103 protein-coding genes and 2 pseudogenes (2 of these 105 only partly in view) are annotated in these 115,343 nt (G+C 58.6%); 49 read left to right on the top strand and 56 right to left on the bottom strand.

The genetic code is table 11. From position 1 onward, the window contains the following. Both RS75_RS14750 and RS75_RS14745 read left to right on the top strand, forming a co-directional pair. Positions 1-174 carry the 3' portion of a hypothetical protein gene (locus RS75_RS14750; protein WP_045021686.1) on the top strand. 114 nt of this gene lie to the left of the window's left edge, so the window shows 174 of its 288 coding nt (coding positions 115-288); the start codon falls outside the window, past its left edge; its stop codon occupies positions 172-174. 271 nt (positions 175-445) lie between these two features. Next, positions 446-1,627, top strand: coding sequence for an MFS transporter (locus tag RS75_RS14745; protein WP_045021803.1), 1,182 nt, complete (start codon positions 446-448; stop codon positions 1,625-1,627). Between the two features lie 118 nt (positions 1,628-1,745). Here the strand turns inward: RS75_RS14745 and RS75_RS14740 are convergent, their stop codons facing one another. The 3 genes from RS75_RS14740 to RS75_RS14730 all read right to left on the bottom strand — a co-directional run bounded on the left by RS75_RS14740 (position 1,746) and on the right by RS75_RS14730 (position 5,021). Beyond that, complete coding sequence (locus RS75_RS14740) at positions 1,746-2,738, bottom strand: WD40 repeat domain-containing protein (protein WP_045021684.1); 993 nt, start codon at positions 2,736-2,738, stop codon at positions 1,746-1,748. 248 nt (positions 2,739-2,986) lie between these two features. Next, the gene (locus tag RS75_RS14735; protein WP_045021681.1) at positions 2,987-4,105 is read right to left on the bottom strand and encodes a CobW family GTP-binding protein; all 1,119 of its coding nucleotides are present in this window, start codon (positions 4,103-4,105) and stop codon (positions 2,987-2,989) included. A gap of 115 nt (positions 4,106-4,220) precedes the next feature. Then, complete coding sequence (locus RS75_RS14730; RefSeq protein WP_045021679.1) at positions 4,221-5,021, bottom strand: creatininase family protein; 801 nt, start codon at positions 5,019-5,021, stop codon at positions 4,221-4,223. Between the two features lie 79 nt (positions 5,022-5,100). On the opposite strand from RS75_RS14730, the gene RS75_RS14725 reads away from it, so the two are divergent. The 3 genes from RS75_RS14725 to RS75_RS14715 all read left to right on the top strand — a co-directional run bounded on the left by RS75_RS14725 (position 5,101) and on the right by RS75_RS14715 (position 8,085). Next, complete coding sequence (locus RS75_RS14725) at positions 5,101-5,610, top strand: MarR family winged helix-turn-helix transcriptional regulator (RefSeq protein ID WP_045021677.1); 510 nt, start codon at positions 5,101-5,103, stop codon at positions 5,608-5,610. 133 nt (positions 5,611-5,743) lie between these two features. Beyond that, the gene (locus RS75_RS14720; RefSeq protein WP_045021675.1) at positions 5,744-6,766 is read left to right on the top strand and encodes a LacI family DNA-binding transcriptional regulator; all 1,023 of its coding nucleotides are present in this window, start codon (positions 5,744-5,746) and stop codon (positions 6,764-6,766) included. Positions 6,767-7,122: 356 nt separating this feature from the next. After that, positions 7,123-8,085 (top strand): 2-hydroxyacid dehydrogenase, encoded by a 963-nt coding sequence (locus tag RS75_RS14715; RefSeq protein ID WP_045021802.1) that lies wholly within the window; start codon positions 7,123-7,125, stop codon positions 8,083-8,085. A 173-nt stretch (positions 8,086-8,258) separates the two neighbouring features. Here the strand turns inward: RS75_RS14715 and RS75_RS14710 are convergent, their stop codons facing one another. The 11 genes from RS75_RS14710 to RS75_RS14660 form a co-directional block, all read right to left on the bottom strand. Beyond that, positions 8,259-9,386 carry a Gfo/Idh/MocA family protein gene (locus RS75_RS14710; protein ID WP_045021673.1) on the bottom strand — a complete coding sequence of 376 codons (1,128 nt, stop codon included), beginning with the start codon at positions 9,384-9,386 and terminating at the stop codon, positions 8,259-8,261. Between the two features lie 196 nt (positions 9,387-9,582). After that, positions 9,583-10,395, bottom strand: coding sequence for a 5-deoxy-glucuronate isomerase (gene iolB / locus RS75_RS14705; RefSeq protein ID WP_045021671.1), 813 nt, complete (start codon positions 10,393-10,395; stop codon positions 9,583-9,585). A gap of 193 nt (positions 10,396-10,588) precedes the next feature. Then, complete coding sequence (gene iolE, locus RS75_RS14700; protein ID WP_045021669.1) at positions 10,589-11,497, bottom strand: myo-inosose-2 dehydratase; 909 nt, start codon at positions 11,495-11,497, stop codon at positions 10,589-10,591. Between the two features lies 1 nt (position 11,498). After that, complete coding sequence (iolD, locus tag RS75_RS14695; RefSeq protein ID WP_045021667.1) at positions 11,499-13,325, bottom strand: 3D-(3,5/4)-trihydroxycyclohexane-1,2-dione acylhydrolase (decyclizing); 1,827 nt, start codon at positions 13,323-13,325, stop codon at positions 11,499-11,501. Further along, entirely contained in the window at positions 13,322-15,238 is a 1,917-nt protein-coding gene (locus RS75_RS14690) for a bifunctional 5-dehydro-2-deoxygluconokinase/5-dehydro-2-deoxyphosphogluconate aldolase (protein WP_045021801.1), read from the bottom strand. The genes iolD and RS75_RS14690 overlap by 4 nt, the downstream gene beginning before the upstream one ends. A gap of 209 nt (positions 15,239-15,447) precedes the next feature. Beyond that, a complete protein-coding gene (locus RS75_RS14685) occupies positions 15,448-16,263 on the bottom strand; it encodes a MurR/RpiR family transcriptional regulator (protein ID WP_045021665.1) in 816 nt (271 codons plus the stop codon). A 261-nt stretch (positions 16,264-16,524) separates the two neighbouring features. After that, positions 16,525-17,241, bottom strand: a complete 717-nt coding sequence (locus RS75_RS14680) for an ABC transporter ATP-binding protein (protein WP_045021663.1) — start codon at positions 17,239-17,241, stop codon at positions 16,525-16,527. Further along, on the bottom strand, positions 17,222-17,986 hold the full coding sequence (locus RS75_RS14675; RefSeq protein WP_045021661.1) for an ABC transporter ATP-binding protein: 765 nt from the start codon (positions 17,984-17,986) through the stop codon (positions 17,222-17,224). Before RS75_RS14675 ends, RS75_RS14680 begins: the two co-directional genes overlap by 20 nt. Beyond that, positions 17,983-18,990: a branched-chain amino acid ABC transporter permease gene (locus RS75_RS14670; protein ID WP_045021659.1), complete on the bottom strand. Its 1,008-nt coding sequence runs from the start codon at positions 18,988-18,990 to the stop codon at positions 17,983-17,985. The genes RS75_RS14675 and RS75_RS14670 overlap by 4 nt, the downstream gene beginning before the upstream one ends. A gap of 1 nt (position 18,991) precedes the next feature. After that, a complete protein-coding gene (locus RS75_RS14665) occupies positions 18,992-19,855 on the bottom strand; it encodes a branched-chain amino acid ABC transporter permease (RefSeq protein WP_045021658.1) in 864 nt (287 codons plus the stop codon). Between the two features lie 84 nt (positions 19,856-19,939). Next, positions 19,940-21,112, bottom strand: coding sequence for an ABC transporter substrate-binding protein (locus RS75_RS14660; RefSeq protein ID WP_045021656.1), 1,173 nt, complete (start codon positions 21,110-21,112; stop codon positions 19,940-19,942). 477 nt (positions 21,113-21,589) lie between these two features. On the opposite strand from RS75_RS14660, the gene RS75_RS14655 reads away from it, so the two are divergent. Further along, entirely contained in the window at positions 21,590-21,961 is a 372-nt protein-coding gene (locus tag RS75_RS14655) for a hypothetical protein (RefSeq protein WP_045021654.1), read from the top strand. A 12-nt stretch (positions 21,962-21,973) separates the two neighbouring features. Here RS75_RS14655 and RS75_RS14650 read toward each other — a convergent pair whose 3' ends face one another. The 5 genes from RS75_RS14650 to RS75_RS14630 form a co-directional block, all read right to left on the bottom strand. Then, positions 21,974-23,707 (bottom strand): M14 family metallopeptidase, encoded by a 1,734-nt coding sequence (locus tag RS75_RS14650; RefSeq protein ID WP_045021800.1) that lies wholly within the window; start codon positions 23,705-23,707, stop codon positions 21,974-21,976. A gap of 5 nt (positions 23,708-23,712) precedes the next feature. Next, entirely contained in the window at positions 23,713-24,561 is an 849-nt protein-coding gene (locus RS75_RS14645) for an ABC transporter permease (RefSeq protein ID WP_045021652.1), read from the bottom strand. 6 nt (positions 24,562-24,567) lie between these two features. Next, positions 24,568-25,491: an ABC transporter permease gene (locus RS75_RS14640; protein ID WP_045021650.1), complete on the bottom strand. Its 924-nt coding sequence runs from the start codon at positions 25,489-25,491 to the stop codon at positions 24,568-24,570. A gap of 77 nt (positions 25,492-25,568) precedes the next feature. Then, positions 25,569-27,104: an ABC transporter substrate-binding protein gene (locus tag RS75_RS14635; RefSeq protein WP_045021648.1), complete on the bottom strand. Its 1,536-nt coding sequence runs from the start codon at positions 27,102-27,104 to the stop codon at positions 25,569-25,571. A 41-nt stretch (positions 27,105-27,145) separates the two neighbouring features. Next, positions 27,146-28,966: an ABC transporter ATP-binding protein gene (locus RS75_RS14630; RefSeq protein WP_045021646.1), complete on the bottom strand. Its 1,821-nt coding sequence runs from the start codon at positions 28,964-28,966 to the stop codon at positions 27,146-27,148. A gap of 460 nt (positions 28,967-29,426) precedes the next feature. Here RS75_RS14630 and RS75_RS14625 point away from each other — a divergent pair, with 460 nt between their 5' ends. Further along, entirely contained in the window at positions 29,427-29,720 is a 294-nt protein-coding gene (locus RS75_RS14625; RefSeq protein WP_045021644.1) for a putative quinol monooxygenase, read from the top strand. A gap of 68 nt (positions 29,721-29,788) precedes the next feature. On the opposite strand, the gene RS75_RS14620 is transcribed toward RS75_RS14625, so the two are convergent. Beyond that, complete coding sequence (locus tag RS75_RS14620; protein ID WP_045021797.1) at positions 29,789-31,690, bottom strand: bifunctional sugar phosphate isomerase/epimerase/4-hydroxyphenylpyruvate dioxygenase family protein; 1,902 nt, start codon at positions 31,688-31,690, stop codon at positions 29,789-29,791. A gap of 121 nt (positions 31,691-31,811) precedes the next feature. Between RS75_RS14620 and RS75_RS14615 the strand changes: the two genes are divergently transcribed. Then, entirely contained in the window at positions 31,812-32,507 is a 696-nt protein-coding gene (locus tag RS75_RS14615) for a TetR/AcrR family transcriptional regulator (RefSeq protein ID WP_045021795.1), read from the top strand. Here the strand turns inward: RS75_RS14615 and aroQ are convergent. The 12 genes and pseudogenes from aroQ to pcaD all read right to left on the bottom strand — a co-directional run bounded on the left by aroQ (position 32,479) and on the right by pcaD (position 41,017). Beyond that, complete coding sequence (gene aroQ / locus RS75_RS14610) at positions 32,479-32,922, bottom strand: type II 3-dehydroquinate dehydratase (protein WP_045021642.1); 444 nt, start codon at positions 32,920-32,922, stop codon at positions 32,479-32,481. The genes RS75_RS14615 and aroQ overlap by 29 nt on opposite strands. After that, positions 32,919-33,806 carry a shikimate dehydrogenase gene (locus RS75_RS14605; protein ID WP_407691544.1) on the bottom strand — a complete coding sequence of 296 codons (888 nt, stop codon included), beginning with the start codon at positions 33,804-33,806 and terminating at the stop codon, positions 32,919-32,921. The genes aroQ and RS75_RS14605 overlap by 4 nt, the downstream gene beginning before the upstream one ends. Before the next feature lie 58 nt (positions 33,807-33,864). Further along, positions 33,865-34,626, bottom strand: coding sequence for an amino acid ABC transporter ATP-binding protein (locus tag RS75_RS14600; RefSeq protein ID WP_045021640.1), 762 nt, complete (start codon positions 34,624-34,626; stop codon positions 33,865-33,867). A gap of 29 nt (positions 34,627-34,655) precedes the next feature. After that, a pseudogene (locus RS75_RS27105) lies at positions 34,656-34,769 on the bottom strand (transporter substrate-binding domain-containing protein); the annotation flags it as partial. A gap of 9 nt (positions 34,770-34,778) precedes the next feature. Then, entirely contained in the window at positions 34,779-35,615 is an 837-nt protein-coding gene (locus tag RS75_RS14595) for a transporter substrate-binding domain-containing protein (RefSeq protein ID WP_045021638.1), read from the bottom strand. Positions 35,616-35,658: 43 nt separating this feature from the next. Further along, positions 35,659-36,309, bottom strand: coding sequence for an amino acid ABC transporter permease (locus RS75_RS14590; protein ID WP_045021635.1), 651 nt, complete (start codon positions 36,307-36,309; stop codon positions 35,659-35,661). A gap of 10 nt (positions 36,310-36,319) precedes the next feature. After that, positions 36,320-36,988 carry an amino acid ABC transporter permease gene (locus RS75_RS14585; protein ID WP_045021634.1) on the bottom strand — a complete coding sequence of 223 codons (669 nt, stop codon included), beginning with the start codon at positions 36,986-36,988 and terminating at the stop codon, positions 36,320-36,322. A gap of 368 nt (positions 36,989-37,356) precedes the next feature. Then, positions 37,357-38,418: a 3-carboxy-cis,cis-muconate cycloisomerase gene (locus RS75_RS14580; protein ID WP_045021632.1), complete on the bottom strand. Its 1,062-nt coding sequence runs from the start codon at positions 38,416-38,418 to the stop codon at positions 37,357-37,359. Positions 38,419-38,436: 18 nt separating this feature from the next. Further along, a complete protein-coding gene (gene pcaG / locus RS75_RS14575; protein ID WP_045021630.1) occupies positions 38,437-39,057 on the bottom strand; it encodes a protocatechuate 3,4-dioxygenase subunit alpha in 621 nt (206 codons plus the stop codon). A gap of 2 nt (positions 39,058-39,059) precedes the next feature. After that, on the bottom strand, positions 39,060-39,800 hold the full coding sequence (gene pcaH, locus RS75_RS14570) for a protocatechuate 3,4-dioxygenase subunit beta (protein ID WP_045021628.1): 741 nt from the start codon (positions 39,798-39,800) through the stop codon (positions 39,060-39,062). Continuing rightward, positions 39,797-40,216, bottom strand: a complete 420-nt coding sequence (gene pcaC / locus RS75_RS14565) for a 4-carboxymuconolactone decarboxylase (protein ID WP_045021626.1) — start codon at positions 40,214-40,216, stop codon at positions 39,797-39,799. Before pcaC ends, pcaH begins: the two co-directional genes overlap by 4 nt. 3 nt (positions 40,217-40,219) lie before the next feature. Next, entirely contained in the window at positions 40,220-41,017 is a 798-nt protein-coding gene (gene pcaD, locus RS75_RS14560; RefSeq protein WP_045021624.1) for a 3-oxoadipate enol-lactonase, read from the bottom strand. Between the two features lie 95 nt (positions 41,018-41,112). Between pcaD and pcaQ the strand changes: the two genes are divergently transcribed. Then, on the top strand, positions 41,113-42,054 hold the full coding sequence (gene pcaQ, locus RS75_RS14555) for a pca operon transcription factor PcaQ (RefSeq protein ID WP_045021622.1): 942 nt from the start codon (positions 41,113-41,115) through the stop codon (positions 42,052-42,054). Here the strand turns inward: pcaQ and pobA are convergent. Then, positions 42,051-43,223, bottom strand: coding sequence for a 4-hydroxybenzoate 3-monooxygenase (pobA, locus tag RS75_RS14550; RefSeq protein ID WP_045021620.1), 1,173 nt, complete (start codon positions 43,221-43,223; stop codon positions 42,051-42,053). The genes pcaQ and pobA overlap by 4 nt on opposite strands. 116 nt (positions 43,224-43,339) lie before the next feature. Between pobA and RS75_RS14545 the strand changes: the two genes are divergently transcribed. Further along, positions 43,340-44,233: a helix-turn-helix domain-containing protein gene (locus RS75_RS14545; protein WP_045021618.1), complete on the top strand. Its 894-nt coding sequence runs from the start codon at positions 43,340-43,342 to the stop codon at positions 44,231-44,233. Positions 44,234-44,244: 11 nt separating this feature from the next. Here the strand turns inward: RS75_RS14545 and RS75_RS14540 are convergent, their stop codons facing one another. Further along, the gene (locus RS75_RS14540; RefSeq protein WP_045021616.1) at positions 44,245-45,006 is read right to left on the bottom strand and encodes an IclR family transcriptional regulator; all 762 of its coding nucleotides are present in this window, start codon (positions 45,004-45,006) and stop codon (positions 44,245-44,247) included. Positions 45,007-45,142: 136 nt separating this feature from the next. Between RS75_RS14540 and RS75_RS14535 the strand changes: the two genes are divergently transcribed. The 9 genes from RS75_RS14535 (at position 45,143) to RS75_RS14495 (ending at position 54,333) form a co-directional block, all read left to right on the top strand. Beyond that, a complete protein-coding gene (locus tag RS75_RS14535) occupies positions 45,143-45,850 on the top strand; it encodes a 3-oxoacid CoA-transferase subunit A (RefSeq protein ID WP_045021614.1) in 708 nt (235 codons plus the stop codon). Further along, positions 45,847-46,542 (top strand): CoA transferase subunit B, encoded by a 696-nt coding sequence (locus RS75_RS14530; protein ID WP_045021612.1) that lies wholly within the window; start codon positions 45,847-45,849, stop codon positions 46,540-46,542. The genes RS75_RS14535 and RS75_RS14530 overlap by 4 nt, the downstream gene beginning before the upstream one ends. A gap of 10 nt (positions 46,543-46,552) precedes the next feature. Next, positions 46,553-47,758, top strand: coding sequence for a 3-oxoadipyl-CoA thiolase (pcaF, locus tag RS75_RS14525; protein ID WP_045021611.1), 1,206 nt, complete (start codon positions 46,553-46,555; stop codon positions 47,756-47,758). A gap of 189 nt (positions 47,759-47,947) precedes the next feature. Continuing rightward, positions 47,948-48,976 (top strand): LacI family DNA-binding transcriptional regulator, encoded by a 1,029-nt coding sequence (locus RS75_RS14520; RefSeq protein WP_045021610.1) that lies wholly within the window; start codon positions 47,948-47,950, stop codon positions 48,974-48,976. A 281-nt stretch (positions 48,977-49,257) separates the two neighbouring features. Beyond that, positions 49,258-50,199, top strand: coding sequence for a sugar ABC transporter substrate-binding protein (locus tag RS75_RS14515; protein ID WP_045021609.1), 942 nt, complete (start codon positions 49,258-49,260; stop codon positions 50,197-50,199). 171 nt (positions 50,200-50,370) lie between these two features. Next, positions 50,371-51,270 carry a sugar phosphate isomerase/epimerase family protein gene (locus tag RS75_RS14510; RefSeq protein ID WP_045021608.1) on the top strand — a complete coding sequence of 300 codons (900 nt, stop codon included), beginning with the start codon at positions 50,371-50,373 and terminating at the stop codon, positions 51,268-51,270. 10 nt (positions 51,271-51,280) lie between these two features. Beyond that, positions 51,281-52,291, top strand: coding sequence for a Gfo/Idh/MocA family protein (locus RS75_RS14505; RefSeq protein ID WP_045021607.1), 1,011 nt, complete (start codon positions 51,281-51,283; stop codon positions 52,289-52,291). A gap of 9 nt (positions 52,292-52,300) precedes the next feature. Next, positions 52,301-53,086 carry a TIM barrel protein gene (locus RS75_RS14500; RefSeq protein WP_045021606.1) on the top strand — a complete coding sequence of 262 codons (786 nt, stop codon included), beginning with the start codon at positions 52,301-52,303 and terminating at the stop codon, positions 53,084-53,086. A gap of 200 nt (positions 53,087-53,286) precedes the next feature. Next, the gene (locus tag RS75_RS14495; RefSeq protein ID WP_200893639.1) at positions 53,287-54,333 is read left to right on the top strand and encodes a LacI family DNA-binding transcriptional regulator; all 1,047 of its coding nucleotides are present in this window, start codon (positions 53,287-53,289) and stop codon (positions 54,331-54,333) included. 204 nt (positions 54,334-54,537) lie between these two features. On the opposite strand, the gene RS75_RS14490 is transcribed toward RS75_RS14495, so the two are convergent. The 6 genes from RS75_RS14490 to RS75_RS14465 are packed head-to-tail and all read right to left on the bottom strand — an operon-like array spanning position 54,538 to position 62,684. After that, the gene (locus tag RS75_RS14490; RefSeq protein ID WP_045021604.1) at positions 54,538-55,596 is read right to left on the bottom strand and encodes a carbohydrate ABC transporter permease; all 1,059 of its coding nucleotides are present in this window, start codon (positions 55,594-55,596) and stop codon (positions 54,538-54,540) included. A 2-nt stretch (positions 55,597-55,598) separates the two neighbouring features. Then, positions 55,599-56,594 carry a carbohydrate ABC transporter permease gene (locus RS75_RS14485; protein WP_045021602.1) on the bottom strand — a complete coding sequence of 332 codons (996 nt, stop codon included), beginning with the start codon at positions 56,592-56,594 and terminating at the stop codon, positions 55,599-55,601. Between the two features lies 1 nt (position 56,595). Next, positions 56,596-57,702: an ABC transporter ATP-binding protein gene (locus tag RS75_RS14480; RefSeq protein WP_045021600.1), complete on the bottom strand. Its 1,107-nt coding sequence runs from the start codon at positions 57,700-57,702 to the stop codon at positions 56,596-56,598. Further along, complete coding sequence (pglB, locus tag RS75_RS14475; RefSeq protein WP_045021597.1) at positions 57,702-59,054, bottom strand: polygalacturonase PglB; 1,353 nt, start codon at positions 59,052-59,054, stop codon at positions 57,702-57,704. Before pglB ends, RS75_RS14480 begins: the two co-directional genes overlap by 1 nt. Beyond that, positions 59,051-60,145, bottom strand: a complete 1,095-nt coding sequence (gene bglB / locus RS75_RS14470; protein ID WP_045021596.1) for a beta-galactosidase BglB — start codon at positions 60,143-60,145, stop codon at positions 59,051-59,053. Before bglB ends, pglB begins: the two co-directional genes overlap by 4 nt. Positions 60,146-60,158: 13 nt before the next feature. Next, positions 60,159-62,684, bottom strand: coding sequence for a hypothetical protein (locus tag RS75_RS14465; protein ID WP_045021593.1), 2,526 nt, complete (start codon positions 62,682-62,684; stop codon positions 60,159-60,161). Positions 62,685-62,878: 194 nt separating this feature from the next. Here RS75_RS14465 and RS75_RS14460 point away from each other — a divergent pair, with 194 nt between their 5' ends. Both RS75_RS14460 and RS75_RS14455 read left to right on the top strand, forming a co-directional pair. After that, on the top strand, positions 62,879-64,159 hold the full coding sequence (locus RS75_RS14460) for an ABC transporter substrate-binding protein (protein WP_045021791.1): 1,281 nt from the start codon (positions 62,879-62,881) through the stop codon (positions 64,157-64,159). Positions 64,160-64,393: 234 nt separating this feature from the next. After that, entirely contained in the window at positions 64,394-66,376 is a 1,983-nt protein-coding gene (locus tag RS75_RS14455) for a phosphatase PAP2 family protein (RefSeq protein ID WP_045021789.1), read from the top strand. A 56-nt stretch (positions 66,377-66,432) separates the two neighbouring features. Here the strand turns inward: RS75_RS14455 and RS75_RS14450 are convergent, their stop codons facing one another. The 5 genes from RS75_RS14450 to RS75_RS14430 form a co-directional block, all read right to left on the bottom strand. After that, positions 66,433-67,656 carry an MFS transporter gene (locus tag RS75_RS14450; RefSeq protein WP_045021591.1) on the bottom strand — a complete coding sequence of 408 codons (1,224 nt, stop codon included), beginning with the start codon at positions 67,654-67,656 and terminating at the stop codon, positions 66,433-66,435. Further along, a complete protein-coding gene (locus tag RS75_RS14445) occupies positions 67,656-70,094 on the bottom strand; it encodes a TonB-dependent siderophore receptor (RefSeq protein WP_045021589.1) in 2,439 nt (812 codons plus the stop codon). Before RS75_RS14445 ends, RS75_RS14450 begins: the two co-directional genes overlap by 1 nt. Before the next feature lie 115 nt (positions 70,095-70,209). Then, positions 70,210-71,178 (bottom strand): FecR family protein, encoded by a 969-nt coding sequence (locus tag RS75_RS14440; protein WP_045021586.1) that lies wholly within the window; start codon positions 71,176-71,178, stop codon positions 70,210-70,212. Positions 71,179-71,272: 94 nt separating this feature from the next. After that, entirely contained in the window at positions 71,273-71,779 is a 507-nt protein-coding gene (locus RS75_RS14435) for an RNA polymerase sigma factor (protein WP_045021584.1), read from the bottom strand. 220 nt (positions 71,780-71,999) lie between these two features. Continuing rightward, positions 72,000-73,148 carry an ROK family transcriptional regulator gene (locus tag RS75_RS14430; RefSeq protein ID WP_045021582.1) on the bottom strand — a complete coding sequence of 383 codons (1,149 nt, stop codon included), beginning with the start codon at positions 73,146-73,148 and terminating at the stop codon, positions 72,000-72,002. A gap of 143 nt (positions 73,149-73,291) precedes the next feature. On the opposite strand from RS75_RS14430, the gene RS75_RS14425 reads away from it, so the two are divergent. The 6 genes from RS75_RS14425 (at position 73,292) to RS75_RS14400 (ending at position 79,092) form a co-directional block, all read left to right on the top strand. Further along, a complete protein-coding gene (locus RS75_RS14425; RefSeq protein ID WP_045021581.1) occupies positions 73,292-74,521 on the top strand; it encodes an ABC transporter substrate-binding protein in 1,230 nt (409 codons plus the stop codon). An 87-nt stretch (positions 74,522-74,608) separates the two neighbouring features. After that, positions 74,609-75,649, top strand: a complete 1,041-nt coding sequence (locus RS75_RS14420; protein WP_045021579.1) for an ABC transporter ATP-binding protein — start codon at positions 74,609-74,611, stop codon at positions 75,647-75,649. After that, a complete protein-coding gene (locus tag RS75_RS14415) occupies positions 75,649-76,506 on the top strand; it encodes an ABC transporter permease (protein ID WP_045021577.1) in 858 nt (285 codons plus the stop codon). The genes RS75_RS14420 and RS75_RS14415 overlap by 1 nt, the downstream gene beginning before the upstream one ends. After that, complete coding sequence (locus RS75_RS14410; protein ID WP_045021574.1) at positions 76,503-77,366, top strand: ABC transporter permease; 864 nt, start codon at positions 76,503-76,505, stop codon at positions 77,364-77,366. The genes RS75_RS14415 and RS75_RS14410 overlap by 4 nt, the downstream gene beginning before the upstream one ends. 47 nt (positions 77,367-77,413) lie before the next feature. After that, a complete protein-coding gene (locus RS75_RS14405; protein WP_045021572.1) occupies positions 77,414-78,310 on the top strand; it encodes a glycerophosphodiester phosphodiesterase family protein in 897 nt (298 codons plus the stop codon). Then, positions 78,298-79,092, top strand: coding sequence for an inositol monophosphatase family protein (locus RS75_RS14400; protein ID WP_045021570.1), 795 nt, complete (start codon positions 78,298-78,300; stop codon positions 79,090-79,092). Before RS75_RS14405 ends, RS75_RS14400 begins: the two co-directional genes overlap by 13 nt. 90 nt (positions 79,093-79,182) lie before the next feature. Here the strand turns inward: RS75_RS14400 and RS75_RS14395 are convergent, their stop codons facing one another. After that, positions 79,183-80,316 carry an ROK family transcriptional regulator gene (locus RS75_RS14395; protein WP_045021568.1) on the bottom strand — a complete coding sequence of 378 codons (1,134 nt, stop codon included), beginning with the start codon at positions 80,314-80,316 and terminating at the stop codon, positions 79,183-79,185. A 293-nt stretch (positions 80,317-80,609) separates the two neighbouring features. On the opposite strand from RS75_RS14395, the gene RS75_RS14390 reads away from it, so the two are divergent. From RS75_RS14390 to RS75_RS14370, 5 genes are all read left to right on the top strand, one after another. After that, complete coding sequence (locus tag RS75_RS14390) at positions 80,610-81,602, top strand: ABC transporter substrate-binding protein (RefSeq protein WP_045021566.1); 993 nt, start codon at positions 80,610-80,612, stop codon at positions 81,600-81,602. A 112-nt stretch (positions 81,603-81,714) separates the two neighbouring features. Further along, positions 81,715-82,800, top strand: a complete 1,086-nt coding sequence (locus RS75_RS14385) for an ABC transporter ATP-binding protein (RefSeq protein WP_045021786.1) — start codon at positions 81,715-81,717, stop codon at positions 82,798-82,800. Continuing rightward, positions 82,797-84,482 carry an ABC transporter permease gene (locus RS75_RS14380; RefSeq protein WP_045021564.1) on the top strand — a complete coding sequence of 562 codons (1,686 nt, stop codon included), beginning with the start codon at positions 82,797-82,799 and terminating at the stop codon, positions 84,480-84,482. Before RS75_RS14385 ends, RS75_RS14380 begins: the two co-directional genes overlap by 4 nt. A 100-nt stretch (positions 84,483-84,582) precedes the next feature. Beyond that, positions 84,583-85,539 carry a hypothetical protein gene (locus RS75_RS14375; RefSeq protein WP_045021562.1) on the top strand — a complete coding sequence of 319 codons (957 nt, stop codon included), beginning with the start codon at positions 84,583-84,585 and terminating at the stop codon, positions 85,537-85,539. Positions 85,540-85,645: 106 nt separating this feature from the next. Then, on the top strand, positions 85,646-86,596 hold the full coding sequence (locus RS75_RS14370; RefSeq protein ID WP_045021560.1) for a bile acid:sodium symporter family protein: 951 nt from the start codon (positions 85,646-85,648) through the stop codon (positions 86,594-86,596). Between the two features lie 143 nt (positions 86,597-86,739). Here the strand turns inward: RS75_RS14370 and RS75_RS14365 are convergent, their stop codons facing one another. Next, positions 86,740-87,519 carry a 2-keto-4-pentenoate hydratase gene (locus tag RS75_RS14365; protein WP_045021558.1) on the bottom strand — a complete coding sequence of 260 codons (780 nt, stop codon included), beginning with the start codon at positions 87,517-87,519 and terminating at the stop codon, positions 86,740-86,742. 71 nt (positions 87,520-87,590) lie between these two features. Next, on the bottom strand, positions 87,591-89,354 hold the full coding sequence (locus tag RS75_RS14360; protein ID WP_045021556.1) for an ABC transporter ATP-binding protein: 1,764 nt from the start codon (positions 89,352-89,354) through the stop codon (positions 87,591-87,593). A gap of 906 nt (positions 89,355-90,260) precedes the next feature. Between RS75_RS14360 and RS75_RS27380 the strand changes: the two genes are divergently transcribed. The 10 genes and pseudogenes from RS75_RS27380 to RS75_RS25675 all read left to right on the top strand — a co-directional run. After that, positions 90,261-91,619, top strand: coding sequence for a rhamnosyltransferase WsaF family glycosyltransferase (locus tag RS75_RS27380; RefSeq protein ID WP_324607185.1), 1,359 nt, complete (start codon positions 90,261-90,263; stop codon positions 91,617-91,619). Between the two features lie 6 nt (positions 91,620-91,625). Further along, positions 91,626-92,807, top strand: a complete 1,182-nt coding sequence (locus RS75_RS14350; protein ID WP_052679697.1) for a glycosyltransferase family protein — start codon at positions 91,626-91,628, stop codon at positions 92,805-92,807. A 76-nt stretch (positions 92,808-92,883) separates the two neighbouring features. Further along, a complete protein-coding gene (locus RS75_RS14345) occupies positions 92,884-93,903 on the top strand; it encodes a class I SAM-dependent methyltransferase (RefSeq protein ID WP_045021783.1) in 1,020 nt (339 codons plus the stop codon). Between the two features lie 57 nt (positions 93,904-93,960). Beyond that, complete coding sequence (locus RS75_RS26300) at positions 93,961-94,770, top strand: glycosyltransferase domain-containing protein (protein ID WP_152643139.1); 810 nt, start codon at positions 93,961-93,963, stop codon at positions 94,768-94,770. Positions 94,771-94,774: 4 nt separating this feature from the next. Then, on the top strand, positions 94,775-95,614 hold the full coding sequence (locus RS75_RS14340; protein WP_045021552.1) for an FkbM family methyltransferase: 840 nt from the start codon (positions 94,775-94,777) through the stop codon (positions 95,612-95,614). A 185-nt stretch (positions 95,615-95,799) separates the two neighbouring features. Beyond that, positions 95,800-96,168 carry an IS66-like element accessory protein TnpA gene (tnpA, locus tag RS75_RS14335; protein WP_018483788.1) on the top strand — a complete coding sequence of 123 codons (369 nt, stop codon included), beginning with the start codon at positions 95,800-95,802 and terminating at the stop codon, positions 96,166-96,168. Further along, positions 96,165-96,512: an IS66 family insertion sequence element accessory protein TnpB gene (tnpB, locus tag RS75_RS14330; protein WP_003554417.1), complete on the top strand. Its 348-nt coding sequence runs from the start codon at positions 96,165-96,167 to the stop codon at positions 96,510-96,512. Before tnpA ends, tnpB begins: the two co-directional genes overlap by 4 nt. 63 nt (positions 96,513-96,575) lie before the next feature. Beyond that, complete coding sequence (gene tnpC / locus RS75_RS14325; protein WP_045021545.1) at positions 96,576-98,198, top strand: IS66 family transposase; 1,623 nt, start codon at positions 96,576-96,578, stop codon at positions 98,196-98,198. Continuing rightward, positions 98,198-98,494, top strand: a complete 297-nt coding sequence (locus tag RS75_RS14320) for a hypothetical protein (RefSeq protein ID WP_018067892.1) — start codon at positions 98,198-98,200, stop codon at positions 98,492-98,494. The genes tnpC and RS75_RS14320 overlap by 1 nt, the downstream gene beginning before the upstream one ends. Positions 98,495-98,510: 16 nt before the next feature. Next, positions 98,511-98,827: pseudogene (locus tag RS75_RS25675) on the top strand (IS5 family transposase); the annotation flags it as partial. Positions 98,828-98,926: 99 nt separating this feature from the next. On the opposite strand, the gene RS75_RS25670 reads toward RS75_RS25675, so the two are convergent. The 8 genes from RS75_RS25670 to RS75_RS14290 all read right to left on the bottom strand — a co-directional run bounded on the left by RS75_RS25670 (position 98,927) and on the right by RS75_RS14290 (position 108,268). After that, positions 98,927-100,114 (bottom strand): rhamnan synthesis F family protein, encoded by a 1,188-nt coding sequence (locus RS75_RS25670; protein ID WP_084686908.1) that lies wholly within the window; start codon positions 100,112-100,114, stop codon positions 98,927-98,929. Between the two features lie 82 nt (positions 100,115-100,196). Continuing rightward, positions 100,197-101,054: a glycosyltransferase gene (locus RS75_RS25130; protein WP_052679696.1), complete on the bottom strand. Its 858-nt coding sequence runs from the start codon at positions 101,052-101,054 to the stop codon at positions 100,197-100,199. A gap of 339 nt (positions 101,055-101,393) precedes the next feature. After that, the gene (gene rfbA, locus RS75_RS14315) at positions 101,394-102,260 is read right to left on the bottom strand and encodes a glucose-1-phosphate thymidylyltransferase RfbA (RefSeq protein WP_045021533.1); all 867 of its coding nucleotides are present in this window, start codon (positions 102,258-102,260) and stop codon (positions 101,394-101,396) included. Beyond that, entirely contained in the window at positions 102,257-103,150 is an 894-nt protein-coding gene (gene rfbD / locus RS75_RS14310; protein WP_045021531.1) for a dTDP-4-dehydrorhamnose reductase, read from the bottom strand. Before rfbD ends, rfbA begins: the two co-directional genes overlap by 4 nt. Positions 103,151-103,155: 5 nt before the next feature. Beyond that, positions 103,156-104,211: a dTDP-glucose 4,6-dehydratase gene (rfbB, locus tag RS75_RS14305; protein ID WP_045021528.1), complete on the bottom strand. Its 1,056-nt coding sequence runs from the start codon at positions 104,209-104,211 to the stop codon at positions 103,156-103,158. A 2-nt stretch (positions 104,212-104,213) separates the two neighbouring features. Next, a complete protein-coding gene (gene rfbC / locus RS75_RS14300; RefSeq protein WP_045021526.1) occupies positions 104,214-104,783 on the bottom strand; it encodes a dTDP-4-dehydrorhamnose 3,5-epimerase in 570 nt (189 codons plus the stop codon). A 315-nt stretch (positions 104,784-105,098) separates the two neighbouring features. Beyond that, entirely contained in the window at positions 105,099-106,178 is a 1,080-nt protein-coding gene (dinB, locus tag RS75_RS14295; protein ID WP_045021524.1) for a DNA polymerase IV, read from the bottom strand. Between the two features lie 23 nt (positions 106,179-106,201). Next, positions 106,202-108,268, bottom strand: a complete 2,067-nt coding sequence (locus RS75_RS14290; RefSeq protein ID WP_045021781.1) for an ATP-dependent helicase — start codon at positions 108,266-108,268, stop codon at positions 106,202-106,204. Positions 108,269-108,591: 323 nt separating this feature from the next. Between RS75_RS14290 and RS75_RS14285 the strand changes: the two genes are divergently transcribed. From RS75_RS14285 to RS75_RS14255, 7 genes are all read left to right on the top strand, one after another. Then, the gene (locus RS75_RS14285; RefSeq protein ID WP_045021522.1) at positions 108,592-109,329 is read left to right on the top strand and encodes a carboxylesterase family protein; all 738 of its coding nucleotides are present in this window, start codon (positions 108,592-108,594) and stop codon (positions 109,327-109,329) included. A 211-nt stretch (positions 109,330-109,540) separates the two neighbouring features. Further along, on the top strand, positions 109,541-110,611 hold the full coding sequence (locus tag RS75_RS14280; protein WP_045021520.1) for a LacI family DNA-binding transcriptional regulator: 1,071 nt from the start codon (positions 109,541-109,543) through the stop codon (positions 110,609-110,611). Between the two features lie 5 nt (positions 110,612-110,616). Continuing rightward, positions 110,617-112,218: an FAD-dependent oxidoreductase gene (locus tag RS75_RS14275; protein WP_045021518.1), complete on the top strand. Its 1,602-nt coding sequence runs from the start codon at positions 110,617-110,619 to the stop codon at positions 112,216-112,218. Positions 112,219-112,267: 49 nt separating this feature from the next. Further along, entirely contained in the window at positions 112,268-113,539 is a 1,272-nt protein-coding gene (locus RS75_RS14270; protein WP_045021516.1) for an ABC transporter substrate-binding protein, read from the top strand. 10 nt (positions 113,540-113,549) lie between these two features. Then, a complete protein-coding gene (locus RS75_RS14265) occupies positions 113,550-114,482 on the top strand; it encodes a carbohydrate ABC transporter permease (protein WP_045021513.1) in 933 nt (310 codons plus the stop codon). After that, positions 114,472-115,314, top strand: a complete 843-nt coding sequence (locus RS75_RS14260) for a carbohydrate ABC transporter permease (protein WP_045021512.1) — start codon at positions 114,472-114,474, stop codon at positions 115,312-115,314. Before RS75_RS14265 ends, RS75_RS14260 begins: the two co-directional genes overlap by 11 nt. A gap of 18 nt (positions 115,315-115,332) precedes the next feature. Continuing rightward, positions 115,333-115,343, top strand: partial view of an ABC transporter ATP-binding protein gene (locus tag RS75_RS14255; RefSeq protein ID WP_045021510.1) — the start only. 1,042 nt of this gene lie beyond the right edge of the window; 11 of the gene's 1,053 nt are visible here — the first part of the coding sequence; the start codon lies at positions 115,333-115,335; the stop codon falls past the right edge of the window.

The following is a 115,343-nucleotide window of genomic DNA, read 5'->3' as shown; positions in this document are numbered from 1 at the left end:
GCGCTCGTCGTCGTGTCGCCGAGCATCGATCTGGGTGTCAGCGGTATCCTGTCCAATAACGGGATTCTGAACGGCAACAAGACCGGTATCCTGAACGGCCTTCTGAACGGCAACAAGACGTCCGTCGATGTCATCGACAACAAGAATGACGGCGGCAAGAAGCGCCGCCACTAATCGTCCGGATCGAAAATCGACAGGGATTTTCGGCGAAAACGATGCGCGCAGGACATAAGCCGGGAGCAGTCCGCGAGTTGCGTGTGTATGACGCACGGTCTCCGGCAAGAACAAACGGCGCATCGCATGCCTGAAAGGGGGCCATTTGGCCCCCTTTTTTTGCCTGCGTTCCCCGGAAATGAAATCGCGGGCGGGCTTGAACAGCATGCTGTTTTGGTGTGAAGGTGGGCTTCACGGTCCCGTCTTCTCTCCCAGCCGCCAGTCGATCCCCATGCTGCATAAACACGCTTCGCCGGGCGCATTTGATCGCCAGGCCTATATGATTGCCGTGCTGGTCTTCATTGCCGGCGGTACGAATGCGGCTGTGGTGCCGTTTATCGGTTTTTATATCATTCAGGTGCTCGGCCATCCGCCGGCGACGCTTGGTCTCTACAGCGTGACCGCGATGGTGGCCTCTATCGTTGCCAGCCGTCTGTATGGCGAGCGTGTCGATGCCGGTGTGCGGGTGCGGCCGTTGCTGTTGCTCTCCGTGCTTGGTGCTTTTGTCGCGGCGGCGGCTGCAACCTTCGGGCATCTGGCGCTGCTGGTGGCGGTAACGGCAACCGGCATGGGACTTTCCAACGCCGCCAGCACCCTCATCTTCAGTTACGGGCGCTATCACGGCCGGGTGAAGGCGCTCGATACGGCTGCTTATAACGCCTTCCTGCGGACCATGGTGTCGCTGGCATGGATGCTGCTTCCGGCCGCCGCCTATCTGATCGTCGATCTTGCCGGCGCGAAGGCGGTGTTCCTGAATGCCATGCTGATGGCAGCCATCTGGGGCGGGCTCGCCCTTGCCATCGTGCCGCGCGGCCAGACATGTCCGATGGAGCGGCGGGAAGAGGGCGACACCGATACGCGGCGCAACCTGCCGCTGCTGATGGCGGCGGCGGCCAGCTTCTGCATGTCTTTCGCCCACGCTTTGTGCGCCTCGGCCCTGCCGGTGTTTCTGGTGCGCGAGGTCGGCCTGCCTGATTATGTGCCGGGCCTGTCGCTCAGCGTCAAATGCGGCATGGAGGTTCTGCTGATCCTGCTTGCGCCGAGGATAATGCGCCGGGTCAGCGCCCGTATCCTTCTTTGCGTTTCGGCGGTGATGGCGATTGTCGCCTTCAATGTCATAGCCTCGGTCCAGACCCTTCCGGCCATGCTGGTCGGTGCGGCGCTGGAAGGTGCCTATTACGGACTTTGCGCCGCTACATGCCTGACCTTCGTGCAGGGTTTTGCGCGCGGCCGTACGGCGCGGGCAACCGCGCTCTACATGAATTCCATCTTTCTTGCCGGGCTGTTTGCGGTGCCACTGATGGGGTTCGTGTCGCAATATGCGAGTTTTGGCACGTCGATCCGGCTGGCTTCGGTCGGCGCGGGTGCCGCACTGCTGCTGCTGTTTCTGACGCGGCGTCAGGTGAGCGAGTAGGGAACGCAAAAGCGCCGGGGTTTTCTGGTGCGGACACCCACTGCCCTCATTCCTGTGACAAGCACAGGAATGAGGGCAGTGGGGATCGGCCAGCGCATTGTGCGCGCCGTTGCTGCCCTTACGCCGAAATGTCGATGATGCCGCAGTCGCCGGCCTCGGAGGCGAAGGCGAGCAGCTTGCCGGTGGTGCTCCAGTCCATGCCCGTGATGGCGCCCTTGCCGGGGCGGCGGAGCAGGGCTTCCTTGCCGTCCGCTAGGCGCACGCCAAGGATCATGCCGTCGATGAAGCCGATGGCCAGCACGTCTTCCACCGGGTGGAACGCGACGTTGGTGACCATGATGTTGGCGCGGCTGCCGAGTTCTTCGGGCGCCTTGCCCATCGGGCCGTCCTTGCCGGCGAACGGCCAGACGATGGCGGCGGGCGCGCCGGAAGAGGCGAGCCACTTGCCCTTCGGAGACCAGGAGATGGATTTGACCTTGGCGGGATAACCCGTCATGCGCATGTGGCGGGCTTCCATGCCGCCTTTGGTCGCCTCCATCTTCCAGCCGTGCAGGGCGTTTTCCTGCATGGTGGTGACGAGGAACTTACCATCAGGCGAGAAGATGACGCCGGTATGCGCGCCTTTCCATTCCAGATCGACCGGATCGCCCGCACTCGCCACCCAATGCAGCGTCACGCCGTTATAACGCGCGACAGCAATACGCAGGCCCTTGGGCGCGAAGGCGATAGCCTCCACCGTGCGCTCCTCTTTGAATTCCTTGACCGTGCCATCGGACAGACGCACGAAGCTGGACTTGCCGACGCCATAGGCGACCGCCTTCTGCGGCCCGCCGGCAACGACGCCGACCCATTTTCGCGGCACGTTGGCCAACTCGCTGATGCTGCCGTCATGGCCGATGCGCAGAACGCGCCCGTCCTCGCCGCCGGAGAGCAGGGTGGCGCTGTAGGGGTCGCGGATGCAGGTCAGAAGCCCGTCATGCGCCTGCGTCACCTTCTCGCCGCCATCCAGCCGGTGAATGGTGCCGGCGGCGGTGGCAAACAGCGGAATGTCGCCGAGAAAATGGGTCGAGACCACGTGGCCTTCGATATCAAGCGGGGCAACAGTCGGCATGGGGCATCGGTCTTTCGTATGTGTGTTTTTCGTTTGGTGGATTTCGGTCGCTGACCAAGGCCGGGAAGACCCGTTGGTGCGGTTTCAACCCGGGGCGTCATGGTCGGTCCCCGGGGCAGGCCCGTGGATGATCCGACCATCCACATGCTGGCGGCAATGGGTCCTCGGGTCAAGCCCGAGGATGACGTCGAGAATGGGGGAAGGCACCGAGAACCCGCAAGAGCATCTCGGTGCGTCCCTCGAAAACCTCAAGCCGTGGCAAGGCAGGCGTTGAAGCTCTTTTCCAGCTTTTCGCGGTCGAGTTCGCGGCCGATGAAGACGAGGCGGCTTTCGCGCTTTTCGCCTTCCTTCCACGGGCGCTGGTGATCGCCCTCGATGATCATGTGCACGCCCTGCACCACGTAACGTTCCGCATCGCCCTTGAAGGCGATGATGCCTTTGAGGCGCAGGATGTTCGGGCCGTCGGTCTGCGTCACCTTCTGGATCCACGGGAAGAAGCGCTCGGCGTTCATCTCGCCGCCGCGCAGGGAAACGGACTGCACCGTCACATCATGGATTGCCGAAACCGCGCCGTGGTTGTGGTGATCGTGGCCGTGGTCATGGTGCGCATGATCATGGTCGTGATGATGGTGGTCATGGCCGTGATCGTGCCCATGATCATGATGGTGGTGGTCGCAATCGGGACCGCAGGCGTGATCCTCATGGCCATGCTCGAGGAAATGCGGATCGTTTTCGAGCGCGCGCTCCAGATTGAAGGCGCCCTGGTCGAGAACGCGGGCGAGATCGACGCCGGAGCGGGTGGTCTTGTAGATGCGTGCGGAAGGATTGATGGCGCGCACGATATCCTCGATGCGGGCGACTTCTTCCGGGGAGACGAGGTCGGTCTTGTTGACGATGACGACATCGGCAAATGCGATCTGGTCTTCGGCCTCGCGGCTGTCCTTCAGGCGCAGCGGCAGGTGCTTGGCATCAACCAGCGCGATAACGGCATCAAGCTCGGTCTTGGCGCGCACGTCGTCATCCATGAAGAAGGTCTGGGCGACGGGAACCGGGTCGGCAAGGCCAGTGGTCTCGACGATGATACCGTCGAATCGGCCGGGACGGCGCATCAGGCCCTCGACCACACGGATCAGGTCGCCGCGCACCGTGCAGCAGACGCAGCCATTGTTCATTTCGTAGATTTCCTCGTCGGATTCGACGATCAGATCGTTATCGATGCCGATCTCGCCGAATTCGTTGACGATCACCGCGTACTTCTTGCCGTGGTTCTCGGACAGGATGCGGTTGAGAAGCGTCGTCTTGCCGGCGCCGAGATATCCCGTCAGGACGGTGACTGGAATGGGCTTGACTGGTGCTGTTTCGGTCATGGAAACCTCGTGTGGAGAAAGGCCCGTTCTGGCCTCAAGAAAGAAGTGTTGACGTCCATATAGGCGCGACGTCCGGGCAGTTCAAAGGGATTCTGGCCGGTTTCGGCGCAGTTTTTCAAATTTTGTTATGAAATAACGTTATGTCAAAAGCGTAGACGTCTTCAAGTAGTTCGACAAGGCCGGTAATGGCGTGGGAAATGATCCTTTCGCCCTTTTCGGCTGAGGCCGCAGCGGCGTTTCCGGCAACGCCATCCGGGTTCAGATCGCTCATCAGCCAGCCGAAGGCGTGCGGTCCGTAAGCACGCAGATGCCTGAAACGGCTGGCGAAATCGCTTTGCCGAGAGGGGAAGTCGGCCGCCTTTTCCATCGCCACCCGTTCCGGGCAAAGCGCGAGCATGACAGATGTTTCGACATCGCCGCCATGGATGTCGATTGCCTTGTCCTCAGGCTTCACGATATCGGCCGGCACCCCGAAACGGGTCCAGCTGGTGGCCACCGCCAGCATGCCGAAGCGGGCGCGGGCCTCGGTGGCGACGATGGTCATCAGCGGCGAATTGCCGCCATGGGCGTTCAGCATCACGAATTTGCGCACGCCTTTTTCATATTCGGCCTCAGCGATGCCGAGCCAGCGCTCAATGGCTTCATCGTAACGCAACGACTTCGTGCCCGGCACATTCATATGCTCGATGGAATATCCAACGGGTTCCACCGGCAGGAAGGAGACCGGCAGATTAGCTGGCAAAACAGCAGCGAGACGGGCGATAATGCCCTGCGCAATCAGCGTATCGGTCTCGAAAGGCAGGTGAGGGCCGTGCTGTTCATGGGCTCCGAGCGGCAGCACGGAAATTGCACCTGTTGCGCGAAGATGAGGGTCTGTTACGTTTTCGTCGTGATAATGCGTGTATGAGTTTGGCATCTGGCAGTCCGCGCCTACATTCGGTAAGGGTTTCCAGCAACATATATCGGTTCCGCCACAGGGTAAAAGGCACTCGCATATGAGCAAGGACAAAACTGGGCATAAGGACAAAAGCGCCAAGAAGGAAAAGGGCGGCAAAAAATTAAAGGACGCCAAAAAAAGGGACGAGAGTTTCAACCCTGAGGAACTGGCGCAATCCATCACCCAGGCCGCCCGTTCCATGCGCACGGCGCTGAGCCACAGCCTTGCCGAAAGCGGCCTTTATGCCGGGCAGGACGGCGTTATCCTGGCGCTGGCGCAGGAAGGCAGCCTCACGCCGGGGCAGATCGCCCAGAAACTCGGCGTCAAGGCGCCCACCATGACACGCACCATCGGCCGCATGGAAGCCCAGGGTTTCGTGGAACGCAGCGGCGACGACGACGATGGCCGTGTGACGCTGGTGAAGTTGACGGCGACGGGACTGAAAAGCGTCGAACATATCAACGTCTCCATCGCCAGTTGCGGTGCACGGGCGATCGAGGGGCTTTCGGCCAAGGATATCAGAACCGTGGTTAAACTTCTCAAGGCAATCGATACCAATCTTCAATAATTTGTTGAAATTTTTAAAAATACACCGTCTTTTTGTTGGGTTTCCTTAAACCAGTTGCGGATTTTGTTTAAATTGTTTAATTGCGATTTAAACAGAGACATCCGTCGCTGACATGGGTTTGGGGAGAAATGCCGTGGTACAAAAGATCAAATTGTCGACGATCGCCGAAAGTCTGGGTCTTTCAACTGCCACCATCTCCCTTGCATTGCGCGACAGTCCGCTGGTCGCCTCCGACACGCGCGACAAGATCAAGGAACAGGCCCGGGCGCTCGGTTATATCTACAACCGCCGGGCCGCCAGCCTGCGCACCTCGCGCTCCGGCATCGTCGGTGTGGTGTTCCACGATGTGATGAACCCGTTTTACGGGGAAATTCTGAAAGCCATCGAAACCGAGCTGGATCGCAGCCGCCAGACCTTCATTCTTTCCAACCACTACGATTCGGTCGAAAAACAGCGCACCTTTATCGAAACGCTGCTGCAGCTTGGTTCTGATGGCATCATCATGTCGCCCGCCATCGGCACGCCAATCGAGGACATGACGCTGGCCGAGGAAAACGGCATGCCCGCCATTCTGGTGGCCCGCTCTCTCGAGGGCGTCGACATGCCGACCTATCGCGGTGACGACAGCTACGGAATTTCGCTGGCTACCAATCATCTGATCAGCCTTGGTCACCGCACCATCGCCATGGTTGGTGGTACCGACCAGACATCGACCGGCCGCGACCGTTACCAGGGTTATGTCAATGCGCTGCGTAAGGCGGGCATCGAGGTCGATCCGAACCTGCGCATTCCCGGTCCGCGCTCCAAGCAGGGCGGTTTCGAGGCTGCGGTGCATTTCCTGTCGCTGCCGCAGAAACCGACGGCCGCCGTCTGCTGGAACGATCTGGTCGCCATCGGCCTGATGAATGGCGTTTCGCGCGCGGGTCTGGTGCCGGGTGTCGATATTTCCGTCACGGGCTATGACGATCTGGAGGAGGCGGCCATCGCCACACCGGCGCTGACCACCGTGTCCAACGGGCAGGCCGAGGTGGGGCGTCTCGCGGCGCGGGCGCTGCTGGACAGGCTGGCGGGCAGCCACGAACCTGACGGTATCCATCTCATCAAGCCGGAAATGCGCATCCGCCAGTCGACGGGGCCGGTGCGTCCGCGGGTTTGAAGCTTAGCATGATGGGAAGATGGTGGGTGCGGTTTGCGCGTTGCACCTTCCGTCATTCCGGCCTTGGGCCGGAATCCAGCCGGCGCGCGTCTGCGCGACGTGAAGAGTCTATTCAACCCAAGGACTTGGGCTGGCTGGATGCCGGATCTAGTCCGGCATGACGGACATGCATGTGTCGAAAAAAAACGGCATGAAAGTTCCGTCTGCCCCCATAGCATCCCCTTATTGCCCTTTTCACGGCCGCCGGAGTTTGAAAAGATCAGCTCAGAGGAGCGGGATTGTGGAAGCCGCAAGCGGTATCCGCCTGAAATCCGGCTCTGACGATATTGGAATATTATCAGGAGGAATTTCCACCCATGTCTGACAGACAAGCCGTCGTTCTCGTTCCCGGCAAGATCAACCCGCGCGTTCTCGAACGCCTCGAAGGCAAGGTCGAGATCGTGACAGTGCCCGCCGGTGCCGAGCCGGTTCTGCCTGATGGTGCAGCTGAGCGCATCAACGCCATCGCCGTTTCCGGCGTCGTCAACGCCAAATGGATCGATGCGCTGCCCAAGCTCGAGATCATCGCCAATTTCGGCGTCGGTTACGATGGCGTGGATGCCAGACACGCCGCCACGCGCGGCATCGTGGTGACCAATACGCCCGACGTGCTGAACGACGAAGTGGCGGATACGACGATTGCGCTGATGATCAATACCGTGCGCCGTCTCTATCAGGCCGAGACCTGGCTTCGCGACGGCAAATGGGTTGGCGAAGGGCCCTTTGCGCTTTCGCCGTTTTCGCTGCGCGGCCGCAAGGTCGGCCTGTTCGGTATGGGCCGTATTGGCCAGGAAATCGCCAAGCGGCTGGAGCCTTTCAAGGTGGAGATTGGCTATCACACCCGCAGCAAGCGCGATGGCCTGTCCTATACCTATTACGGTTCGCTGAAGGAGATGGCTGAGGCTGTCGACATCCTGATCTGCATCGTGCCGGGCACGCCGGAAACGCATAAGGTAATCAACGCGGAAATCCTGTCAGCACTTGGTCCGCAGGGCGTTTTCATCAATGTTGGCCGCGGCTCCAGCGTTGACGAGGATGCACTTTTAGAGGCGTTGCAGAGTGGCGTTCTGGGTGCTGCCGGTCTCGATGTTTTCTACGCCGAGCCGAAGGTGCCGGAAGCTTTCCTGTCGCTGCCGAATGTTTCCCTTTTGCCGCACGTGGCCTCCGCGTCTATCCCGACGCGCAACGCCATGGCTGACCTGGTGGCCGACAATATCCTCGGCTGGTTCGGGGACGGCAAGGTGTTGACGCCGGTGCCGGAAACGCCTGTTAAGGGGTAACACTAGCGCCTCCAAACGCCGTCACCCCGGACTTGATCCGGGGTCCAGCATGATCAAGTCTTTGATCATAAAAGGCTCTTCCACGGCGCAGACGTGCCGTGGCTGGATGCCGGATCTAGTCCGGCATGACGGAAGAGAGGTTTTCGGCCCTTGCCGTCAACCAGTCAGCATTCCTATTCCACAATCTCGCCCGTCGCCACCCATCGTCCCTCAGCGAACGACCGGGCCATGGCATGAATGCTGCGCTCGATCTTCAGCCCCTCCTCGAAATCGATGATATGCGCCTTTTTACCCTCGATCGCCGCAATCAGTTCCCTGCATTCGATGACCTTAAGATCGTTGAAGCCGAGCCCGTGGCCGGGGGCGGGGATGAAGCGGTCATAGGGTTTGTGATGCGGGGCGGCGAGGATCGTTCGAAAACCCTGCTCCTCCGGGCGTCCGTCCGTTGTGTAGAGCTGGAATTCGTTCATCCGTTCCTGATCGAAAAGGATCGAGCCGGTGGAGCCGTAAATCTGGATAGCGATGCGGCCCTTGCGGCCCCAGGCCGAGCGGTTGGCGATCAGGACGGCAGAAATGCCGCCTTCCAGTTTCAGGAGAACGCTAGCGAGATCGTGCGTCTCTACCACTCGCTCGCCGCCACCGTTTAGCGGCCGCGTCTCGTAGGGTTTGACCATATCGGTGATCGCGCTTTCGGCATGGCCGAACAGGGAAAACAGCAGTGACAGCGGGTGAACGGCGAAATCATCCAGCGCGCCGTAACCGGAGGAGGCTTCGGACTTCCAGTAAAAGGGCTGGGTGGCATCCGCCATGAAGTCCTCATCCATTTCAGCCCGGACATGGTAGACCTTGCCGATCGCGCCTTCATCTATCAGGCGGCGCATGTGGCGGATGACAGGGTTCTGGATGTAGTTGTAGCCCATCGCCGCTGCCTTTCCCGACCGGCGGGCCGCATTGCGCATCTTCACCGCATCGGAGAAAGCGGGCGCCATCGGCTTTTCGCACCAGACATGTTTGCCGGCATCGAGCGCGGCAATCGCCATTTCCGGGTGAAAGGCGTTCGGTGTGGTAACCGAGATCACGTCGATTTCAGGGTCGGCAAGCAGATCGCGCCAGTTGCCGGTCGAGCGGGAAAACCCGAACTCGGCGGCTTTTTTGGCCGCGAGTTCAGGATTGACCTCCGCCAGCGTGACCAGCCGTGGACGCTCCACATCGCCGAAGACGCTGGTGACATTGTTCCACGCCAAAGCGTGGCACTTGCCCATGTAACCCGTGCCAATAAGGCCTACGCCAAGAGCGGCCATGGTCTTCTCCTCCCGAAATTATTAGAATGAAAGCAATGTCTTGTGTATTTCTTCCCTCATTCCTGTGCTTGTCACAGGAATCCAGCCGACGCGCGTCCGCGCGGCGAGATGTGTCTTTTCAGCCCAAAGACTTGGGCTGGCTGGATCCCTGTGACAAGCACAGGGATGAGGAGGGTGCTGTGTACGCTGGCGTGCATCACGGATTGTCGCGCTTGAAAATCCAGTCATGATCGGGATGGTTCTTGAACCGCCATTTGCGCATCGGCCCGGCCATCACGTTCAGATAATACATCTCGTAGCCATAGGGCGCGCCGCAGGGGTGGTGGCCCTTGGGAACCAGCACGACATCACCGTCCGCCACAGCCATGGTCTCGTCAAGCGAGCCGTCTTCTGTGAAGACGCGCTGGAAACCGAAACCCTGCGCCGGGTTGAGCCGGTGATAATAGGTCTCTTCCAGATAGGTCATATCAGGGTAATTATCCTCGTCATGCCGGTGCGGCGGATAGGACGACCAGTTGCCGGAGGGGGTGAACACTTCCGTCACCAGCAGGCTGTCGGCCACATCGCGCTCTTCCATGGCGATGGGGAAGATGTAGCGCGTATTGGCGCCCTTGCCGCGTTCGGTGAGCTGTACGCCGTTCGGCCCGATCTGCTGCGCCTCGCGGGTTCCCTTCTCGGCCGGTGCGGTGCAGACACCGACGGTGCAATCCGTCGTCGCCGTCAACGACCATTCGGAGCCGGCGGGGATGTAGACGCAATGCGGCGGCTTGCGCTCGAACACGTTCATGCGGTCGCCAAGTTCGCCGAACTCCTTGCCCCCGGCGGAAATCTTCGCCTTGCCTTCGACGAGCACCAGAATGACTTCGGTATCGCCGGTTTTCTCCGCGGCGGTTTCGCCGGGCTTCAGGCGATAAAGGCCGAAACCGACATAACCCCAATCCGCGCTTTGGGGCGTGATATCGTGCACCTTGCCGCTGGTCGCGACCGGCTTGCGCAGAAGTGAGGTCATGGTGGTGTTCCTTTTTCGTGAGTAGTTCGCTAATTCATGCCATCTCGTCATTCCGGCCTTGAGCCGGAATCCAGCCGACGCGCGTCCGCGCGGCAGGAAGACTCTTTTCAGCCCAAGGACTTGGGCTGGCTGGATACCGGCTCAAGGCCGGGTATGACAGGCGGGGTAGGTCGCCCGCCTTCCGTGGCTAAGTTCAGGCCGCCTGAGCCTTATCCAGCCCCGCCTCGCGCGCAAAAGCCTTCAGCGATTTCAGCCCAAGGCTCTGATATTCGAAGGGATTGCGCACATCCGGGTCCTGTTCGGCCTCGATGACCAGCCAGCCGCTGTAATTATGCTCGGCGGCAATTTTCAGCACCGGCGGGAAGTTCACGCCGCCCTCGCTGTCACCCGGCACGGTGAACACGCCGCGGCGAACGCCTTCTAGGAAGGAAAGCCGCTCGCTGCGAACCTGATCGGCAATCACCGGCCGCACGTTCTTGGCGTGGATATGGCCGACACGGTGCATGTATTTCTGCGCAACGCGCACGGGATCGCCGCCGCCGAACAGGCAATGGCCGGTATCGAGCAGCAGATGGGTCTTCGGCCCGGTATGCTGCATCAGAAGGTCAATCTCGTCTTCGCTTTCGACCACGGTTCCCATGTGGTGATGGTAGACAAGCGTGATGCCCTGTTCCGCAGCGTAAGCCGCCAGCGCCTCGACACCCGCGCCGAACTTGGCCCAGTCCTCGGCCTTGAGATGCGGACGGTCGACCAGCGCCGTGTCGTCAGCGCCGTGAATTGCGTTGGAGGTCTCGCAGACGATGATGACCTTCGAGCCCATGGCTTTCAGCAGATCAAGCGCCGGCTGCATTGCCTTCTTTTCGGATTCGATGCTGTCGGTGAGAAGGTTCAGCGAATGCCAGCCGGAGACGAAGGACAGGCCGCGCGGCGAAAGTACGCCCTTCAGGCCTTCCGGCTCCGTCGGAAACTTGTGGCCCTTCTCGATGCCGTCGAAGCCGATCTTGGCGGTTTCGTCGAGGCATTGTTCGAGGCTGATATGGGCGCCAAGCGTTCGGTCGTCATCGTTGGACCAGGCGATCGGATTGGTTCCGTAGCGGATCATCTTACTGTCTTTCCTTCAGGGCGTTTTCATAACGGGCGCGCGCATCGGTTACTTCGGCACGCTGCGAGGTTTCAGGCACCGCGACATCCCACCAGTGGCCACCGGCCTGCGGTGTCGGATAGGGGTCGGTATCGATGACGATCACGGTCGTTCGGGTGGCCGCGCGGGCGCTCGCGAGCGCCGCTTCCAGCTCGGCGATGGTGGACACCTTGTGCGCATCCGCGCCCATCGAGCCGGCATGGGCGACGAAGTCGATGGCGATGGGATTGACGTTGGTGTGAGCGTAGAGATTGTTGAACTCCGCGCCGCCGGTTTCCATCTGCAGCCGGTTGATGCAGCCGTAACCGCGATTGTCGGTGATGACGAGCGTGATCTTGACGCCCATGGCGACCGATGTCGCCAGCTCGGAATTCATCATCATGTAGGAGCCGTCGCCGACCATGACGATCACGTCGCGGTCCGGTTCCGCCATTTTGATGCCGAGGCCGCCGGCCACTTCATATCCCATGCAGGAGAAGCCATATTCCATGTGATAGGAAAGCGGCAGCTTTGATTTCCACAGCTGATGCAGCTCGCCCGGCATGGTGCCTGCGGCGCACATGACGACGGTATTGTCGCGGGACTGGCGTTGTACGGCGCCGATCACCTGCATGTCGGTTGGCAGGCTGTTGGCATTGTCCTCACCCGGTGCCGCCGTATCGGCATCGGCCTTCTCGAACCATGCTGTCTTGAGCTTGGCATCCGGTGCCGTGAAACGGTGGCTTCCAAGCGCGGCCGAGAGTTTTTCAAGCCCGATCTTCGCATCCGCCGTCAGGCTGATCGCATCATGCTTGGTGCTGTCATAGTGCTGCACATTGAGGGCGAGAATCTTGCGATCCGGGTTCTTGAACAGCGCCCAGGAACCGGTTGTGAAGTCCTGAAAGCGGGTGCCGACGCCGAAGACCAGATCGGCCTTCTCGCTGACGATATTGGCGCTTTCGGCACCGGTGACGCCGACCGGGCCGAAATTGAGGTCGTGATCCCAGGCAAGCGCTGATTTGCCGGCCTGCGTTTCCACCACGGGGATGGAATGTTTTTCGGCAAAGCTTTTCAGCGTTTCGGTGGCGCCGGCGAAATGCACGCCGCCGCCGGCAACGATAACAGGGTTCTTCGCCGCCTTCAGCGCGGCCACGGCCTCTTCGAATTCTGCCACATCCGGTTCGGGGCGGCGTTGCCGCCAGATGCGTTTTTCGAAGAAGCTGACGGGATAATCATAGGCTTCCGCCTGCACATCCTGGCAGAAGGCGAGCGTGACGGGGCCGCAATCGGCGGGGTCCGTCATGGTGCGCATGGCGCGGGGAAGCGCCGTCAGCAATTGTTCCGGGCGCATGATGCGGTCGAAATACCGGCTCACCGGGCGGAAGCAGTCATTGACCGTCATCGTGCCGTCGCCGAAATCTTCCAGCTGCTGCAGAACGGGGTCGGGACCGCGATTGGCGAAGACATCGCCGGGTATCAGCAGCACCGGCAGGCGGTTGACATGGGCAAGCGCTGCCGCCGTCACCATGTTGGCGGCACCGGGGCCGATGGAAGAGGTGACCGCCATTGCCCGCCTGCGGCGCAGCTGCTTGGAATAGGCAATTGCCGCATGGGCCATGGATTGCTCGTTCTGGCCGCGATAGGTCGGCAGTTCCTCGCGAATGCCATAAAGCGCCTCGCCGATGCCGGCGACATTGCCATGGCCGAAAATGGCCCAGACACCGGCAATATAGGTCTCGCCGTGCTCATTCATCTGCGCGGCGAGGTAACGAACCATAGCCTGCGCAGCCGTCAATCTGATTGTTTTCACGCTGCCTCTCCCTTTTTGGCGCGCGCCTCATCCCATATGCGGCACAGGCTGGTGTAGCGCTGCGCCATGTCCTTTACCGCTTCCTGATCGGTCATCTTGCCACCGAGCCATGCCCGCGCAGCATCTGCGAAAATCGTGCGGCCAACGGCGAAACCTTTGACCAGATCGAAACCGGCGGCAAGGCGGAAGCTCTCCTCCAGCTCGCTTTGCGGTGCGTCGAGACCGAGAACGACGATGCCGCGCAAGTAAGGATCGTTGCGATGCACAGCCTCGCAGGCATTCTTCCACGCGGCTGTGGTTTTCATCGGTTCCAGTTTCCACCAGTCGGGATAGATGCCGATTTCGTAAAAACGCTCGATGATGCGGGCGGCCGTCAGATCGTCGGTCGGGCCGACCTTGGAGGGAATGACCTCCAGCAGCATTTCCAGCCGGTTGCGGCGGGTCGCCTGAAACAGCCGGGCGACGGTTTCTTCCTGTGCGGCGCGCATTTCGGCGGTATCGTCGGGGTGATAGAAGCACAGAACCTTGACGACATTTTCCAGCGGCCATTCGGAAAGCCCGCCGAAATCCTTGCCGAGTTCTGGTTCCAGCGTCAGCGGGCGCGAGCCCGGCCATTCCACCGGCCGGCCGATCCACAGACCGGAGCCGCTGGCGGCGAAAAGCGCATCGCGTCCGAGGCGTCCGTCACAGAGGATGCCGTAACCCACCTTGCCACCGGCAACGTCCTGCGCGGCCTCAAGGCAAAGTTTCTTGAAGGCGCCGATACGCTCATGTTTCACGCCGAGTTCGTCGGCGATGGCTTCCAATTGCATGCGATGGTCGAAGGCGAAGACCCGCATCGTGTCCCATTCGCCCTTGCGATTGGTGGACCAATGCACCTGCTCCAGCGCCTCGTCCTTGCGCAGCGCCTTGTTGCGAATGCCGGCCTTGAAGAAATATTGCAATTCTTCCCAGCTCGGATAGGCGGGTGTGCAGCCGTGGCGGGACACGGCGAAGGCACCGCAGGCATTGGCGTATTTCAATGTCGTGGGCCAGTCTTCGCCGCGCAGCCAGCCGCGGAAAAGCCCGGCCATGAAGCCGTCGCCCGCACCCAGAACGTTGAAGACCTCGATCGGAAAACCTTCGCCCGTCTCGCCATCGTCGAGGCTAGCAGGAATTTCGCCTGTGAAGACCGAGGCCCCCATCGGCCCGCGCTTGCACACCAGCGTTGCGCCGGTGACCTTGCGCACGGCGTTGAGCGCGGCGAGCGTATCGGTCGAGCCGCCGGCAATGTGGAACTCTTCCTCGGTGCCGACGATCAGGTCGAACAGGTGAAGCGTGGATTGCAGCTTGGCGGTGACCTTCTGCGATTCCACGAAGCGGCTCTCACCATCGCCATGACCGGCGACGCCCCAGAGGTTGGGCCGGTAATCGATATCGAGCGCGGTTTTCGCACCATTTTCGCGGGCGAGTTTCAGCGCCTTCAGCACGGCAGCTTCCGTCTTCGGGTGCGACAGATGCGTGCCGGTGGCGCAAACACAGCCTGCTTCGGCAATGAAGGCGGGATCGATGTCGTCTTCGCTGAGCGCCATGTCGGCACAGTTTTCGCGATAGAAAATCAGCGGAAACTGGTTCTGGTCGCGGATGCCGAGAAGCACCAGCGCGGTTAACCGCTCCGGGTCTGTCTTGACGCCGCGCACGTCCACGCCTTCGCGCACCAACTGCTCACGAATGAAGCGGCCCATATGTTCATCGCCGACGCGGGTGATGACGGCGCTGTTAAGGCCGAGCCGGGCGGCACCCGCCGCAATATTGGTGGGAGAGCCGCCGATATATTTGGCAAAGGAGGCCATGTCCTCCAGACGGCCGCCGACCTGCGAACCGTACAGGTCGACCGACGAGCGCCCGATCGTGATGAGATCAAGTTTCTTCAAAAGGTTCCTCCTTCGGACCGCCGAAATGCGGCGGTCTGCCTCACATGTCCGGAGCGGCATTCCGGACGGATCGCCCGAATTTTTCGCCATCCCACTCCGGTGGGCCTCCTCCGCCCACTTATCGTCCCTCACGAGACGGACGATAATGGAATGCCCGTTTCATGGATTTGGATCATAAATTCTATTTTTGATGTTTTCAATAAAAATATTCAGGCTGTTTTGCGCGTTCCCACAGCCACAGCCAGGGTAATGGCCAGACAGAGCGTGGCGGACAGCGAGCGGAATGCGCCAAAATCGATTTCCGTTACCGTGAGCAGCGTGGCACCGGACTTGCGCAGCGGATTGACGGCCGAATCGGACATGGCGACGACGGGAATGCCGTTGGCGCGGGCCATCTCCGCCAATTCCAGCGTTTCCGCTGAATAGGGGGAGAAAGTGATCGCAATCAGCGCGTCGTCGCGGGAGATGGCGCTCAGATTGCCAAGGCCACCGACGGCGCTGTGCAAAACCGCCGGCACCTTCATTTTTTCAAAAGCATAAGCGAGATAGCTGGCAATGGGAAAGGAACGCCGCAAACCGATGATGTGCACGGTGCGTGCCTGTGCGAGCGCCGAAACCGCCTCGTCAAGCTGCTTCGTATCGACCGATTTCAGCAGCATTTCCAGAGAGGAACGGCCGGCTTCGACAAATTCCGCCAGCAGACCCGACGCGCTTTCGTCGCCTTTTTCACGCAGATGGTCGAGCCGGGTGGCATAGTCCGGCCAGCCGCCGACATAGGAATCGCGAAACAGGCGCTGCATCTCCGAAAAGCCGGAAAAACCCATGATCTGACAAAACCGCATGAAGGCGGAGGGCTGCACACCGGCACCATCAGCCATTTCGGCAACGGTGGAAACGGCGATGCGATCCTGATTGGACGCGACATAATCGGCGCATTGGCGCAATCGTTTCGGCAGGCCTTCCGCGACGTGGAGCAACCGCTCCTCAAAAGCCTTCACGGAGTCTGGCGCCTCGATTGCCGTCATTGTCGTTCCCTTGTGCACATTGATATCGCGTGCACTTTAGCCGTTGTGGAATTTTTATTCCATTGGGTATTTTAGGGCGGGGTAGATGAGGTGAGTTGGGATTTTTATCGGGTAAAAGTGGCCCGGTACACTCCCTCATCCCTGTGCTCGTCACAGGGATCCAGCCGACGCACGTCTGTTCGGCGAGAGAGTTCTTTCAGCCCGAGGACTTGGGCTGGCTGGATTCCTGTGACAAGCGCAGGAATGAGGGTAGGCAAATGCTCAGTGCAGCCCACCCACGCCAAGATGCGTATCGATAATATCCGGGTTCGCCGCAAGATCAGCCGACGGCCCTTCCCAGACGATGCGGCCGCGTTCCATGATGATGGCGCGGTCGGCGAAATCGATGGCCATCTGGATGCGCTGTTCTATGAGAAGAATGGTCATTTCGCCCGATTGCGCGAGTTTGGAGAAGGCCGCCATCAGTTCCTCGCAGATGACGGGGGCGAGGCCTTCGAGCGGTTCATCGAGAAGCAGCACCTGCGGCTGGCCGAGGATGCTGCGGGCGGTGGAAAGCATCTGCTGTTCGCCGCCGGAGAGTTGCGAGCCGAGATTGCGACGTCTTTCCTTCAGGCGCGGAAATAGCGTGTAAGCTTCCTCGATGGCGGATTTCGGCCGTCCCTTGAGGCCGACGAATAGGTTTTCTTCGACTGTGAGTGTCGGAAAAACATCGCGGGTCTGTGGCACGTAACCGAGACCGGCGCGGGCGCGGGCAGCACTTGGCAGGGCAGCGATATCCTGTCCGCCGAGACGGATATCGCCGGCAAAACGTTTCGTCTGCCCGGCAAGCGTGGCAAACAGGCTGGTCTTGCCGACGCCGTTGCGGCCTAGCACCGCGAAACGCGAACCGGCGGGAACCGATAGCGATAGCCCCTCGATGACGCGGGTGGGGCCATAACCGGCGGTCAGGTTGGCGATTTCAAGCGGCGCTGCGGGCATTGGCGTAACTTCCGAGATAAGCTTGGCGGACTTCGGCATCGCTGGTGACGTCTTCCGGCGAACCGTCGAAGATGACGGCGCCTGCGGCGAGCACCACCACACGTTTGGCAAAACGAAAGACCAGATCCATGTCGTGTTCGATCATCAATATCGCAAGGTCGGCGGGCAGGCGGTCCAGTGCCTGTTCGATGCGCGCCGTTTCCGTGGAGGGCACGCCGGCGGCCGGTTCGTCCAGCAGCAGGATTTTCGGGCGGAGCGCCATGGCGAGCGCGATTTCGATCAGCCGCTGCTGGCCATAGGCGATTTCACGAACCCGGATTTCGGCAATTGCAAGCAGGCCAAGCGCGCCGAGGATGTCGCGCGCTTCCTCCATCACCGTGGGCATGGCGCGGTAGCGGCCGAAAATCCGGCCCGTCCTGCCTTCCCGTTGCAGGATGGCGAGTGCAACATGTTCCTCCGGCGTCATGTCCTGGAACAGTCGCGTCACCTGAAACGAGCGCACGAGCCCGCGTTTCACCCGCTGGCTGGCGCTGAGCGTCGTCACGTCTTCCCCGGCGATCCGCACGGTTCCGGCGGATGGCTTGATGTTGCCGGTAACGAGGTTGACGAAGGTAGTCTTGCCCGCGCCATTGGGGCCGATAAGTACCGTGCGGTCGCCGGGCGAGAGCGACAGCGAAACATTATTGGTGACGACGAGACCGCCGAAGTTCTTCTGCAGGCCGGTTACTTCGAAAATGGCGCTCATTTGCGATCTCCCCGCAGGCGCGCGATGATCTGTTCGCCTGCGCCGTAAAGGCCGCGCGGGGCAAAGAGCACGACGGCGATCAGAAGCAGGCCGACGATGGTGAGCCAGTGGAAGGGGTTGGCGGCGGAAACGACATCCTCGAACCACATGAAGGTGACGGTGCCGATCAGCGCGCCATAAAGCGAACCGGCGCCGCCGAGCACCAGCATGACCAGCGCTTCGGCAGACAGCGTGAAGCTGAGGCTGTCGAGGCCGACGACCTGCGTGGAGATGGTATTCAGCGCACCGCCAATGCCGGCGACGATGCCTGATATCACGAACATCTTGAGGATTGTGCCGTTGACCGAGCCGCCCATGGCCTGAATGCGGATGCTGTCCTGCTTGACGCCGCGGCACAACATGCCGAACGGCGAATGAACGACGACCCGAAGTGCTAGAAAAACGACAAGCAGCAGGCAGACGCCATAGATATAGGCGGTGCGGCCGTAAAGATCGAATTCGAACGTGCCGAACAGCGCATCGGGCGAGACGCCGGCAAGCCCGTCGCTGCCGCCGGTCCAGTCGGAAGCCTTGTTGGCAGCTTCATGGAAAAGATGGACGACGGCGATGGACAGCACCAGTTGCGGCAGGCCATGCGCCCGCAATAGAACCGTGCCGGATAGCAGCCCGGCGACGCCGCCCACCGCAGCCCCGATGAGGGTCATGAGAAGCGGATCGGTAATGCCGAAATGAGCAGCGGCAATGCCGGCGGCATAGGCGCCGGCGCCAAATAACGCCGCATGGCCGAGCGTTGCGACTCCGCAATAACCGGTGACGAGATCGATGGAAAGCACCAGAAGCGCGATCGCGATGATGCGTGTCAGAAGCGCCAGATTGTCCGGAAACAGGAAATAACCGGCGATGGCGGCGGCGATGATGACGAGCGGGCCGCCAAGCGTGCGCAGCGATAAGCGGGCTTTTGGGGACTTTGCCGTTTCAGTCACGTCGTTCATGAGCGCCGCCATCTCATTTCGCCCTTCCGAGAAGGCCGCGCGGGAACAGCGTGATGATCACGATGACCGCCAGATAGAAGAAGAATTCGCCGTATTCAGGGGCGAGGTAGCGTCCCGTCGTATCGATGGCGCCAAGCAACAAGCAGGCGATCAGGGCACCAGGAATCGAGCCCGCGCCACCGACGGAGACGACCACGAGGAAGGTGACCATGTAGCGCAGCGCATAATAGGGCTCGACCGGCAGCAATTCCGCACCGATGACGCCACCCATGGCGGCAAGGCCGACGGCGATGGCAAAGCTTACGGCATAGATGACCTCGGTGCGCACGCCGAGCGCGGCTGCCATGGCGGCATTGTCCACCGCCGCCCGCAGCTTGATGCCAAAGGCGGTCTTTTCGAAAGTGAACCATAGCGCCGCCGCGACCACGAGGCCGCTGACGATGGCGAAGATGCGGTGGGTGGCGATGGTGCGGAAACCGAGATCGGTGGGGCCGGCCAATTGTTGCGGCAGCGGGATGGTTTTCAGCGTCGGCCCGAACACGAAATTGGCAATGCCGATGATGCAGAAGGTGATGCCGATGGTCATCAACACCTGCGTCAGTTCGGGCGCGCCGTAAATGCGCCGATAGAGGAACCGTTCGAGCGGTATGGCAATCACGATCGTTCCTGCTATCGCGACGAGGATTGCCGCCGCATAACCGAGGCCGAGACCATGGGCGGCGTAGGAGGCGAGATAACCGCCGATCATGGCGAAGGCGCCGTGGGCCAGATTGACCACCCGCATCAGCCCCATCGTCACCGAAAGGCCGATGGAGATGATGAAAAGCACCATGCCATAGGCAAGCGCATCGACAAGGATGCTGAAAACCGTCTGCATGTTCGAAAGCTCCTCCCGATGCGATTTCGTCTGGCTATCCGGAACTGCCCGCAAAGGCAGCTCCGGTCATTTTCGTGTCGTCGCTTATTTGGCCGCGGCGAGGCCGGGGTCGCCCTGTTTTTCGAAAGTCTGGACTTCCTTGTTGTAATAGTTGCCGTCGTCGCCCTTGGTGACCTCGCGCAGATAGATGTTCTGCGTGATGTGGCGGCTTTGCGGATCGATGCTGACAGGGCCGCGCGGGCTTGTCCAGGAAAGACCCTTCACCGCCTCGACCGCCTTTTCCGCGTCCTGTTTGCCGCCGGTCGCCTCGATCATCTTGGTGATGACATACATGCCGTCAAAGGCGCCGACGGCGGGGAAGGACAGTTCCCTGGGGTTGCCGATCGCTTTGGCGGCGGCCTCCACGAAGGTCTTGTTCTCAGGGGAATCGTGCGAGACCGCATAATGGAAGGTCGTCTGCATGCCGAGCGCTGCTTCGCCCAGCGCCGGCAGATCGGATTCCTGTGTAAGATCGCCCGGCGCGAAAAGCTTGATGCCGGATGATTTCAGGCCGTTGTCGTTGAAGGCCTTCACAAAGCCAAGCGTCGTTGGGCCGGACGGCAGGAAGGCGAAAACGCCTTGAGCGCCGGAATCCTTCACGCGCTGCATGATGGGGCTGAAATCATTGGTGGAAAGCGGCATGCGAATGCTTTCCACGACCTCGCCGCCAGCAGCGGTGAAGGCCGCCTTGAAGGCGTTCTCCGCATCGACACCCGGACCGTAGTCGCTGACCAGCGAAATGACCTTCTTGACGCCACCATCAAAAGCCACTTTTGCGATGGGCGTGGATGTCTGCCATGTCGTGAACGAGGTGCGCACCACGTAGGGGCTTTTGGTGACGATGGCCGATGTGGCGGCATTCATGATGACCATGGGCACATTGCCCTGCTTCAGAAGCGGCGTGACGGCCATGGCATCTGGCGTAAAATAGAAGCCGCCAAGATATTGCACGCCTTCCTTCACCACCAGTTCCTGCGCCAGCGCCTTGGATTGCGCCGGATCGGCCTGCGGCACATCGCGGTAAACCACCTCGATCGTGTCATCGCCCACCTTGTTGCCGTGCAGCGCAAACCAGGCGTCTATGCCGGCCTTGAAGTTCTTGCCCTGCAACGCGAAGGGGCCGGAGAACGGACCGACCACGCCGACCTTGATCGTCTCGGCATAAGCAACGGAACTGAAGCAGATAGCCGCGATTGCGGCGGTGATCCGTAATTTCATGATTTCCTCCCAATTGATCCGTGGCTCCCTCCACCGATCCAGCCAGTCAGACTGGTAAGTGTGATGGCCAAAGTAAAATGAAAAAAAGGGGGCAATCAATAACCTTACGGTTATCAGTTCCCGCTTCGTCCGGTTCTGCCCGATCCTGGTCCCTACAATAGAGCATTTCCAGTAAAAGTGCGTAGCGGTTTTACGTCCGGAAAATGCGTAAAAACAAAGAGGTAGAGCACGTCGAACGATTCCGTTCAAACAGGACGTGCTCTAGGGATTACGGGGCGATTCTCAATCTCCGCAGCGTCGCAGCCATCATGAAAGGCCGTGTTCCGGTTTGCCGCGCTGGAATGCCCCGTTATGAAAACGGCCGGTTCATATGGATGGAGAATGACGGAAAAAGCCGCGCAGCCCACATGCCTTAACCAGTTCTAAGGGGATTGTTCGTAGTCTCGCGAAGAATATTTTGAATTTATTGGTGTCTGCATGGGCGAATATCAGAATAAAGCCGTTGAACTGATGCGAAACCGCGTTGGAGAAAGTATACTCGGCAACAAGATCGAGCGCCGTGAAGCTTTTCTTCGCAAGGCGTTGGCGCTGTATCACGTCATGGGCGGAACGGCGGATGGCATTCAGGCCGCGTCGAAGGACGTTGCAAACCTGCTGCCGCCAACCGTCGACGTGGCCGTCGGCGACGTCATGTACAAGCTCGCCGCGGTCGGACATGTCGCCGATATTGATATTATTCAGGCGGGTTACAACAAGCTGGATGCGGCGAACTTGCATATTCTCAGCAAGGGCAAAAAGCTCTTGCAGAAACAGCGGGAAAAAAAGCTCGCTGCTGTGTCTGCGAAATAAAGTCTCCTCCAGTCACGCAATTTCCCCGATCAGGATTTCCTGCCAGGCGTCGTAAGCGGAAAGAACCGTTTCCATCTGCGCGGTGTGGCCGGCGATGAATTCGTCCCCGTAGATCGTCTCATCAGGATATTCAGTGATCAGCGTCATAGGCACGGTGTGGCGGTCGTCGATGGACGACATGCAAGGGAAGCCGTTGATAATACGGAAACCGGTTTCGCCGGCATGGATCTCGTAGAGCGCGATCTGGCGGTTATTATAGTCCAGCAGACCGGGAATGGCGCCGAGATGGCGGGTGACCCGGTCGAGCAGGGCTTCTGCCTGCCTTTCCCAGTCCGCATGGTGGCGGATAATGAGGAAGAAGCCCTTCGGCAGGGTCCACATGGCAAAATTGCGCGGCACATAGCCGGAAAGCGGCCGGGTCCATTCGTGGGAGGGATAACCGTGCAGGTTCACATGCAGGCTCGCGCCGCTTATGTCCTGCGCGCTGAAACGGATTTCCTTCTCGTTGAGATGAACGCCTGAATTTTCCCGCGTGCGATATTCGAGATCGTCGCCGAGCGCCGTGTAACGCGCCGCGTGGTGCATGTGGCGCGGGTTGTCGGCTCTTAGCCGCTGGTGCAGGGCGTAACCATCCGGATTTTCCAGCGGCGAAATGGTGAAATGCGCGCCCTGTCTTTCGGCGAGTGTGCGGGCGGCGCGGAGGGCGCCGACGATGCCTGTGGTCTCATTGGGGTGCTGGCCGCCGCTGATCATCACGGCGGCGTCGCTGCCGGCGACATAACGGGCGGCAAGGACGCGACCGGAGCGCGAACGGGCCTCGAAGGCCTCGCCGCTGATATCTGCAAGCAATCGTGCGATCTGACCTGCTGCCACCGGTTCGCTCGCCGCATCGATTGGCTGCTCGCCGCCATCGAGGAAAGTGGTGGTAAGGGCACGGGTCTCGATGCGGACTGAAATTGCGCCGTTGCTTTTGACGATTTCCGGAACGATCTGGCCGGGTTTCAGGCCCCGGTCGCCCAGCGGCCGGCCAGACTTCTTCTGGAAGAATTCCAGCAGGGAGAAATAGAAATCCTCGTGCAGCGCTTCGCGCAGACTGATCACCTCGTCGCCGACCGGCAGGGCCATGTCTTTGGCCGGATGCGCGACGCGGATGTTCAATTCCTCGAAATAGGGTTCTTCATTACCCCAGTCGTGGTTCGCGACAGCCTCAATCGCCGCTTGGAAAAGCTGCTCGTAATCCGTCTCCAGCCGCTCGCCAACTTCATCGCCGCCGAGCCGGAACCAGCCGGTCGGCGAGACATTGGTTTCGCCGACGACATCGGTATGGACGCGGTTTGGAGCCAGAACCGTGAGCGTTTCCGTCCGCTCTCCACGCTTGAGCGCCACATCATAATGGAAGGCATTGTCGTTGCGGGCGATGAAGCCTATCTTCGCGTTGCCGACCATTGCCGCCAGCGGATAGGCTTCCAGCCGGAACCGGTTGGCGGGGGCGCTCGCATGCACCGGGTAACGCACTTCGATGGCCTCGACGCCATCAAAATCGATCTCCTCGATAAAGGTGAAGAGAAGCGGCTTGTAGGCGCTGCGGATGCGGGCCGTGACGCCTTTTTCCTTCAGCGTGTTTTCGGCTTCGCGACGGCTCTTCGTGTCGTCGAAGGTCCATGCCTCGAAGGACTGGCCGGGGGTCGCGCGGGCGACGAGTTCATCAAGGCTGCGGTCGAAGGACTGTTCGAAAACCTGGCTCATCGTGATCACCTTGAGGTTCTGCCGGTGGGGTCGAGGCTGTCGCGCAGCCAGTCGCCAAGAAGGTTGAGGCCAAGCACGGTCAGGAGGATGGCAAGACCGGGGAAGACGCTGACCCACCATGCCGTCTGCAGATAGGTCCGGCCATCCGCCAGCATGCCGCCCCAGCTCGGAATGGTCGGATCGACGCCGAGGCCGAGGAAGGTGAGGCTGCTTTCGAGGAGAATGTTGTTGGCGACGTTGAGCGTCATCAGCACGATGACCGGGCCGATGAGATTCGGAAGCAGGTGCTGGAGGATGATGCGCCAGTCCCTCACGCCGATGGCACGAGCGGAAAGGATGAATTCCCGTTCGCGCAGGGTCAGCACCGAGCCGCGGACCAGGCGGGCATATTGCACCCATTGGGAGACGATCAGCAGGATGATGGTGTTGGTAAGGCTGCCGCCGACGATGGCGATGAAGGTGATGGCCAAGAGAATGAAAGGCATGGCGAGCTGGATATCGGCAAAGCGCATGACCAGCATGTCCCAGAAGCCGCGATAATAACCGGCGACCAGACCGACCGCGACGCCGAAGACCACCGCGCCGATGACCGAGGTGAAGCCGACGAGCAGCGAAATCTTGCCGCCGGCCACGACACGGGCCAGCACGTCACGGCCAAGCGGATCGGTGCCGAGCGGATGGGCGGCACTGGCAAACGGCTTGGCAAGCCGCGCCATCAGGTCGATCTTTTCGGCGCCGCCCGGAAACAGCACGTCGGAAAGAAGAACGGCAAGGCAGATGACGACGGTGAGAAGGGCGCCGAGAATGAATTCGAGATTGGTGAAGCGCGACAGGCGCGAGGTTTTGGCAGCCATCGTCAATTACTCCGTGCGGATGCGCGGATCGACCAGCCCGTAGGCGATATCGACCAGAAGGTTGATGCCGACGATCATCAGCGACAGCACGGTGATGACGGCCTGAAGCACGGGATAATCGCGCGCGCCTACAGCATCGAAGGCGAGCGTGCCGAGACCCGGCCAGTTGAAGACGCGCTCGATGACGACGATGCCGCCTAAAAGCCCGCCGAATTGCAGGCCGAAATAGGTAATCAGCGGAATGGCGCAGTTACGCAGTGCATGCTTGTAAAGCACCTTGTTTTCGCTGAGGCCCTTGGCGCGCGCCACCATCACATATTGCGAGCGCAACGTATCGAGCATGGCCGTGCGCACCAGACGCACATTGGTTGCTGTCAGGATCACACCCATAGTGACGGCCGGCATGATGTAGCTTGCAAAGCCGCCCATGCCGCTTGGCGGCAGCCAGCCGAGCGTGATGGAAAACAGCAGCACCAGCATGGTGGCCAGCCAGAAATTGGGGAAGGACAGGCCGACGAGCGAGAAGATGCGGATCACCTGATCGGCCGTTTTGCCGCGCGAGGTTGCGGCCTTGATGCCGAGCGGAATGGAAAGCGCAATCGACACCGCCATCGAGATGAAGGCGAGAATTAGTGTGGCCGGCAGGGCATCGGCGATGAGCCGCGATACCGGCGTGCTGCCGGTGAAGCTGCGGCCGAAATCCAGCGTTACCAGCCCCTTGAGGAAGCTGAAATATTGCACGAAGAACGGTCGGTCGGTTCCAAGCGCTGCACGAATGCGCGCCAGGTCGTCTTCCGTCATGCTGCCGCCGCCCTGGAACATGGTGACAGCGGGATCGCCCGTCAGGCGGATCGCGAAGGAAACGAGAAGGGTGATGGCGATGACGACGAAAATCGCCTGCAACAATCGCTTGATGAGGAAACCGGCCACGTTTTTTACCTTGAAGAGAGACCCGACCTTGCCCGCGGGATGGCGGGCAAGGCGCTTTTTAGGGAGGACAAGCCTGATTATTCGACGGTGACGTCGGTAAGCTTCAGACGGTTATCTGGCGGAGCCACGAAACCCTTGACCCGCTTGTTGATGCCGTAAATTGCATTGCTGTTGTAAAGCGGAATTTCCAGCGCGCGTTCGGCGGCATAAGCACCGACTTCCTTAAGGATCTTTTCGCGCTCGGCACGGTCGGTCAGCGGGCGCTGCGATTCCAGCAGCTTGTCCAGCTTCTCGTCCTTGTCATAGGGGTTCCACTTTTCACCCGAGTGGTACATGGAATAGGCCGTGTTGTCGTAATCGAAGGTCCAGCCGCCCCATTTCTGCTGGAACATCGCGCCGGTCTTGCCCTGCGGGATGATGTCGTTCAGCAGAACGTTGGTTTCATAGGGTTTGATCGTGGCGGTGATGCCGACCATGGACAGATAGCTGGAAATGACCTGCGCCACTTCGTTCATCGTTGCGTCGTTGCCTCTGATATCGATCTGCAAAGCCGCACCCGGCTTGACGCCGGCTTCCGTGAGCAGCTTCTTTGCACCTTCCGGGTCGTAAGGCAGCGGCTTCAGATCGGCGTCGTAGCCGAAGGACAGCGCGCTCTGGAAGCTGGCGATTTCCGACGCCTGACCGGCAAGGATCGACTTGACGATGGTGCCGCGATCGACGGCCATGATGATGGCCTTGCGGACCTTCGGATCGGCGGTGATGCCGTCACGGGTGTTGAACCGCAGCGCATCGACCGTCGGGCCGGGAACGCTGACGATCTCCAGCTTGGAATCGCCTTCGATGACCGGGATCATGCCGATCGGGATGGTGGGCGGAATGACGAGATCTACGCGGCCGGCCTGCAATTCGGCAACGGCGGTCGCAGGCTCCGAAATGAAGCGGTATTCCAGCTCGGAGAGCTTTGGCGCACCGCCCCAGTAATCCGGGTTGGCTTCGAGCTTGATATTGGTCTTCGGCTGGTAGGAGACGAATTTGAACGCGCCAGTACCAACAGGGTTGAGATTGAAATTGTCCTCACCCTTTTCCTGGATGTATTTCGGCGGAACGATCATGCCGCCATAACCGGCAAGCTTGGTGAGAAGCACGGGATCGGGCGCCTTCAGCTTCATGTCCACCGTATAGTCGTCGATGACGTCGACGCTTTCGATGGCGACATAGTTGGAGCGCTGCGGGCCCTTTGCACCCTGTTCGCCGAGAAGGCGCTCGAAGGTGAACTTGACGGCAGCGGCGTTGAAAGGCTCGCCATTATGGAACTTGACGTTCTGGCGCAGCTTGAAGCGGATGCGCTTGCCTTCGTCCAGTTCTTCCCAGGATTCGGCAAGGCCGGGCACGAGTTTCAGGTCCGGACCGCGATAGGTCAGGCCATCGAAGAGGTTGGTGGCAACGGCCGCCCATTGCACGAGAAAGGTGTCGATCGGATCCCAGCTGCCGGGGTCCTGCGGGCTGGAAATGGTCATCTTGCCGGCGGCGAAAGCCGGCGCTGTGGTGAAGGCCGTGCCGGCCAGCGCAAGTGCGACGAACGTTGCCGTCATCCCCTTTTTGATTTTTGTCATCTACCTGTTCCTCTTCAGATGGTTGTGGTTCTGGTTATTGTTCAGGCGCTCTTCGCGATGAAATGGCCCCTGTTGATTTCCTCGTGGACGAGAATGGCGGGCTCATCGCCGACGCGACGCACCGGATTGGGGATTTCGCCCTCGATCATGGCGATGCGGCGCTCGATCAGCGGATCGGCAACCGGCACGGCAGACAGCAGACGGCGCGTGTAGTCATGCGTCGGCGTTTCGAAAACCTGCTGGCGGCTGCCCATTTCCATGATCTGGCCGAGATAAAGCACGGCGACGCGGTGACTCATCTTTTCCACCACCGCCATATCATGGCTGATGAACAGGTAAGCGAGACCACGTTCGGCCTGGAGGTCCATGAACAGATTGATGATCTGTGCCTGGATGGAGACGTCGAGCGCCGACAGCGCTTCATCGGCGATGATGAGCTTCGGATCGGAGGCGAGCGCGCGGGCAATGCAGACGCGCTGCCGTTGGCCACCGGAAAACTCGTGCGGATACCGTGAGGCATGTTCCGAACTCAGGCCCACCCGTTCCAGCAGTTCGTCCACCCGGCGCCGCACTGCCTTGGCATCGTTGATCAGACCATGGGTATTGATCGGTTCGGCGATCGAAAAACCGACCGTCTTGCGGGGATCGAGCGAGGCGAAGGGGTCCTGGAAGATATATTGCACTTCCTGCCGCATGCGGAAACGTTCCGCCGCCGACATCTCGGAATAGCTGCGTCCGTTGAAGGATATTTCGCCTGATACCGCCGATTGCAGCTGCTGGATGGTGCGGCCGATGGTGGATTTGCCCGAACCGGATTCCCCCACGAGCGCCAGCGTCTCGCCGGCATGGATGTCGAAGCTGACCTTCTGCACGGCGCTGCAACGGTGCGTCGCCTTGCCGAACAGGTTCTTGCGAATATCGAAGCGGACGAACAGGTCACGAACCGAAAGCAGCGGCTTGTCGTCGTATTTCGCGGTGTTCTGCACGCGTTCCTCGCCGACCACGACCGGCTGGCCATCCTGCAGCACGGTAAGCGGCAGGCGCTTGGGGAACTCTTCGCCGGTCATGCTGCCGAGGCGCGGAACGGCGGAAAGCAGAGCACGCGTATAGGGATGCTGCGGATTGGCGAAGATATCCCTGACCGGGCCTTCCTCGACCTTCTTGCCCTTCCACATGACGACGACGTCATCGGCCATTTCCGCCACCACGCCCATGTCGTGGGTGATGAAGACCATGCCCATGCCGAGCTTCTTTTGCAGGTCGCGCATGATGTTGAGGATCTGCGCCTGAATGGTCACATCAAGCGCCGTCGTCGGTTCGTCGGCGATCAGGAGCTTCGGCCGGCAGGCGAGCGCCATGGCGATCATCACGCGCTGGCGCATGCCGCCGGAAAGCTGGTGTGGGTAACGGTGCAAAAGCTCGGAAGCATCGGGCAACCGCACCATGTCCAGCAGCTTTTTTGCCTCGGCCATGGCGGCCGTCTTGCCCATCTTCTCGTGTAGTATCAGCACTTCGCAGATCTGGTCACCGATGGTAAAGACGGGGTTCAGTGACGTCATCGGCTCCTGGAAGATCATGGCGATCTCCTTGCCGCGGATCGACCGCATCTCTTTCTGCGAGGCTTTCAGCAGATCCCTGCCTTCGAACATGATGCGGCCTGCGGGGTAGTTCGCGCCCATCATGTCCGCAAGACGCATGGTCGAAAGCGAGGTGATCGATTTCCCCGACCCGGATTCGCCGACGATCGCCACCGTCCTGCCGGCTTCCACGGCAAAGGAAATATCGTCCACGACGCGGCTGTCGCCGAACTCGACGCTCAGATTTTCAACCGAGAGAAGGGCGTTGCGGTTTGGGGCAGTCATATCAACGTCTCCGGCTTGGCATATGCGGCAATTCTGGCGCGGCCATCTGAAATAGTGAAGGGGCAGGGGCGTCTGGCAGGCGCAGAGGATAAAACGCTTTGCCGGAGGACGGGAGTGTTAAAAGAAGGCGCATGGCGTCTCAGGCCGCGTTACTGGCGAGCATCATGGCATTCTCATCGGTGCCGGAAAAATGCCCGGCGTCAGCCTCAGAATCGATGATGCGCATGAACCTGTATTCCCCCACCCTTGTTTTGCAAAAAAGCTAACAAAACCGGACAATCATGTCCAGAGTGTTGAACAATTTTTGTATACTGCTCTACAAAAGCGCAGTATGCATTTATTTTGGGCGGAGCTTGTTCTCGACGGATGCCGCGCTCTATCGTGATGTCGCAATGGGGGATGATTGTGCGGCTGCTCATGGTACAGGGCCAGTGAACAATACCCGAAGAGGATACCGAGTATGACGAATAGAACGGGCGCGGTCAGCTTATCCGGCTTCCTGCGTTGCGCATCGGCGGCGGATGTCAAGCTTGTAGAAGCCCATCTTCCCGATCACCTTCGCCTGACCAGAGCGGAACCGGGTTGCATTTCCTTTGACGTGTCACAGACCGACGACCCTCTGATCTGGAGGGTGGAAGAGCTTTTTATGGATCGCGCCGCCTTTGATCTTCATCAGCAGCGAACGCGCTCGTCCGAATGGTTCGCCGCTACCTCGGCCATTCCACGGGATTACAATATAACGACGCTTGAATAGGCTCTCGTAACCGGCCGTTATGGCGCGGTTGGTTGATAGCGCTTTGGGTGCCGTGGCAACATTGACACCTATTCCCTGGGCATACCGACCGGCGGGGCCAGACGTCGTTGCGCGGCGATGCGGAAGGGGGCGTTCATCGCGCCATATCCACCGTAAGCACCGCGCCTCTCGATGATTTCGAAGAAGAAACCTTCACCGAAGGTGCGACTGTAGATTTGGAAATATTCGCCACTGTCGTCGCGGTCGTAGAGGATACTTGCCTCCCGGAGCGCATCGGAGAATTCCGGCTCCAGCCCGAAGCGGGCCTCCAGATCGTCATAGTAGTTGCGCGAGATCGGAAGCGCATGAAAACCGCGTGCCTGCAATGCGTTTGCGGTGGCGAAAATATCGTCTGTCGCAAAAGCGATGTGCTGGATGCTGGTGCCGAAACCCTCGGCCAGAAATTTGCCGGCAAAGGTCTTTCGGTTATCGGCGCCGTTCATGGTCAGGCGGAAATGCGGCGATGGCAGGCTCTCGATCGCCTGACTGCGTATCAGACCGCCCGGATCGACGACATCGACCATGGGTGTGCGGCGTGTTGAAAACAGCGATGTATAGAACAGGAGCCAGGTCAGCATTTCGTCGTAATGCGTTGTTTGCGCAAGGTGATCGATCCGGGCCAGTCCGGCATCGCCCGCCGGTGTCGTCGCTTCTACCGGCACGAACTCCTTGTCCCAGATGGAGGCGAGCGCTGTTGATCCGTCGAGGAAATAGATGACGCCATTGCCCACGCCCTGAATGGCGGGAACCGCGACTTCGCCCGATTTGCGCGGTTCGGCGAAAGTCGGTGCGCCGAGTGCTGCCGCACGCGCGAGTGCCGCCTGCGCATCATCGACCTTCAGGCCGAAAGCATAGGCATTGGTGCCGTGGATGGAATAGGACGCGCCGGCGAAACTCTCGCCGGTGCCGCCGGTATTGATGACGATGCGAATATCGCCCTGCGTATAAAGATCGACATCGCGATTGCGGTGGCGGGCGGTTTTATCAAAACCGAGCGTGGCGAGCAGCGCCTCCAGATTGGCCTTTTCCTCCGGTGCCGTGGTGAATTCGACGAATTCCACACCGTCCGTGCGCACCCGTTCGGGCATGGCCGGCATATCGATGCGGATATCCGGTTCCAGACGGCGCACCTGATCCATGAGGTTGACCAGCGACCGGTGGCCGTCTTCGGCCAGCAGGCGGGCCGAGCCGCCACGGAACTGGTCGTTGAAGATTTCGAGTGACAGCGGGCCGCTATAACCGGTTGCGGCGACGGCGCGCATGAAATCCACCACCGGCAGGTCGCCTTCGCCTGGCATGTTGCGGAAATGACGGCTCCAGTACAGCAGATCCATGTCGATCAGTGGTGCGTCGGCCAGTTGCACGATGAAGATTTTGTCGCCGGGAATGGAGCGGATGGAGTTCGGATCGATCTTGCGTGACAGCGTGTGGAAACTGTCGAGGATGATGCCGACATTGGCGTGGTCGGCGCGGCGCACCACTTCCCAGGCATCGCGGTGATCGCTGATATGGCGGCCCCAGGCAAGCGCCTCGTAACCGACGCGCACGCCGTGTTTTGCCGCAAGCTCACCAAGTTCGCTGAAATCTGCGGCGGCGCGGTCTATGCCGCCCAGCGAGACCGGCGAGACATTCGAGCAGATCAGCATCAGATCGGTGCCGAGTTCGCCCATGATGTCGAATTTACGCTCTGCGCGTTCGAAGGTGCGGGCGCGCAGCGGTTCCGGCATGCCTTCGAAATCGCGGAAAGGCTGGAAAAGGGTGATGTCGAGCCCGTGATCCGCCGCCATGGCCTTTACCTCGCGCGGCGAGGCGTCGTAGGTCAGGAAATCATTCTCGAAAATCTCCACGCCGGAGAAACCGGCCTTGGCAATGGCTGACAGTTTTTCGGGGAATTCGCCGCTGATGGAGACGGTGGCGATGGATGTGCGCATTGGCATGCCCTGTTTGCCTGTGTCATAGATCGCCATATTGCGTTCCCTTTCAGCGTTATGTACTAATTGGTTAATAATAAAGGTGCGGCGGTAAGCCGTTCGCCCTGCTGATGGATGGATGATGACAAAAAGCGCAACTTCGAACGGCACTCGTGAAATCCGGCAGGCGAAGCGCGATCCGGAAGGCGTGCGCCGCGACATTCTTTCCGTTGCGATGGAGGAGTTTTCGCAAAACGGCCTGTCGGGGGCGCGCATCGATGAGATCGCCGCCCGCACGCGCACGTCCAAGCGGATGATCTATTATTATTTTACCGACAAGGAAGGGCTTTACCAGCGCGTTCTTGAAGAAGCCTATGCCAAGGTGCGCGGGGGCGAAAGCGATCTGGAGCTGGACGGCATGGAGCCGACCGCGGCGCTTGAAAAGCTCTGTCGGTTCACTTTCGACCATCACCGCCGCAATCCGGCTTTCATCCGCATGGTGATGATCGAGAATATTCACCACGGCCGCCACATGCAGTCGTCGGAAACGATCCGCCAGCTCAACCGGCCCGCCATCGATGCCCTGGAAGGCGTATTGCTGCGCGGCCAGGAGCGCGGCATTTTCCGCAACGGCATCGATGCGCTGGAACTGCACTGGCAGATCAGCGCGCTGTCCTTTTTCAACGTCTCGAACGTCGCGACCTTCTCGTTCATCTTCGGCGACAGCCTGTTTACCGATGAGGGTCAGGAGACATTGTCGCGGCGCGTCAGCGACATGGTTTTGCGTTATGTGCTGAGCCCCGACCATATCACGACGATCGGGAAAGACGGCCGATGAGGTGGCTGAGCGCCACCCCGTAACCTTCGATGCCGAGACCGGCGATCACGCCTTCGGCGCGTGTCGAGACATAGGAATGGTGGCGGAAAACCTCGCGTTTGTGGATGTTGGAAATGTGAACCTCGATCACCGGCCCTTCGAAGGCGTTGAGCGCATCGAGGATCGCCACCGAGGTGTGGGTAAAGGCGCCGGGATTGATGACGATGCCCGCCGATGTGCCGCGCGCCGCGTGGATCCAGTCGATCAGCTCATATTCCCGGTTGCTCTGGGCGAAGAATATCTCGTGGCCTGCGGCTTCTGCTATTTTGCGGCAAGTGCCCTCCACATCGGCCATCGTCTCGTAGCCGTAGATTTCCGGTTGGCGCTGGCCGAGCAGATTGAGGTTCGGCCCGTTGAGGATGGTGAAAAGGCTCACGCCACCCCCTCCGCCATGCAAAGCTCGGTGAAATGCGCGGTCATGCGCGCAGGATCCGGCTCGCGGCCGCAGAACAGGCGAAATGCACCGACAGCCTGAAACACGGTCATGCCACCGCCGGGCAAGGTGCGACAGCCTTTTCTGGCCGCCGTCGCCAGAAGCTCGGTCACGAGCGGCATATAGACGATATCGGCCACCCAGTGCCGTTGTTCGAGGAGATCTGCCTCTACCGGCATGCCGGGATGGGCGGGCATGCCCATCGGCGTGGCGTGGATCAACCCGTCCGCGAAGGGGAGGGACGCCGCCGGATCATTCACGGCAAAGGCGCGGCCTTCGCCAAAACGGCCGTTGAGTTCGCCAGCCAGCCGCTCGGCACGGCCAAGATCGCGGTCGCAGATATCGAGACGGCCAATGCCGAGTTTCAACGCTGCATGGGCCACCGCAACGCCAGCACCCCCGGCGCCGATCAGCAGCGCCCGGTCACGTTTCGCATCCGGCAGGCCACGCACGAAGCTTTCGTAAAAGCCGTACCAGTCCGTATTGTGCCCTATGCGGCGTCCGTCCTTGAAGACGACGGTATTTACCGCGCCGAGCATGCGGGCATCGTCGGATAATTCATGCAGGTGCGGAAGCACCGCCTGCTTGAAGGGATGGGTGATGTTGGTGCCAGCAAAGCCGCGCGCTTCCAGCTCGTCGAGCAGATCGGCAAGTGCGCTCTCGGCCACATTGCGCGCCACGACGTCGACAAGCTCATAGGAATAATCGAGGCCGTGGGCCGCGCCTTCGCGCATATGCAGCGCTGGAGATTTGGAAAGCTGTATGTCGGCGCCGATCAGGGCAACCTTGAAGGATTTTGTGTCTGTCATGATCAGGTCATCGCTCATCGGACGGGGTGGGAGAGACGGGGATAATCCCCGCCTGCCTGTCGGTTCTGGAAAACCATCAGTGATGGGCGAGAATCTCGCCGAGGAAGGTGCGGGTGCGCTGGTGCTTGGGATCGCGGAAGAACTCGTCCGGCGGGCCTTCCTCGATGATCTCGCCTTCCGACATGAAGACCACGCGGTCGGCGACCTGGCGGGCAAAGCCCATTTCATGGGTCACGCAGATCATCGTCATACCGTCGCGGGCAAGGCCGATCATCGTGTCGAGCACTTCCTTGACCATTTCCGGATCGAGCGCCGAGGTCGGCTCATCGAACAGCATGGCCTTCGGTTCCATGCAGAGCGCACGGGCAATTGCCGCGCGCTGCTGCTGGCCGCCGGAAAGCTGCGCCGGATATTTATCGGCCTGATTGAGAATGCGCACGCGTTCCAGATATTTGCGCGCGGTGGCTTCCGCATCGGCTTTCGACAGGCCCTTCACCCGCATGGGTGCAAGCGTGCAGTTTTCCATGATGGTCTTGTGCGGGAAGAGATTGAAGCTCTGGAACACCATGCCCACTTCGCGGCGAACCGCATCGATGGCGCGGCTGGAATCCGACAGCGTAGTGCCCTCGACCGTGATCTTGCCCTCCTGGATTTCCTCCAGATGGTTGATACAGCGGATAAGGGTGGATTTTCCCGAACCGGACGGGCCGCAAAGAACGATTTTTTCGCCTTTGCGAACCGTCATGTTGACGCCTTTAAGCGCATGGAAGGCTCCATACCACTTCCCAACCCCTTCAAGGGCGATCAGCGGAGCCTGTGCGGCGGAGGATTGCGACATGGAACTTTCCTTCATGCTGGGAAGCAGCGTTAGTTGACGGTGTAGGGAATGTCGGGAAGCGACGTCGGTAACTGCGGCGCTTCCCGTTTCATCCACCTGGCGTAGACCTTTGCGAGGTCGCCATTCACCTTGATCTGGTCGAGATCAATCCCTCACTTCACGGTGAAAGGAATATCGGGCAGGCTTTCCGGGAAAGCGGGAACTTCGCGCTTCATCCACTTGTCGTAGATTTTGGCCAGCTGGCCATCCGACTTGATCTTGTCGAGGAAGGCGTTGACGCTCTCGTTCCAGTCCTTTTCGCCTGGACGGGTGCCGGCGCCGTTGTAAAGCGTCGTCAGGTCGAACTTCGGCTCGTATTTGCCTTCGGCAGCCTGATTGAGTCGGTCGCCATAAAACTGGTTGCCGCCAACGGCCTCGACCTGGCCGGAAATCAGCGCCTGAATATTGGCGGCGTCATCGTCAAAGCGCAGGATCTTGGCCTTGGAGCCTGCACCTGCCGTGATTGCCGTGTCCATGGCACTGGACTTCGGAACGCCGACCGAAACGCCGGTCAGATCGTCATAGTTGCCGATCTTCTTGTCCTTGGGGCCGTAGACGGAAAGCACGTTACCGGCATAGGGCTTGGAATACTGGATTGTCTTGGCGCGCTCGGCGGTCATGCCCATGGTTGCGAACAGCAGATCGACCTTGCCGGTGAGCAGGGCCGGGATGCGGTTCGCCACGGCGAGCGGCACGAACTCGACCTTGACGCCGAGATATTCGGCAAAGGCCTTGCCGATATCCGCATCGAGGCCATCCTGCACACCACTCGAATTGACGAATCCCCATGGCGAATTGTCGCCTTGGATGCCGATCACGACCTTGCCCTTGGCCTTGGCCTCATCGACCGTGCCGGCGAAGGCATCGACCGGTGCGATAAAGGGCAGGGCGACCGTTGCCGCGGCGAGCGCGAGCAGGGTGCGACGTGAGAATTTACCGTTGGATTTCATCTTTTGCTCCTCCTTACAAAGCTTGATGACATGTTGATGGGTATTAGCGGGAAGCGGCTTGCATCCGCTTTTCGACGCCAGCGCCCCACAGGGAAAGCGGCCAGCAGATCAGGAAATACATGATGCCGACGATGGCAAAGACAGTCAGCGGGCGGAACGTCTGGTTGGAGACGATCTGACCGGCGCGGGACAGTTCGACGAAACCGACGATGGCGGCGAGCGACGTGCCCTTGATGAGCTGCACCAGAAAACCGATGGTGGCGGGCAGTGATATCTTGAAGGCCTGCGGCAGAACCACGTCCTTCATTCGCGACACGTAATGCAGGCCGAGCGCGTTGGCGGCTTCGGTCTGGCCTTTCGGCACCGCCTGGATGCCACCGCGCCAGATTTCACCCAGAAAGGCGCTGGCATGCAGCGTGAATGCGATGGCGACCGCGATCCAGGCATCGACATTCAGCCCCGCAAGCGCCACGCCGTAATAAACGACGAAGAGCTGCATCAGGAGCGGTGTGCCCTGGAAGACCGCAATGTAGCCGGTGCTGGCGCGCTGGATCGCCGGGCTTTCGGCCACGCGGCCGAGCGCTATGCAAAGGCCGAAAACGCCGCCGCCGATAAAGCCGATCAGGGTCAGCGCAAGGGTCCATTTCAGGCCTTGCAGCAGGAAGAAGAGTTCGTTGGGACCGATGGATGCCATTGTCTTTTCCTCACTTGACCGGATAGCTGAACGATGTGCGGGAGATGAGGGAAAAAATGCCCATCATCAGCGAGGAAATGACCAGATAAAGCAGCGTGATCGAGAAATAGACCTCAAACGAGCGGAAGGTGTCCGCTTCGATCTGCTGCGCGACCGAAGTCAGCTCGTAAGCCGCGATTGAGGTGCAGACCGAGGTGGTCAGCGTCAGCATGATGAACTGGCTGGTGAGCGAGGGATAAACCGCGCGCAACGCCGGCTTGAGAATGATGTGCCGGAAGATCTGCGCCCGGCGCAGGCCGAGCGCCAATCCCGCTTCAACCTGCCCCTTGGGAATGGAATCCACGCCGCCGCGAATGATTTCAATGGCGTAGGCGCCGCCGTTCAGCGCCAGCGCGATGATGGCGGTGGTCGTGGGGTTGAGCTTGATGCCGATCTGCGGCAGGGCGAAGAAGATGAAGAATATCTGCACCAGAAACGGCGTGTTGCGGATGGCCTCCACAAAACCGATGACCAGACCGCGCAGTAGCTTGAAACGCGAGCGGCGGGCGACGACGCCGAGAACCCCGATGACGGTGGCGAGCGACATGCCAGCGATTGCAAGGCCGATCGTTGCAAGACAGGCCAGAAGCAGCTCGGGCAGGCGGTCTATGACCGCCGAAAAATCGAGACTGTAAGACATATTTCCTCCCAACCCGTTCGGGTCCGAACAGGCGTTTCGCCTTGCTCGCATCGCTTTGGAAACCTATCGCTCCAAAGCCCTCCGTTTGTTTTTGCCGCGCCGCGAAAGCTCAATACCCCTTATCGCCGCGCAGTATTATTTGAAATGTTTGTACCAGTTAGTTCAATTTTATGTCAAGCGCCAACTCCGGTTAAAAACAGCTTGAAAATCATTTTTTTGTTAGTCGAACTGTTCAGGAAAGCCGTTTTTTATCAATGGCTAATGTGAAATAGCGCAAGCGTTTTCGATGTGCGTCTGCACCGTTCCCGAATTGTCGAAAGAGCGTTCGCAAATCGCTCATTTCTGCGAAAAACCAGTTGTTCCTTGCGCTATTCTTCGCCTGCTCCCAGCCGGTCGATCTGCGCGGCGAGGCGCTCGGCGATCAGCAGAGAGGACCCCGTTGCCGTCACCATTTGCGGCAGCGACATCCATTCGAGCATCCAGCCCGCGCCCGAGCGTTCCTGCTCGTGGACGAGAGACTGGTGCAACGCTGAAATCTGTACGGCGTTGAAGCGTGCCAGCGTCACCAGTGTTTCCGCATTGACCGGGTTCTGCTTGTGCGGCATGGCCGACGAACCGCCACCGCCGCTCATGCGGATTTCCGCGCCGATTTCGGCCAGAAGCGCGATGTCCTGCCCGAACTTGCCGAGCGTTCCGGTGACGAGCGACAGCAGATTGCCAAATTCGACGATGCCGTCGCGTTGGCTGTGCCATTGCGGTCGGTTGGAAAGGCCGAGCCGCCTGGCAAGATCGGCGCGCACCGCACCGGCCTTGTCGCCGAGCTTTTCCAGCGTACCGGCCGCGCCGCCGAACTGAACAGCAAAACCGTTCTGCAAAAAGGTATCGATCCGCACCAGGTGCCGTTCCAGCGGATCGATCCAGCTCGCCACCCTGTCGGAGACGGTGATGGTGATGGCGGCCTGCATGCGGGTATATCCCGTCAGCGGGTTGCCGCCGTCGCGGGCTGAGATATCACTGAGTGTATCGACAAGACGGCCGAGCCGGGCCGCGATGATTTCCACCGCCGCCTTCAGCCGCAACATCAGGCTGGTATCGATGACATCCTGGCTGGTTGCGCCGAAATGCAGCTTTTCCGCCGCAGCACCCGCGACCGCCGCGCGCATTTGCCTGATGAGTTCAGGCACCACGACGCCATCTTTGGCAACGCCATGGCGAAGGGCGGTGATATCGGCGGCAAAATCCGAAAGCCCCGAGACGATCGCGTCCGCCGCATCTGCTGCAATGACACCCGCCCCGGCTTCCGCCTGCGCCAGCGCCGTCTCGAAGCGGATCATGGCGTCGATATCCGCTTTGGCCGAAAACAGCTCGATGATTTCGCTGTCGCCGAAAAGGCCGGAGAGAAACGGATGTTCGAAGGGGGAAAGGCTCATCTCAGGTTACGGCTCCGCTCAGATGTCGAAAAACACGGTTTCGCCCTCGCCCTGAAGGCGGATATCGAAACGATAGATGTTTCCTTCCTCCTTTTTGGCGACAAGCGTGGCGATGCGGCTTTTCTGCTCGACGCGGGCAAGAACCGGGTCGGCTGCATTGGCCTCGTGCTCCTCGGGAAAATACATGCGGGTCTGCAGGCCGATATTGATGCCGCGCGCCACGATCCAGAAAGTGATGTGCGGCGCCATGGGCCTGCCATCCCTGAACGGCACCTTGCCGGGCTTGATCGTTTCGAAAACGAATTCTCCGGTATCCATGTCGCCCGGCGAGCGGCCCCAGCCGGTGAAATTCGGGTCCGCCTTGCCGCGCGTCTCGCTGGGGCTGTTGTAATAACCGTCCGTATCCGCCTGCCAGATCTCGATCAGGGCGTCCTTCAGCGGCATGCCAGCGCCGTCATAGACTGTGCCGCGCACGCTGATGCGTTCGCCACGGGCCTTGTCGTTGTAGAGCGCGCCGGAGCCGAGATCCTTTTCGAATATGCCTTCTATGCCGACGAAATTGGGGGTGCAGCCGATATGGACATATGGCCCTGCCGTTTGCGAGGCCGATTCCTTGAGATAACCGAGTGGCTGGACCATGATCAGTTACCTTCCTTGCGGTTTTCGAAAAATGTGGAGCGGCGGCCGCGAAGCACGATGTCGAATTTGTATGCCAGCATGTCCATCGGAATGTTCGAATTCATGTCGAGCGGTGCGATCAGCCGCTTGATCGCATCCTCGTCCGGAATGGTTTTGACGATCGGACATTTCCAGATCAGCGGATCGCCCTCGAAATACATCTGGGTGATCAGCCGCTGGGCAAAACCGTGGCCGAAGACCGAGAAGTGAATATGGGCGGGCCGCCAGTCATTGACGCCGTTCGGCCAGGGATAAGCGCCCGGCTGAATGGTCTTGAACCAGTAATAACCGTTCTCATCCGTGATCGTGCGGCCGACGCCCCCGAAATTCGGATCGATGGCGGCGAGATAGGTTTCTTTCTTGTGACGATAACGCCCGCCGGCATTGGCCTGCCAGAACTCCACCAGCGCGCCGTCCACGCCGCGGCCGCGCTCGTCCAGCACCCGGCCATGGACCAGAATTCGCGGGCCGATCGGCATTTCACCGGGGCGGGCGTAATTGAGGATCAGGTCGTTATCCAGCGCGTTCAGCAGGCTGTGGCCGAAGACCGGCCCGGTGATCTCGCTTTTGGTGCCTTCCAGCGAAATCAGGGCGCGCTGCGGCGAACGCAGGATCGAGGTCTTGTATCCGGGGGCATAGGCCAGCGGATGGATATCGCGGTCGCGTGCGAAGAACGGCCCGGTTTCGGGCTTTGTATTGCTCATTTCGTCTCCTCCTCGCTGGAACTATCGGCCTTCATTCCGGCCAGAGCAAGCTTGGCGGTCTTGAATGCGTGGTTGGCGGCGGGCACGCCGGCATAGATCGCGACATGCAGCAGCGCTTCGCGGATATCCGCCTCGGTGGCGCCGGTATTGGCGGTGGCGCGCACATGCATGGCAAGCTCCTCGTCCTGGCCGAGTGCGGCAAGCAAGGCGATGGTGACCATCGAGCGCTCGCGCTTCGTCCAGTGGTTGCCGGACCATACCGTGCCCCAGGCCGCTTCGGTGATGAGCTGCTGGAATGGCTGGTCGAACCCGGTCGCCACCGTCTGCGCGCGGTCGACATGGGCGTCACCAAGCACGGCGCGGCGGGTTTTCATGCCCTGCTCGAATCTTTCGTTCTTGTCGATATTGTCCGCCATCTGTCAGTGCTCCGGCAAGGTCTTGAGAAAATCGCCGCCCGCCCGTGCGTAGGCAGGCGGCTGTTCAAGGCATGGAATATGGCCGCAATCAGCGATGGTGACGAAGCGGCTGGTGGGAATGAGATCCGCCAGCGACTGCACCAGCGCAGGCGGGGTCGAGCCGTCCTGATCGCCCGCCACGCAAAGCGTCGGCACGGCGATGCGGCCCGCTTCGCGCGTGAAATCCGCATCGCGAATGGCGGCGCAGGTGCCGCTGTATCCGGCCTCCGGCTGTTGGGAAAGCATGTTGCGCGCGCCCGCATAGGCCACATTGTCCTGATGGCGGAAGGCTGATGTGAACCAGCGTTCCATCACCGGATCGATCAGCGAGGCAAGGCCGTCAGTGGCGATCTTGTCGATGCGCGCGTTCCACATCTCGGCAGTGCCGATCCTGTGGGCGGTGTTGCTGAGCACCAGGGCGGCCACGAGATCGGGACGGCGGGCATAAAGCCCCTGCGCGATCAGTCCCCCGACCGAAAGACCCCAGATGACCGCTTTTTTGACGGAAAGATGATCGAGGATGGCGATAATATCGTCGACATGGTCGTCTATCGAATAGGGAGGGTGGCCGATATCGGATAGGCCATGGCCGCGCTTGTCGTGCAGGACGAAAGCGTAGTCGTTGCCGAGCGTCTCGATCACCGCATCCCAGATGCGGAAATCGGTGCCCAGCGAATTGATGAAGGCGATGACCGGCCTGCCGCTTTCCAGTCCGTGCGCACGGTAATGGATCGCGTTTTTGCCACAGCGCAGAAAATGCATGGTGTACTTCCTCCTGTTGCTGATATTGCAAGCGCGTTCCGGTTAAGTAAAATGACATTATCGGTGAAAATTATAACCTGTGGATTATATGTTCGATGACCGAGCAGCGTATCAAGTTCCGGCACCTTCAGACTTTCGTGGAGGTGGCACGCCAGAAAAGCGTCATTCGCGCAGCGGAAATTCTGCATGTCAGCCAGCCGGCGGTGACGAAAACCATCCGTGAGCTGGAGGAAATCCTCGGCGTCTCGCTGTTCGACCGCGAGGGGCGCGGCATTCGCATCAGCCGCTACGGCGAGGTTTTCCTGCGCCATGCGGGCGCGACGATGACCGCACTTCGTCAGGCTGTCGATTCGGTCTCGCAGGAGGCAGCGCGCGCCGGTCCTCCCGTCCGGGTCGGCGCTTTGCCGACCGTTTCGGTTCGGATCATGCCGAAGGCGATGGCGGGGTTTCTCGCTGAAAAAACCGGTAGCCCGGTGAAGATCGTCACCGGCGAAAACGCTGTGCTTCTCGAGCAATTGCGGGTCGGCGATCTGGATCTCGTTGTCGGCCGCCTGGCCGCGCCGGAAAAAATGGCGGGCTTTTCCTTCGAGCATCTCTATTCCGAAAAGGTACGTTTCGTTGTGCGCGCCGGCCATCCGCTGCTGTCGCCCGGCATTTCGGTTTTCGACCGGCTACACGAATTCCCCGTGCTGATGCCCACAAGGCAGTCGGTGATCGGCCCCATCGTCGAGCAATTCCTGATCGCCAATGGCGTGCCGGCCCTGCCGATCCGCATCGAAACAGTGTCCGATGCTTTTGGCCGCGCCTTTTTGCGCACCAGCGACGCCGTCTGGATCATTTCGGAAGGGGTGGTTGCGGGCGATGTGGCTGATGGTATTCTGGCAATATTGCCGGTCGATACCGGCGACACCAGCGGCCCGGTCGGGCTGACGGTCAGGGCCGACACGCAGCCATCCCTGCCGCTTTCATTGCTGATACAGGCCATTCGGGAAACCGCGGGCGAATTGCTGGACCCGAAATCCGAAACTATTTCCTAATAAGGAAGCCCGACATAGTTTTCCGCAAGTGCCGTGGAGGCGGCGCGGGAATGGATGAGATAATCCAGTTCCGCCTCCTGAATGCGCTGGCCGAAGTCACCGGTATCGGGGAAACGATGCATCATGGTGGTCATCCACCAGGAGAAGCGCACGGCTTTCCAGACGCGGGACAGCGCTTTCTGCGAGTAGAAATCGATGCCAGCCTGTGACCCTTCGCGGTAAAATTCGATCAGCGCCTCGCTCAGATAATGTACGTCGCTGGCGGCGAGGTTGAGGCCCTTGGCGCCCGTCGGCGGCACGATATGAGCGGCATCGCCGGCCAGGAACAGCCGTCCGAAACGCATCGGTTCGCACACGAAGGATCGGAGCGGCGCGATGGATTTTTCGAAAGAAGGACCCGTCACCATGGTCTCGGCATGGTTCTCCGGCAGACGTCGGCGGATTTCATCCCAGAACCGCTCATCGTTCCAGTCCTCCGGCTGGTCTTCCAGCGAACATTGCAGATAATAGCGGCTGCGGGTGTGCGAACGCATGGAACAGAGCGCGAAACCGCGCGGGTGGTTGGCATAGATGAGTTCGTGGCTGACGGGCGGCACTTCGGCCAGAATGCCGAGCCAACCGAAAGGATAAATCTTTTCGAATTCCCTGATCGCGCTCTGCGGCACGGATTTGCGGCTGACGCCGTGAAACCCATCGCATCCGGCGATAAAATCACAATCGATCCGGTGGGTTATGCCGCCTTTCTCATAGGTGACATAGGGCCTCGCACCATCGAAATCATGCGGTTCAACATTCGATGTCTCGTAGATCGTCGAGAGCCCCGCTCCTTCGCGGGCATCCATCAGGTCGTGCGTCACCTCGGTCTGTCCGTAGACCATCACTTGGCTGCCGCCAGTCAGATCGAAGAGGTCGATACGGTGATCGCGCCCGTCGAAGGTCAAGGAGAAACCGTCATGCGGCAGCCCTTCCTTGCGCAATCTTTTGTTGGCGCCGACCTTTTCCAGAAGATGTACTGTTCCTTGTTCCAGCACACCGGCCCGGATGCGGCCAAGAATATAGTCCTTGCTGGCACGGTCGAGAATGATGGTATCGATGCCCTCATTGGCAAGCAGCTGGCCAAGCAGCAGGCCAGAAGGGCCGGAGCCGATGATGACGACCTTGGTGCGCATTGTTTCCTCCCGGAACTGTCTCCCGTCAGGAAATTGACCAAGGCGGGTCACGAGCTCAATGGACTTTCTGATCCGCAAATTGCACAATTCGACCATCATGCGGGGGGCGAGGTCATATGCGCATTGCGGCCAATGACGGACTCTATGGCGAAGAGGTGACGCAAGGCACTGAATTTCGCTTTCATTGCGAGACGCTATTTTCCAGAAGCAGCCTGCATCGTTTCGAAATCGGCCTGCACCGCCATGCCGCATTCCTGCAAATCTTGTACATTTGGGGAGGAGAGGGCGATGCGCTGCTGGATGGCCGCACCGAGGCTATTCGTCCGCCGGTCGCGATTGTCGTGCCGCCGGGTTTCGAGCACGGTTTTCGTTTTTCACGCGATATCGGCGGGGTGATCGTTACCGTGTTGCCGGGCGCGCTGCCGGCATCCGTGCAGGCGCTGCTGCTGCGGAATTTCCAGCAGCCGGTGCTGTTGCCGTTGCGGGATTTCCCTGAGGGTGGTCGTCTGCGCGGTGGTTTCGAACATATATCCGGGGAATATGAGATCCGCGAGATTGGCCGCGACGCCATGATCGAAGGCCAGCTCGCCACCGTCGTCACGCTTCTGGCACGGGCGGCGCGACCCTTGATGGAAAGTGCCGGCGAAGGGCTTGCAGAGCGGCGGTTTGAGCTTTTGCTGTCGCTGATCGCTCGCCATATTCGCGAGCCGCACAAGGCGGAATTTTATGCGCAGAAACTCGGCCTGTCCGAGACCCATCTCAACCGCCTCGTCCGTTCCGTTTCCGGCCTCAGCCTGCAACGGCTGGTGGCCCGACGCCAGATCGAGATCGCCCAGCAGGAGCTGATCTTCACGGTATCGACCGTGCAGATGATTGCGGAAGGTCTGGGCTTTGCCGATCCGGCCTATTTCAACCGCTTCTTCAAACGGGAAACCGGCATGACGCCACGGGCATGGCGGCTGGCCGAACAACGAAAAATGGGAGGGGACGGCGTGCGGGAAAACCTGTAGCAGACCCGCGCTTACACCAGCATTCTTGCCAGTTCCCGCTGAACGGCCAGAAGTGCGGGAAGATACCTTTCCACCAGATCGTCCATTGAAGCCACCGAGGCGGCAAGCCCGACATTAAGCGCGGCAACCGTCTGCCCACGCACGGTTTTCAGCGGCACAGCAATGGAGCGAAGGCCGATCTCCACCTCCTGGTCGATCAGGGCATATCCACGATTGCCGGTCGCCTCGATTTCGGAGAGCAGGGCGTCGATGGCAATCATCGTCTTCTCCGTGCGCGCTACCAGCTTCGAGGTTTCAAGAATTTCCCGCCGCCGCTCCGGCGTTTGAACTGAGAGGAGAACGCGGCCCATCGATGTGCAATAGGCGGGCAGACGTGAGCCCGGCATCAAGGCGATGGACATGACCCGCTGCTGGGCGGCACGCGCCACATAGACGATTTCGGTCTCGTCCAGGATGGAGACGGATGTGCTCTGGCCGACCTCTTCCGAAAGACGATCAAGCAGAGGCTGGACGATGCGCGGCAGTGGCATGGTAGCCAGACAACCGGTTCCGAGCCGCAGAACCTTGGGGGTGACGGTGAAGAACTTGCCGTCATAGGCGGCGTAACCCAGTTCCGACAGTGTCAGCAGGCAGCGCCTCGTGGTGGCGCGGTCAAGGCCTGCGATGTCAGCTGCATCGGAAATAGAGAGGCGCGGGCGCTCGGCGCTGAACGCCTCTATTACCTTCAGCCCCTTGGCGAGACCGCCCATCATGTCTCTTTCATTGACGGCCATGTCACGCTCCATTTGTGCGATATACGAACAAAAATAATATAACGCACAAAATTCTTGCCGTCGAGACGGATTCGGATTTAGCTCTCCGCCAGGCAGCCCTCCGGGTTTTTACCGTTCGGCTGGATGGAGGATTGATATGGACAAGACAATCAACAGCGCGGCCGATGCCATTTCCGGTATCGGCGACGGCGCGACGGTGATGATCGGTGGTTTCGGCGGCTCCGGCGCGCCCATCGAGTTGATCCACGCGCTGATCGACAAGGGCCCGAAGAACCTGACGGTGATCAACAACAATGCGGGCAATGGTCGTATCGGCATTGCCGCGATGATCGATGCGGGCATGGTCAGGAAGATGATCTGCTCGTTTCCGCGCTCTTCCGATCCGCGCGCTTTCACCGACAGATATCTGGCCGGCGAAATCGAGCTGGAGCTTGTGCCGCAGGGCACGCTTGCCGAGCGCATCCGTGCCGGCGGTGCCGGCATTCCGGCATTCTATACCCCGACGGCCTTCGGCACCGAGCTTGCCAATGGCAAGCCGATCGCTGAATTCGACGGCCGGTCTTATGTTCAGGAACGCTGGCTGAAGGCGGATTTCGCCATCGTCAAGGCCGAGCTTGGCGATACCTATGGCAACCTCACCTACAACAAGGCGGGGCGCAATTTTAACCCGCTAATGTGCATGGCGGCAGCCACCACCATCGCGCAGGTCTCGAAGATCGTCGCGGCCGGCGAGATCGATCCGGAGCATGTCGTGACACCCGGTATTTTCGTCAATGGCGTCGTGGAAATAGCCGATCCGCAACAGGAAGAAATTCTCATTCGCGCGGGAGTAGCCTACGCATGACCCAGCCAATCAACACCCGCGACGATATCAAGCTTTCCAACGCCCAGATCGCCTGGCGTGCGGCGCAGGACATTGACGATGGCGCTTACGTCAATCTCGGCATCGGTTTTCCCGAAATGGTCGCCCGTTACCAGCCGCCCGGCCGTCAGGCGATTTTCCACACCGAAAACGGTATTCTGAATTTCGGTGAAGCGCCGCCGGAGGGCGAAGAGGACTGGAACCTCATCAATGCCGGCAAGAAGGCCGTGACGCTGAAACCCGGCGCCTCCTTCTTCCACCATGCCGACAGTTTCGCCATGGTGCGCGGCGGGCATCTGGATGTGGCGATTCTCGGGGCCTATCAGGTGGCGCAGAACGGCGATCTCGCCAATTGGCGGGTCGGCTCCAGGGGCGTGCCCGCCGTCGGCGGCGCCATGGATCTGGTGCATGGCGCAAAGCAGGTTTTCGTCATCACCGAACATGTAACCAAGAACGGCGAACCGAAGCTGGTCGAAAAATGTGCCTTTCCGCTGACCGGCGTCGGCTGCATCACCCGCATCTACACCAGCCATGCGGTGATCGACGTGGTCGATGGCCGCTTCGTGCTGCGTGAAAAGCTGGCCGCGATGACATCAGAAGAATTGCAGGCCATGACCGGCGCGCCTCTCCATGTTGATGGCGAAGTCGCTGATCTTGTCGCCCCGGAACTTTGAGGAAAAACCGATGACCGATGCATTCATCTGCGACTATATCCGCACACCGATCGGCCGTTTCGGCGGCGCCCTTTCCTCCGTGCGCGCCGACGATCTTGGTGCGGTGCCGCTGAGAGCGCTTGTGGAACGTAACCCGTCCGTGGATTGGGAAGCTGTCGAGGACGTGATCTTCGGCTGCGCCAATCAGGCGGGCGAGGATAACCGCAATGTCGCGCGCATGTCGCTGCTGCTGGCCGGCCTGCCGGTCTCGGTGACAGGAACCACCATCAACCGGCTGTGCGGTTCGGGCATGGATGCCGTCATTGCCGTCGCCCGCGCCATCAAATCCGGCGAGGCGGAACTGATGGTCGCCGGCGGTGTAGAAAGCATGAGCCGCGCGCCCTTCGTGCTGCCCAAGGCCGAAAGCGCCTTTTCGCGCAATGCCGAAATCTACGACACCACCATCGGCTGGCGTTTCGTCAACCCGCTGATGAAGGCGCAATATGGCGTCGATTCCATGCCGGAGACCGGTGATAACGTGGCCGTTGATTATCAGGTCTCACGCGAAGATCAGGATGCTTTTTCCGTTCTCAGCCAGCAAAAGGCTGCCGACGCGCAGGCCAATGGCCGCCTCGACAAGGAAATCGTCTCGGTCACGATCCCGCAGCGCAAGGGCGATCCGCTGGTGGTGTCGAAAGACGAACATCCGCGCGCCACGAGCCTTGAGTCGCTTGCGAAGCTGAAGCCGGTGAACAAGCGCGACGGCGCGACAGTGACGGCTGGCAATGCATCCGGCGTCAATGACGGTGCGGCCGCACTTATCATCGCTTCGGCGGCGGCGGCCAGGAAATATGGCCTGACGCCGATTGCCCGCATTCTCGGCGGTGCAACTGCCGGCGTTCCGCCGCGCGTCATGGGCATCGGCCCGGCCCCGGCCTCGGCCAAGCTTCTTGCGCGGCTCGGCCTGACGCAGGAACAGCTCGACGTGATCGAGCTGAACGAGGCTTTCGCCAGTCAGGGTATCGCAACGCTTCGCCAGCTCGGCATTGCCGACGACGATGCGCGGGTCAATGCCAATGGCGGTGCCATTGCGCTCGGCCATCCGCTCGGCATGTCCGGTGCCCGCATTGCCGGCACCGCAGCACTCGAGCTTTCGCTGACCGGCAAGCGTTATGCGCTCTCGACCATGTGCATCGGCGTCGGGCAGGGCATTGCCGTGGCGCTCGAGCGGGTCTGACGGGATCGCGGCATCCCGGCTGCCATCAAAACGGGCCGGATGCCGCTGCCGTGCCTATCCTGTGGGGGGCGTTCAGCGTCACCCCTGGTATCCGCTGCCGAAATCTCCTGGCGTGCGTTGGATTCTATCATGAACCGTGACATGTTTTGCGGGTATGACAGGATTCTTTCCGCGCGCAGAGGTGTCTTCATGAAACGTCCGACCATCACAGATGTTGCAAACGCCGCCAGCGTCAGCGTTGCGACTGTCGACAGGGTGTTGAATGGTCGCCTGCCGGTGCGGGAGGAGACCTCCCGGCGGGTGTTCGAGGCGGCGGAGAAGATCGGTTTTCACGCCACCAACATCATCCGCCAGCGCATGCTGGCCGATCTGCCGTCCTATAATCTCGGCATCATTTTGCGGAAAGAACGACACTCCTTTTACCAGACATTCGCCGATGAGCTGGAGCTTGCGGCGCGCAACGTCAGGGACCGGCATCTGAACCTGCGCATTGAATTTGCCCAGTCGGGCGAGCCGAGCGAGCTTGCCGCACTTCTTTCCGGTATGAAAGGCCGGGTGCAGGCCGTGGCGGCCACCGGACCTGACCATCATGACGTTACGGCGGCCGTCGAGGCGCTGAAAGCCAAGGGCATTCCCACCTTTTCCCTGCTTTCCGATTTCGCTCAGGGCGTGCGGGAAGCCTATCTCGGCGCGAATAACATGAAGGTCGGGCGCACAGCGGCGTGGATGATCTCGCGGCTGGCGCGCAGCAAGGGCAAGGTTCTGCTGTTGCTCGGCGGCCACCGTTTTCACGGCCATTCGCTGCGGGAAACCGGCTTTCGCAGCTATATCAGGGAATATGCGCCGGAATTCGAGGTGATGGACGCGCTGATCACGCTGGAAACGCGGCGCCTGACCTATGAGCTTGTCATGGACACCATCGCCAAACACCAAGATCTCGTCGGCATCTATTGCATCGGCGGCGGCATGGAAGGCGTGATCGAGGCCTTGCAGCAGGAGAACCGCCAGGAAACCATCGTCTGCCTCGTCAACGAGTTGACGCCGGAATCCCGGCAGGCGCTGCTGGAGCGGCGCATTACCGGCGTGTTCCAGACGCCGCTTCGCGAATTATGCGCAGACCTTGTCGCCACCATGGTTCACACCATCGAACACGGCATGGCGGAAACGCCGGGGCAAAGATTTGTACCCGCCCATCTGTGGGTTCCTGAGAGTCTTTGACTGTTTGATAGATTCTATCATAAATTCCCGTCTCTTTCTATCAGCCTTGATGGATTCCGCTGCCGCAGATGCGTTGACGCTGGCCGCGAACTAGGAAAATGTTGCCGGCATGTGGAGCGGGCAGGAGGCTGATCCACGACAATAATGATGTTTCAAGGTTGCCAAACGCCGCAGATTTCCATCTTCGGCGACGGGTATCCTTTTGCCGGAAAGCGGTTGCGGCGCAATGCACTTGCTGCCGTCCGACCGGTTTTTTTTCAAGATTTTCGGAGGAGGACGACATGAAAAGACATTTAGCGATTGCGGCTTTGGCCACCATGCTGGCGACTACGGCGTCGGCTGAGACCATCGGCGTTTCGATGGCCCTGTTCGATGACAATTTCCTGACCGTGCTGCGTAACGGCATGATCGATTATTCGAAGGGCATGAACGGCGTCTCGCTGCAGATCGAGGACGCGCAGAACGATGTCGGCAAACAATTGAGCCAGGTGCAGAATTTCATTGCCGCCGGCGTTGACGCCATCATCGTCAATCCCGTCGATACGGATGCGACGGTGGCGCTTTCGCAGGCCGCGACTGCCGCCGGTATCCCGCTCGTTTACGTCAACCGCCAGCCGGTCAATCTCGACAGCCTGCCGGACAAACAGGCCTTCGTCGCTTCCGATGAAAAACAGTCGGGAACCTTGCAGACGCAGGAAGTCTGCCGGCTTCTGAAGGCGGCGGGCAAAACGGAAGCCAAGGCCGTGGTGATGATGGGAGAGCTTTCCAATCAGGCTGCCCGCATGCGGACAGAGGACATCAAGGAGGTCATCGCTACCCCGGATTGCAGCTTCATAAAGCTTGTCGAGGAGCAGTCCGCCAACTGGTCACGCACGCAGGGGTCGGACCTGATGACCAACTGGCTCTCGGCTGGCGTTGAGTTCGATGCGGTGATTTCCAACAATGACGAGATGGCGATCGGCGCGATCCAGTCGCTGAAGGCGGCCGGCCGGCCGATGGATGGCGTCATCATTGCAGGTATCGATGCGACGCAGGACGCTCTCGTCTCCATGGCAGCGGGCGAACTGGATGTCAGCGTGTTCCAGAATGCCGCAGGTCAGGGCAAGGGCGCCGTGGACGCCGCGCTGAGGCTCGCCAAGGGCGAGAAGATCGACAAGAAGGTCTTCGTGCCCTTTGAGCTGGTGACGCCCGCAAACCTCAAGGACTACCAGGCCAAGAACTGAGCCGGACATTCGATCGACATGCATTGCGGATGCCGTGACTAGGGAATCCGAAAACACGGTCGCCCCCGAAAATGGCGGCCAAAGGCTGCGGTTTCTTTCTCCCGGAAACCGCAGCCTCAACCAGTCCGCCCGTCAGGGCTTTTCAACAGACATGCAGATAAGGAGGCGTATATGCGCATCGCCCTCGACCCATTCATGCACCGCCATCTCAGCCTCGAAGCTCTTCCCGCCAAGGTGAAGGAACTCGGTTACGACTGGATCGAACTCAGCCCGCGCGCCGATTTTCTCGAATGGTTCAAGGCGCCGCGTGTGTTTCCCGAAAGGATCCGCTCGTTCAAGAAGGCGCTGGCGGCGGAAAACGTCAGGATCGCCTCGCTGCTGCCAATGTATCGCTGGGCCTCCAATGACGAGACCGAACGGCAGGCGGCAGTAAAACACTGGAAACGCGCCATCGAGATCGCCGTTGAACTGGAGGTCGACACGATGAATTCCGAATTCGGCCGTGGTCCGCATCCCGACAGGGGTTCCTGCTATTGCTGCCATACCGGCTCGATGATCGAGGCCTGCGAAGATGCCTGGTGGCGCTCCATGGAGGAACTGGTGCCGATCTTCGAGCGGGAAGGCATCAACCTGCATGTCGAGCCGCATCCGGAAGACTGGTGCGAGACGCTGCAACCAGCCCTCGACATCATCCGCACCGTCAATTCGAAGAATGTGAAATTCCTCTATTGCGCACCGCACACCTTCTATTTCGGCGACGACACCAAGGCGATGCTGCGCGAGGCGAAGGATGTACTCGCCCACGTTCATGTCGGCGATACTTTCAACCACAAGGCCAGCTCCGGGCTGCGCTACATTCTCAACCCGCCGGGCACGCAGGCGCGGGTGCACCAGCACTTGAATATCGGCCAGGGCGAGGTGCCGTGGGACGACTTCTTCGGCACGCTTTCCGAAATCGGCTTCGACGGCATCGTGACCTCCTGTGTCTTTGCCTGGGAGGACAGGGCCGATGAATCGGGCAGGTTCATGTGCGCCGAGATCAACAACTACATCGAAAAATACCGCAAGTGAGGTTTTTCCTATGACTTTGAGAATTGGTGTCATCGGCACCGGCGCAATTGGCCGTGACCATGCCCGCCGTATCAACAGGGTGTTGGGAGGCGCGAAGGTCGTGGCGCTCAGCGACGTCAACCCGGCATCCGCCGAGGCGGTGAGGAACGACATCGCCCCGGATGCCGTCATCTTCGCCACCGGCGAGGAACTGATCGCGTCGCCGGATGTGGATGCCGTGCTCGTCACCTCCTGGGGTGCCACGCACGAGCAATATGTGCTGGCCGCCATTGCCGCCGGCAAGCCCTGCTTCTGCGAAAAGCCGCTGGCGACAACGGCGGAAGGCGCAAAACGCATCGTCGGCGCCGAGGTGGCGCAGGGCAAGCGGCTTGTTCAGGTCGGTTTCATGCGCCGTTACGACAGCGGTTATGTGGCGCTGAAACAGGCGGTCGATACCAAGATCGGCGCGCCGATCATGGTGCATGCCGCCCACCGTAACCCGTCGGTTCCGGAGCAATACGTCACCCCGATGGCGATCCACGACACGATGATCCACGAGATCGACGTGCTGCGCTGGCTGCTAAACGACGACTATGTCTCGGCGCGGGTTCTCTTTCCTCGCTCAGCGGCCAGAAGCCATGCGCGGCTGAAGGACCCGCAGATCGTCATTCTGGAAACGGCAAAGGGCACGATCATCGACGTCGAAATCTTCGTCAATTGCCATTATGGTTATGATATCCAGTGCCAGGTGGTTGGCGAAGACGGCATAGCCAGCCTGCCGGAACCGATGTCCGTCCAGACGCGCCTCGGCGCAAAGCTGCAGAACGACATCCTCACCGACTGGAAAGACCGTTTCATTGCCAGCTACGATGTGGAGTTGCAGGATTTCATCCATGCGGCGGCGAAAGGCACAGCGGCCGGGCCTAATTCATGGGATGGTTACGTGGCCGCCATCACATCCGATGCCTGCGTGGCCGCGCAGGAAACCGGGGGCGCTGCGGTCGCCATCGACCTTCCCCCGCGTCCCGCCCTTTATCAGTGAGGAAATCTCATGCGTTTTGCCATCAACCACATCGCGGCGCCAAAGCTGTCCCTCGAGGAATTCTTCGCGACAGCCCGCAATCTCGGCCTGACCGAAGTCGAAATCCGCAACGACCTGCCTGACATTGTCGGTACCGTGGACCCGGCGGCGGTGAAGGCGGCGGCCGAAAAGGCCGGCGTGACGATCATCTCGATCAATGCGCTTTATCCCTTCAACGTCTGGTCGGGCGACCTACCCGCACGGGCCTTTTCCATGGCTGATTATGCCGCCGCAAGCGGCGCGAAGGCACTCGTCATGTGCCCGCTCAATGATGGAACGGCAGTCTCATTCGATGATCTCGTGACCGCGCTGAAAGCCATGAAGCCGATCCTTAAGGAACGCGGACTGATCGGCCTTGTCGAGCCGCTCGGTTTCCCCGTCTCGTCGCTACGTACCAAGGCGCTGGCAATCGAAGCGATCGACGCGGCCGGCGGTGGCGATGTCTACAGGCTGGTCCACGACACCTTCCACCACCATCTGGCAGGAGAGACGGTATTCTTCCCCGAACGTACCGGCCTCGTCCACATTTCCGGCGTGATCGACCCTGCAGTCTCCATAGCCGACATGCTGGACGCTCAACGCGTTCTGGTGGATGGCGGCGACCGACTGGAAAATATCGCCCAGATCAGGACGCTTGAGGCCGCGGGCTATATGGGGCCTTACAGTTTCGAACCTTTCGCGGCGGAAATCCATGAATTGAATAACCCCGCGGCTGCCGTCAAGGACAGCATCGACTACATCTCTCGGGTACTATGACCGCCTTTATCGTCTGCGGTTTGCCGTGGTGGCGTGACCGGCAAAAAGACAGAGAAATCAATTCCGCTTTCACAGATGATGCTGTAGTCTTTGCGTGACAAAACAGAGCAGCAATCAGGCTCGGGTATTCTTGAAATCAACTGCTTTGAGCAGGCTTTCTGCCCGCACCATCCGTAGAAGATTGGTTGAATTTCCCCTTTATGAAAATAGACAGGAAAACGACGCTTAAGGACGTGGCGCAGCAGGCGAATGTTTCGCTGAGCACTGCCTCGCACGCTCTCAATGGTACGGCCCCTTTGACCACGCTGGTTCGCGAGCGTGTGCTGGAGGCGGCCCGCTCGCTCGGTTATCTCGAAAACCGCCGGCAGAAGGCGACGATCGCTACCCTGCGCGTCGTGTTGCTGGCCATGACCAACGATGCAGCGCCGCAAAGCGATCTCAACATGGTCAGCTGGACGATGCTGAACGGCTTCCGGCGCGAATGCGAGCGGCGCGGGATTCGCATCGTTCCTTTCGTCAGCGCCACGAGCAGGCTTGACCCTGTCGCGGTGGCGCAGGCGGCGGATGCCGATAATGTCGATGGCATTGTGGTTTTGAATGATGATCGGCCGCAACTGGTGCAGGCACTCTCGGCGCTCGGCAAACCAGTGGTGCTGATCAATGGCGAGGACCCGGCCATGATCGTCGATACGGTGACGGCGGAGAACCGTTTCGGCGCCCGTCTCGGTATCGAGCACCTGCTTTCCCTCGGCCATCGCAATATATTGCACATTACCTGGAAGGGTCGCACGACGATCCGCCGTCGTTACGACGGTTATAGTGACGCGTTTCTTGCGGCGGGATTTCCGGTTCCGGCAAACATGGTCGTTGAGGTGGAGAGCTATGAACCCCTATGGGGTGAAGCGGCCATTCGCAGCCTGCTTGCCGAAGACCGGCCGCTCCGAAACGCCACAGCGATTTTCTGCGCGGCGGACAATCTGGCGCTCGGCTGTCTGAAAGCACTGACTGAAGCAGGTGTCGGGGTTCCCGATGACGTCTCGGTGCTGGGCTTCGATGACATCATGCCGGCGGCCTTCAGTGCGCCGCCGCTCAGCACCATCCAATTGCCCGCCGATAGGCTGGGCGGTGCGGCACTTTCGCTGCTGGAGCAACGGCTTGTCGCCGCCGATCCGACCCGACCTGCGCACCGGCTGGAACTTGGCTGTCGGCTTGTGCTGAGGGGCAGCATCGCGCCGCTGCGAAAATAGAGGACTCTTCCATCCTGTTTGGGGGGACGAATGTCCTTCAGACAACTAGCTTCCTGCCGTCATTCCAGCCTTGAGCCGGAACCTAGCCAGCCCAAAAGTCCTTGGGCTGAAAAGAGTTTTTCGCCGCGCAGTCGCGCGTCGGCTGGATGCCGGCTCAAGGCCGGCATGACGAGGTGGGGTATCAGACTCGCCCCATGCCCGGGCTTACTTCATGCCCGTCCCCGCAATCCCTGTGGTGATATAGCGTTGCAGGAACAGGAACACGACGGTCACAGGGGCGAGGCTGAGGAAGGTCATGGCGAGAATATAGTGCCATTGCACCGAGAACTCGCCCTGGAAGGCGTTCAGGCCCACCTGCAGCGTGAAGTTCTCGCGGCTGCTGAGGACGATCAGCGGCCAGAGGAAGTCGTTCCAGCGCCACAGCACAGAGAAGATCGCGAGAACCGCAAGAGCCGGTGCCGTCAGCGGCAGGATGATGCGCCAGAAGATGCGGAATTCGCTTGCCGCATCGACGCGCGCGGCCTCGATCAGCTCGTCGGGGATCGTCAGCATATATTGCCTGAGCAGGAACACGCCGGTCGGCGTCGCGACGGTGGGGATGATGACGCCCCAGAGATTGTCCACGAGGCCGACACCGACGATGACCAGATAGGCCGGCACCATGACGACGGTAAGCGGGATCATCAGGGTGGAGATGATCAGCACGAAAATCGCCTTTTCTCCCCTGAAGCGGTACTTCGAGAGCGCGAAGGCTGCCATGGCGTTGACGATCAGAGTCAGAACCGTTGCGACGACGGTGACGAAGACCGAGTTTTTCAGGAAGGTCAGGAAGTTGAACTGCGTCAGGGGATCGGTGAAGTTCTGCGTCGCGATCGTCAGTTTCTGGACGGGCGACATTTCGCGGGTGTCGACGCTGACCGGCGGGCCGGGATTGGCCGGATCCACCATCTGCGCCTTGATGCCGACGCGCCGGACCATGGCCATTTCCCGCTCCGTGCCGTCGATGGCGACGGTCCAGAGGCTGAGCGGCCTGTCGTAACCCCGCACCTCCACCTGTACGGCGGCGCGCGGCAGAAGGCTCGGCGGAAACCGTGTGATCTCGGCTTCCGGCTTCAGCGAGGACATCGCGGCCCAGACGACGGGTATCAGCACCGCGAGCGTGCCACCGATGAGCCAGACCCAGGAGAGAATATCGGTGAGGCCGATCCTGCCGGGGCGGCGGGTTCGCGTCAGGAACGTGACTGCGTTGAGATTGCCGGACATGATCAGGACTCCATCTTTTTGCCGAGGCGCAGTTGCACGAGCGTCAGCGCGAGAAGAACAAGGCCCATGAGAACCGATGCGGCGGATGCGAGGCCGAAGAGCCTGAGATCGCTGCCGAAGGCCATCTGATAGATATATTGCACCACGAATGTGTTGGCCGTGCCCGGCCCGCCGCCATTGGTCAAAACCCAGGCTTCATCAAAGATCTGCACCGAGCGGATCATCAAAAGGATCAGCACGACGAGAAGGTTGGGGGCAAGCAGCGGCAGGGTGATGCGCAGCAATGTGCGCCGGGGCGAGGCGGCGTCGATTGCGGCGGCTTCGTATAGGTCTTTGGGAATGGCCTGAAGGCCTGCCAGCAGGATGAGCGTGTAAAAGCCCATATGGAACCAGACGGATACGACCACGACGAAGAAACGCGACCAGCCGACATCCAGCAGGAAGATTTCCGGCGGTACGCCGAGCATCTGGAAAAAGGCGTTCAGCAGGCCGTTGCGGTCTAGAAACCATTTCCAGATGAGGCCGATGACTACCGGCGACAACAGCACGGGATAAAAGAACATGGCGCGGAAGAAGCCGCGCGCGGCAATCGCCCTGTTCAGAATGAGCGCGGTGACCAGTGCGACGAACAGTGTGGCGACGACGTTGAAGCCGACGAACCAGAGCGTGTTCCAGATCGCGGTCCAGAACAGCGATTCCCGGCAGCTTCCGGGGTCCATGTAGCTCTGGCAATCGAGCAGCTTGCTGAAATTGTCGAGACCGACGAAGGGGCGGTCGCTGATCAACAGTTCGGTGCCGCCGGTAAAGGCGTAACCGACGGCAATGGCGATCGGCAGGAAGGTGAAGATGCCGAACAGAACGAGGTTCGGCATCAGGAAAATATAGGGCATGCGTTTTTTGCCGATCAACCGCTCGATGAGGTTGAGCGGCACCTCGGCGATTGCCATCACGGCATCGAGTGCGCGGTCGGACAGTCTCGCAAGCTTTTGGCTGGCCATGCTAACCTCTCCCCTGGCTGTCGAGGCGCGGCAGTGCCAGCTCCGTGGTGGGGTCGAAGACATGCACCCTTTCGCGCGCCGGCATGATGTTCAGGACCGAGCCTGAAGCGGGCGCGAAATGGCCGGCCTGGTGCACGATGATCTGCTCCTTCTGGCCCTGAAGATTGCCATAGAGATAGGTCTCGGTGCCGAGGCTTTCGTGGTACTGCACCTCGAAGGGCAGGCCCTTTTCCTGCGTGATGACAAAATGCGAGGGACGAATGCCCGCGAGAACTGCCTGTCCGGGAGTAGCTGCGGCGGGATCGACAAGGCAGGGCAGGGACACGCCGTAGCCGGTGTCGATTGCGAGGTTGCCGTCGCTACCGGTGACGAATGTGCCCTTCAGCATATTCATGCGCGGTGAACCGAGGAAGCCGGCGACGAAGAGGTTGCGCGGATTGTCGAAAAGCTCGAGCGGGCTGCCCACCTGTTCGATGCGGCCTGCGCGCAGCACCACGATCTTGTCGGCCATGGTCATGGCTTCCACCTGATCGTGGGTTACATAGATCATCGTCGTCTTGATATCGCGATGCAGCCTTGTGATTTCGGCGCGGGTCTGCACGCGCAGCGCCGCGTCGAGGTTCGATAGAGGCTCATCGAACAGGAAGATATCCGGTTCGCGCACGATGGCGCGGCCGATGGCGACGCGCTGGCGCTGGCCGCCGGAAAGCTGTTTTGGTTTGCGGTCGAGATAGGGTTCGATGGCCAGCATGCGCGCGGCCTCGTTGATGCGGCTTTCAATTTCCGCCCGCTTGAAACGCAGGTTTTCAAGGCCGAAGGCAAGGTTCTTGCGCACGCTCATATGCGGATAGAGCGCATAGGACTGGAAGACCATGGCGATCTTGCGCTCGGCAGGCGAAAGGGCGCTGACATCGCGTCCGCCAATGCCGATGCTGCCAGACGAGACGTCCTCAAGACCGGCGATGATGCGCAGCAGCGTGGATTTTCCGCAGCCCGATGGGCCGACGAAAACAACGAATTCCCCGTTTTCGATCTCGAGATCGATGTCATGCAGGACATGAACGGCCCCAAATGCCTTGTTGAGGTTTTCCAGCTTCAGACTTCCCATTACCTGCTCCCTTCGGGCAAGGTCGTCTCTGCGACGATCTCTTTTTCATTCCAGCCCTCGGGCAAGGGCGTCGTTCTGCCAATGGCGACATCGCGCGCAGAAAATCCGTGAACGCCGGATAGATAAACCGCAGGCATTCCGCCGGGATAGTCCTCCAGTCCGACGATCCTGCCGTCGGCGCTGCGTGTCCAGGCGTTGGCGCGGCCGGCGGCCTCCGGGCTCGGTGCAATATCCGCATTGGTCGGGCGAAGATCATATTTGAGGCCGGTGCCGAGTTTGCCCGGCCGCTGCGACAGCGTGATGCGGCTGAGCGTTACGTTGTGAATGCCCGCCTTCGAGGTGGAAACGAGATTGATCGCGCCTTCCATCGAACCGCTCAGATCTTCCACCACGAGGTTTTCGACCTTGCCGGCCTGACGTTCGGGACGGCGGTCGACCACGGTGACCGTCACGGCTTCGCCCGATCCCCAGAAACCGCCCGGCGTTTCGTGGCATTCGGTCTCGATGCGTGAAAAGTGGATGTTGCGCATTTCCCCGCCATCGCGGGAAAAAAGCCCTATGCCGCGATTGGATGCGATGACTTTGCAATCCTCGAACACCACATCGGTGAAATCGCCGAAGGATTCCGTGCCGAGTTTCAGGGCGCAGCTCATGCTTGAGACGGTGCAGCGGCGAACGGTGATATCGGCGCAGGCGCCGACGGCCTTGCCATCCGGCCCGGCGCTGGTCTTCAGGCAGATGCCGTCATCGGCGGTGGATATGGTGCAATCCGTAATCAGGGCGCGCCGGCAGGCATCCAGCACGATGCCGTCGGTGTTGGGCAGGCGCCGGTCGTTTTCAACGCGGACGTTGCGGAAATTCAGATCTTCGCAATCGACCATGTGCAGCGTCCACATTGGTGAACCGCTGACGACGAGGTTTTCAAGGCGCACGTTGCTACAGGCCTCGAGCACCATCACGCGCGGGCGCTTTTTCGCCGGGATATAGGTTCCCATGGCTTCGTCGTCACCGATGATGAAGTTTTCACCGCCCGCCTCGATGCGGCCGGGGCCGGTGACGGCGATGTTGCTTGCGCCTTTTGCGATGATCATGCCGCGATCGGAATCCTCGGCGATGACAGAAACGGACGTATGGGCATAGGCGTCGTAGTCGGAAATCGGCGCCAGTACCGCGTCTTGTGCAAGATGAAGTTCCACGCCACTTTTAAGCTGAAGGCCGCCGCTGACATGCCGCCCGGCCAAGAGCGACACGACGCCGCCGCCTGCGGCCGATGTGGTATCTATTGCCTGCTGGATTTCGGCAGTGGCGTCGCGTCCCACGGCGGCAATGGTGATATTGGTGTGAGCACTCATGATGCCTGCGGCCTTTTCAGAAACACGTCGATCAACAGCAGCATCGTCAGAGCCTGCCCATAGGGCGTGGGCAGATTGGGAATGCGGCGGTAAAAATCGAGATCGTGGCCCATGGGGGTGCCGTCTGACACACCGTGAACGACGCCGTCGTCATCGATATTGCCCAGCACCGCCTTCAGCGCCCGCTCGGCATGGGCGCGGTTTTCTTCGCCGAGAATACCGGCCTCGATGCCGCGCAGAATGCCGTAGGCGATGCCAGCGGTTGCCGAGGTCTCGACCGGCGAAGTCGGATCGTCGAGAAGCGTGTGGAACATGCCATCTTCGCGCTGATATTGGCGCAGCGACCGCACCTGGCTTGCCAGCACATTGGCGAGGAAACGTTTGTCCTTTTCGGCAAGCGTCGGCACCAGTTCGAAGAGTTCGGGGATTGCAACGGTGATCCAGGAATTGCCGCGCGCCCAGAAGGCATGCGCAAAATTGTGGCGTCCGATGAAGGTCCAGCCGTGATACCACAGCCCGGTCACGGGGTCGGACAGGTAACGCGCATGGATCATGAACTGGTAGACTGCCTCATCGATCCAGTCCTGACGCTTGCACACCACACCGGCGCGGGCGAGGAACAGACAGGCCATGAACAGCGTGTCGTCCCATAATTCGCCCTCATTCAGCCGTTCCTTGACGACGTGCTGGAAGCCGCCATCCTCGGTCTTCGGCAATTTGTGCACCAGCCAGTCGGCCCAGTCTTCCACCAGCGCCCGGAAGTCCGGCCGGTCGACATGTTCGGTCAGGATGACGAGCGGCAGCATGGGCGCGGAACTGTTGATCTGGCGCGGCGGCAGGCCACGCTCGATCTGCCAGCCATACCAGGTCACCAGATCATCCAGCGCCTTCTGGTCGTTTGCAGCCAGCGCCCGGCGCAGGAAGCCATAAAGGCCGACGCCCACTTCCCAATCCCATTCGTCGAACTGGATCTTGCCGTCGGAACTGCCGCTTGCCAGACCTTCCTGTATGCCCTTGAGGCGGCTGAAGGCGGCGGCGACATTGTCGATCGTCGTCCTGAGAGTGTCTTTCTCGATGCTTGGCTGGTTCATCTGATGGTTCCGCTTAGGAGTAAAATGGCTGTGCCGCGCCGCTGTCTGCGGCAGGTCCGGCACTGTCGAAGGTGATCTGTGGCTGCGGCTGCTCGTGGTCGAAAGCCATGGCTTGCCCGCCCATGGTGAAGCTGCCGTCCCAGTTGAGGGAGAGTGCGGGGCCACCGGGCGGCATGACAGACAGCAGGCGCTTGTCGGCATCGAACATCACCTGCGTGGCGAGAATTCTTTCGCGGAAGCGGGTGAATGCGTCCGTATCTCCGCAGCCGATGATGCCGATCCAGCCGGCGCGGCGGCCGGGTGATCTGATCTCGCGGTTGGCGGTCGCACCGATGGTGATGGTCTCAAGACCATTGGTCGCAGAAAGTGCGGCAAAGCCACGGCCGGAGCGGGTGATGATCCAGTTGCCCTCCGTCAATACCTCGTCCAGCCCGTCCCGCCCGAGATAGGCGTGGGTCCAGTCGTTGCGATGATCGTCCGTGTCGAAGATCATCATCGCCAGATCCCGATGCTGCGCCACGCGCGGCAGGATGCCGCTGCCGGCCCAGTAGGAGGGGCGTTGCGTGCCCCACGGATCGTCCTCGCCGGGATGGTTGACCCATAGCCGCGCCATGGGGTGACCGGCAAGCTTGATGTCCATGACGTGTTGCTGATGGCCCTTGCGGCCCGTCTTGTGGTCCACGACGGTTGAAAGCTGGGCGGCCTCGTTCTTGAAAAGCACGAGCTTGCCCGGCTCCAGCCCCTGCGCGTAACGCGCCTCGACCATGCGTCCGCTTGGCAACTGCGAAAGTGCTGCAAGATGCGGCGGCGGCAGGTAGTCACCGCAGCAGAACATCGGCAGAGAGGCGACGCCATTGTTGAGCCAGCCTTGACCGAAGGCAACCTGCGCGAAAGGTGCCAGTTCCGTCAGCGGCCCGGCGCGCAGTTCCTTGTCATAGGCTCTGCCTTGCGAACCGGAGGGAACGCCGCCAAGTGTGTGCAGCGCGATCATTTCGAAAATGAGATCGAGCTGGTGGCGTGCGCGGGCGGCAAGTTCTGGTCCCGCCCAATGTTCGGTGGCGAGGAGGCCGATGAAATCCACCGGGTAATAGGCGGCCGAGTTCCATTCGGCGAGACCATGCGCCTCGACGCTGTCGAACCAGCGCTCCAGCCGGTCTGCGGCCAGCGCCGCCTGCTCCCTGCCGGTGCGCCCGGAGGCGCTGAAGATGGCGTCCGGGAGATAGTCTCCCGCGAGCAGCTGGCTGGTGTGGAAGCAGAGAACGTGGTTCTCGCTCCAGAACCACATGACGTCGTTGCCTGGTTCGTCAACCCAATAACGATAGGCGAGGATAGAGGCATCGATCCGCGACCGCATCTCTGCCGGTAACCGGTCGCCATAGGCGTGCACCATCCAGAGGAGCGGCACCAGAACGAAATCGGAGCAATCCTCCCGGCGATCGATGGAACGCAGCGTCGCATCGACAATGCCGCCGATCGTGTGCATGTCGTCGCTGCCGGTGGCGACCATCGCCAGCGCGCGGCCGATACGCCATGCACCGAAGCGGGCGCTGAAAGACAATGCGGCCTTCTTTCGCTCGGCAATATCGGTGGCTGCCGGTTGCGGTGCCACCGCGCCCATGAAGGCCGCGTCGATGACGCGCGTCACCGTTCCGGCCCCCGAACCCATGGTGATCTTGACGCCGTGATATCCGTCCGCGATGCCTGTCGTCTCGGGAACCATCAGGGTGGATTGCCCGGCTTTCAGCACAATATCCGCCTCGGCAAGGGCGGCGCGCTCGTGGCCGTGGCTTTTGACCTGGATATGGACCGGCAGGTCGCTCACCGGTGCGGCATCGAAGATGAGTTCAAGTGCCGTGCCGGAAAAGACGTCGCGTGCGGGGCGAACATCGCGTACGAGTGCAGCAAGACGTTTCGTCTCTTCCCGGTCGAGTGGCACCGGCAGCACGACGGTGAGCGGCGTGGCGTCGATGACCTCAAGCTCGAAGAACCAGATGATATCCCGTTCCGCCAGATCTTCGCAGAGCAGCAGCACCTCGTTATCACCGGCCTGAAGCTCGAGCGTGATATCGCGGCTCGCTTCGACATTGCGGATAAAGGGCTCAAAACGGACCTGTTCGACGCCGCCCACCCAGATGCGAACGCCGCCGCAGGTGCGCAGCCTGAAATGCGTCTGTCTTGCGGTGTCGCTGCGGAACGTGCCCTTCAGCCAGCGTTGCACATGGGTCGGAACATGCCAGAAACCGGTAAATTCGACGCGGCGATTGGAACCCGGCAGGTTGAGGTGGGAGACCGCCCAGCCGGCGTTGGGCGCGATGTCGCGGCCGATCATGGTTTGCTGGAAGGCCTTGCGGCAGGGCAGGTCGCCGACATCCACGAAGCCGTTGATGAAGCGGTAGTTGACCCGGTCTTCCGCCGGCGCTGCGATGCCCGGAAATGATGTCTCCACCAGATCCGAGACGATCCAGGCAGCCACCGTTTCGCCGTCAGCGACGGTATAAGTCGGCTGAGACGCGGCCGCCGCAAATGGTCCATCTGTCATAATGGATCGCCTCCCTTCGATCTTTATGAAATAATTTTCACAAATCCTGTTTCGCTTTCCTGCGTCGATTTGTGTGATTTAGCCGAAACAAACAGCTTGACGTTTATTCTGTCAAGTCGCAAAACATCATAAATCGAATTAAGAAGAGGAGCTTCGGTTCGATTTATGAAAAGTTTTTCATTGGGAGGATGAGCATGGTGAAACTGTTTTCGGGCGTCAGCGCCCTCGTATTCGCCTCTATCGCAGGCCTTTCGGTCGCAGAGGCCGATACCAGAACGATCACGTTCCTTTTTACGGATGACGACCAGGGATATGTGCAGCGTATGTCGGAACTCAGCAAGGAGTTCGAAGCGGCCAATCCGGGTGTAAAAATCAACTTCGTGTCTTCAGGTTACGATGCCGTTTCCAAGCAACTGCCGGTGCAGCTTGCGGTGGGCGAGGGGCCGGATGTCGCCAAGATCACCGACTGGCAGCTCGCCTCCTATTATCTCGACATGCGCCCCTACATGAAGGATGCGGATGGCTTTGCGAAACTGCACGGCTCCAGCCTTGCCCAGCTTCGCCTGCCCGGCGTCAACGATCCGCAGTCGATCAACGGCTATATGGCGTCGCAGACGCTCAACCTGCCCTTCGTCAACAAGACCCTGTTCGAGCAGGCGGGTGAACCCTTGCCCGGCCCGACCGCGAAATTCAGCGAAATCGTCGAGGCGTCGGCCCGCGTCGCCAAGGCGACCGGCGTGCAGATCCCCTTCACCATGGACCGTTCCGGCCACCGCTTCTCCGGCGGCGCGTTTGCTTATGGCTCGACCTATGTGAAGGACGGCAAGTTCAGCTTCCCCGACGATGCGGCGAAAAAATACATCGCCGATATTTTCTCATGGACGCAGAACGGCAGCTTCCCCAAGGAAATGTGGGGAGCAGCAGGCGGTTCGCAATACAAGAACATGGGTGACGAGTTCGTCAACGGCAACGTCGTGACCTATCTGGCCGGCAACTGGATGGTCAATCCGTTCCAGAACAAGATCGGCGACAGTTTCGAATGGACGGCGATCAATGCGCCCTGCGGCGATGCTGGATGTTACGCCATGCCGGGCGGCACCGCAGTTGTCGGTTTCAAGCGCACCAAATATCCTGAAGACGTGGCTCATTTCGTCGAATTCCTCGGCTCTGAAAAGGTGCAGCGGGAAATCGCCGAAAATTACGTGGTTCTGACCGGCGCTGAAATCGTCGATCCGCAATACAAGCTGAAGAGCGAAAACGCCAAGGCGGCGATGCAGGTCTTCCTCGATAACAAGAAGAATGTGCCGCAGGCCGCCCGCGAGTTCGAACATGCCAAGGGCGGCACGGCCATGTACCAGCAGATCGTCCAGCGCATGAGCCAGCTCATCGTCGGCGAACTGACGCTCGACCAGACCTACAAGGTCCTGGAAGACGATGTCGCCAAGATCAACGAGGCCGTCGCGGTCAAGAAATAATGAGCGATCGTTCTGTTCTTACGAAATAACCAAGTTTTTGATCTGCCCGGAATTACGCTCCGGGCAGATCTCGTCGCTAGCGCGCGAGCCGTACCGGCATATGTGATCTGTCTAAATCAGCACACCGAAAAAAAACTGCAATACGCCCGGCATAAAGCTGTCGGCGAGGCGCGCCGGAAGCTGCGCGCGCCCGCTCTCGTCACGCGTCATTCGCTGAAAATCATAGGATTCGTCATGGCCAAACTGAAGATGTCGTCTTTTCCGTCCGCTCGGTCGACCTTGCTTGCCTCCGTTGCATTGCTGGTTCTTGTCGCGAACGTGCAGGCATTCGAGCGCACCGCACCGGCAGGCCAGGGTTATGCCATTACGGTGCCCGAACCCGCTGCGAAATATCCACTGCCGCTTTCCGATACCTATCGTAATCAGACCGGCAAGAATGCCAGGGACGAGGACGTCCGCGCCTATGACGACCGCGACAATCCCGTCATCGAGATTCTCTCCGGTTTTAATCGCATCTGGACGCTGGGCGATGAAAAATGGGTGGATGGCGGCGCCAATGGTGACGGTCCGAGTGATTTCAGCCATGTGAAGATCGTCAATCCCGATGTCTGGCAGGAAAACATGCGTTACGTGCTTTCCGTGACCGGTGAAAACCGCACCCCCGCCGCCGCCTTGAACGCATATATGAAAGACCGCCGCTCGCAGGGTTACAGCATGATCGACGGTATGGGGCCGCTTGCCGCATGGTATCGCGAAGGCGCGGGCGCAACGACGACGATCAATCACACCCTGTCGGATTTCGATCCGAACCAGGTCATCACGCGCAAGGAAGAAGACAAGGGCACCGAGGCTGGAGCGGCCGATTCCGAGCTGAAGGATGTGGTGGCCCTCATGAAGGTAATGCGTGGCCCGGAAGGCACGACGTCGCCAGCGAAATATTTCTATTCCACGCCGCGCCCATGGCGCATGAACGCCAGGGGCGAGGTGATAGAGACCGGCACCGAGACCATCGGCGACCGGAAGTTTGAAACTTACGAAACCGATCCGGGTGTTGTTGTACCCGCGCTCAAATATGCGCGCGAGAATCGTGGACGCGGCAAGGATGGCGGCTTTCCGAGCGGTCACACCAATGCGGCCTATCTTGCCGCCATCACGTATGCCTATGTCGTACCAGAGCGTTTTTCCGAATTGCTGACGGCCGCTTCCGAACTCGGCGAAAGCCGTATCGTTGCCGGCATGCATTCGCCATTCGACGTGATCGGCGGGCGCATCACGGCTACCGCCATAGCTGCCGCTATTCTGCAGGATCCGAAAAACGCCGATCTCAAGAAGGCCGCGCATGATGAATTGGAGGCCTATTTTGCAAAACGCCTGCCTGCGGGACAGTCCCTGGTCGACTTTGCCCATAGCGCGAAACCGGATGTAGACCCTTTTGCGGATGCGACGACCAACAAGGCTGATTATCGCCGGCGGATGACCATTTCCTTCAGCCGCGACAAAACCGCGGGCGATGCGCCGATGGTGGTGCCGAAGGGGGCCGAGGTCCTGCTGGAGACGCGCCTGCCTTATCTCGATGCCGCGCAGCGGCGCGCCGTCCTGTTCTCCACCGGCATCGAAGCGGGCTATCCGTTACTTGACGACAGCAATGGCTGGGGCCGGATCAATCTGGTTGCCGCCGCTGCCGGTTACGGCGCGTTTAACGGCGATGTCGACGTGACGATGGATGCCGCTGCCGGCGGGTTCAATGCGGCCGACCGCTGGACGAACGATATTGCCGGGGCAGGGCGTCTCGTCAAATCGGGTAGCGGCGCGCTCACGCTCACCGGCGCCAACAGCTATAGCGGCGGCACCGTCCTGCAGGAGGGAACACTCGTGGCTTCCTCTGCCGACGCGCTTGGAACCGGTAGCATTCTGGTCTCCGGCGGTACGCTTTCGCTGAAGGGCGACAGCAACGTTGTCATCGGCGGCGACTATGCGCAGACGGGCGGCACGCTGGCGCTCGGCCCGCAAACGACCCCGTTGCACATCAAGGGCAATGCGGCGCTCGATGGCGCCACTCTGCGGCTCGTTTTCGATGGCGCCGCGCCGTCCGCCGGCACGCGGTTTGACGTGATCACCACCAATGGCCTGACCGGGACCTTTGCGGCGATAGACGCGGGCAATGTGAAGGTGCGGCCGATTTATACCGGCTCGGGATTGTCGGTGGTGGTCGAATAGGCGATCGGGCTCGTTTTTCCGGGCGCGGTTTAAACCGCCGCGCCCAGCTGGCCGGTTTAAGAATGCTGTCGTCGCATCAACAGGAATATGGCGGGTGCGGCGAGCATGGAGACGATGGCGGCGACAGTGAAGGATGTCTGATAGCCGAACTTTTCCGCGATCGCGCCGGCACCCAATCCACCCGCCATGCTGACGATCCCGTCCATGCACTGGAACAGGGTGAAATCGACACCGGCCTGTCGTGGATCCGACCAACCCATGAAGCAGGCATAAAGCGCGACAAAGCCGATGGACATGATGCCTGACGAACTTGCCACCGCAACCGCCATGACGATCCACTGAGAGATGTCGCGGTGAACGCTGAAATAGGCGAAAATGCACAACAGCACCGTCTGCACGAAGATTGCGACGAGCAATATCCGTGAAGCGCCGTAGAGCCGAACCAGGGTGCCGCCGACGAGGGCGCCAGCGAAACCAATTACCATGCTGCCGACGCCGTTGAGCGCGCCGATGGTTGCAAGATCGAAACCGTAATCGACCAGAAACGGGCCAAGCATCGCCAGCCCCCATTTCTGCGCGGCCACATAAACGGCAGCGACCAGAAGGCCGGTGCGGACTTCCCGTCGCTTGAGCGCGTTTTTGATTGATGGCAGGTGATCGCGGGTTTGCGTGGCCGTTTTTGCCGCCGGGCCGAACAGGAATGGCAGCGCGAGCAGGATCACCAGTCCCGCCATGACGAGCGTGGCGCTCATCCAGCCGGAACGCTCCACCAGCACCAGAAACAGGCCCGCGCCGATGGCCGAGCCCAGATAGGAACCGCCGACCTGGGCGGCATTGCCCCAACCGTGATGTTCCGCCGCCAGCGTTTCGACCGCATAACCGTCGCAGGCAATATCGACGGTCGCCGTCACCAGCGCCACCACTGAAAGGATGGCGATTGCAATGGAGACTGGCGAGGGGCCGGTGAAGGCAAGGACGGCAAGGCCGGACGCGCAGGCGGCAATTCCCGCCCCGACGATCACTCGCGACCGGTTTTTGCCGACGGGTGGCAGGCGATAGCGCTCGACATGGGGCGACCAGAGGAATTTCAGCGCCCAGGGCAGAACGACCAGGTAAAGAAGGCCGATCTGGTCCAGAGGCAGGCCGGCGGTTCGGAGCACGGCGGGCAGGCCGAGAAAGGTCAGGCCGCCGATGACGCTCTGACCGACATACAGCCCGCCGACCGCCACGAAGACGGCGGCCGGGGATGGCTTTGTTTCGACAGGATTTTGCTGCAGCATCAGAAGCGATACCGGATGCTGCCGACGATCTTGCGGCCTTCATCGTAGTAGCAGAAGCCTGTGGTGCAGACCTGTTTGACCTCGTCCAGAAGGTTGGTGGCGTTGACCTGCAGCTTCACGCCTTCGAGCGAGGGTATCGCCTTACCGAGATCATAGCGCAGCGATGCATCGACGAATGTGCGGGCTTCATTGTCGAGAATGGGCGTGTGCTGGTTGTCGCCAAAGCTCGATCCCACATAGCGCAGGCCAGCACCGATGCCGAGGCCTTCCAGCGCGCCGCTCTGGAACTCGTAGTCGGCCCAGAGCGAGAAGGTGTGATAGGGCGAGGAATTGAGTTGTTTGCCGAGGGTTTCCGACGTCAGCTTGGTGATCTCGACGTCATTGTAGGAATAGGAGCCGATGACGCTCCAGCCATTGTCGAGCGAGGCGGTAGCTTCAAGTTCCACCCCGCGCGAGCGCAGGTCGAGCTGACGCAGTAAGTTGAGGCCCGACGAGGTCTCGTAGACCGTGGCGTTGTCCTGGTCGAGATTGAAGAATGCGGCGCTCAGCAGAGCGTTATATTGCGGCAGCGCGTATTTGATGCCCAGTTCATATTGTTTTCCAACCGTCGGCTGCGCCTGGCCGGTGACCGTTCCTGTCGTGATGATGACACCCGGATTGGCGACGAAAGAGGTGCCGTAGCTGAGATAGGGCATCACGCCGCTATCAAAGACGTAGCCAAGGCTGGCGCGGCCGGTGGTTTTCGTTTCATCGCCGTCGTAGCTGGGTGCCGTTGCCCCGCCGACCGCCTGTGCGCGATATTCGGTATCCAGCCAGTCGTGGCGGATGCCAGCCGTCAGGCGCCAGCGATCGATTTCGATCTGGTCCTGCGCATAGATGCCGATCGTGTTCATTCGCTGGGTCAACACCAGTGAAACATCAGGCACATAGGTAAAGGTGTCGGTGAAGGGACTGGTGCCGCTACCCTGTTTGGATGTGTAGGACATATGGCTGAAATCGATGCCGGTCAGCAGTGTGTGTCTGGCTGGGCCGGTGTCGAATTCGGCCTTCAGGTAATTGTCGGCGGAAATGCCCTCGTTGTCCTCGATCGTGATGCCTGGATAATTGGCGAATACCCATTGCTGATCAGCTGAAAGAGCCGAATAACGCGCCTTGCTGTAGAAGGTGAGGTTGTCGTCCAATGCATGCTCGAACTCATAGCCGATACGCCATTGTTTTTGCTCGAAATCGTTGAAGCGGGCATCGCCGCCATAAACCGGCGTCGCGCCGACCGAGGTGCCGCTGGCGCCATATTTGTTGATGTAGCCCCAAGTGCCGCCGGTGGTGCTGTCCATATATTCGCCAAGCAGCGTGAGTTTGGTGCCAGCATCCGGCTGGAAGGTGAAGGCGGGGGCGATGAACAGCCGGTCGTCCTTGATGGCGCTGATTTCGTTGCGGCCATCGCGCGCGACGCCGGTCAGACGGTAGAGCATGGTCTTGTCGTCATTGACCGAGCCGGAAAGATCGAAAGCGCCCTGCACCCGGCCGTAGGAACCGTATTGTAGCTCCACTTCGCGCAGCGTCTCTTCGGTCGGGCGCTTCGAGACGATATCGACGATGCCGCCGGAACTGCTTGCGCCGTAGATGGACGCTGCCGGGCCGCGCAGGATGGAAACGGCTTCCACGCCGTAGGGTTCGAGCCGCGCGCTGCCGTTCTGACTGCTGACCTGCCGAAGCCCATCGCGGAAGATGCCGGTGGTGCTGAGGTCGGTGCCGCGGACCTTGAAGGCGTCGAAGCGCGGTTCCGCGCCATATTGGCCGATGCGCGCACCCGGCGTGTAGTTGAGAGCTTCGGAGAGGTTCTGCGGCTTCAGATCATCCAGTTGCTTGCGGCTGACCGTGGTGATCGACTGGGCGGTTTCGGCAATCGGCGTATCCGTTTTGGTGGCGGTTCGGCCGGATTTTCCGACATAGCCCCTGGTTTCGACGATGCCGCTGACACCTTCGATTCCGTTGCCCTGCACGGTGATGGGGGCGAGCAGGGTGGTGCCGGCGGCGGCGGAACCGGAACCGCCGTTCTCACCGGCCTGATCTGCTGGATCGAAAATACGAACCGTGTTGCCGCCAGCTAATGTGTAGTTCAGCCCTGATCCGGCAAGAAGCCCGCTGACGGCTGCCGATATGCTGAGTGTGCCCTTGACGCCCGCCGTGCTCCGCCCCCTGGTGATGGCGGATGGATAGACCATGCGCAGATTGGCCTGACGGCCGAAGGAGAGGATGGCATTCTCCAGCGGTCCGGCAGGAATTGACACAGTGACCATGGCGGGCGCACCGCTTGCGGCAGCCAGCGGCGTCTGGGCTCTCGCGGCCGTGACACCCGGACCTGTCGCGACGATGCCCCCGATAATTGCCGTCGTCGTCAGCCAGAACCAGCCGCGTGCCTGCGTGCCCAAATTCATGTCATTCCCTCTCACTCGTGATCTCATGCCGCCTGGCGCAAGCCGCAGCGCGTTCTGATTGCCTAGAGTGAAAAGGTGGGTCGCCTCCTGACGTCTGACCCGCGAAAAAGTTATTTTATCGCGAGCGGACGAAAATCAGCATGCCCGAAAGCCGCGATACCGAAACGGGAAGGCTTTCTTCGAGAATGGTAAGCGCCTGATCGGTATCCTTCAGGTCAAAGATGCCGGACACACGCTGCCTTGCCGCCGCTTCATCGAGGATGACGATGCGGCCACGGCGATATTGTGCCAGAATATCGAGAACCTCGCGCAGCGGCTGGCCAGAAAAGACCAGCTTGCCTTCGCGCCAGGCCGTATTGTTGGCAACGTCCTTACGCGCCCGCACGAGCCTGCCATCACCGCCAAGGATGACGGTCTCCCCAGGGGTGAGCACGGCGACTTCGCTATCCGTCGTCACTTCCACCCGACCTTCCTCCACCTGCACCTCCTGCGAGAGCGCGCTATTGCCGGTTCGGACCGAATAGTGGGTGCCGAGCGCTTTCGCCATCAGCGATCCGCCCCTGACGACGAAAGGGCGCTGCGGATTTTTCGCGACATCGAAATAGGCTTCGCCGCGAAGAAGGGCAATGCGGCGTTCCTTTTGCGAATAGTCGACGGTGATTGCCGTGTCGGTGTTCAGGCTGATGCGGCTACCGTCTTCCAGCACCAGCATCCGCGTCTCGCCGATTTCGGTGTAATAATCGGCCTGCCAGCGGTCTTTCAATCCGCTTTGTTCCACAGATAGCGCCGCAAGGCCGATGAGACAGAGACCGGCAATGCCGGCCAGAACAGTACGGCCGGACAGGTGCCTTTTTCTATCTTCGGCGGGCGCAAGCTCGACATCGCCCAGCTCGCCCCAGAGCGTGTGCATCTCCTCATAGGCGGCGGCATGGGCGGCGTCTGCCCGGAGCCAGGTCTGGAACGCGTCGCGCTCCTCATCCGTCGCGTCCCTCGATTGCATGCGCGCGACCCACAGCGCGGCCTCTTCGGCCAGACTGTCGTTGATCAAGCCGTCATCGTTCAGACCGTCCGGGCGCTCGTTCATGTCCTGATCTGCCGTTTCCGTTGTGGATGGTGATGCGGATGTACATTCCTTTTCCCTTATAGAGTGAGAAAGGAGGCGAGCACCTGATGTCGGGTTACATTTTTATTTGCGCGCGAAGCTGACGGCAGTGCAGCAGCGCCTTGATGATGTGCTTTTCCACCATATTGCGGGAAATGCCGAGCCGGGCGGCGATCTCACCATTGGAATGGCCATGCAGGCGGCTTAGCACGAATACCTGCTGGCAACGCCTGGGCAGGGCCTCGATTGCGCGCGCCATCAAAACCAGATGCTGCCGTCCGGTGACGATCTGCTCCTGCCCGGGTTCCTCGCATGGCACGGCGAAACCCGCCTCGTAAGGGGCAAATAGCGGCCGCTCGCGCGACTGGCGAATAACCGTCAGGCGCGCGACGGATTTGGCGATCTGGAAAAGATAGGCCTGCGGATTGTCGATCAGCGTCGCATGCGACACTTCCAGCGCCCGCAGCAACGTCTCCTGCATTGCATCCGCGGCGTCTTCCCGGTTCTGCAGCCGCCGGCGGAAAAACCGCATCAGACGGTTTTCCTCCTCGGTATCAAGAAACTGTAACAGGGCTTTGCTCATCAATCGACCCGGCTGGCATACTGGTTTCTCATATGAACAAGGTGGCGGATATTATCTGCCGTTTCACGTCCTGAGAAACATGATAATTATTATCATGTTTACCGTCTTCAGGCGTTTGTTGCCAACCCGCAAAAAACGGGGGCGTAAATCTAACTCACGTTTCTGTGATGATTGTTGCGGGATTACATCAGGATGTTCGGAGACGTGTCGTAGCCTCGGGCTACAGGAAATAACGGACTCTGAGCGGCAGCAGAGTGGCGCCGAGAGCGGAGGAATCACCCTCGGTTTCGCTGAGGACCAGCTTCGCTTCCTTCGGGCCGACGTTGTAACGATGTTCGCGTTGCGACGGCATGTGCGCCCGTTCGATCATCATCCGACCCAGCGCGCGCGGCAATTGCCCGCCAAAGACGATCGCCTGCGGATCGAGAACCGCAATCAGGCTCGCCACCAGTCGGTCCACCTGCGGCATGGTCTCGGCCAGCCATTCCTCGACGCCCGGCCAGGAGGGATCGAACTGATGATAGAGCGTTTCGATCGAATGGATGTCGACGCCGTTTTTCTGCAGTGTCGTGATCAGATATTGCAGCGCCGGACGTTTCGACGATTCCTCCGGGCTGTATATGCCGCTGAATTCGCCGGCATTGCCGTGAAAGCCGTGAAACGGCTGGCCGCCAAGGATCAGCCCACCGCCGAAACCGTAGTTGAAGGACAGGTAGGCGAAGGTCTGGCACCATGATCCCACGCCGCGAAGGCTTTCGCCTATCGCCCCGGTGGTCGCATTGTTTTCCAGCCAGACAGGCAGATGGAACTTTTGTTCGAGAATGGGCTTCAGGTCCATCAGCGACCAGTCGCTTAAGGGTTCCGGCGCGTTGAAGGCCCGGTCTTCCGATACGAAAAATCCTGACATGGAAAAACCAAGGCCAAGCAGCCTTTCGCGTGGGATGCCGTGCTGCGCCAGCAATCTTTCAAGGGCCTGCGACAGCGCGGTAAGCGTCACCTCCCGGTCGACGGGAAGCATCTTCAGCTTTTCCTCGACCACGACGATGCAGCGGAAATCGGCAATGCAGATCACCACGGAGTCGGTGTTGATGGAAATGCCGAGCGAATAGGCGGCTTCCGGCGCCAGTTCGATTGTCGGGCTTGGCTGGCCACGCGTGCCTTTCAATGGCGCGCCGGTGCGCAGAAGCCCGCGTTCCAGCAGGCCTTCGATCAGCCGATGCACGGATTGCTGCGTCAGGTTGGTGTGACCGGTGATCGATGCGCGGGCAATGGGGCCGTGACGGCGGACAATATCGAGAATGAGGCGCTCGTTCTCGCTGGCGAGTGGCTGGCGGTCGAAGGTCTGGCGCGGCGTCTGATCGATGGTCATGGCCTTGGATAGCGGCTGCGCAGGGCGGCGGCAACAAGGGCAGCCGTTCGCGACAGCATTTTTCACTGGACTGTCACAAATATTACACTTAAAGTGTATTAATAAGAAACCTGTAACAACGGGTCCTCAGGAGGAACCATTCAATGAGCATGAAATTCATTGCGATCGCCGCGCTTGCGCTGGCGACGACGGCAGCGCCTTGCCTTTCGGCAGACAGCAACATGAAAAACCTCGACTTCGATCTGTCGAAGGTCACGCGCGAAAATTTCTATGACGTCGTCGTTCCCGTCGCCAAAGCCGAGGGCTCGGTGACCATGTATAATTTCGCCGGCAGTTTCGCCGATACGTGGAAGGAGCTGATCACCCGCTTCGAAGCCAGATACGGCATCAAGGTCGCCTATAGCGACGTGAAGGGCGATCAGGCGAACCAGCAGTTGATCGCGGTGCAGGCGGCGGGCCAGGATTCGCCGGTCGACGCCTATTTCGCTGGCGGCGGCAGCTATCCGCTTCTGTCTTCCAAGGGTGTTGTTGGCAATATTGCACTGACGAAGATCTTGCCCAACATGGCCAATTACAATCCGGAACTGGCCGAAACCCTGTACGGCAAGCCGCATGGTGGCAGCTTCCCGCTGGTGCATCTCAACCAGACCGCAATCGGTTATGATTCCGCCTTCGTGAAGGCCGAAGACGTGCCGAAAAGCTTCGAGGACCTTCTGGCCTGGGCGGAGAAGAACCCGAAGCGTCTCGGCGTCACCCTGCCGGCCAAGGGCGGCTCGGGCGGCGGCTTCATCTATTCGGTGGCGCTCAATTATCTCACCGGCGACTGCCGCACAAAGCTTACCGACTATAATCAGACGCTGCAGCAGGCCGAAGACTGGGCCATGGAATCCGAATGCCTCGATCCCGTCTGGGATTATTACCGCCGTCTGCTTGCGGTCGCCGAACTGACCAACGGCAATGCCGATACGCTCAATCTCATCAACAACCAGCAACTCCATATGGGCACCGTCTGGGAAGATCAGGTCATGAGCTTCCTTGGTACCAAGCAATTGCCGGAAAGCTTCCGTGTCACGCTTCTGGAAAAAGGCCAGGTCGGCGCGGGCGACGCCATGTTCGTTCCGGCGAACGCAAAGAATGTCGCTTCCGCGCTGCTCCTCATCGATATGGCTATGAGCAAGGAATTCCAGCTCTGGAAGCTTGAGAACAAGGCCTCGCGCTCGCCGCGCGCCGATGTCACCAATGACCTGATGCCGAAGGCCGTGCAGGAGCATGTTCTGCCGCAAAGTGTCTATCCGCGCCTGTCAGCTCCAGCTTTCTGGGACATGTCGACCGCGCTTGCCGAAGCGCTCGATGAAAAAGTGCTCAACCAGTAACGCCGTCCGGATCGCCGGATCGTGTGGGCCGCAGGTGGCTTGCACGATCCGGAGAACCTTGGTCGCAAAAGATGAGGGAGCCTCGCCATGAGCGAACTCGAGATCAGCAATATCAGCAAGGATTATGGGTTGAGCCGGGCGCTTCATCCCGTTTCGATCACCGTCGAGCGCGGTGAATTCGTCACCATTCTCGGCCCCTCGGGTTGTGGCAAGTCGACATTGTTGCGCATCCTGACAGGTATCAGCCAGCCGTCGGGCGGTGAGATCCACCTCGGCGGCAAACGTATCGACCAGGCGCCGCCGGAGGCGCGCGATATCGCCATGGTGTTCCAGTCCTATGCGCTTTTCCCACATATGTCGGTCGCCAAAAATCTCGGTTTCGGCCTGAAGATGAAAAAGGTGCCAAGGGACGAGCGCGCGCGCCGCATCGCCCACGCGCTTGAAATCTGCAATCTTGCCGGTCTGGTGGATCGCATGCCACGGCAACTGTCCGGCGGGCAGCAGCAGCGTGTGGCGCTGGCGCGCGCCATCGTCATGCAGCCGAGCCTGCTATTGTTCGACGAACCGCTGTCGAACCTCGACGCTAAACTGCGCGATACGCTGCGCCATGAACTGACCGAACTTCACCGCCGGATCGGCGCGACCAGCCTTTATGTGACGCATGATCAGGCCGAGGCCATGGCGATGTCCGACCGGATCGTGGTTATGAATGCCGGCCGGGTCGTCGAGGTCGGCACGCCGCTCGAACTTTACCGAGCGCCCAAACATGCTTTCACCGCCGGCTTTCTCGGCCAGACAAACCTGCTGCCCGTTTCAGTCGATGGGACAAAGGCGCAGCTGCCGTGGGGACAGTGCGTGACGCTGGACGCGATGGCCGCCGGCACCGCCCAGATTTCGGTTCGTCCGGAAAACATCCACATCAGCGCCGACGAGGCTGGCGTCGGCACGGTCTCTGCCGTTTCCTTCATGGGCGCCAACGCGCTTTACACTGTCGAGATCGGCGGCAGCCAGATCAGGGTCAGCCAGTCCGGCGCGGAAAGTCTGATCGACGCCGGGCGAAAGGTCGCCCTGCAATTTCCCGGCTCGGTTCATCTTCTCGATGACAGATTGGCGGAGGAGGCGGCGTGATGGCCGGGATGCTTCGCGACAGGCGCGCCCAGCTGCTTTTACTGCTGGTGCCGGGGGTGGGTTATCTGCTGGTCTTCTTCGGCGGGCCGCTGCTCTCGGCGTTGATCGGCAGCTTCAGGCTGGACGATGGCAGCTTCACGCTGATGTTCTACGAGCGGATTTTTACACGCCCATCGATGATCCGTGGCCTGAAGACCTCCATTTATTACGGCGTGATGCCGGTGGTCGTTTCGCTTGCGGCCTCGGTGCCGCTGGCGCTTCTGATCCGCAAGAGCTTTTTTGGCCGCAAGCTGTTCAGCGGCCTTTACAAGCTGCCGATGGCGGTGCCGGGCATCATCGTCGGCCTGATGGTAATCGTCGTTTTCGAAAGGGGTGGCTTTCTCGATCGTCTTGTGGCGCCGCTCGGGCTGGGACTGCCGAAACTTGTGCGTGACGACTGGGGCGTCGGCGTCATTCTGGCAAGCGTCTGGAAGCAGATACCGTTCATGACGCTGATCATCACCAGCGCCTTTGCCGCCATACCGGAGGACATTCGTTACGCCTCGCGCACGCTCGGCGCCTCGCGGCTCAAGACCTTTCTGTTCGTGGAAGTTCCGCTCGCCATGCCCGGCATCACCGCCGCCATTCTTCTGACCTTCATCGGCTCCATGGGCTCCTACGCCATTCCCGATATCGTCGGCCCGCCCACGGCCCAGCCGCTTTCGGTCCTCATGATCAAGGAGTTCAATCAGGGCCGCTTCAATCAGGTCTATGCCATGGGCATGGTACTGAGCCTCTTCGCAGTCTCCGTCCTGCTGCTTTATTATTCCCTGACATCCCGCATCGGCCCCGGCCAAACCCGAGGAGACGCATCATGAGCGCCATTGCCCTTGAACCCGTCACCATTGCCCGCCGCCGCACCTTCACGCCGGAAGACCGGATTTTCGTCTCCATCGGGCTCTTCACCACGCTGGCGCTTGCCATCGCCGTGCCGCTGTCACTGATGTTTCTGTGGAGCGTCGCCGATGGCTGGCCGCCGCCGCTGGTGGTGCCGAAGGATTACACCATGGCGCGCTGGGCGAGTGTTCTTGCCGATGGAAGTCTCATCCGGGCGGCCATCAACAGCATCCTCATCGCCTTCGTCGTCACCTTTTTGACGGCCGCGATCGCCCTGCCCACCGCATGGGCCATGGCCCGCTTTCCCTTCCGGCTGAAGCGGCTGGTTGAGATCTTCATTCTGGCCCCCATCATCATTCCCGGACTGGTGGTCGCGGTCGGCATCGGCCAGGTGTTTCTTCTCTTCGGCCTTGCCTATTCTGTGACCGGGGTGATCCTCGTGCAGATCGTCGGCACCCTGCCGCTGATGATCCGGCTGATGACGGCGGCGCTGGAGACCATTCCCGACGACCTCATCCATGCCGCGCGTTCTCTCGGCGCGGGAACGGTCGGCATCGTCCTCCACATCATCCTGCCGCTTGCGGTGCCGGGCCTTCTGGCCGGCGGCCTGATGTCCTTCATCGGCAGCTTCGAGGAATTCGACAAGTCCTTCATCGTCGGTGCGCCTGTCGTGGAGACGCTGCCGATCAAGCTCTACATGTATCTCGACCCCTATTCGATGCAGCTTCCGCTCGCCTCCATCGTCTCCTTCATCCTGCTTCTTCCCGCTCTCGTCGTTTTCATCATCGCCGGCCGCATTCTGCGTGACGACCTGATGGCGGCGGGTATGGGGAAAATCTGATCCGGGCAGCTAATCCCCGGTAATCGCAACGTCCGAAAGTGAAAACCATGCATCAAACCCTTGCAGCCTCCCGTAAAACCTCCAATTCCTGCAATGTCCTTACCCTCTGCTCGCGTGACAATCCTTCGATACTGACCATTGCTCATCGCGGTTTCTGGACCGCGACCGCTGAAAACTCGCTGGCTTCCGTCCGCGCGGCAGTTACTGCGGGCGTCGAGATGATCGAGATCGACACGCAGGCGACGGCCGACGGCCGGCTGGTCGTCATTCACGACGAAACGCTCGACCGCACGACGACGGGCAAGGGGACCGTGAGTGCCTTGCCTTTCGAAGTGATGCGTGCCGCAAGGCTTAAAGCCGGTGCCGGCGGCGATGCGGCTGATGTTACCGATGAATGCGTGCCGACGCTCGAAGAATTGCTCGAGGAGGCCCGCGGCAAGATCACCGTCAATATCGACACCAAATTCACCCATGATCTGCCACAGGTCATGGAAACCGTGCTGCGCCTCGGCGTTGAAGATCAGGTGCTGGTGAAAACCGATATCGAGCCAGAAGCTGCCCATTTTGACGTGCTCGACACCGACTGGTTCGGCAAAATTCCGCATATGCCGATGTTCCGGGTGAGAAAGGGGCACTTCGCCGAAGATCTGCGCCGCATCGAAGCGTTGCGGGCGCCGATGATTGAGGTGAAGTTCACGGATATTGCTGACCTCGTTGAAGGCTGCGCTGAACTGGAGCGCCAGAACATCCGGCTGTGGATCAACACGCTCGATGTTTCCCATTGCCTCGATTTCAGCGATACGCGTGCGCTGGCCAACCCTGAAGGTGTCTGGGGCGCTCTGGCGCAGATCGGTGTCGGCGCAATCCAGACGGACGAAGTCGAGGCCTTCAAAGGCTGGCTGAAGGCGGATGCCGGAGAGACGGGCAGATCATGGACGCGATAAATCAACGTCTCGATTGCGCGGTCGGCATTGTCGAGGAGGCGATGGGCCTTGCCCTTCGCTTTTTCGAGGCGCGCGGCACCATCGCCACCCGGACGAAGGGGTTTCAGGACTTTGTTTCGGAAGCCGATACCACGGTCGAAAGGCTGGTTCGGGACCGGTTGGCCGCGGCATTTCCGGGCGAAACCGTCCTCGGCGAGGAAATGGGCGGGGTGGCCGATGACGCCTACTGGATCATCGATCCCATCGACGGCACCACCAATTTCCTGCGCGGCTCGCCGCTCTGGGGCATCTCGCTCGGTTTCGTGCGTAACGGCCGACCGGAACTCGGTGTCGTCGCCATGCCGGTTTTCAAGGAAATCTACGCGGCGGCCGAGGGCACCGGGCTGCTGCTGAACGGCAAGCCGCTTGCCCGCAACGTTCCCTTCGAGGAGGTGCGGGTGATGTCGCTCGGCGACAGCGCGTCCGCCGATGCCGAGGAAGTTGCGGCTCTCAATGTGGGCTTGAGACACGCCGGCTGGGTGGTGGAATCCATCCGCTCCACGTCGATCTCGCTGGTCTTTGCGGCGCGCGGAACCTTTGACGGTCATCTGCAGAAGCTGACGACCATGTGGGATATCGCCGGCGGCGTCGTTCTCGCAAGGGAAGCGGGCCTTGACGTGCGGATCGGAACGCGCGGCGAAACCGGCATTCCCTGGGTCGCCGCCGCCACGCCGGCGCTGATGGCCGTGACGGAGGAGCTTTGGCCGGAGATTGCGGAAAAACTACCGGTTAAGGCTGCGTGAAGGTCTCGGGAAAGCGGGTGCCGGGTGTCAAATCTAAACACCCGGCACCCCCACCGATGTCTGGACTGAAAAGCGCTTGACGACCTATTGTTAAGCCCACCCTTTCAGCGCCCGTCCGGAATAATAGCTGGGCGTCGTGGCTCGATAGATCGGTATGCTGGCGGCGCCGAGATGCGGTAGATCGCTCATCACTGATTTGCGTATTTCCGGCGGCTCGACGAAAAAATCCTCGCCGAGCATTTCCAGCGAGCCGATGCGCTGCACGATATGCTCGAGAACCCAGTCGGGAAGCGATCCGCCGAAAATGATGGCGCCGGGGTCCATCGTTCGGGCAACCGTCAATGAAAGCAGACGAAGCTGATCGGTTGCCCTTTCCAGCCAGGAAGCCACGGCGGGATGGTCGGAATAGCTCTCGTCGATATCCTTCAGACGCCGGATGCTGATTCCGTGGGCGGCGAGCGTGTCGCAAAGGTCCTGTCCCGAGGGGCGTGGATGAGACTTGGGAAACAGGCCACCGAACTCGCCCGCATTACCATTTGTGCCGCGATAGAGATGGCGCTGCACCACCAAAGCACCCCCGATGCCGTAGGTCAGCCAGATCATCGCGAAGTTGCGGATATTTCGACCCGCACCGTAATACAGCTCTGAAAGTATGGCGGTATTGCCGTCATTTTCGTGAAAGACCGGGAAATCGAAATAGGGCTGGAAGTCCTTGTCGACATCGATATCGCGCCAGCTTTCGAACTGCCTGATACGGAAGACATGGCCGCGATCACGTTTGAAATGGCCCGGAAAGCTGATGCCGCAGCCGAGCACATCCTTCTTTTTGATCTTTGCTTTTTCAAGCACCTGCCGGGCGGCCGCCTCGGCCATTTCCATGATATGCTCGAAACTGTGCCCTTCGAGCTCGGACCTGATTTCCTGCCTTATCGTGCCGTTGAGATCGGCCACGCAGACGCGCAGATCGTCTGGATTGAAATAGACCCCGAGTGTGAAAAGCCCGTTCGGATTGATTTCGATGGCGGTGGTTGGTTTCCCTCGTTTGCCATCATTGCGCGTTTCCTCCGCTTCGACGATGAGGCCGGACTCCAGGAGATTGGCCGTCAGGCGCGTGAGGGTCGGCGCGGAAACATCCATCTCGCGCGCCAGTTCGATACGCGACATGCCTCCCTTGCCGCGCAAAATTTCGAGCAGGCGTCGTTCGTTGTAGCCGAGGTCGATCAAACAAGTCTCCCGCGAGAAGTTACGCCGGATGATTAGCGCAATTTGTGTGATTGTGCACCTTGTTTTCCGCGAAGTCCTAGCTTTCTGGGTTCAAAGATTACCCGCAACGGTCCTTAAATATTGAGTTTTTTCAGAGGGATATTTTATTTTCGTTTTCAGAATAAATTCCGACTTGACTAATTAATTTACGTAAAGAAAATAAATGACAGACGGCGGGTGGCGACGGGCAAAATCAAAAAGAAATCATGTCGCAGGGCCTCGTCTGTCAGGGAACAAAAAAACGGAGCCCCCTTATGCGTCAATCATGCACTATTTTCGCGCGCCTTTTTGCCGGCGCAACATTCCTTGCCAGCGCGGCTTTCGCTCACGCGGAAGGCACCGTCGTGGTCTATTCTGCCGCGCCACAGCAGCTCATGGATGAGTTGCTACCCATGTTTGAAAAGAAAACCGGCACCAAGGTCGAGCTTGTCAAAGCCGGATCCGGTGAACTGATGAACCGGATCAAGGCGGAGAGCGGCAAGGCGGCAGGCGACGTGATCTGGAGCGTCGACGGCACGGTTATCGATTTTTCCGCCGACCTCTTTGAACCTTACAAGCCCACCGAGGCTGCATCGATCAACCCTGCCTTTACCCCGAGCGTGAACTGGGTGCCTTTTACGGCTGTCGTTACGGCCTTCATCGTCAATAAGGAGGCGCTGAAAGGCGCGCCGGTCCCGACATCCTGGGCCGATCTTGCCAAGCCTGAATATAAGGGCCTGATTTCCTCGGCCCGCGCTGACCAGTCCGGCTCCGCCTATATCCAGATGGCGACGGTATTGCAGGATTTTGACAGCGAGGAGAAGGGCTGGGAAGTCTATACCGGCATTCTCGGCAACTCCGTTCTTTCCACCTCTTCAGGCGCGGTTCCGCGTTTCGTCAATGATGGCGAGCAGGCGGTCGGTATTACGCTCGAAGACGCCGCCCTGCGCTACAAGCTCGGCAGCGCGCCGGTCGAAATTATTTATCCGAAAGAGGGTACGGCAATCGCGCCTGATGGCATGGCGCTCGTCAAGGGTGCGCCGAACGCCGAAAACGGCAAGGCCTTCATCGATTTCATCGTTTCCAGGGAAGCGCAGGAAGTCGTGGTGAAAGCGGGTCGCCGCTCGGTCAGATCAGATGTTCCGGCCAATGCGGCACTTGTTCCCCTGTCCGATGTTCCGGATGCGAAATACGATTTCAAGTGGGCTGGGGACAATCGCGCACGCCTGATGGAAAAGTGGAACGAGATCCTGCTCGACGTTCAGTAAGACATTGCCGGGGGCGGTGCAGGCCGCCGTCCCCACATTGTCTCTTTCACAATCGCATTTTCGTTCCGTCCCCGTGGTCGTGTGCCGCGCAGGATATGTCATGGAGCAGCACATGGCCGCCGTAGAAATTACCAGCATCAAGAAAAGTTACCGGGATGTCGTTGCCCTCTCCGACATCAATATCTCCATCCCTTCCGGATCGTTTTTCACGCTTCTCGGACCCAGCGGATGCGGCAAGACGACCCTTCTGCGTACGATTGCCGGTTTTCATCAGCAGGATAGCGGTAGCATCAGTATCGAAAGACAGGCGATCGAACATGTGCCCGCCCACAAGCGCGACGTTGGCATGGTCTTTCAGGATTATGCGGTGTTTCCGCATATTTCGGTATTTGACAACATTGCCTTCGGTCTGAAACAGCGCAAGGCATCTTCAGCCGAGATCCGTGAACGGGTCGGCAAGATCCTCGATGTCGTGCAGCTCGCTCCCTACGCCAAGCGTATGCCTCACGAACTCTCCGGCGGCCAGCAGCAGCGCGTCGGTCTGGCGCGCGCACTCGTCATCAACCCGAAAGTGCTGTTGATGGACGAACCGCTGTCCAACCTCGACGCCAAACTTCGCGTGGACCTGCGGCGGGAGCTCCGCGAAATCCAGCAGGCCATGAACATCACCACCATCTATGTCACGCATGATCAGGAAGAGGCGCTTGCCATGTCTGATCTGGTTTGCGTCATGTATGGCGGCGTCATTCAGCAGGCTGCACCACCCTGGGAAGTCTATAACAATCCCGCCAACCGCTTTGTCGCGTCCTTCGTGGGGGCAAACAATTTTCTGGCACTTGACCGTTCTGGTGGGCAGATATCCATTTCCGGCCATAAGGTCGCACTGCCGCAGGCGGATGCAATCTCCCCGGAGCGGAAGATCGTCGCCGCCATCCGCCCCGAGGCGATTGCCGTCGGTCCCTCCGCGATTGACGGTGATGAGCGCATCGAACTGCCTGTGAGCATAAGGCAGGTCAGTTTTACCGGTCGCGAGATGAACGTTGCTGCCGTGCTCTCTTCCGGTGAGGAAATCGAGGCAATCACCAAGCCATCGCCGGAGATCATCGCGCTGCAGCCGAACCAGAAAACCACTTTCTCCTGGCGCGCGGCCGATGCGAGGCTGTTCGGCGAGGGCGTAACCGGGGAGCGCCTGTCATGACGGATATGACTGCGACTGCAACTCCCGACGGTTTCCGCCTGCGACTGCCAGGTTTCTGGACAAGCGTGACGGTATTCGCTGTCATCCTGCTGGCGATCTTCCTGGTCCTGCCGATCTTCAGCGTGTTCTTCATCAGTTTCTTCGATGCCAAAACCGGTGCTTTCGGTCTCGGCAACTACGCGGAAGTGTTCACACGGCGGTTCTACACCGTGGCATTGTGGAACACGCTTGTCATCGGTGTACTAGGCATGCTGGGTGCCTGCCTTCTCGGTATTCCGCTTGCCTTCTGCACCTCCCGTTACCGCATCAGGGGACGCACTTTCATCGCCACATTCGCGGTGCTGGTTCTCTGCGCACCGCCGTTCATCGGTGCCTATGCCTGGATCATGCTGTTCGGTGCCAACGGCGCGGTCACCAATCTCCTGTCCTTCGCCGGCATTTCATTGCCGACGATCTACGGGATCCCGGGCATCGTGATGGTCTTCAGCCTGAAGTTCTTTCCCTACATCTTCCTGATGACGGAAAACGCGCTGAACACCATCAACAAGTCCTATGAGGACGCAGCGGAAAATCTCGGCTGCACGGCTTTCCAACGGTTCCGCAAGATCACCTTGCCGCTGGTCTTTCCGGCGGTCAGCACTGGCGCGATCATCTGCTTCGTGCTGTCCATCGCCGACTTCGGAACCCCGGCGATCCTCGGCAAGGGTATCAGAACGCTATCGACCATCGCCTATGCGCAATATACCTCTGAAATGGCGGGAACGCCGACCATGGCGGTGACCATCTCCATGGTGATGATTGCGATTTCCATGGCGGCACTTCTGTTGCAGCGGCGCATTCTTGCCAGGCGTCGCTACGCCAGCTCACTGACCAACCGGCCGGTAAAACAGTTCATGCGTCCGCTGAAGTCTTTCATCGTGCACGGCTTCTGCTATCTGGTCGTCTTCATCGCCATGCTGCCGTCGCTCACGGTCATCTATACCTCGTTCCTCGCAACCAGCGGTCCCGTCTTCACGGGCGGTTTCGGGTTGGACAGCTATGCCCGCATCCTTCGCGATTCACCGCAGGCGATTGCCAACAGTTTCACATTTGCACTGGCTGCCGTGGTGCTGATTGCGATCGTCTCCGGCCTGCTGTCCTTCATCGTGGTGCGACGCGACAATGCGATCTCCGGCTCGCTCGATCTTCTGCTGATGGTACCTTACCTTATCCCCGGCGTTGTCATGGCGATTGGCTACGTCACGACTTTCCGCTATCCGCCCTTCGATATCACGGGGACAGCGCTCATCATCATCCTTTTGGTGTTTATCCGCCGGCTGCCCTATGGCGTCCGCTCCACGACATCGATCCTCAGGCAGATCAAGCCGTCCATCGAGGAGGCTGCGGTTAATCTCGGGGCTTCGCCGGCAAAGACCTTCGTGTCGGTGACGGTGCCGCTGATGCTGCCCGGTCTCATCATCGGTTCGCTGATGAGCTTCATAACGGCCATCAACGAGTTGTCCTCGACGCTGATCCTCTACACGGCACGAACCATCACCATGCCGGTTCTCATCTATGTTCAGGTGATTGACGGCGAGTTTGGCACGGCTGCGGCGCTTTCAACCGTGCTTCTGGTCAGCACCGGCCTTTGCGTCTTCGTCGTGTTCCGCCTTTCGGAAGACAAAGAAGCCTCCTTCGTCTGAAACCGTACCGCTCCCTCACCAAAGACTGCAGCAGCGGCGACATGTGTGTCGCCGCCAGCCTCCTTCTGGCCCAGCCTCCCTCTGCAAGGAATACACGACGATGAATATCGCGAGCTTTTCGCAATCGAAATACAAGAACGCCACAACGCCCGGGGACGATGTAGCACTTATCATACCGGGCAGGGTTCTGGCCGTATTCGACGGTGCGACCGACCCGACCGGTGCAAGTTACGGCGGGCTGAGCTCAGGCCGGATTGCAGCACTCGCCGCCGTAAATGCCGTGGCGAAGATGAGCCTCGATGGTACGCTGGAAAAGATTGCCGCGCCTCAGCTTTTTCAAAACATCAGCGATATCTTGAAACAGGAGGCGGAGCGAATCAATGCCAGCCATCCACCCTCCACAACGCTCGCAATCGTGGCCGACAACGGCGACAGCTTTCGCCTGCTTCTTGCCGGTGATTCCGGTGTGCGCATCAACGGCACCCGACTGCTGCAGCATGCGAAGCTGATAGACAAGGTGAGTACATCGGCGCGCATCCTTGTCTTCAAACAGCTGTTTGCTGTTCTCAAAGATGGCGATGCGGCCGAGACACGCACGCGTGCGACCATCTTTTCTGGCCTGCGTTCCGCCATCGAAAACGGCATCATGACTGCGCGGGAGGCGGAGGGTGTTGTCATTGCCGCAGCCGGTATGAGCGGTCTTGAGAACGACATCGAAGCAGTCGAGGAATTCCTGATGGGGGGAATTCGCGTTCAGCCGCAATTCGCAAACAGGCAGGGACACGTACTGGGTTACGCCTCGGTCAATGGCGGAAAGGTCATTGAGGAGGGGACGGTCGATCTCCGCATCGCCAAGGATACGCTTGTGAGCCTTGAAATCTTTTCCGACGGTTATCTGTCTCTGCCGGCGGGAACCGATATCGCTGACTGGGAAGCGGAATTCGCCCGTGTCGAGGCTGTGGATTTTCACAAGCTCAACGACTATCCGTCGGTAAAAGGCTCGACAACCACCGAATTCAGCGACGACAGGACGGTCGTCTGCCTGAATGTTGGGTAAAAATAGCTAGTCGATTTCACACAGGTCTTGGAGGGCCGGGCGGGGCCTTGACACATGAGTCCCGTCTATTAGAGATCGCGACGGGTTTTAACTTTGGAGTGAGGACATGAAATTTCTGGCAACCATCTCGACTTTTGTCGGCAAGACATTTGCCGGTTGGGTTATCCTGTTTGCTGTCCTCGGCTTCTTTTTTCCGGATACGTTCAAGCAGATCGGGCCCTGGATCGTCACGCTTTTGTCGATCATCATGTTCGGCATGGGGCTGACCCTGTCGGTGGACGATTTTCGTGAAGTCGTGAGGCGCCCGGTCGACGTCACCATCGGTGTGCTCGGGCAGTTCCTCATCATGCCGCTACTTGCGGTGCTGCTCACCCTGCTCATCCCGATGCCGCCTGAAGTGGCGGCAGGTGTCATCCTGGTTGGCTGCTGCCCGGGCGGGACATCGTCCAACGTCATGACATATCTGTCGAAGGGTGACGTCGCCCTGTCTGTCGCCTGCACCTCAGTGACGACGCTTGCCGCTCCCTTGGTGACGCCATTCCTCGTATGGTTGTTCGCCAGCCAGTTCCTGCCGGTCGATGGCTGGGCAATGTTCCTGAGCATCGTCAAGGTCGTGCTGGTGCCGCTGGCCCTCGGTGCTGCCTTGCAGAAGCTTTTGCCGGGTGTCGTGAAGGCGGCCGTGCCGGCATTGCCGCTCGTAAGCGTCATCGGCATCGTTTTGATCGTTTCGGCGGTTGTCGGTGCATCGAAGGGTGCGATCGTCCAGTCCGGACTGATGATATTTGCGGTCGTCGTTCTCCATAACGGCCTCGGCTATCTGCTTGGCTACTTCGCGGCAAAGGCGACCGGTCTCTCCCTCGCCAAGCGCAAGGCAATTGCCATTGAGGTGGGAATGCAGAACTCCGGTCTCGGTGCCGCTCTTGCGACAGCATATTTCTCGCCGTTGGCAGCTGTTCCCAGCGCCATTTTCAGCGTCTGGCACAATATTTCCGGCGCGCTTCTGGCCAACTGGTTTTCGGGGCGCGTGGACGTGAAGGCGAATACGAAAGCCGGATAGGTTCGTCCTCCCGGGATCGGCTGATGGGACATGAAGCGGGCCTCGAAGGGGGTCTTACGGACATAACGCCGTATGTCCGTAACGCCTTGACCAAAATCGTCGTCGACGCAGGCGCTATCCGCGTCGACGGTAACCCATGACGATCACGAACATGAAAGTGTGAAAGCGCCGACCGATTTCATATCGATATGCGTTTCGGCGGCAAGGCTGCTTGTTATCGCACCACAAAGACTGCCGGTGGTGACAATCTGCCCGCGTTTCAGCATTCCATCCCTGTTGAGGGGGGAATTGGCAAAGGCGAGGAGCGGGGCGAGCGGATCGATATTGGGGTGTTTTACCGTCGCATTGAAACGGACATCTGTGCCTTCTGTCACCGTCAGATGTGGCAGCTTCCCGGTATTTTCGGCGAAGGTATCAACGACTGTCGCGTCGACTTCCGGCCCGAGAACAAACCCGCGATTGGCAAGGCGATCCGCCAGAAAAAGCGGGAAGGGGACCTGGTTTTTCTCCACCATCCGGTAGCCGAGGAGTTCGGCGCCAAGGTGAACCCTGTCGATATTCGTCAATATATCGGCCCTGCTTAGCGGGGTCGCGGTTGCGGCGGGAATATCGGAGGCGAGGGTGAAGCAGATTTCCACTTCGATGCCTTCGATCGCCGCTCCCGAAAAAGATGCGATATTGTCGTCATCGACCCGGTAACAATCGACCATCGGCGCACCGACAGCTGTGCCATCCGGCCTGATCGCCAGCTTCCAGCCCGCAACCGTCTTGCCGGACGCTTCAACAAAAGCGCGCTGAACGGCCATCGCCTCTTCAAGACTACCGGGAATGACACCATTCGCCTCCAACGTCGCCAGAGGAATTTTTGCGCCCTCCAGGTCCGCTTTCACAAAGCGCTGGGCCAGTTTTTCGATCGCCGTCATTCCGTCGCATCCTGCTACTGTTTGCTCAACAGACGAACGGGCGGAGAGAAGGCCGCCCGTTTTATATTGAATTATGCGACGTCTGCGTCGAACTGGATGGTATGCAAACGCTTGTAGAGGCCTTCCGTTTCTAGTAGTTCACGACGGCTTCCTTGCTCCACGACTTCGCCATTATCCATGACGACGATCTTGTCGGCTCGATTGATGGTCGAGAGCCGGTGAGCGATAACGATCGACGTCTTGTTGTGCGTCAACCGCTCAAGCGCATCCCGAACAAGCGCTTCGGATTCCGAATCGAGCGCGCTCGTTGCCTCATCGAGGATCAATATGTCCGCGTCTCTGAGCATGGCGCGTGCGATGGCGACACGCTGCCGCTGGCCACCAGACAGACCAGAGCCGTTTTCTCCAAGCTTGGAGTCGTAACCGTGCGGCATCTTCGTGATGAAATCATGCGCGTTAGCAGCCTTCGCTGCTGCGATGATTTCCTCTTCCGTCGCATCGTCACGACCGACGGAAATGTTATGCTTTACCGTCCCCGAGAAGAGGAAGGTTTCCTGCCCAACGTAAGAAACATGCTCGCGCAGGCTGGCGAAAGAAACGTCGCGCAAATCCATGCCGTTGATTTCAACAGAACCGTTCTGCGGGTCGTAAAGGCGCATCATGAGATTGATGATGGTGGACTTGCCGCTACCGGAAGGTCCGACCAGCGCAGTCATCTTACCACCCTCGAACAGCACGCTGATATCCTTCAGGACCGGTTGGCCCGAGACATATTCGAAGCTGACGTTTTTCAGTTCCACATCGCCGCTTGCCTTGGGGAGAGGTGCAGCGTCCTTCTTTTCGGTGAGCGTAAGCGGGGCATCCAAAACCTCGAACATCATACGCACACCGATCATACCACTTTCGATCTGGATTCGCATGCGAGCCAAACGTTTTGCTGGTTCGTAAGCAAGAAGAAGTGCGGTGATGAAGGCCATCAGGTCGCCTGGTGAGCCACCTTTTTCGAGTACTGTGTAACCGGACACAGCAATCACGGCTGCGATAGCAAGGCCTGATAAAGTCTCCATGATTGGGCTGGTTGCCGCCTCAAGCTTCGCAATACCATTGGCCCGATGCTCGACGTCGGACACGGCCTTGTTCATGCGCTGGCGCATCAGTTTCTCGAGAGAGAATGCTTTAATTACGCGAACGCCGATGCTGGTTTCCTGCACGACATTGACGATTTCGCCGAGGGAAGCAAGCTCCGCTTCCATGATTTTGCGTACACGTCGCAGGACCAAACGCACGCTGAAAATCGCAATAGGTCCGATGATCATGGAAATCGCACTCAGAAGGAAATTCTGTGCGAACATTACAATGATCAAGCCAAGGAGGGAAAAAAGATCACGGACAAATGAAGTGACGATGGTATCGATCACATTTCGAGCAGATTGGGCATTGTAGGTAACCCGGATCAGTAGCTCGGAGGAAGGTAGATTCTGAAAAAATGAAACTCCCTGCTTTAGAAGCCGATCATAGATTTTACGTTGTTGTTCTGCGACGATGCTGTTGCCTGCCTTGCTCAGATAATAGCTTTGTACAAAAGTCGCGAGACCCTTAATAATAAAAATACCGGCAACTGCAAACGCGATCTCAAGAACAACGTCAAAACCCTGTTTCAGGTAAACGCTGTTGACGATATCACGCATGATCCAGGCGCTGAGGGAGGTCATACCGGCAACGATGAACATTGCCGCAATTGCTGATGAGTACCAGCCAACGTGCTTTTTGAAGTTCTCTTTAAAAAGCCGGGTCAACAGCTTCTTGTCGTTTGACGACAGAAAAGATCCTATCAAGTTCTATGTTCCTTAGTTTGTTTCTGCGGCTTGTCTCATAGAGATGCGCCAATCTGGACGACGATCTGATGAGTCGTTCAGCGGGCCATTGCTTTGACTTTGTCAGATATCTCACCGCTCGTAACCCTGAACAATCGGTAAACAGGGTCGCTATCGCTTCGGCGCACGCTGATAATGTGATAGCGAGACCCTGTCAACACCACATATTAGGGAAGAAGCCCAGTGTTTTCTCAGCAATTAGGGGGTAATTCTCAATAATACAATTCTGATTAATCGTTGTTTGAGGATGAGGACTTGCGCTGGGGATGCAATATGTACCGAACTGCGTTCCACTGTAAGCGCTGATGGCGTCAGGCCTTGAATTCCCATGGCATATAGTGTGCAAGGCCCCTTTGCGGGGCGGCATCGAGACGAAGCAATTGTAATTTTGTCTCAATGAGGTCCCGTCACCGGGACGAGAGCCTGGCAAGGTTGTAAGTAGTGCTGTGATGCTTTGGCAATCACGCCGCCTAGATTGACCTGCCAGTTCTGATCTTATGGCATGGTATGGCGACCCTGGTGTTGACCACGGACAGAAGCATGATCTTTGACGAGATACTGGTACTGAGGGACTTGACGAACAAAGGCCCATTATAGAAACACTGCCTATCTGTCTGTGGGGTCTATGCCACGAGGACGATCGACCGTCGAGCGCATCGCCGCAGGGTGGCCGGCCAGCGATATCGAGGCATGCATGCTCTGAATTCCAGAAGTAACGACCTCAGTTCACCGCTTACCTGAAGAAAGCTGTTGACGTCATTTTATCGGCGCGAATTTGACAACGACAAAATCCAAAGTCGATGGTACAGGTTCATTTACTTTTTTTAATTGTGCGTCACTGATGCACCTGCCGCTTAGAAGTCGACGATGAAGAAAATTTTGTATCGAATTCCATTTCACAAGGATGGAAGGCCCCGTGGATGGCTCAAGGCGTTACTTGCCAATAAGCAGAAAGAAGTGCGGAGTGCATTTCGCAGAGTGGTGTACAAGCGAAATGGATCGGTGCGAACCCGATACCACTCGTGGTTGGCAAATACTCCCGTTTTGAGTCATTCGGATGGCGTTCCAACCGTAAAAGGCTACCTTGATCAGAGGTGGCCTGGGCTACGAGCAATCACTACATTCCCTGAGACCCGTGTTGGAAACCGAATAAATTTGGTGACGGACAGTATAGGGGAGTCTAGCCTTTTTGGTGGAGTTGGGACTGCTTTATTGCTAGCCGCATTGTGGGCTGAGAGATCCAAAGTGCCTCTGAGGATAATTACTCGTCTCGAGCCGCCAGATACCGCTAGTCTTGGGGCGATTTTAAAAGCAAGTAACATTCAGTTTTCTGGGCAGGTGGAATTCCAATTCTCCCCCCACTATGGCAGTAGAGAACTGTCAGTTTGTTCGGATGATCTATTTATCTCAACCTCCTGGTGGACAACTCGATGCTTGTTGAACACTGTGCGGCATGATCGCATTATCTATCTTCTCCAGGAAGACGAGCGAATGTTTTATCCAATGGGAGACGATCACGTTGCTTGTACTTCGACTCTAGCTGAGCCCGTGAAGTTGGTTGCAGTTAACACTCAGCTTCTTTACGATTGTCTCGTTGACAAAGCGTGCGGAGTTCCCAGCCTCGAGGATCGGAGTGTCTTTTTTGAACCCGCTTTTAGCTCACTCCAACGGAATTGGATCCGGACTTCGGAGAAGCGACATTTATTTTTCTACGCGCGTCCAAAGAATCTAAGAAATCTTTATGCTACGGGTCTCGCCCTGATTGATGAAGCGGCATCGCAAGGAATCTTGGACGCCGCAAGATGGAAAATTCATCTCGTTGGTTACGATGTTCCCAAGTTGCAGTTTTCATCGAATTTGGAAGCCGAGTACCACAAGCCGATGGGTTGGGAGCAATATCTTAGTTTTTTGCAAGGTATGGATGCAGGTCTAAGCCTAATGCATACACCGCATCCATCTTATCCTCCGCTGGACTTAGCTGCCATGGGTATACCCGTTTTAACCAATGCAGCATTTGGTAAACGTAGCCTCCAAAAATATTCGCATAACATTATTTGTTCGGATCTTAGCCAAAAGAGTCTCTTGAGGGGCATTGAAGAACTTGTGAGTAAAGCTGAGGATCTAGAGTTGTGCAGACAAAATCTTTCTGGTGACAACATCTGTCGTAGTTGGAGGTTGGCGCTGAGTAATGTAATCGACCGTCTAGACGACTTGATTAAGCGTTGAGGCTAAATGTATACCGATCTAGTTGCTAACAAAATTCCCTACAGGGCGCCGTGGGATGATGAGCCTCTCGATGTGCGCGTTAAGGCCCTTCATGTTCGGGCGGAAAAAAAAATTGCTTTTCTGTATGAGAAGCCAGACACGAGTACGTTTCGATATCGAGTATTTAATATGGTGGAGGCCGTTCGTGAACTTGATCCGAACGAAATTGTAGCAAGTTGGTTTTCGCTTGATGAGATAGATTATTTAATATCGCTTCTGCCACAGATCCAAGTTCTGGTCCTAGCACGTGTAAGATATGGACGAGCAGTTGGTGAACTTTTGTCACGTGCGCGTGCCTTTAATGTGCGTATTTTGGCCGACTTCGATGATCTGGTCTTTGATACGAGGTACGCACATTTAGTGCTGGCAAATAATGATCAGCCGACGGCAGACGAAACGCATATTAATTCTTGGTACGCGTATGTTGGAAGGCTACAGGCGACAGCCGTCCTTTGCGACGGTGGCATAACTACAAATGAGTTTTTAGCGGAAAAGCTCGCCAACGTATGTAGGCGCCCTGTTGGCATTGTCCCAAATTTTCTAAACAAGAAGCAGCAGCTATTTTCTCAAGAGCTATTCGAACAGAAACGAATTAGGGGTTTTCATGGGAACGGACCTGTGAGAATCGGTTATTTTAGCGGGTCTCCAACACACAACAGAGACTTTCAAATTGCTGTTCAGGCGCTTTGTAGTCTTTTGCGGAATGATAACGACGTGACACTGCGGATTGTCGGTTTTATGGAAAGTTTCAAGGAGCTTGCGCCTTTTTCAGAACGTGTCGAGGTGATTGAGCTGCAAGATTGGGTCAATCTTCAGGCGCGCATTGCAGAAGTGGATATCAATATCGCCCCGCTGCAATCGAATGATTTTACGAACTGTAAGAGTGAACTTAAGTATTTTGAAGCGGCTGTTGTCGGAACTTTCAGCTGCTTATCACGAAGCTTTACATTCACAAGAGCTGTGACTCATCCGGATGATGCATTGATTGTCGATGACTGGCAATGGCATGAAGCTCTCCGCACAGCGGTTGACTTAGTGAGAACGCCGAATGTTTATGGCCCCCGTGCTGTTAACACGGCTGAGCGTGCCTATTCACGCTACGGTTGGAATCGCAACACCAATGCACTTTTGACCGCGCTCGCGACTTAGGTCGGCTAATTTGCGGGAAGAGTTGAGGAAAGACGATTGAGATATTTCGGCGGCCTCCATCTGCTAGGAAGCTGAAATGTTCCGACGCGATATAGGCATAAAAATGCAACTGATAGATCCGAATATAGATTCGCCGAAGTACAGGCCTGTATCTGCTTGGCTGCGGCATGGGCCTTTTTCTATGTGGCTCGTCCGCACTATGAAGCCTAATCGAATTGTAGAATTAGGCACCCACTATGGTTTTTCATACTTTAGCTTCTGTGAAGCAGTAGCAGTCAACTGCCTCTCTACGGACTGCTTTGCCGTAGATACGTGGGCTGGTGATGAACATGCTGGGTATTATGATGATATTGTCTACGCGACCGTTGAAGAGGAGAACAAAAAATACTCTTCTTTTAGTACTTTGCTTAGAAAGACGTTTGCGGAGGCTCTGGAAGATATCGAAGATAACTCGGTAGATATCCTTCACGTGGACGGAAGGCACTTTTATGACGACGTTAAAGAGGATTTCCTTTCTTGGGTTCCGAAATTGTCCAACCGCGCGGTTGTTTTGTTTCATGATACTGAAGTGAGGGAGAGGGATTTTGGGGTGTGGCGCTTTTGGTCGGAAGTTGCTTCTGACCGTCCCTCAATCAATTTTCTGCATGAGCACGGGCTCGGGGTGCTTTTCTGGGGCGATCAGATTTCGGATGAGCTAGCCCCATTCGTATCTTTGATTGGAACCGAGCATTCTCGCTCGCTTATTGCAAATTACTTCGAAATCGCCGGAGAGTCCTTTTTCCAAAAAAAATGGATTGAAGAGCAGTTTGATAGCTTAAACTCCGTAATAGCAAATGAGCGCCAGAGTGCTGAAAAATACCGCAGAGAAAATGTCGAATTAGCGATCAAACTGAATGCCACCGGAAACGATTTAGACGCGGCGAAGAACGCGTTAAGAGTAGCTAGAAAAAAGCCGTTGACGGGGATCAAGGATGCCTTAATTCACAATATTATGCGTCGACTCGCGGGTATCACTTCTACGAAATTTCCAAATTTAAGTAGACGTGCGGAGCGCAGTGCGGGGAAACGGGATCCTAATCGCGACACTTTTCGCTAGGTATCCACATTTGGCTCGGTTGCTAAAGTTGGTGAAGAGACAGTTGATGTCGGGCTCATGATGACCAAAGATAAACTTGCTATTTATACAGTAATTATCGGCGACGGATATGTCCTCCCTGAAATAAATTGCGACCATGAAGCTGATTATTTTTGCTTTACTGATCAGCCTAATCTTCAGTCAAATGGTTGGTTGTTGATTCCATGTGAGCCAATTCTGTCTCTTGATCTTCCTCGTAGTTCGAGAGAACAGAAAATTAGGCCGCATCGCTATCTTCAATCATACCAAAGATCGATATACATTGATCCAAGTGTCCGCTTGATGGCGTCGGCGGAAAAGGTATGGCAGTATTTAATCCCCAATGACCGTACACTTTTCGGATGCTTCTGGCATAGCTTCAGAGAGACGTTATCGGATGAGATCGAGGCAGTCCGAACAGCGGGGCTTGAACATTCTCATGTTCTTTCTGAATTGCAAATATTAATAGAAACAAAATATACATCAGCGTTGTCGTCAAGGCCTTTGTGGGGAGGATTCATTGCTCGTCGACACATGTCGCCAGCATGTATTGAAGCAATGGAGCAATGGTTTTCTTATGTACTTCGATATTCACGGCGTGACCAGTTAACAATGCCGTTAGCTATGTCCAGATTGGATGATAGTTTCGTATTTGTGAGGAAAGAAGACATAAATCACTCACCTATTCATAGGTGGCCAATTGAGGGATACAAACGTCCAGAACGATACTACACTGGCTACGTTGTTTCTGCGCAGGAGGAGGAAATTGGTGCCGTTGGAAAACCATTTTTGCTTGGTGGCACTAAAAGGATTTTTGATTCAGTGTTGAAACATATATTCAAGCGGTGAGAATATGAAGATATTTAGGAAAATCTGGAAAAAATCGTCTAGGTTGAGTGAACCCTTTTTGGAGGGCGCGGATCATGTGAAAGAGGTTCCGGTAAGTGAAGAATCTCTTGAAGAATCAGGATTTGACGTACAGGCTGCGTTACACTTTAAAGTAGTAGACGGGCTTTATAGCGAGCAGCTTCCTGAAAATCGTGTGTTCGTTGCCCATGAGCGCCGATTGGGCCTGTACAAGGATGGCTTGGATTCAAGAATCAGGCAGTTATTGTGGGATTATCGGCTGGATGAAATGATCCTACGTCCGGGTGATGTAATTGTTGATGTGGGAGCTAATAACGGTGAATTCGGAATATGGGCTACTCAACGTGGCGCCCGATATTTTGGATTTGAACCAGATCCCACAGCATTTTCTGCCTTGAAAAGAAACGTACCGACGCAGCAAGTTTTCGATTGTGCGCTTAGCAACTCTGAAGGCATGCAGACGTTTTTTTTAGCCACAAGCGAAGCGGACTCAAGTCTTTTTAAGCCGGAGAATGCCTTGAATGAAATAAAGGTAAAAACGCTCAAATTTGATACATTTGCCTCAACCTTCATCAGGGATTTGCCTATTCGCCTGCTTAAAGTAGAAGCGGAGGGGATGGAGCCGGAAGTACTGGAAGGTGCTGCAGATAATATTTGTCGAGTTGAATATGTGGCGGTGGATGCGGGCCCAGAGCGGGGCGGGGAGAGTACAGCGGTTTTTGTCCTCAATTTTCTCCTCGAACACCGCTTTGAGATCTTGGACTGTTTCCTCTTCAGAGGCACTTTTTTACTAAGAAACAAAGATTTTATGCAGTTAGATAGTTGATTCATAAATTCCTAGGGCGCGTCCCCATAAACGGGGCTCATCTTCGGCATTCGATGTGATTCAATCTCCTTGAAAGGAGATTGCTAGTAACCGCCCGATTGGCACCGCCTGCCGCCTAACGTCTTGATGGCCTAAGAGACGTGTTTAACGACGTCGTTAGCGACGTGTCTTAGGCGAGGATTGCGATGCGTGTTGAAATTCTTGGGCAGGAACGTCGACGGCGGTGGCGCGAAGAAGACAAGCTTGCGATTGTCATGTCGGTTGGGGTTGCTGGAGCCACGATCACAGAGGTTGCTCATCGTCACGATTTAACGCGGCAGCAGATATACGCCTGGCGTAGCGAGCTCAAAAAGAAGGGGCTTTTGTCGGCATCTGCGAATGCATTGTTCATTCCAGTCGATATGAATGCCGTGCAGACCGATGTCCCTGAACTCAGGGAGAGCTGCTGCGGGATGATCGAGCTACGATTGAGCTGCGGCCGCACACTTCGCTTCGAGAGTTCGGTGGCGCCCGACATCCTGACGCAGGTTATCCGAGCGGTGGAAGCAGCATGATTGGACCTGGGACCGGCGTTCGGGTGTATCTTGCGTGCGGCATCACGGACATGCGCAAGGGGGTGGAGGGCCTTGCCGCGCTCGCGCAGGATGTTTTGCGTCAGAAGCCGACTGGCGGCGCGGTCTTTGCCTTTCGCGGTAAACGTGGCGATCGTTTGAAGCTGCTCTATTTTGATGGACAGGGCTTCTGCCTGTATTACAAGATCTTGCAGAAGGGGCGGTTTCCTTGGCCTTCTGCATCCGACGGGACTGCCCGGCTGACGTCGGCCCAACTGGCGATGTTGTGGGAGGGGATCGATTGGCGTCGTCCTGATTGGGGTGCGCCACCGGCCCGTGTCGGGTGATTTTATCCCACTGAAACCACTGGTTTTTATGGAAATTTATCCTGGCTCGTGGTAGTCAGGATCATGTCTAGCGCGATGACAGATCTTCCGGACGATCCAGCCTTTCTTAAGGCAATGATTGCCGCTTTGCAGGCGGAAAACGCGAAGATGTCGGCCACATTGCAAGCGCATGATCAGTTAATCCAAACGCTGCGGCTGCGCATTGCCAAGCTGAAGAAACAGGTCTTCGGCAAGTCCTCCGAAAAGATTGAGCGTGAAATCGAGCAGTTGGAACTGGCGCTTGAGGATCTGTTGATCGCGGTCGCTGAAGGCAGTACGGCGCCAATCGATGAACCTGATGAGGCGGCGTCTGTTGTTCCCTTGGCGGATACGTCTGAAAAGATCATGCGCCGGCGCCCACGCGTCTCGGACAAGGCGGTTCGCGAGCGCCGAGAGCTCGATCCTGGCTCCTGCTGCCCGGAATGCGGAGGTGAATTGCGTCTTGTCGGTGAGGACGTCAGCGAAATCCTCGACATGATCGCCGCGCAGATGAAAGTCATCGAAGTTGCTCGACTGAAGAAGTCCTGCCGCTGCTGCGAGAAAATGGTGCAGGTGGCAGCACCCAGCCGCCCGATACCGGGCAGCATGGCCGGCGCTGGCCTCCTGGCGTACATTCTGGTCTCGAAGTTCGACGACCATTTGCCACTGTACCGTCTGAACGAGATCTTCGCCCGCATGGGCGCCGACATTCCCGACAGCACGATGGTTGATTGGTGTGGTCGCGCCATGCAGGTTCTGCAGCCTCTCATCGAGCGGATCGAAACGGCGGTCATGGCAAGTGACCTGCTTCATGCGGACGACACCCCGATCAGGGTGCTGGATCGCTCGCTGCGAGACAAGGGGTTGGGCAAGGGTGTGAAGAAGGGCAGGATCTGGACGTATGTCCGCGATCAGCGTCCATGGGCAGGCAGTTCCCCGCCCGGTGCAGTCTACTATTTTGCTCCTGACTGGAAAGAAGAGCACGTCCACCGCCACCTCAAGCAATCAAGCGGCATCCTTCAGGCTGACGGCTACAAAGGATATGGCAAGCTATACTCGCCTGGAGAAAAGGGAGAATCTCGCTTCAAGGAAGCCGCCTGCTGGGCTCATTGGCGACGAGACTTCCACGATATCTGGACATCAAACAAGTCCGAGATTGCGCGAGAGGCTCTCGATCGCATTGGAGCGCTTTACGACATCGAGCGAGGCATCAACGGCCAGCCTCCTGAGATCCGGCTTGCCGCGCGTCAGACCCAGAGCAAGCCTAAGGTCGATGCATTCCGCCACTGGGCTGAAGCTCAACTAACGCGCATTCCGGGCAAAGGCGATCTGGCGACAGCTTTCCGCTACGGTTTGAGCCGATGGTCTTCGCTCTGTCTGTTCCTCGACGACGGCCGCGTCGCGATCGACAACAATGCCGCCGAGCGGGCACTACGTCCGATAGGCGTGGGAAGACGGAACTGGCTCTTCGCGGGAGCCGATACGGGAGCGGAGACCTTGGCACGCGCCATGACGATCATCGAGACGGCAAAGATGAATGGTCTTGACCCGCAAGCCTATCTGACTGACGTGCTCGATCGCATCCACGATCACAAGATCAATCGACTCGACGAACTCCTTCCGTGGAACTGGTCGACGATCACCGCAATCGACGTAAAGGCAGCCTGATGGCGACAGTCACCTACGTCCGTACGATCAAATTTGTTGCCGAAATTCTCGAAGAGGACCCGGAACTTCTTCAGGCAATCGTCTCCAACGATGATAATCTGAGCTACGGCAGCATCATCTCCGTGTACACCGGAGACGACGAATCCGTGACCGCACTGACGGACGACGGCATGGACGAACTGGAGCAGATGCTCAAAGATGCCCGCCGCACATCCCAAGAATGGAACGACTTCCTCGACAGCTTTGTTGACGACGAGCTGCTCGTCGCTCGCATCAAAGCAAAATCGCCGCGGTAGCAATCGGGCGGTTACGATTGCTATGCGCCGTCACGAATTGAGCGACGAAGAATGGGCTGTGATTGAACCACTTCTTCCAAACAAAAGCCGTGGAGTGCGACGGGTTGATGATCGTCGAGTAATCAATGGCATCCTTTGGCGGTTCAGGACGGGCTCGTCCTGGCGAGATGTGCCGGAACGCTATGGCCCCCGCGCACGACACTTTACAATCGGTTCTCGCGCTGGCGCGCAGCCGGTGTTTGGGATCGCCTTCTTGATGCAGTTTCAAAACGTTACGATGGTGACATCGTGATGATCGATTCATCCTGTGTTCGCGTTCACCAGCATGGCGCCTGACCTTGCCCCCAAGTTTTATCCAGTTTTGAGTTCGCTCCAGCGGTTTTGTGAAGTGCTCTCCGATTTTGGGCCAGCGGGAGCTTGAATTTTCCGGGGTTAAGGTGAAGTGCTCCCCGATTTTGGACCAGCGGGAGCTTGAATTTTCCGGGGTTGCAATGCATTTGCTTCCTCTCTGATTTCTTGTCCCTCAGATCCCATAATCCGTTCGATCAACTTTAAGGTCACTTCGGCGCTACCGGGCGACAACCAAAGCGGAGATTTTTTTAAGAAATGAAATCCTCTGGCTATTGAATAGGCGGGCAACGCGTAAGCGCTAGCTCGGCGAGATACCGCGGTAAGAATTAAGGATATCCGATCAGCGCGCCCGCTGCTGGTTGTTGAGCTTTCTTGTAGAACTGCAGATTGTACCGCCACAAGCGCTTCATCGTCAGGAATAACAAGTTCTCGAGCAATTTGATCTATTTCTTCATCATTGCAGCGCTGAAGTTCTTGATCCAACTCATTTACTTCATGAGTTGCGCCATGGGAAAATCCATGCCCGATCACCCATTGTGACAATCCAATTTCCCCACGACGTACAGTTCGAGTTTTATCGTTGCTTATATTCAACGTTCTCCAAAATCGCATAAAAGCAGCATCCTGAAGGATCGTTGCGTTAAATCCGAGGGCGTATGACGCATAATGAAAGTTCTTGTGATTAGTATCGTAATTCCAAACGATTTTTCGAAAATTTTGGGGATCGACACGTGGCATGGCGTAATTTGAAGTAGCAGCCACAAAGTCTTTGTCTAGGGCACGGGCTTCCTCAAACCAACTTGTTGGCTGTGGTACCAGCCAGATGGAATCGTTCAACAGCCACAATCGATTAAATTGCCCAAAGTTGGGGCTTAAGTCGACGATTCCATCGCGATAGCCGCCAAAATCATAACCTACATTTGGCCTTTCAATTATGAGTGCGGCATAGGCTTGCAATGTTCTCCGATCGACTTCAGATAGAGGGAGGTTCGAAACCACTATTGGAGTAACACCCTCCCGCAGCATTTCTCTCAGCATTGTTAGGTGGGAATCTTGGATGCCATTTGCGGGGAAAATCAGATAAACACCAGCCTCGGTACCCATTGACACATTTCCAAGCGTACGTCTGATCGCGCGCGCAGTGACTAAATCATACCATCTCCGTACGACGATTAATTTGACAGCTTCTACGGGAAGCCGAAGCAATTGCAAACAAATCCGCGCCATTTCGCGACGAATTTTCCACCAAGGAAGTTTGTTCATCGCCATATATCGTCCGATTTCGTTGGAGGCACCATCTCACCTTTTTTTGTTCTCAATGGCTAAAATTAATAACGCCATCCGAGCTTTATTAGGGTTGGGGTCCTCCCCGTTGGAACAACATTGTCATCGCTCCCGCCAGCATACCAAGGGCTTTAGCTCTTCTTCTTTTTGAGACAATATTTGAAGGAGAGCCAAGAAGTAGTAAGGATTGAAGAAATGTCGCCAATGCCGGGTAGAGCTTGCCGTGCTTGCGTCCCACGTAAACTCTTGATATCGCCAAATGACGCGCTTTAAAATATGCAATCTTCGGGGACCTTGCGGATGAACGACCCGAGCTATGTACCACGTGAGATGCTCGTATATAAAATAGAGGGCCGAGCTCACGGAGTCTGAGAGACAGATCATCGTCTTCATGATAGAGAAAAATATTCTCATCGAAGCCATTTATCAGGTCAAACTGCCGCTTTTCTACAAGTAGCGCTGCACCTGAGAGAACTGGAACTTCGCGATCCGTTGTGGGCCAACCTCTTTTCATCCACTGAGCGCGTGGCAGCAAATAAGAGCGGCGTTTGAAATAGGCTTTTCCATTGTTGTTGGAGATGCGGGGGCTGAATGCCGAACCACTTGGATGATTACGGACTCCCGCGAGTAAAGCATCGAGTGCGCCTTCGCCCAATCGAGTGTCGGGATTTAGGAAGAACAACAATGGCGTGGTTGCCCACTTTGCCCCCTCGTTGCAACCTCTTCCGAAACCGCAATTCGATGGCAGGCTGATTATTTTGATATCACGTCCCTTGGGTACGGTATCAAATGTGTTGGTATAGCCGTTATCAACTAAGATTATTGGAGTGCTTTGCGGAACCGAATTAATCATGTCTGCGATCACTGCATCGCTGTGATAACAGACTGAAACAACTGTGACATCCGAAAGAGCGTAGGTTGGCAATCGAAAAGCACTCTAGTTATGACCGTTATCGTGGCCACGCATTATTGCGATAGAATAACCACGCTAACGAAAGCATTGGCCTGCGAGGCGGGTGTAACATCCACCGCCATAAGACACGAATTTCAGAGCGAACATCGCATAATGCGGTTGCCTAAGGGAGACCGTCTAACATCACGGTCAGGTTCGATCAAGTATTTTTGATCTCATTTTTTTGCTCATATGGAGATTTCAAACTTTGCCTTAGTGTAAGACGTCGGTAGGCACGACCTGTGATTATTTCAGAACAACTGTCGCTCAAAAACCTTTGCCGTATCTGAGGTGCCGCTTGCTAGCGGGTTCTCAGTCGCGGGCAAGTTTTCTTAGATATATTCCATAATCGCCCTTACCAGCATTCTCGGCTAAATCAGCAAATTTTGATTTGTTTATGAAACCCTTACTCAGAGCGATCTCCTCTGGACAAGCGATTTTAAATCCCTGGCGTTTTTCAAGGGTGCGTACGAACTCACCTGCCTCCAGAAGGCTGTCGGGCGTCCCGGTGTCGAGCCAGGCATATCCGCGCCCCATGATCGACACTTTGAGCTTACCGCGCTCGAGATAAATGCGGTTTACATCCGTGATCTCATATTCGCCACGGGCCGAGGGATTAAGGTTGGCGGCAATGTCCACGACATCCGCATCATAGAAGTAGAGCCCGGTCACCGCCCAATTGGACTTGGGCTTGAGAGGTTTTTCCTCAATGGAAAGCGCGCGCATTTTGCTATCGAATTCAACGACGCCGTATCTTTCCGGATCGTTTACTTGATAGGCGAAGACTGTCGCTCCGTCGTTGACGCCTGTTCCGCTTTCCAGCAATTCAGGCAATCCGTGACCATAATAGATATTGTCGCCAAGGATAAGACAGGACGGAGACCCATTAATGAAATCGGCACCGATCATATAAGCCTGCGCGAGGCCATCCGGGCTTGGCTGAAGGGCGTATTCTATAGAAAGACCCCATTTCGCACCGTCCCCCAGAAGGGTTTGGAAGAGCGGCATGTCATGGGGTGTTGATATGATGAGTATTTCGCGAATGCCAGCCAACATCAGCGTCGTCAGCGGGTAATAGATCATCGGTTTGTCGTAGACCGGCAAAATCTGTTTTGAGACCGACAACGTCATCGGGTGCAAACGGGTGCCGCTGCCTCCGGCAAGAATGATGCCCTTCATGGGTTTTCCTTTTTGCTCTGCGCTAAGGCGGCTACGACCGCGCGCGTTGATGCCCGCCATTCCGGCAATCTAATCCCGTAAACCTCTTCTAGCTTGCTGCAATTGAGCCTGGAGTTTGCCGGGCGCCGGGCTGGGGTAGGGTATTGCGTGGCCGTGATGTTGTTGACGATCACTGACTTTCCGCCGTTTTCCACAGAAAAGGCGAATATCTGCTTCGCGAAATCAGCCCAGTTCGTTTCACCTGTTCCAGTCAGGTGAAAAACGCCGCGAAAATTTGCGGAGGGATCGTCTTTTAGTTGTTTTGCGATCGTCACTATCGCTGTTGCGATATCATTTGCCGAAGTGGGACATCCAAGTTGGTCCGCCACCACATTAAGTTCATCACGGCTCTCGCCTAGCCGCAGCATGGTTTTTACGAAATTGCTGCCATATTCCGAATACACCCAAGCAGTTCGCAAGATGGCATAGTTGCTGGTGCTTTCGAAGACGGCCTGTTCGCCTTCCAGCTTTGAGCGGCCGTAGACGGAGCTTGGGCCTGTCGGATCGCTTTCGACATAAGCGGTGGCCTTGGTGCCGTCGAACACATAATCAGTGGAAAGATGGATTACTGGAACGCCGATGTCATTTGCTGCCTGCGCAACGGCTCTTGATCCGTCCCGATTGACGGCAAAAGCAATGTCCGGTTCGCTTTCCGCCTTATCGACAGCGGTATAGGCCGCCGCTGACACGACCACATCGGGCCTCGCGTCACGCAATGCCCTGGCTACCGTTTCGGGTCGAGCAAGATCGAGTTCCGGACGACCCAAGGTTACAATCTCCAACTTGTCATCAGCAAGAGCCTGTAGAGCGCTGACAACCTGACCGTTTTTTCCGGTGACGACCAGCCGCATCCCGCTCAACCCTTCACCAGAACGCCGAGACGCTCTCCTGCGTAAACACCTTCGCGCAGCGGCTGCCACCACCACGCATTGTCGAGATACCATTCCACCGTCTTGCGGATGCCGGTCGTGAAATTCTCCTGCGCGCTCCAGCCAAGTTCCGTTTCCAGCTTCGTAGCGTCAATGGCGTAGCGGGCATCGTGGCCGGGGCGATCGGTGACGTATTTGATAAGTTCGGCATAGGGCTTCGATTGCGGGCGAAGCTCGTCGAGAATTGAACAGATGCAATCGACCACATCGATGTTTTTTTGTTCATTTCTGCCGCCGACATTGTACTTTTCGCCGGCAAGGCCCTTTTGAACGATAAGCCATAAGGCACGGGCGTGGTCTTCCACATATAGCCAGTCGCGGATGTTCGCGCCATTTCCGTATACCGGAAGCGGCTTGCCTTCCAGCGCGTTAAGAATGATCAGCGGAATGAGTTTTTCCGGAAAGTGGAACGGCCCGTAATTGTTGGAGCAGTTGGAAATCACGACCGGAAGGCCATAGGTGCGCTGCCAGGCTGTGGCGAGATGATCGCTTGCGGCTTTCGAAGCGGAATACGGCGACGAAGGATCGTAGGGCGTTGTTTCTTCGAAGAGGCCATGCTCTCCAAGCGAACCGTAAACCTCGTCGGTCGAAACATGGAGCATGCGAAAGTTCGATTTTGCGTCTTCGGCCAGACCGTCCCAATATTGCCGCGCTGCTTCCAGCATCGTGAAGGTGCCGTTGATATTGGTCTGAATAAAATCGGCAGCACCGGTGATGGAGCGGTCGACATGGCTCTCAGCCGCCAGATGCATCACATAGTCCGGCTGAAATGTCGCGAAAGCGTCATTCATTGCGGCGCGGTCGCATATGTCCGCCCGAAGAAAGCGGTGGTTCGGAGCGTTTTCGATTGGCTTGAGCGAGGCCAGATTTCCGGCATAAGTCAGCTTGTCGACAGTGAGAACATCCGCGCCGACCTCGCTTACGAGATAGCGCACAAGGGCCGACCCGATAAATCCGGCGCCGCCGGTGACTAGAACGCGCATCATCAGTTTCCAGTTTTTTGGTAGATGAAATATTCCGGCAATTCGGACAGAGACGGCTGCTTTGCGTCCTTGTCGGAAAGCACGCAGTTGTCCATTTTTGGCCAGTTGATGCCGATGGTGGGATCATCCCATTTGACACCGCGATCATGAGCCGCGCTGTAGGGAGCTGTTACCTTGTATGAGATAACGGTGTCGTCGATGAGGGTCATAAATCCGTGGGCAAAGCCTGCCGGAATCCACAGCTGTTCACCGTTTTCTGGTGAAAGCTCAATGGCGGCCCATTGTCCGAAGGTCGGGGAACCCGTTCTGATATCGACGGCGACGTCCAGCAGTCGTCCACGAATGCAGCGGACGAGCTTGCCCTGTGCAAAGGGGTCCGTCTGGAAGTGAAGTCCACGGATAGTTCCGGCCTGCGCGGACAGGGATTCATTGTCCTGCAGGAATTCCACATTCGCGACATTCTCTCGAAACCATTCCCGTTTGAAAACTTCGCTGAAGTAGCCCCTGCTGTCGCCAAACCGAGCCGGAGTTATCTTCTTTAAGCCTGATATCGAGAACGCTTCTGCCTGCACTTCGCGGATCCTGTCTGGTCTATTTGCTGACGGTGGTATGACTTTATCGGTACGGACAGTCAATAACGCTTTATCGGCCTACCACACAAGAGTATCCCGCTCCTTCGCAGGCAGTATAGCGGGAAGCCCTGCGGGCTCCGCGCCTGCTCCCAAGCTTAAGGTCCGTTCGTGCGGACTGATAGACGTCCTCAATCCCACCAACCTTTTCCGCGTCGCAGGGCTTCGCTCCGGGCAGGCGGCGGAGGGCCCAACGCCATGGTTTCTAAGGGGATGAATGAGGGGACGTGCAGCGCAACACCCTCGACAAGACTGGCATCATATTCCAAGCGCCAGCTGCGGTTCCTGTTCGCTCTCTTCGGTATTCAGCGATGAAAGAGTGATCCCCAACAGCCGCACCGGACGCTTGAACGGAAAGACGGAGGCAAGCAGGGTCTCGGCCATTTCCTGGATTGTCGCGACGTCAGAGACGACTCCCGATACGGTCCTGCTGCGGGTCGCCTGGCTGAAATCCGAATATTTGATCTTCACGGTAACCGTCTTTCCGGTGATGTCATGGGCCTCGCAATAACGCCAGACTTTCTGAGCCAACGGTCCGAGCTCGGCCTTGGCCAGATCGAGATCGTCGATGTCCTCAACGAATGTGTCTTCTGCGCCGACGGATTTGCGGATGCGATCGGGTCTTACCTGCCGGTCATCGATGCCGCGGGCGATGTTATAGAAATATGGGCCGGACTTTCCGAAATGCTGCTGCAGAAAGCCGAGTGATTTAGACTTGAGATCGAGCCCGGTTTCGATGCCGTGCCGTTTCATCCGCTCGGCCGTGGCTGGTCCCACACCATGGAATTTCTTGACGGCCAAGGCTTCAACAAAGCCGGGGCCGTTTTTCGGCGTGATGACGGCCTGGCCATTCGGCTTGTTCAGGTCGCTTGCCATCTTGGCTAGGAACTTGTTGTAGGAAATGCCCGCAGACGCATTGAGGCCGGTGACCGCCTTGATCTTTGTGCGGATTTCCAGCGCAATTTCGGTGGCGATCTCCATGCCTTTCAGGTTTTCGGTCACATCGAGATAGGCTTCGTCGAGTGACAATGGCTCGATCAGCGGGGTATATTCGGCAAATATCTCCCTGATCTGTTGCGAGACCTGCCGATATACCTCGAAGCGCGGCGGCACGAAGATCAGATCCGGGCATTTCCGTCTGGCGGTAACCGATGGCATCGCGGAATGCACGCCGAAAGTTCTCGCTTCGTAACTTGCCGCAGCCACCACGCCCCGTGCCGCCGATCCGCCGACGGCGACCGGCAGGCCGCGAAGTGCGGGATTGTCACGCTGCTCCACTGACGCATAAAAGGCATCCATGTCGATATGGATGATCTTTCGAACAGCCGTGTTATCCATCGTTCCAGCCTGTACGATCTTTCCTATTTCCACATTGCCCGCATGCGTGCGCCGACATCGATGCGGATCTGCTGCGCACTGCGCTCGGAAGCGGCGGCCGAAACCAGGGGCCATGTGGCTGTTTCGAAGAACTGCAGCAAAGTTGCCGGTATGAAACGGGTTCTGGCGGCGTAAACATGCCGGTCTCCCTGCACGCTCTGGCCATGGGTGAAGAGGCGTTGCGGCGTGATCAGCGACAGGCTGTCCTTGGCGCGCGTCATGGCGACATAGAGCAACCGGCGTTCCTCCTCGACTTCATGCGTGGAGCCGACGCCCAGATCGGAGGGGATGCAGCCATCGACCACGTTCAGGATAAAGACGGAACGCCATTCCTGGCCTTTCGCCGAATGGATCGTTGAAAGTGTCAGGTAATCCTCATCGAGCAGCGGCACGCCCGCCTGATCGCTGGTGGCATCCGGCGGATCGAGTGTCAGTTCGGTCAGGAAACGTTCGCGGGAGGGATAGCCGCCGGCGATCTGCTCGAGTTGCAGCAAATCGGCCTTGCGCGTCTCGGCGTCCTCATGGATGCGCTCAAGATGAGGCTCGTACCAGAGCCGCGCGTGCTCGATATCAGACGGCCAGCCGCCGTACGATTTTCGCAGGTTCGCCAGCAGCTGAACGAAGGATACCCAGTCATCACCGGTTTTGGGTGGCGGCGGAATTTCGGCAAGGGCAAGCAATGGCTCGGGGTCTGCCGCGATCGCATCGAGAATATTGCCGGCTTTCTTCGGCCCGATACCCGGCAGCATCTGGAGAAGCCGGAAACCGGCGACACGGTCGCGCGGGTTTTGCGCGAACCGCAGCACCGCCAGCATGTCTTTCACATGGGCGCTGTCGAGAAACTTCAGGCCGCCACATTTGACGAAGGGAATGTTGCGGCGTGTAAGCTCGACCTCAAGCGGGCCGCTATGACTGGAGGTGCGAAACAGCACGGCCTGTTGCTTGAGCGTCATGCCGGTCTCACGATCGGCCAACACCTGGTCGATGATGAAATTCGCCTGCTCGGTTTCGTCCTTTACCGTCACGAGCTTCGGTCGCTCGAGCGATTGCCGTTCGGTCCAGAGATTTTTGGTGAAGCGCTCACGGGCAAGGTCGATGACGCCGTTGGCCGCAGCCAGTATCGGCTGTGTCGAGCGGTAGTTTCGATCAAGGGTGATAATATCGGCGGCCGGGCTGAATGATGCCGGAAAATCCAGGATGTTGCGCACCGTCGCTGCCCGGAATGAATAGATCGACTGGGCGTCGTCCCCCACCACGGTCAGCCCGTGACCGCCGGGTTTCAGCGCCATCAGCACCGAGGCCTGCAGCCGGTTGGTATCCTGATATTCGTCGACCATCACATGGTCGAAACGATTGCCGATATCGCCGGCAAGGTCGGGATCGCTGACCATCTGGGCCCAGTAGAGCAGCAGATCGTCGTAGTCGAGAACGTTCTGGGCCTGCTTGGCCTCGACATAGGCGGCGAATAATTGTTTGAGTTCGTCTTCCCAGCTCGACACCCATGGGTAGTGCAGGCGCAGGATCTCTTTCAACGGCGTCTGCGAGTTGACGGCGCGCGAATAGATCGCAATGCAGGTCCCTTTCGTCGGAAAACGGCTCTCTGTCTTGGAGAAACCCAGCTCGTGACGGGCAAGGTTCATCAGGTCGGCGCTGTCCTCGCGGTCGTGGATGGTGAAGTCCACATCCAGTCCGATCTGTTCGGCATAGATTCGCAAGAGGCGCGCGCCGATCCCGTGAAATGTGCCGGACCACGCCAGCGCATCGGTGAGAGTTCCGGCGTTGGTGCCGATGACCTGTTTGCAGATCCGCTCGACGCGGCGAGACATTTCGGAGGCGGCGCGCCGCGAAAACGTCATCAGCAGGATGCGGCGAGGATCGGCGCCATTGACAATCAGATGCGCCACCCGGTGCGCCAGCGTATTGGTCTTGCCGGAACCTGCACCGGCGATGATCAGCAATGGTCCAGCCGTGTGTCCGTCTGAAAGTCCAACGCCATGTTCCACGGCCTTGCGTTGCTGCTCGTTCAGTTTGTCCAGATAGGCAACCGCCATGCCCCGCATCCCTGATATTTGCCTATCCGCACGATGACGGCCTTTTCAAAAATGCCAGCCTTCGGAGAGACGGTCGGTCATTTTTGCACTGTTGTCGCAATGATTAGCAAAAACTCAAACAGCAAGCCAGAACAAATAATGAACGCACACCGCTGTCTTCCACACGAGGGTGGACTATGGTGTCTAATCGAAATTCGCAGCCCCGGTCGGGTTCTTCATGGGGCTCGGCTAGCCTGCCTCTCGAACCACTGAACCAACCCGGTGGCTCATGAGTTCAGCAATCGTGCCTTGGGAAGAGGTATGTTTTTCGGGAGGACGAAACCATGAAGCATCTGAAACTTTGCCTGATCGCTATCGCAGCACTGGCCACATCGACATTTGCGTTTGCCGAGCAGAAGGCGATGAAGTCTGACACAACGATCGCGTCGGATATCAACTACCTGCTCTATACCCCGAAGGACTATGCCGGTTCGGACGAGACCTATCCTCTCGTCGTCTGGCTGCATGGCGGCGATCAGGGCGGGAGCGATGTTGAAAAGCTGCGTCGCAGCGGCCTGCCCAAATTGATCGAAGAGGGGCGTGAGTTTCCTTTCATGGTGTTTTCGCCACAAAATCCAAGCGAAGAACTGCTGTATCCGATCGAGCGTGTCGCAAGCGTCCTCGAGTCGATTGTGGCGGATCATCACGTGGATCGCAGCCGCATCTATCTGATCGGATATAGCCGGGGAGGGTTCGGCGCATGGTCGATGGCCGAGCAGTTTCCGCAAACCTTTGCTGCGGTCGTTCCAATTGCCGGTGGCGGCATCCGCCATTACCTCAATCGCACCAATGAAAAGACTGCCTTCTGGGCCTTTCATGGCGCAAAGGATGAGGTGATTCCTCTATCCGATACGGTGGTCCTCGTTCAACGCCTCCAGGATTTGAAGCGCAATGTGCGGCTGACGGTTTTTGAGGATACGAACCACCAAGAGGTTGAGGGAAAAGTGCTGGGCGATGAGGCGATGTGGACCTGGCTGCTCGGGCAAAAGCTTGTCAGCGAAAAGACGCCTTCAACTCCCTGAACCTGTACTGGGCAAGACTTTACGGCTGGGATGAAAGCCCTCAACCCAGCGCGGCCACCATATGGCCGGGCTGGCCGTCTCATCGGCACGCCTCAAAACATCTCTCCGCAAGCCCATTTTTGCCCTCTTGACACCGGGCAGGTAGATCGTGCTAATACGCATTAACAGCTAATACGTATTAGCAAGCAACCGATGTCGGGGAGGGCATTGCGTGGCCAACCATAAACGCCTTACTCAGAACGATATTGCGAGGCTGGCCGGCGTCAGTCAGGCCACGGTTTCGCTCGTTCTGAACGGTGCACCGGCTACTATCGCCCGTATCCCGGCTGAAACCCGCGAGCGCGTGCAGGAAGTCATCCGCAAGACCGGTTATGTCGCGGACCCGATTGCGCGCCGGATGGCCAAAGGGCTTAATCGCATCCTCGGCGTCTTCACCTATGAGCCCGCTTTTCCAAGCGCACAGGCCGACTTTTTCACGCCGTTTCTCTTAGGGATCGAGGAAGAGGCTCAGCAGCAGGCTTACGATCTTCTGCTGCTGACCAGCGCAGGTATCGGCAATGACCGCAAGATTTTCTCCGAGGGCAACAGGCTGAGGATCGCCGATGGCTGTCTGGTCCTCGGTCGCGAATTCGATCGCAAGGAACTCGCCCGGCTGGTCTCGGAAGACTATCCATTCGTGGCTATAGGCCGGCGCGACGATGCCGGCGGGCCGGTGCCCTATGTTGGCGGCGACTATGCCGCAGGCACGCGGCAGCTTGTTGAAGACGCGATGATGCTCGGGCACTCCAAGCTCGCCTATATCGGCCCTGCGGGTCCTGCTGAATCCATCGCCGACCGCTGGCGGGGGTTCAGCGATGCGCTCGGCACGGCGGCGACGCTCGCCCTGCATATCAAGGCGGTAAACCGGCCTGCCGAAAAAATCCTCGATGCGATCATCGAAAGCGGTGCGACGGTTGCATTTTTCATCGAACTGGCGGATGCGGTGCGCGTCGAGACTTTGGCCCGGGAGCGCGGTATCGGCGTGCCTGAAGTCTTCTCGATGGTCGTGCTCGGCAGTCATATTCGTGCCGGCCGCAGCCCTGTACGTTTCACTTCCTATGAAATTCCCCGTGAAGAAATGGGTCGGCAGGCGACTGCAATGCTGGTCAACCGCATCGAGACCGGCAGCCTGGGAAGTCAGATTTTACTCAAGTGCCAGCCCGTCAAGGGTGAAACATTGGGGCCGGCTCCAGCGGCCTCCACAGACAAGTCCAAAGTCAACAAAACGGATGTGACGACGTGAAAGAGATGCAAGCAGACATTCTTGTGGTCGGTGGTGGCCTCGGCGGCGTGGCGGCGGCCCTCGGTGCTGCACGGGCCGGAAAGCGCGTGATCATGACCGAGGAATATGACTGGATCGGCGGTCAGCTGACCAGCCAGGCTGTGCCGTCGGACGAACACAGCTGGGTCGAACAATTCGGCATCACCCGGTCTTATCGCGCACTGCGCAGCGGGGTGCGCCAATATTACCGCGATCATTATCCGCTGACGGAAGGTGCCCGCGCCTGGGGTGACCTTAATCCGGGTGGCGGCTGGGTCAGCCGCATCTGCGCCGAACCGCGCGTCAGCCTCGCTGTCATGGAAAGCATGCTGATGCCGTATATCGGCGCGGACCGGCTGACGGTGCTCAAGCCCTATCGGCCGGTGGCGGCCGATGTCGATGGCGACCGGGTCCGCTCGATTACCGTGCGCCATCGCGACAGCGGCGCCGAGATCGTCATTTCCGCCGACTATATTCTTGATGCGACCGAGCTTGGCGATCTGTTGCCGATGACGGGCACGGAATATGCCAAGGGGTTCGAGGCGCAATCGGACACGGGCGAGCCCAGCGCGCCGGCCAGCGCCCAGCCGGACAATGTGCAGGCCGTATCGATCTGCTTTGCAATCGATCACGTCGACGGCGATCAGACGATCGACAAGCCTGACAATTACGACTACTGGCGCAAGTACCAGCCGCATTTCTGGGGCGGGCCGATGCTCGGTTTCACCGCGCCGCATCCGCGAACGCTTGAACATACGACCCGCTCCTTCACGCCAAATCCGGATGACGATCCGCTGCTTGTCGATGCTGACCAGCGCAGGGGCGGCGGCGATGAGAACCTCTGGATTTTCCGCCGCATCGCGGCACGCAAGAACTTCACGCCCGGCTTCTATAAGTCCGATATCTGCCTCGTGAACTGGCCGATGATCGACTATATGGACGGCACCATCATCGATGTATCGGAAGAGGAAAAGGCGCGGCATCTGAAAGCGGCGGCCGATCTTTCCTATTCGGTATTTTACTGGCTGCAGACGGAAGCGCTGCGCCTCGATGGCGGGCAAGGATTTCGTGGACTGCGTTTGAGAGGCGATATTACCGGCACCGAACACGGCCTTGCCATGGCGCCCTATATCCGCGAAAGCCGCCGCATCAAGCCGGTCACGCGCATCGTCGAACAGGATCTTTCCTTTACGGTTCGCGGCGAAAGGGGTGCCGTCCGCTATCGCGACAGCATCGGCATCGGTATGTACCGCATTGATCTGCATCCATCGACCGGCGGCGACAATTATGTCGATGTGCCTTCCTGCCCGTTTGAGATTCCGCTTGGCGCACTGATCCCCGAGCGCGTGAAAAACCTCATTCCGGCCGGCAAGAATATCGGCACGACGCATATCACCAATGGCTGTTATCGCCTGCATCCGGTCGAATGGAATATCGGCGAAGTGGCCGGAATGCTGGCGGCCTATTGCCTGGAAAAGGGCCTGACGCCGCATCAGGTGCAGGAAGACGATGAACATCTTCATGCCTTCCAGACGGCGCTGACCCGTGAGGGCATTGAAATACGCTGGCCGGACATCGCGGCCTATTAGGACGGCGGACTGCCGTTCGATCGAACCCATCTTTGGAGGAGGACTGGGAATGAATTATCATCGGAAAATGCAATCCACGGCCTGTGTGCTGGCCCTTATCGGCTCGTTTGCCCTTGCGGGGACAGCGACGGCGCAGGATGCGGTCAAGCTGCGCATGACGATCTGGAGCGCCAACGAGGCGCATCTGAAGCTGTTCAACGACATTGCCGCCGGCTTCAAGAAAGATCACCCCAACGTCAGCGTGACATACGAGTCATTGCCGTTCGACACCTATACGACCGCGCTGACGACCCAGATCGCCGGCGGCAACGCGCCTGATATGGCCTGGATTTTCGAGACCTCGGCCTATGATTTCGTCAAATCCGGTGCGCTCCACCCGCTTACCGACACGTTGAAGGCCGCGCAGGGGTACAATCTCGACGAGGTCAGCGCCGGCGCCACGGAACGTTGGTCGCAGGATGGCAAGCTCTTCGCCTATCCGTTCTCGACTTCGCCTTTCGCGGTGTTCGTCAACAATGATCTCATCAAGGCTGCAGGCGCAAAAACTCCGGCGGACATGATCGCTGCTGGCGAATGGACCTGGGAAAACGCCATCGCCACGGCCTCGGCGGTCGGCAAATCCGGCAAGGGCGGGCTTGTCGTCCGCGACTTCAATTACCAGAGCTGGCAATATCTGACCTCGGTGTGGAACGGCTGGGGCGCATCGCCCTGGAGCGTGGATGGCGCAACCTGCACCATGGCAGAAAAGCCGATGGCGGATGCGGTGTCGTTCATCCATGACGCCATCTTCAGCAAAAAGGCCATGCCCGGCCCCGGCGAGACGGTTGATTTCTTTGCCGGTAATGCGGCGATGACCATCACCCAGATCAGCCGCGCCTCGCTTCTGCCGAAGGACAAGCCTTTCAGCTGGGATCTCGTGCCGCTGCCGAAGGGGCCAGCCGGGGAATACGCGCTGATCGGCCAGGCCGGCATTGGCGTCATGCAGTCCGGCAAGAATGCGCAGACCGCCGCCGAATTCGTCGCATACATGACCAATCCGGAAAATTCGGCAAAGCTCAGCCAGTTCTTCCCCTCGGCACGCAAGTCGCTGCTGAATGCGGAGGTGCTGAAAAAGACCAACCCGCTGCTCAGCCAGGAGCAGATCGAAAAGGTCGTCATCGCAGGCATCGCCACCGGCAAGGTCATACCCGGCCACACCGGCTTTGCCCAGATCCAGCAGATCGTGCGCTCAAACCTCGACGCCGTCTGGCGGCCGGAGGCGGATGTCGCGGGTGCGCTTCAAAAAATCTGTGGCCAGATCGCGCCGCTCCTGAAGCGCTGAGGAGAAAGCCATGGCTGTCGCGCAGAAGGTTACCCGTCCACAGCATCGCCCTGTATCGGCGTTCTGGACCATGGCGCGGCGCGACCGCCTCGCAGGCTTTCTGTTTATCGCCCCGCAACTGATCGGGATCATCATCTTCGTGCTGATCCCGCTCGGGCTGGTGTTCTGGTATTCGCTGCATGAGTGGAACGTGCTTGCCAACACTTTCACCTATACCGGTGCGCAGAACTACCGGATGTTGATCGAAGACGGCAATCTCATGGAGGTGCTGGGCGCAACCGCGATCTTCTCCGCCGGACTGGTGGTGTTCAACCTGTCGCTGGCGCTGCTGCTCGCAGTGCTCCTCAACCAGAAGCTTGCCGGCATCGCGATCTTTCGTACCCTGTTCTTCTCGCCGGTCGTCGTGTCGCTGGTTGCCTGGACCATTGTCTGGGGTTTCCTGCTGCAGAAGAATGGCGGCATCAACGGCATGTTGCTGATGGTCGGCATCGAAGGTCCCAACTGGCTGCGTGAGGAGACGACAGCGATGATTTCGGTCATCGTCGTGCAGGTCTTCAAGAATGTAGGGCTCAACATGATCCTGTTTCTGGCCGCACTTCAGGGCGTGCCGAAGGAACTTTATGAGGCCGCCCGTATCGACGGTGCGCCAGCCTTCAAACAGTTCCGTCGCATCACCCTGCCGCTGATCAGCCCGACGATCCTGTTGACCTCGATCATCACCATTGTCGGCTCGCTGCAGGTTTTTGCGCAGATTGCGGTTCTGACCCAGGGCGGACCGGGTCTGTCGACCACGGTGCTGGTCTATTACCTCTATCAGCAGGCTTTCCAGTTCCATTTCTTCGGTTACGGCTCGACGCTTTCCATCCTGCTGTTTCTGATCGTTGCCGTGTTGACCTTCGCCCAGTGGCAGATGCGCAAGAGGATCGTCTTTTATGAAAGCTGACCTTTCCCCCCGCATGCAGGTGGCGCTTTACGGGTTGCTGTGCGTGCTGCTTGTCCCCTTCGTTTTTCCAACCTGGTGGATGGTTACCTCGTCGATCAAGCCCATCAGCGACATCTTCGCCTTCCCGCCGCAGCTTATCCCCCAGAGCCACGACTGGACGACCTATTCGAAGGTGTTCGAGTTGCAGCCCTTTGTGCGGCAATACTGGAACTCCGCCTATATTGCCGCGGTGGTAACTGTCGGCACGATGATCATCTCCTCCATGGCGGGATATGCCTTCGCACGGATCCGGTTTCCGGGCGCCAATGCGATCTTCATGATCGTGCTGCTTGGCCTCCTGATCCCCTCCGAAGTAACGATCGTGCCGCTGTTTCAGATGTTCCTGAAGGCAGGCATGGTCAACACCCACTGGCCGCTGATCCTTATGCCGATTTTCGGCGCGCCAAGCGTCTTCGCCACCTTCGTCATGCGGCAGTTTTTTGTGACGCTGCCGGGAGAGCTGGAAGAGGCCGCGCGTGTCGATGGTCTCGGGCGTTTCAAGATATTTCGCAAAATCGCACTGCCGCTGGCAAAGCCGGCGCTGGCCTCGGTCGCGATCTTTACGTTCCTGCATTCCTGGAACCTGTTCCTCGAGCCTATCGTCTTTCTCTCCAGCGCCGAGATGTTCACGCTGCCGCAGGCTCTGACTCAATATACCGACGCCTATGGCGGGCCGATGTGGAACATCCAGCTTGCCGCGGCGACGCTCACCGCGCTGCCCGTGCTCATCGTCTTCGTGATTGCCCAGAAGCAGTTTGTCGAAGGCCTCGCCCATACCGGCCTCAAGGGCTGAAGAACCGGAAATTTGTCGATGGCTCACGT

Origin of the sequence: Rhizobium nepotum 39/7 (assembly GCF_000949865.1) — a bacterium.
In the GTDB taxonomy this organism is placed as follows: domain Bacteria; phylum Pseudomonadota; class Alphaproteobacteria; order Rhizobiales; family Rhizobiaceae; genus Agrobacterium; species Agrobacterium nepotum.
This window is presented reverse-complemented; position numbering and strand designations above follow the sequence as displayed.

What these genes read in the sequence shown, in the direction of transcription:
- RS75_RS14745 (WP_045021803.1), top strand. Translation starts at nt 446, where the DNA reads ATGCTGCATAAACACGCTTCGCCGGGCGCATTTGATCGCCAGGCCTAT.
- RS75_RS14740 (WP_045021684.1), bottom strand. Translation starts at nt 2,738, where the DNA reads ATGCCGACTGTTGCCCCGCTTGATATCGAAGGCCACGTGGTCTCGACC.
- RS75_RS14735 (WP_045021681.1), bottom strand. Translation starts at nt 4,105, where the DNA reads ATGACCGAAACAGCACCAGTCAAGCCCATTCCAGTCACCGTCCTGACG.
- RS75_RS14730 (WP_045021679.1), bottom strand. Translation starts at nt 5,021, where the DNA reads ATGCCAAACTCATACACGCATTATCACGACGAAAACGTAACAGACCCT.
- RS75_RS14725 (WP_045021677.1), top strand. Translation starts at nt 5,101, where the DNA reads ATGAGCAAGGACAAAACTGGGCATAAGGACAAAAGCGCCAAGAAGGAA.
- RS75_RS14715 (WP_045021802.1), top strand. Translation starts at nt 7,123, where the DNA reads ATGTCTGACAGACAAGCCGTCGTTCTCGTTCCCGGCAAGATCAACCCG.
- RS75_RS14710 (WP_045021673.1), bottom strand. Translation starts at nt 9,386, where the DNA reads ATGGCCGCTCTTGGCGTAGGCCTTATTGGCACGGGTTACATGGGCAAG.
- iolB (WP_045021671.1), bottom strand. Translation starts at nt 10,395, where the DNA reads ATGACCTCACTTCTGCGCAAGCCGGTCGCGACCAGCGGCAAGGTGCAC.
- iolE (WP_045021669.1), bottom strand. Translation starts at nt 11,497, where the DNA reads ATGATCCGCTACGGAACCAATCCGATCGCCTGGTCCAACGATGACGAC.
- RS75_RS14685 (WP_045021665.1), bottom strand. Translation starts at nt 16,263, where the DNA reads ATGACGGCAATCGAGGCGCCAGACTCCGTGAAGGCTTTTGAGGAGCGG.
- RS75_RS14680 (WP_045021663.1), bottom strand. Translation starts at nt 17,241, where the DNA reads ATGCCCGCAGCGCCGCTTGAAATCGCCAACCTGACCGCCGGTTATGGC.
- RS75_RS14675 (WP_045021661.1), bottom strand. Translation starts at nt 17,986, where the DNA reads ATGAGCGCCATTTTCGAAGTAACCGGCCTGCAGAAGAACTTCGGCGGT.
- RS75_RS14670 (WP_045021659.1), bottom strand. Translation starts at nt 18,990, where the DNA reads ATGGCGGCGCTCATGAACGACGTGACTGAAACGGCAAAGTCCCCAAAA.
- RS75_RS14665 (WP_045021658.1), bottom strand. Translation starts at nt 19,855, where the DNA reads ATGCAGACGGTTTTCAGCATCCTTGTCGATGCGCTTGCCTATGGCATG.
- RS75_RS14660 (WP_045021656.1), bottom strand. Translation starts at nt 21,112, where the DNA reads ATGAAATTACGGATCACCGCCGCAATCGCGGCTATCTGCTTCAGTTCC.
- RS75_RS14655 (WP_045021654.1), top strand. Translation starts at nt 21,590, where the DNA reads ATGGGCGAATATCAGAATAAAGCCGTTGAACTGATGCGAAACCGCGTT.
- RS75_RS14650 (WP_045021800.1), bottom strand. Translation starts at nt 23,707, where the DNA reads ATGAGCCAGGTTTTCGAACAGTCCTTCGACCGCAGCCTTGATGAACTC.
- RS75_RS14645 (WP_045021652.1), bottom strand. Translation starts at nt 24,561, where the DNA reads ATGGCTGCCAAAACCTCGCGCCTGTCGCGCTTCACCAATCTCGAATTC.
- RS75_RS14635 (WP_045021648.1), bottom strand. Translation starts at nt 27,104, where the DNA reads ATGACAAAAATCAAAAAGGGGATGACGGCAACGTTCGTCGCACTTGCG.
- RS75_RS14630 (WP_045021646.1), bottom strand. Translation starts at nt 28,966, where the DNA reads ATGACTGCCCCAAACCGCAACGCCCTTCTCTCGGTTGAAAATCTGAGC.
- RS75_RS14625 (WP_045021644.1), top strand. Translation starts at nt 29,427, where the DNA reads ATGACGAATAGAACGGGCGCGGTCAGCTTATCCGGCTTCCTGCGTTGC.
- RS75_RS14620 (WP_045021797.1), bottom strand. Translation starts at nt 31,690, where the DNA reads ATGCGCACATCCATCGCCACCGTCTCCATCAGCGGCGAATTCCCCGAA.
- RS75_RS14615 (WP_045021795.1), top strand. Translation starts at nt 31,812, where the DNA reads ATGACAAAAAGCGCAACTTCGAACGGCACTCGTGAAATCCGGCAGGCG.
- RS75_RS14605 (WP_407691544.1), bottom strand. Translation starts at nt 33,806, where the DNA reads ATGAGCGATGACCTGATCATGACAGACACAAAATCCTTCAAGGTTGCC.
- RS75_RS14600 (WP_045021640.1), bottom strand. Translation starts at nt 34,626, where the DNA reads ATGTCGCAATCCTCCGCCGCACAGGCTCCGCTGATCGCCCTTGAAGGG.
- RS75_RS14595 (WP_045021638.1), bottom strand. Translation starts at nt 35,615, where the DNA reads ATGAAATCCAACGGTAAATTCTCACGTCGCACCCTGCTCGCGCTCGCC.
- RS75_RS14590 (WP_045021635.1), bottom strand. Translation starts at nt 36,309, where the DNA reads ATGGCATCCATCGGTCCCAACGAACTCTTCTTCCTGCTGCAAGGCCTG.
- RS75_RS14585 (WP_045021634.1), bottom strand. Translation starts at nt 36,988, where the DNA reads ATGTCTTACAGTCTCGATTTTTCGGCGGTCATAGACCGCCTGCCCGAG.
- RS75_RS14580 (WP_045021632.1), bottom strand. Translation starts at nt 38,418, where the DNA reads ATGAGCCTTTCCCCCTTCGAACATCCGTTTCTCTCCGGCCTTTTCGGC.
- pcaG (WP_045021630.1), bottom strand. Translation starts at nt 39,057, where the DNA reads ATGGTCCAGCCACTCGGTTATCTCAAGGAATCGGCCTCGCAAACGGCA.
- pcaH (WP_045021628.1), bottom strand. Translation starts at nt 39,800, where the DNA reads ATGAGCAATACAAAGCCCGAAACCGGGCCGTTCTTCGCACGCGACCGC.
- pcaC (WP_045021626.1), bottom strand. Translation starts at nt 40,216, where the DNA reads ATGGCGGACAATATCGACAAGAACGAAAGATTCGAGCAGGGCATGAAA.
- pcaD (WP_045021624.1), bottom strand. Translation starts at nt 41,017, where the DNA reads ATGCATTTTCTGCGCTGTGGCAAAAACGCGATCCATTACCGTGCGCAC.
- pcaQ (WP_045021622.1), top strand. Translation starts at nt 41,113, where the DNA reads ATGACCGAGCAGCGTATCAAGTTCCGGCACCTTCAGACTTTCGTGGAG.
- pobA (WP_045021620.1), bottom strand. Translation starts at nt 43,223, where the DNA reads ATGCGCACCAAGGTCGTCATCATCGGCTCCGGCCCTTCTGGCCTGCTG.
- RS75_RS14545 (WP_045021618.1), top strand. Translation starts at nt 43,340, where the DNA reads ATGCGCATTGCGGCCAATGACGGACTCTATGGCGAAGAGGTGACGCAA.
- RS75_RS14540 (WP_045021616.1), bottom strand. Translation starts at nt 45,006, where the DNA reads ATGGCCGTCAATGAAAGAGACATGATGGGCGGTCTCGCCAAGGGGCTG.
- RS75_RS14535 (WP_045021614.1), top strand. Translation starts at nt 45,143, where the DNA reads ATGGACAAGACAATCAACAGCGCGGCCGATGCCATTTCCGGTATCGGC.
- RS75_RS14530 (WP_045021612.1), top strand. Translation starts at nt 45,847, where the DNA reads ATGACCCAGCCAATCAACACCCGCGACGATATCAAGCTTTCCAACGCC.
- pcaF (WP_045021611.1), top strand. Translation starts at nt 46,553, where the DNA reads ATGACCGATGCATTCATCTGCGACTATATCCGCACACCGATCGGCCGT.
- RS75_RS14520 (WP_045021610.1), top strand. Translation starts at nt 47,948, where the DNA reads ATGAAACGTCCGACCATCACAGATGTTGCAAACGCCGCCAGCGTCAGC.
- RS75_RS14515 (WP_045021609.1), top strand. Translation starts at nt 49,258, where the DNA reads ATGAAAAGACATTTAGCGATTGCGGCTTTGGCCACCATGCTGGCGACT.
- RS75_RS14510 (WP_045021608.1), top strand. Translation starts at nt 50,371, where the DNA reads ATGCGCATCGCCCTCGACCCATTCATGCACCGCCATCTCAGCCTCGAA.
- RS75_RS14505 (WP_045021607.1), top strand. Translation starts at nt 51,281, where the DNA reads ATGACTTTGAGAATTGGTGTCATCGGCACCGGCGCAATTGGCCGTGAC.
- RS75_RS14500 (WP_045021606.1), top strand. Translation starts at nt 52,301, where the DNA reads ATGCGTTTTGCCATCAACCACATCGCGGCGCCAAAGCTGTCCCTCGAG.
- RS75_RS14495 (WP_200893639.1), top strand. Translation starts at nt 53,287, where the DNA reads ATGAAAATAGACAGGAAAACGACGCTTAAGGACGTGGCGCAGCAGGCG.
- RS75_RS14490 (WP_045021604.1), bottom strand. Translation starts at nt 55,596, where the DNA reads ATGTCCGGCAATCTCAACGCAGTCACGTTCCTGACGCGAACCCGCCGC.
- RS75_RS14485 (WP_045021602.1), bottom strand. Translation starts at nt 56,594, where the DNA reads ATGGCCAGCCAAAAGCTTGCGAGACTGTCCGACCGCGCACTCGATGCC.
- RS75_RS14480 (WP_045021600.1), bottom strand. Translation starts at nt 57,702, where the DNA reads ATGGGAAGTCTGAAGCTGGAAAACCTCAACAAGGCATTTGGGGCCGTT.
- pglB (WP_045021597.1), bottom strand. Translation starts at nt 59,054, where the DNA reads ATGAGTGCTCACACCAATATCACCATTGCCGCCGTGGGACGCGACGCC.
- bglB (WP_045021596.1), bottom strand. Translation starts at nt 60,145, where the DNA reads ATGAACCAGCCAAGCATCGAGAAAGACACTCTCAGGACGACGATCGAC.
- RS75_RS14465 (WP_045021593.1), bottom strand. Translation starts at nt 62,684, where the DNA reads ATGACAGATGGACCATTTGCGGCGGCCGCGTCTCAGCCGACTTATACC.
- RS75_RS14460 (WP_045021791.1), top strand. Translation starts at nt 62,879, where the DNA reads ATGGTGAAACTGTTTTCGGGCGTCAGCGCCCTCGTATTCGCCTCTATC.
- RS75_RS14455 (WP_045021789.1), top strand. Translation starts at nt 64,394, where the DNA reads ATGGCCAAACTGAAGATGTCGTCTTTTCCGTCCGCTCGGTCGACCTTG.
- RS75_RS14450 (WP_045021591.1), bottom strand. Translation starts at nt 67,656, where the DNA reads ATGCTGCAGCAAAATCCTGTCGAAACAAAGCCATCCCCGGCCGCCGTC.
- RS75_RS14445 (WP_045021589.1), bottom strand. Translation starts at nt 70,094, where the DNA reads ATGAATTTGGGCACGCAGGCACGCGGCTGGTTCTGGCTGACGACGACG.
- RS75_RS14440 (WP_045021586.1), bottom strand. Translation starts at nt 71,178, where the DNA reads ATGAACGAGCGCCCGGACGGTCTGAACGATGACGGCTTGATCAACGAC.
- RS75_RS14435 (WP_045021584.1), bottom strand. Translation starts at nt 71,779, where the DNA reads ATGAGCAAAGCCCTGTTACAGTTTCTTGATACCGAGGAGGAAAACCGT.
- RS75_RS14430 (WP_045021582.1), bottom strand. Translation starts at nt 73,148, where the DNA reads ATGACCATCGATCAGACGCCGCGCCAGACCTTCGACCGCCAGCCACTC.
- RS75_RS14425 (WP_045021581.1), top strand. Translation starts at nt 73,292, where the DNA reads ATGAGCATGAAATTCATTGCGATCGCCGCGCTTGCGCTGGCGACGACG.
- RS75_RS14420 (WP_045021579.1), top strand. Translation starts at nt 74,609, where the DNA reads ATGAGCGAACTCGAGATCAGCAATATCAGCAAGGATTATGGGTTGAGC.
- RS75_RS14415 (WP_045021577.1), top strand. Translation starts at nt 75,649, where the DNA reads ATGGCCGGGATGCTTCGCGACAGGCGCGCCCAGCTGCTTTTACTGCTG.
- RS75_RS14410 (WP_045021574.1), top strand. Translation starts at nt 76,503, where the DNA reads ATGAGCGCCATTGCCCTTGAACCCGTCACCATTGCCCGCCGCCGCACC.
- RS75_RS14405 (WP_045021572.1), top strand. Translation starts at nt 77,414, where the DNA reads ATGCATCAAACCCTTGCAGCCTCCCGTAAAACCTCCAATTCCTGCAAT.
- RS75_RS14400 (WP_045021570.1), top strand. Translation starts at nt 78,298, where the DNA reads ATGGACGCGATAAATCAACGTCTCGATTGCGCGGTCGGCATTGTCGAG.
- RS75_RS14390 (WP_045021566.1), top strand. Translation starts at nt 80,610, where the DNA reads ATGCGTCAATCATGCACTATTTTCGCGCGCCTTTTTGCCGGCGCAACA.
- RS75_RS14385 (WP_045021786.1), top strand. Translation starts at nt 81,715, where the DNA reads ATGGCCGCCGTAGAAATTACCAGCATCAAGAAAAGTTACCGGGATGTC.
- RS75_RS14380 (WP_045021564.1), top strand. Translation starts at nt 82,797, where the DNA reads ATGACGGATATGACTGCGACTGCAACTCCCGACGGTTTCCGCCTGCGA.
- RS75_RS14375 (WP_045021562.1), top strand. Translation starts at nt 84,583, where the DNA reads ATGAATATCGCGAGCTTTTCGCAATCGAAATACAAGAACGCCACAACG.
- RS75_RS14370 (WP_045021560.1), top strand. Translation starts at nt 85,646, where the DNA reads ATGAAATTTCTGGCAACCATCTCGACTTTTGTCGGCAAGACATTTGCC.
- RS75_RS14365 (WP_045021558.1), bottom strand. Translation starts at nt 87,519, where the DNA reads ATGACGGCGATCGAAAAACTGGCCCAGCGCTTTGTGAAAGCGGACCTG.
- RS75_RS27380 (WP_324607185.1), top strand. Translation starts at nt 90,261, where the DNA reads ATGAAGAAAATTTTGTATCGAATTCCATTTCACAAGGATGGAAGGCCC.
- RS75_RS14350 (WP_052679697.1), top strand. Translation starts at nt 91,626, where the DNA reads ATGTATACCGATCTAGTTGCTAACAAAATTCCCTACAGGGCGCCGTGG.
- RS75_RS14345 (WP_045021783.1), top strand. Translation starts at nt 92,884, where the DNA reads ATGTTCCGACGCGATATAGGCATAAAAATGCAACTGATAGATCCGAAT.
- RS75_RS26300 (WP_152643139.1), top strand. Translation starts at nt 93,961, where the DNA reads ATGATGACCAAAGATAAACTTGCTATTTATACAGTAATTATCGGCGAC.
- RS75_RS14340 (WP_045021552.1), top strand. Translation starts at nt 94,775, where the DNA reads ATGAAGATATTTAGGAAAATCTGGAAAAAATCGTCTAGGTTGAGTGAA.
- tnpA (WP_018483788.1), top strand. Translation starts at nt 95,800, where the DNA reads ATGCGTGTTGAAATTCTTGGGCAGGAACGTCGACGGCGGTGGCGCGAA.
- tnpB (WP_003554417.1), top strand. Translation starts at nt 96,165, where the DNA reads ATGATTGGACCTGGGACCGGCGTTCGGGTGTATCTTGCGTGCGGCATC.
- tnpC (WP_045021545.1), top strand. Translation starts at nt 96,576, where the DNA reads ATGTCTAGCGCGATGACAGATCTTCCGGACGATCCAGCCTTTCTTAAG.
- RS75_RS14320 (WP_018067892.1), top strand. Translation starts at nt 98,198, where the DNA reads ATGGCGACAGTCACCTACGTCCGTACGATCAAATTTGTTGCCGAAATT.
- RS75_RS25670 (WP_084686908.1), bottom strand. Translation starts at nt 100,114, where the DNA reads ATGGCGATGAACAAACTTCCTTGGTGGAAAATTCGTCGCGAAATGGCG.
- rfbA (WP_045021533.1), bottom strand. Translation starts at nt 102,260, where the DNA reads ATGAAGGGCATCATTCTTGCCGGAGGCAGCGGCACCCGTTTGCACCCG.
- rfbD (WP_045021531.1), bottom strand. Translation starts at nt 103,150, where the DNA reads ATGCGGCTGGTCGTCACCGGAAAAAACGGTCAGGTTGTCAGCGCTCTA.
- rfbB (WP_045021528.1), bottom strand. Translation starts at nt 104,211, where the DNA reads ATGCGCGTTCTAGTCACCGGCGGCGCCGGATTTATCGGGTCGGCCCTT.
- dinB (WP_045021524.1), bottom strand. Translation starts at nt 106,178, where the DNA reads ATGGATAACACGGCTGTTCGAAAGATCATCCATATCGACATGGATGCC.
- RS75_RS14290 (WP_045021781.1), bottom strand. Translation starts at nt 108,268, where the DNA reads ATGGCGGTTGCCTATCTGGACAAACTGAACGAGCAGCAACGCAAGGCC.
- RS75_RS14285 (WP_045021522.1), top strand. Translation starts at nt 108,592, where the DNA reads ATGAAGCATCTGAAACTTTGCCTGATCGCTATCGCAGCACTGGCCACA.
- RS75_RS14275 (WP_045021518.1), top strand. Translation starts at nt 110,617, where the DNA reads ATGCAAGCAGACATTCTTGTGGTCGGTGGTGGCCTCGGCGGCGTGGCG.
- RS75_RS14270 (WP_045021516.1), top strand. Translation starts at nt 112,268, where the DNA reads ATGAATTATCATCGGAAAATGCAATCCACGGCCTGTGTGCTGGCCCTT.
- RS75_RS14265 (WP_045021513.1), top strand. Translation starts at nt 113,550, where the DNA reads ATGGCTGTCGCGCAGAAGGTTACCCGTCCACAGCATCGCCCTGTATCG.
- RS75_RS14260 (WP_045021512.1), top strand. Translation starts at nt 114,472, where the DNA reads ATGAAAGCTGACCTTTCCCCCCGCATGCAGGTGGCGCTTTACGGGTTG.